At 60.2% G+C, this 112,934-nt stretch carries 109 protein-coding genes, 1 tRNA gene, 1 pseudogene and 1 riboswitch (2 of these 112 running past the window's edge); of the genes and pseudogenes, 67 read left to right on the forward strand and 44 right to left on the reverse strand.

Translation table 11 applies throughout. The features are described from left to right. Positions 1–885, reverse strand: partial view of a transketolase family protein gene (locus EDE09_RS02220; RefSeq protein ID WP_132408623.1) — the 5' portion only. Its footprint begins 72 nt before the window's first position; only the first 885 of its 957 coding nucleotides appear in the window; its start codon is at positions 883–885; its stop codon lies off the left edge, out of view. Then, positions 885–1,694, reverse strand: a complete 810-nt coding sequence (locus EDE09_RS02225; RefSeq protein ID WP_105374609.1) for a transketolase — start codon at positions 1,692–1,694, stop codon at positions 885–887. The genes EDE09_RS02220 and EDE09_RS02225 overlap by 1 nt, the downstream gene beginning before the upstream one ends. Positions 1,695–1,896: 202 nt before the next feature. Here EDE09_RS02225 and EDE09_RS02230 point away from each other — a divergent pair, with 202 nt between their 5' ends. The 7 genes from EDE09_RS02230 to EDE09_RS02260 all read left to right on the forward strand — a co-directional run bounded on the left by EDE09_RS02230 (position 1,897) and on the right by EDE09_RS02260 (position 9,618). Then, complete coding sequence (locus EDE09_RS02230; RefSeq protein WP_132408625.1) at positions 1,897–2,877, forward strand: ABC transporter permease; 981 nt, start codon at positions 1,897–1,899, stop codon at positions 2,875–2,877. Positions 2,878–2,996: 119 nt separating this feature from the next. Beyond that, the gene (locus EDE09_RS02235) at positions 2,997–3,926 is read left to right on the forward strand and encodes a sugar ABC transporter substrate-binding protein (RefSeq protein ID WP_105374607.1); all 930 of its coding nucleotides are present in this window, start codon (positions 2,997–2,999) and stop codon (positions 3,924–3,926) included. Positions 3,927–3,958: 32 nt separating this feature from the next. Next, positions 3,959–5,437: a sugar ABC transporter ATP-binding protein gene (locus EDE09_RS02240; protein WP_105374641.1), complete on the forward strand. Its 1,479-nt coding sequence runs from the start codon at positions 3,959–3,961 to the stop codon at positions 5,435–5,437. Positions 5,438–5,459: 22 nt separating this feature from the next. Then, complete coding sequence (locus EDE09_RS02245) at positions 5,460–6,248, forward strand: SDR family oxidoreductase (RefSeq protein ID WP_105374606.1); 789 nt, start codon at positions 5,460–5,462, stop codon at positions 6,246–6,248. 214 nt (positions 6,249–6,462) lie between these two features. Further along, positions 6,463–7,245, forward strand: a complete 783-nt coding sequence (locus EDE09_RS02250) for a glucose 1-dehydrogenase (RefSeq protein WP_105374605.1) — start codon at positions 6,463–6,465, stop codon at positions 7,243–7,245. An 85-nt stretch (positions 7,246–7,330) separates the two neighbouring features. Beyond that, positions 7,331–7,477, forward strand: a riboswitch (FMN riboswitch). Between the two features lie 112 nt (positions 7,478–7,589). Continuing rightward, entirely contained in the window at positions 7,590–8,225 is a 636-nt protein-coding gene (gene ribB / locus EDE09_RS02255) for a 3,4-dihydroxy-2-butanone-4-phosphate synthase (RefSeq protein ID WP_132408627.1), read from the forward strand. A gap of 1,126 nt (positions 8,226–9,351) precedes the next feature. Continuing rightward, positions 9,352–9,618, forward strand: a complete 267-nt coding sequence (locus EDE09_RS02260) for a DUF982 domain-containing protein (RefSeq protein WP_132408629.1) — start codon at positions 9,352–9,354, stop codon at positions 9,616–9,618. A 230-nt stretch (positions 9,619–9,848) separates the two neighbouring features. Here the strand turns inward: EDE09_RS02260 and EDE09_RS02265 are convergent, their stop codons facing one another. Further along, positions 9,849–12,035, reverse strand: coding sequence for an amylo-alpha-1,6-glucosidase (locus EDE09_RS02265; RefSeq protein ID WP_132408631.1), 2,187 nt, complete (start codon positions 12,033–12,035; stop codon positions 9,849–9,851). After that, a complete protein-coding gene (locus EDE09_RS02270) occupies positions 12,032–13,183 on the reverse strand; it encodes a glycosyltransferase family 4 protein (protein ID WP_132408632.1) in 1,152 nt (383 codons plus the stop codon). Before EDE09_RS02270 ends, EDE09_RS02265 begins: the two co-directional genes overlap by 4 nt. Before the next feature lie 320 nt (positions 13,184–13,503). Here EDE09_RS02270 and EDE09_RS02275 point away from each other — a divergent pair, with 320 nt between their 5' ends. From EDE09_RS02275 to EDE09_RS28535, 4 genes and pseudogenes are all read left to right on the forward strand, one after another. After that, complete coding sequence (locus tag EDE09_RS02275) at positions 13,504–13,791, forward strand: hypothetical protein (RefSeq protein ID WP_112797138.1); 288 nt, start codon at positions 13,504–13,506, stop codon at positions 13,789–13,791. Next, complete coding sequence (locus EDE09_RS28530) at positions 13,791–14,012, forward strand: DUF1488 family protein (RefSeq protein WP_132408634.1); 222 nt, start codon at positions 13,791–13,793, stop codon at positions 14,010–14,012. Before EDE09_RS02275 ends, EDE09_RS28530 begins: the two co-directional genes overlap by 1 nt. 198 nt (positions 14,013–14,210) lie before the next feature. Continuing rightward, positions 14,211–15,268 (forward strand): annotated as a pseudogene (locus EDE09_RS02285) (ISNCY family transposase); the annotation flags it as partial. A gap of 79 nt (positions 15,269–15,347) precedes the next feature. Next, the gene (locus tag EDE09_RS28535; RefSeq protein WP_245505054.1) at positions 15,348–16,202 is read left to right on the forward strand and encodes a hypothetical protein; all 855 of its coding nucleotides are present in this window, start codon (positions 15,348–15,350) and stop codon (positions 16,200–16,202) included. A gap of 473 nt (positions 16,203–16,675) precedes the next feature. Here EDE09_RS28535 and EDE09_RS02295 read toward each other — a convergent pair whose 3' ends face one another. The 8 genes from EDE09_RS02295 to EDE09_RS28540 all read right to left on the reverse strand — a co-directional run bounded on the left by EDE09_RS02295 (position 16,676) and on the right by EDE09_RS28540 (position 20,318). Beyond that, entirely contained in the window at positions 16,676–16,894 is a 219-nt protein-coding gene (locus EDE09_RS02295) for a hypothetical protein (RefSeq protein WP_132408638.1), read from the reverse strand. A 416-nt stretch (positions 16,895–17,310) separates the two neighbouring features. Continuing rightward, entirely contained in the window at positions 17,311–17,514 is a 204-nt protein-coding gene (locus EDE09_RS02300) for a hypothetical protein (RefSeq protein ID WP_132408640.1), read from the reverse strand. Positions 17,515–18,181: 667 nt separating this feature from the next. Further along, positions 18,182–18,490: a hypothetical protein gene (locus EDE09_RS02305; protein WP_132408642.1), complete on the reverse strand. Its 309-nt coding sequence runs from the start codon at positions 18,488–18,490 to the stop codon at positions 18,182–18,184. A 30-nt stretch (positions 18,491–18,520) separates the two neighbouring features. Next, positions 18,521–18,778 carry a hypothetical protein gene (locus EDE09_RS02310; RefSeq protein WP_132408644.1) on the reverse strand — a complete coding sequence of 86 codons (258 nt, stop codon included), beginning with the start codon at positions 18,776–18,778 and terminating at the stop codon, positions 18,521–18,523. Positions 18,779–18,827: 49 nt separating this feature from the next. Beyond that, entirely contained in the window at positions 18,828–19,094 is a 267-nt protein-coding gene (locus EDE09_RS02315) for a hypothetical protein (RefSeq protein ID WP_112801352.1), read from the reverse strand. 29 nt (positions 19,095–19,123) lie between these two features. Beyond that, positions 19,124–19,378 (reverse strand): DUF1488 domain-containing protein, encoded by a 255-nt coding sequence (locus EDE09_RS02320; protein WP_112801354.1) that lies wholly within the window; start codon positions 19,376–19,378, stop codon positions 19,124–19,126. 74 nt (positions 19,379–19,452) lie between these two features. Then, positions 19,453–19,716 carry a hypothetical protein gene (locus EDE09_RS02325; RefSeq protein ID WP_112801672.1) on the reverse strand — a complete coding sequence of 88 codons (264 nt, stop codon included), beginning with the start codon at positions 19,714–19,716 and terminating at the stop codon, positions 19,453–19,455. Between the two features lie 35 nt (positions 19,717–19,751). Beyond that, positions 19,752–20,318 carry a hypothetical protein gene (locus EDE09_RS28540; RefSeq protein ID WP_245505055.1) on the reverse strand — a complete coding sequence of 189 codons (567 nt, stop codon included), beginning with the start codon at positions 20,316–20,318 and terminating at the stop codon, positions 19,752–19,754. A gap of 118 nt (positions 20,319–20,436) precedes the next feature. Between EDE09_RS28540 and EDE09_RS02335 the strand changes: the two genes are divergently transcribed. After that, entirely contained in the window at positions 20,437–20,946 is a 510-nt protein-coding gene (locus tag EDE09_RS02335; protein WP_132408646.1) for a hypothetical protein, read from the forward strand. A gap of 474 nt (positions 20,947–21,420) precedes the next feature. Here EDE09_RS02335 and EDE09_RS02340 read toward each other — a convergent pair whose 3' ends face one another. From EDE09_RS02340 to EDE09_RS02350, 3 genes are all read right to left on the reverse strand, one after another. Further along, on the reverse strand, positions 21,421–22,683 hold the full coding sequence (locus EDE09_RS02340) for a type II toxin-antitoxin system HipA family toxin (protein ID WP_112801359.1): 1,263 nt from the start codon (positions 22,681–22,683) through the stop codon (positions 21,421–21,423). Next, positions 22,680–22,904 (reverse strand): helix-turn-helix domain-containing protein, encoded by a 225-nt coding sequence (locus EDE09_RS02345; protein WP_165924096.1) that lies wholly within the window; start codon positions 22,902–22,904, stop codon positions 22,680–22,682. Before EDE09_RS02345 ends, EDE09_RS02340 begins: the two co-directional genes overlap by 4 nt. A 276-nt stretch (positions 22,905–23,180) precedes the next feature. Beyond that, positions 23,181–23,254 (reverse strand) — tRNA-Gln (locus EDE09_RS02350). Between the two features lie 253 nt (positions 23,255–23,507). On the opposite strand from EDE09_RS02350, the gene EDE09_RS02355 reads away from it, so the two are divergent. Beyond that, positions 23,508–25,028 carry a Ppx/GppA phosphatase family protein gene (locus tag EDE09_RS02355; protein ID WP_245505056.1) on the forward strand — a complete coding sequence of 507 codons (1,521 nt, stop codon included), beginning with the start codon at positions 23,508–23,510 and terminating at the stop codon, positions 25,026–25,028. A 17-nt stretch (positions 25,029–25,045) separates the two neighbouring features. Further along, positions 25,046–25,783 (forward strand): RlmE family RNA methyltransferase, encoded by a 738-nt coding sequence (locus tag EDE09_RS02360; protein ID WP_105374074.1) that lies wholly within the window; start codon positions 25,046–25,048, stop codon positions 25,781–25,783. Here the strand turns inward: EDE09_RS02360 and EDE09_RS02365 are convergent, their stop codons facing one another. Beyond that, the gene (locus tag EDE09_RS02365) at positions 25,784–27,187 is read right to left on the reverse strand and encodes an MFS transporter (RefSeq protein ID WP_112801676.1); all 1,404 of its coding nucleotides are present in this window, start codon (positions 27,185–27,187) and stop codon (positions 25,784–25,786) included. It abuts the gene before it with no gap. A gap of 191 nt (positions 27,188–27,378) precedes the next feature. Here EDE09_RS02365 and EDE09_RS02370 point away from each other — a divergent pair, with 191 nt between their 5' ends. The 4 genes from EDE09_RS02370 to EDE09_RS02385 all read left to right on the forward strand — a co-directional run bounded on the left by EDE09_RS02370 (position 27,379) and on the right by EDE09_RS02385 (position 31,602). Then, positions 27,379–28,368 carry an MBL fold metallo-hydrolase gene (locus EDE09_RS02370; RefSeq protein ID WP_132408650.1) on the forward strand — a complete coding sequence of 330 codons (990 nt, stop codon included), beginning with the start codon at positions 27,379–27,381 and terminating at the stop codon, positions 28,366–28,368. Positions 28,369–28,544: 176 nt separating this feature from the next. Beyond that, positions 28,545–30,050, forward strand: a complete 1,506-nt coding sequence (guaB, locus tag EDE09_RS02375; RefSeq protein ID WP_105374145.1) for an IMP dehydrogenase — start codon at positions 28,545–28,547, stop codon at positions 30,048–30,050. A gap of 120 nt (positions 30,051–30,170) precedes the next feature. Then, complete coding sequence (locus EDE09_RS02380; protein ID WP_112801368.1) at positions 30,171–30,587, forward strand: MAPEG family protein; 417 nt, start codon at positions 30,171–30,173, stop codon at positions 30,585–30,587. A gap of 130 nt (positions 30,588–30,717) precedes the next feature. Further along, positions 30,718–31,602, forward strand: a complete 885-nt coding sequence (locus EDE09_RS02385) for a dienelactone hydrolase family protein (protein ID WP_112801370.1) — start codon at positions 30,718–30,720, stop codon at positions 31,600–31,602. Here EDE09_RS02385 and EDE09_RS02390 read toward each other — a convergent pair. Further along, positions 31,599–32,498, reverse strand: coding sequence for a hydrogen peroxide-inducible genes activator (locus EDE09_RS02390; protein WP_132408652.1), 900 nt, complete (start codon positions 32,496–32,498; stop codon positions 31,599–31,601). The two genes, EDE09_RS02385 and EDE09_RS02390, sit on opposite strands and share 4 nt — an antisense overlap. A 117-nt stretch (positions 32,499–32,615) precedes the next feature. Here EDE09_RS02390 and katA point away from each other — a divergent pair, with 117 nt between their 5' ends. Continuing rightward, a complete protein-coding gene (katA, locus tag EDE09_RS02395) occupies positions 32,616–34,109 on the forward strand; it encodes a catalase KatA (RefSeq protein ID WP_132408654.1) in 1,494 nt (497 codons plus the stop codon). 60 nt (positions 34,110–34,169) lie between these two features. On the opposite strand, the gene EDE09_RS02400 is transcribed toward katA, so the two are convergent. After that, positions 34,170–35,120: a LysR substrate-binding domain-containing protein gene (locus EDE09_RS02400; RefSeq protein WP_105374079.1), complete on the reverse strand. Its 951-nt coding sequence runs from the start codon at positions 35,118–35,120 to the stop codon at positions 34,170–34,172. Positions 35,121–35,314: 194 nt separating this feature from the next. On the opposite strand from EDE09_RS02400, the gene EDE09_RS02405 reads away from it, so the two are divergent. After that, positions 35,315–35,614 (forward strand): DUF1127 domain-containing protein, encoded by a 300-nt coding sequence (locus EDE09_RS02405; RefSeq protein WP_105374080.1) that lies wholly within the window; start codon positions 35,315–35,317, stop codon positions 35,612–35,614. Between the two features lie 77 nt (positions 35,615–35,691). On the opposite strand, the gene EDE09_RS02410 is transcribed toward EDE09_RS02405, so the two are convergent. From EDE09_RS02410 to EDE09_RS02430, 5 genes are all read right to left on the reverse strand, one after another. After that, entirely contained in the window at positions 35,692–36,588 is an 897-nt protein-coding gene (locus EDE09_RS02410; RefSeq protein ID WP_132408656.1) for a DUF937 domain-containing protein, read from the reverse strand. An 86-nt stretch (positions 36,589–36,674) separates the two neighbouring features. Further along, the gene (locus EDE09_RS02415; RefSeq protein ID WP_132408658.1) at positions 36,675–38,048 is read right to left on the reverse strand and encodes a glutamate--cysteine ligase; all 1,374 of its coding nucleotides are present in this window, start codon (positions 38,046–38,048) and stop codon (positions 36,675–36,677) included. Between the two features lie 136 nt (positions 38,049–38,184). Continuing rightward, positions 38,185–38,922, reverse strand: a complete 738-nt coding sequence (locus EDE09_RS02420; protein WP_112801380.1) for a 16S rRNA (uracil(1498)-N(3))-methyltransferase — start codon at positions 38,920–38,922, stop codon at positions 38,185–38,187. A 12-nt stretch (positions 38,923–38,934) separates the two neighbouring features. After that, positions 38,935–40,440 (reverse strand): inorganic phosphate transporter, encoded by a 1,506-nt coding sequence (locus EDE09_RS02425; RefSeq protein ID WP_112801382.1) that lies wholly within the window; start codon positions 40,438–40,440, stop codon positions 38,935–38,937. Positions 40,441–40,568: 128 nt separating this feature from the next. Further along, positions 40,569–41,075: an NUDIX hydrolase gene (locus EDE09_RS02430; protein ID WP_132408660.1), complete on the reverse strand. Its 507-nt coding sequence runs from the start codon at positions 41,073–41,075 to the stop codon at positions 40,569–40,571. Between the two features lie 290 nt (positions 41,076–41,365). On the opposite strand from EDE09_RS02430, the gene EDE09_RS02435 reads away from it, so the two are divergent. The 3 genes from EDE09_RS02435 to glcF are packed head-to-tail and all read left to right on the forward strand — an operon-like array spanning position 41,366 to position 45,311. Continuing rightward, a complete protein-coding gene (locus tag EDE09_RS02435; protein WP_132408662.1) occupies positions 41,366–42,805 on the forward strand; it encodes an FAD-linked oxidase C-terminal domain-containing protein in 1,440 nt (479 codons plus the stop codon). Further along, positions 42,802–44,007: an FAD-binding protein gene (locus EDE09_RS02440; protein WP_132408664.1), complete on the forward strand. Its 1,206-nt coding sequence runs from the start codon at positions 42,802–42,804 to the stop codon at positions 44,005–44,007. Before EDE09_RS02435 ends, EDE09_RS02440 begins: the two co-directional genes overlap by 4 nt. Beyond that, entirely contained in the window at positions 44,007–45,311 is a 1,305-nt protein-coding gene (glcF, locus tag EDE09_RS02445; protein WP_132408666.1) for a glycolate oxidase subunit GlcF, read from the forward strand. Before EDE09_RS02440 ends, glcF begins: the two co-directional genes overlap by 1 nt. Positions 45,312–45,366: 55 nt before the next feature. Here glcF and EDE09_RS02450 read toward each other — a convergent pair whose 3' ends face one another. The 3 genes from EDE09_RS02450 to EDE09_RS02460 all read right to left on the reverse strand — a co-directional run bounded on the left by EDE09_RS02450 (position 45,367) and on the right by EDE09_RS02460 (position 47,864). Continuing rightward, entirely contained in the window at positions 45,367–46,080 is a 714-nt protein-coding gene (locus EDE09_RS02450; RefSeq protein ID WP_112801678.1) for an outer membrane beta-barrel protein, read from the reverse strand. Between the two features lie 181 nt (positions 46,081–46,261). Continuing rightward, a complete protein-coding gene (locus tag EDE09_RS02455; protein WP_105374089.1) occupies positions 46,262–46,954 on the reverse strand; it encodes a L,D-transpeptidase in 693 nt (230 codons plus the stop codon). A 145-nt stretch (positions 46,955–47,099) separates the two neighbouring features. Then, positions 47,100–47,864 carry a L,D-transpeptidase gene (locus tag EDE09_RS02460; RefSeq protein WP_132408668.1) on the reverse strand — a complete coding sequence of 255 codons (765 nt, stop codon included), beginning with the start codon at positions 47,862–47,864 and terminating at the stop codon, positions 47,100–47,102. Positions 47,865–48,087: 223 nt separating this feature from the next. Between EDE09_RS02460 and EDE09_RS02465 the strand changes: the two genes are divergently transcribed. After that, complete coding sequence (locus tag EDE09_RS02465) at positions 48,088–48,717, forward strand: DNA-3-methyladenine glycosylase I (protein WP_132408670.1); 630 nt, start codon at positions 48,088–48,090, stop codon at positions 48,715–48,717. Here the strand turns inward: EDE09_RS02465 and EDE09_RS02470 are convergent. Further along, positions 48,704–49,408 (reverse strand): HAD family hydrolase, encoded by a 705-nt coding sequence (locus tag EDE09_RS02470; protein WP_105374091.1) that lies wholly within the window; start codon positions 49,406–49,408, stop codon positions 48,704–48,706. The two genes, EDE09_RS02465 and EDE09_RS02470, sit on opposite strands and share 14 nt — an antisense overlap. Positions 49,409–49,599: 191 nt before the next feature. Here EDE09_RS02470 and hisS point away from each other — a divergent pair, with 191 nt between their 5' ends. The 4 genes from hisS to EDE09_RS02490 all read left to right on the forward strand — a co-directional run bounded on the left by hisS (position 49,600) and on the right by EDE09_RS02490 (position 53,571). Continuing rightward, positions 49,600–51,126, forward strand: a complete 1,527-nt coding sequence (hisS, locus tag EDE09_RS02475) for a histidine--tRNA ligase (RefSeq protein ID WP_132408672.1) — start codon at positions 49,600–49,602, stop codon at positions 51,124–51,126. A 204-nt stretch (positions 51,127–51,330) separates the two neighbouring features. After that, on the forward strand, positions 51,331–52,449 hold the full coding sequence (locus EDE09_RS02480) for an ATP phosphoribosyltransferase regulatory subunit (protein WP_112801397.1): 1,119 nt from the start codon (positions 51,331–51,333) through the stop codon (positions 52,447–52,449). Next, complete coding sequence (hisG, locus tag EDE09_RS02485) at positions 52,449–53,147, forward strand: ATP phosphoribosyltransferase (protein WP_132408674.1); 699 nt, start codon at positions 52,449–52,451, stop codon at positions 53,145–53,147. Before EDE09_RS02480 ends, hisG begins: the two co-directional genes overlap by 1 nt. A 19-nt stretch (positions 53,148–53,166) precedes the next feature. Then, entirely contained in the window at positions 53,167–53,571 is a 405-nt protein-coding gene (locus tag EDE09_RS02490; RefSeq protein WP_132408676.1) for a GFA family protein, read from the forward strand. 64 nt (positions 53,572–53,635) lie between these two features. On the opposite strand, the gene EDE09_RS02495 is transcribed toward EDE09_RS02490, so the two are convergent. Together EDE09_RS02495 and EDE09_RS02500 are read right to left on the reverse strand one after the other, a co-directional pair. Then, positions 53,636–54,085, reverse strand: a complete 450-nt coding sequence (locus tag EDE09_RS02495) for a DoxX family protein (RefSeq protein ID WP_105374095.1) — start codon at positions 54,083–54,085, stop codon at positions 53,636–53,638. A 156-nt stretch (positions 54,086–54,241) separates the two neighbouring features. After that, on the reverse strand, positions 54,242–55,336 hold the full coding sequence (locus tag EDE09_RS02500; RefSeq protein ID WP_132408678.1) for a methyltransferase domain-containing protein: 1,095 nt from the start codon (positions 55,334–55,336) through the stop codon (positions 54,242–54,244). 128 nt (positions 55,337–55,464) lie between these two features. Between EDE09_RS02500 and EDE09_RS02505 the strand changes: the two genes are divergently transcribed. Together EDE09_RS02505 and EDE09_RS02510 are read left to right on the forward strand one after the other, a co-directional pair. Continuing rightward, entirely contained in the window at positions 55,465–56,511 is a 1,047-nt protein-coding gene (locus EDE09_RS02505; protein WP_207914803.1) for a helix-turn-helix domain-containing protein, read from the forward strand. A 131-nt stretch (positions 56,512–56,642) separates the two neighbouring features. After that, the gene (locus EDE09_RS02510) at positions 56,643–56,957 is read left to right on the forward strand and encodes a hypothetical protein (RefSeq protein WP_105374098.1); all 315 of its coding nucleotides are present in this window, start codon (positions 56,643–56,645) and stop codon (positions 56,955–56,957) included. A 43-nt stretch (positions 56,958–57,000) separates the two neighbouring features. Here EDE09_RS02510 and EDE09_RS02515 read toward each other — a convergent pair whose 3' ends face one another. From EDE09_RS02515 to groES, 3 genes are all read right to left on the reverse strand, one after another. Further along, complete coding sequence (locus tag EDE09_RS02515) at positions 57,001–58,542, reverse strand: cation:proton antiporter (protein ID WP_132408682.1); 1,542 nt, start codon at positions 58,540–58,542, stop codon at positions 57,001–57,003. A 138-nt stretch (positions 58,543–58,680) separates the two neighbouring features. Continuing rightward, complete coding sequence (gene groL / locus EDE09_RS02520; protein ID WP_105374100.1) at positions 58,681–60,321, reverse strand: chaperonin GroEL; 1,641 nt, start codon at positions 60,319–60,321, stop codon at positions 58,681–58,683. 55 nt (positions 60,322–60,376) lie between these two features. Then, positions 60,377–60,673: a co-chaperone GroES gene (groES, locus tag EDE09_RS02525; RefSeq protein WP_004675403.1), complete on the reverse strand. Its 297-nt coding sequence runs from the start codon at positions 60,671–60,673 to the stop codon at positions 60,377–60,379. 296 nt (positions 60,674–60,969) lie between these two features. Here groES and EDE09_RS02530 point away from each other — a divergent pair, with 296 nt between their 5' ends. The 6 genes from EDE09_RS02530 (at position 60,970) to EDE09_RS02555 (ending at position 68,993) form a co-directional block, all read left to right on the forward strand. Continuing rightward, complete coding sequence (locus EDE09_RS02530) at positions 60,970–61,788, forward strand: sulfurtransferase/chromate resistance protein (protein WP_132408684.1); 819 nt, start codon at positions 60,970–60,972, stop codon at positions 61,786–61,788. A gap of 7 nt (positions 61,789–61,795) precedes the next feature. Then, positions 61,796–63,133, forward strand: a complete 1,338-nt coding sequence (gene chrA / locus EDE09_RS02535) for a chromate efflux transporter (RefSeq protein ID WP_132408910.1) — start codon at positions 61,796–61,798, stop codon at positions 63,131–63,133. A gap of 100 nt (positions 63,134–63,233) precedes the next feature. Next, positions 63,234–64,082, forward strand: coding sequence for a TIGR01459 family HAD-type hydrolase (locus EDE09_RS02540; RefSeq protein ID WP_132408686.1), 849 nt, complete (start codon positions 63,234–63,236; stop codon positions 64,080–64,082). Between the two features lie 15 nt (positions 64,083–64,097). Next, entirely contained in the window at positions 64,098–65,078 is a 981-nt protein-coding gene (locus EDE09_RS02545; protein ID WP_132408688.1) for a bifunctional riboflavin kinase/FAD synthetase, read from the forward strand. A gap of 221 nt (positions 65,079–65,299) precedes the next feature. Further along, complete coding sequence (gene ileS, locus EDE09_RS02550) at positions 65,300–68,233, forward strand: isoleucine--tRNA ligase (RefSeq protein WP_132408912.1); 2,934 nt, start codon at positions 65,300–65,302, stop codon at positions 68,231–68,233. 160 nt (positions 68,234–68,393) lie between these two features. Beyond that, on the forward strand, positions 68,394–68,993 hold the full coding sequence (locus EDE09_RS02555; protein WP_245505067.1) for a hypothetical protein: 600 nt from the start codon (positions 68,394–68,396) through the stop codon (positions 68,991–68,993). Here the strand turns inward: EDE09_RS02555 and EDE09_RS02560 are convergent, their stop codons facing one another. Further along, entirely contained in the window at positions 68,994–69,476 is a 483-nt protein-coding gene (locus EDE09_RS02560) for a nucleoside deaminase (RefSeq protein ID WP_132408692.1), read from the reverse strand. A 148-nt stretch (positions 69,477–69,624) separates the two neighbouring features. On the opposite strand from EDE09_RS02560, the gene EDE09_RS02565 reads away from it, so the two are divergent. Genes EDE09_RS02565 through EDE09_RS02575 form a run of 3 tightly spaced genes read left to right on the forward strand, consistent with a single transcriptional unit; the run spans position 69,625 to position 73,034 of the window. Further along, complete coding sequence (locus tag EDE09_RS02565; protein WP_132408694.1) at positions 69,625–71,574, forward strand: pseudouridine synthase; 1,950 nt, start codon at positions 69,625–69,627, stop codon at positions 71,572–71,574. Positions 71,575–71,580: 6 nt separating this feature from the next. Next, entirely contained in the window at positions 71,581–72,141 is a 561-nt protein-coding gene (gene rsmD, locus EDE09_RS02570; RefSeq protein WP_105374109.1) for a 16S rRNA (guanine(966)-N(2))-methyltransferase RsmD, read from the forward strand. An 11-nt stretch (positions 72,142–72,152) separates the two neighbouring features. Further along, positions 72,153–73,034: a patatin-like phospholipase family protein gene (locus EDE09_RS02575; RefSeq protein WP_132408696.1), complete on the forward strand. Its 882-nt coding sequence runs from the start codon at positions 72,153–72,155 to the stop codon at positions 73,032–73,034. On the opposite strand, the gene EDE09_RS02580 is transcribed toward EDE09_RS02575, so the two are convergent. Beyond that, entirely contained in the window at positions 73,035–74,840 is a 1,806-nt protein-coding gene (locus EDE09_RS02580; protein WP_132408698.1) for a monovalent cation:proton antiporter-2 (CPA2) family protein, read from the reverse strand. A gap of 110 nt (positions 74,841–74,950) precedes the next feature. Between EDE09_RS02580 and EDE09_RS02585 the strand changes: the two genes are divergently transcribed. The 6 genes from EDE09_RS02585 to lpxK all read left to right on the forward strand — a co-directional run bounded on the left by EDE09_RS02585 (position 74,951) and on the right by lpxK (position 80,735). Beyond that, positions 74,951–76,297, forward strand: coding sequence for a TldD/PmbA family protein (locus EDE09_RS02585; protein WP_132408700.1), 1,347 nt, complete (start codon positions 74,951–74,953; stop codon positions 76,295–76,297). A gap of 6 nt (positions 76,298–76,303) precedes the next feature. Further along, complete coding sequence (locus EDE09_RS02590; RefSeq protein WP_105374114.1) at positions 76,304–77,104, forward strand: 3'(2'),5'-bisphosphate nucleotidase CysQ; 801 nt, start codon at positions 76,304–76,306, stop codon at positions 77,102–77,104. A 51-nt stretch (positions 77,105–77,155) separates the two neighbouring features. Then, positions 77,156–77,398 (forward strand): DUF4170 domain-containing protein, encoded by a 243-nt coding sequence (locus tag EDE09_RS02595; protein WP_105374115.1) that lies wholly within the window; start codon positions 77,156–77,158, stop codon positions 77,396–77,398. Positions 77,399–77,569: 171 nt separating this feature from the next. Continuing rightward, positions 77,570–78,889: a lipid IV(A) 3-deoxy-D-manno-octulosonic acid transferase gene (gene waaA / locus EDE09_RS02600; protein ID WP_105374116.1), complete on the forward strand. Its 1,320-nt coding sequence runs from the start codon at positions 77,570–77,572 to the stop codon at positions 78,887–78,889. Further along, positions 78,886–79,617: an HAD family hydrolase gene (locus tag EDE09_RS02605; RefSeq protein WP_132408702.1), complete on the forward strand. Its 732-nt coding sequence runs from the start codon at positions 78,886–78,888 to the stop codon at positions 79,615–79,617. Before waaA ends, EDE09_RS02605 begins: the two co-directional genes overlap by 4 nt. Before the next feature lie 71 nt (positions 79,618–79,688). After that, the gene (gene lpxK / locus EDE09_RS02610) at positions 79,689–80,735 is read left to right on the forward strand and encodes a tetraacyldisaccharide 4'-kinase (RefSeq protein WP_105374118.1); all 1,047 of its coding nucleotides are present in this window, start codon (positions 79,689–79,691) and stop codon (positions 80,733–80,735) included. Here the strand turns inward: lpxK and EDE09_RS02615 are convergent. Further along, complete coding sequence (locus EDE09_RS02615) at positions 80,732–80,965, reverse strand: DUF2093 domain-containing protein (RefSeq protein WP_105374119.1); 234 nt, start codon at positions 80,963–80,965, stop codon at positions 80,732–80,734. The two genes, lpxK and EDE09_RS02615, sit on opposite strands and share 4 nt — an antisense overlap. Before the next feature lie 65 nt (positions 80,966–81,030). Further along, positions 81,031–82,845, reverse strand: a complete 1,815-nt coding sequence (gene mutL, locus EDE09_RS02620) for a DNA mismatch repair endonuclease MutL (protein WP_132408704.1) — start codon at positions 82,843–82,845, stop codon at positions 81,031–81,033. 361 nt (positions 82,846–83,206) lie between these two features. Here mutL and EDE09_RS02625 point away from each other — a divergent pair, with 361 nt between their 5' ends. Continuing rightward, complete coding sequence (locus EDE09_RS02625; protein ID WP_132408706.1) at positions 83,207–84,874, forward strand: response regulator; 1,668 nt, start codon at positions 83,207–83,209, stop codon at positions 84,872–84,874. A 100-nt stretch (positions 84,875–84,974) separates the two neighbouring features. Beyond that, complete coding sequence (locus tag EDE09_RS02630) at positions 84,975–86,330, forward strand: EAL domain-containing protein (RefSeq protein WP_112801686.1); 1,356 nt, start codon at positions 84,975–84,977, stop codon at positions 86,328–86,330. A gap of 84 nt (positions 86,331–86,414) precedes the next feature. Here EDE09_RS02630 and EDE09_RS02635 read toward each other — a convergent pair whose 3' ends face one another. Both EDE09_RS02635 and EDE09_RS02640 read right to left on the reverse strand, forming a co-directional pair. Then, positions 86,415–87,023, reverse strand: a complete 609-nt coding sequence (locus EDE09_RS02635) for a PRC-barrel domain-containing protein (protein ID WP_105374122.1) — start codon at positions 87,021–87,023, stop codon at positions 86,415–86,417. A gap of 199 nt (positions 87,024–87,222) precedes the next feature. Further along, positions 87,223–88,104, reverse strand: a complete 882-nt coding sequence (locus EDE09_RS02640; protein ID WP_132408708.1) for an SMP-30/gluconolactonase/LRE family protein — start codon at positions 88,102–88,104, stop codon at positions 87,223–87,225. 379 nt (positions 88,105–88,483) lie between these two features. Between EDE09_RS02640 and EDE09_RS02645 the strand changes: the two genes are divergently transcribed. The 11 genes from EDE09_RS02645 to EDE09_RS02695 all read left to right on the forward strand — a co-directional run bounded on the left by EDE09_RS02645 (position 88,484) and on the right by EDE09_RS02695 (position 98,931). Next, entirely contained in the window at positions 88,484–89,212 is a 729-nt protein-coding gene (locus EDE09_RS02645; RefSeq protein WP_132408710.1) for a LuxR family transcriptional regulator, read from the forward strand. Between the two features lie 378 nt (positions 89,213–89,590). Then, the gene (gene apbC / locus EDE09_RS02650; protein ID WP_132408712.1) at positions 89,591–90,751 is read left to right on the forward strand and encodes an iron-sulfur cluster carrier protein ApbC; all 1,161 of its coding nucleotides are present in this window, start codon (positions 89,591–89,593) and stop codon (positions 90,749–90,751) included. A 320-nt stretch (positions 90,752–91,071) separates the two neighbouring features. Further along, positions 91,072–92,013: a magnesium transporter CorA family protein gene (locus EDE09_RS02655; protein ID WP_132408914.1), complete on the forward strand. Its 942-nt coding sequence runs from the start codon at positions 91,072–91,074 to the stop codon at positions 92,011–92,013. A 15-nt stretch (positions 92,014–92,028) separates the two neighbouring features. Beyond that, positions 92,029–93,930: a potassium transporter Kup gene (locus tag EDE09_RS02660; protein ID WP_132408714.1), complete on the forward strand. Its 1,902-nt coding sequence runs from the start codon at positions 92,029–92,031 to the stop codon at positions 93,928–93,930. Positions 93,931–94,066: 136 nt separating this feature from the next. Continuing rightward, positions 94,067–95,239 (forward strand): cell wall hydrolase, encoded by a 1,173-nt coding sequence (locus tag EDE09_RS02665; RefSeq protein ID WP_105374127.1) that lies wholly within the window; start codon positions 94,067–94,069, stop codon positions 95,237–95,239. A 267-nt stretch (positions 95,240–95,506) separates the two neighbouring features. Then, positions 95,507–95,869, forward strand: coding sequence for an AtpZ/AtpI family protein (locus EDE09_RS02670; RefSeq protein WP_105374128.1), 363 nt, complete (start codon positions 95,507–95,509; stop codon positions 95,867–95,869). Between the two features lie 52 nt (positions 95,870–95,921). After that, positions 95,922–96,674: a F0F1 ATP synthase subunit A gene (locus tag EDE09_RS02675; protein ID WP_105374129.1), complete on the forward strand. Its 753-nt coding sequence runs from the start codon at positions 95,922–95,924 to the stop codon at positions 96,672–96,674. A 66-nt stretch (positions 96,675–96,740) separates the two neighbouring features. Continuing rightward, entirely contained in the window at positions 96,741–96,968 is a 228-nt protein-coding gene (locus tag EDE09_RS02680) for a F0F1 ATP synthase subunit C (RefSeq protein ID WP_037158317.1), read from the forward strand. Positions 96,969–97,049: 81 nt separating this feature from the next. Then, on the forward strand, positions 97,050–97,700 hold the full coding sequence (locus tag EDE09_RS02685) for a F0F1 ATP synthase subunit B (RefSeq protein ID WP_165924098.1): 651 nt from the start codon (positions 97,050–97,052) through the stop codon (positions 97,698–97,700). 4 nt (positions 97,701–97,704) lie between these two features. Beyond that, entirely contained in the window at positions 97,705–98,190 is a 486-nt protein-coding gene (locus EDE09_RS02690; RefSeq protein ID WP_132408718.1) for a F0F1 ATP synthase subunit B, read from the forward strand. 102 nt (positions 98,191–98,292) lie between these two features. Next, positions 98,293–98,931, forward strand: a complete 639-nt coding sequence (locus tag EDE09_RS02695; RefSeq protein WP_132408720.1) for a glutathione S-transferase family protein — start codon at positions 98,293–98,295, stop codon at positions 98,929–98,931. A gap of 30 nt (positions 98,932–98,961) precedes the next feature. Here the strand turns inward: EDE09_RS02695 and EDE09_RS02700 are convergent, their stop codons facing one another. Both EDE09_RS02700 and EDE09_RS02705 read right to left on the reverse strand, forming a co-directional pair. Further along, positions 98,962–99,630 (reverse strand): ribonuclease HII, encoded by a 669-nt coding sequence (locus tag EDE09_RS02700; protein WP_105374133.1) that lies wholly within the window; start codon positions 99,628–99,630, stop codon positions 98,962–98,964. A gap of 229 nt (positions 99,631–99,859) precedes the next feature. Beyond that, positions 99,860–101,017: a PA0069 family radical SAM protein gene (locus tag EDE09_RS02705; RefSeq protein ID WP_105374134.1), complete on the reverse strand. Its 1,158-nt coding sequence runs from the start codon at positions 101,015–101,017 to the stop codon at positions 99,860–99,862. Between the two features lie 131 nt (positions 101,018–101,148). Here EDE09_RS02705 and EDE09_RS02710 point away from each other — a divergent pair, with 131 nt between their 5' ends. After that, positions 101,149–101,667: a glycosyl transferase gene (locus EDE09_RS02710; RefSeq protein WP_105374135.1), complete on the forward strand. Its 519-nt coding sequence runs from the start codon at positions 101,149–101,151 to the stop codon at positions 101,665–101,667. Positions 101,668–101,687: 20 nt separating this feature from the next. Here EDE09_RS02710 and moaB read toward each other — a convergent pair whose 3' ends face one another. From moaB to EDE09_RS02730, 4 genes are all read right to left on the reverse strand, one after another. Beyond that, positions 101,688–102,245: a molybdenum cofactor biosynthesis protein B gene (moaB, locus tag EDE09_RS02715; protein ID WP_132408722.1), complete on the reverse strand. Its 558-nt coding sequence runs from the start codon at positions 102,243–102,245 to the stop codon at positions 101,688–101,690. Next, entirely contained in the window at positions 102,242–103,156 is a 915-nt protein-coding gene (locus EDE09_RS02720) for a 4-(cytidine 5'-diphospho)-2-C-methyl-D-erythritol kinase (RefSeq protein ID WP_132408916.1), read from the reverse strand. The genes moaB and EDE09_RS02720 overlap by 4 nt, the downstream gene beginning before the upstream one ends. Before the next feature lie 21 nt (positions 103,157–103,177). Further along, positions 103,178–105,013, reverse strand: a complete 1,836-nt coding sequence (locus EDE09_RS02725) for a tetratricopeptide repeat protein (protein WP_132408918.1) — start codon at positions 105,011–105,013, stop codon at positions 103,178–103,180. A gap of 160 nt (positions 105,014–105,173) precedes the next feature. Further along, positions 105,174–106,190, reverse strand: coding sequence for a polyprenyl synthetase family protein (locus EDE09_RS02730; protein WP_132408724.1), 1,017 nt, complete (start codon positions 106,188–106,190; stop codon positions 105,174–105,176). 107 nt (positions 106,191–106,297) lie between these two features. Between EDE09_RS02730 and EDE09_RS02735 the strand changes: the two genes are divergently transcribed. The 8 genes from EDE09_RS02735 to EDE09_RS02770 all read left to right on the forward strand — a co-directional run. Continuing rightward, a complete protein-coding gene (locus tag EDE09_RS02735; RefSeq protein ID WP_105374138.1) occupies positions 106,298–106,519 on the forward strand; it encodes a DUF2007 domain-containing protein in 222 nt (73 codons plus the stop codon). Then, the gene (locus EDE09_RS02740) at positions 106,519–107,325 is read left to right on the forward strand and encodes a methyltransferase (protein ID WP_132408726.1); all 807 of its coding nucleotides are present in this window, start codon (positions 106,519–106,521) and stop codon (positions 107,323–107,325) included. The genes EDE09_RS02735 and EDE09_RS02740 overlap by 1 nt, the downstream gene beginning before the upstream one ends. 112 nt (positions 107,326–107,437) lie before the next feature. Next, on the forward strand, positions 107,438–108,304 hold the full coding sequence (locus EDE09_RS02745; protein ID WP_132408728.1) for a S49 family peptidase: 867 nt from the start codon (positions 107,438–107,440) through the stop codon (positions 108,302–108,304). 22 nt (positions 108,305–108,326) lie between these two features. Continuing rightward, positions 108,327–108,518, forward strand: a complete 192-nt coding sequence (locus EDE09_RS02750; RefSeq protein WP_132408730.1) for a hypothetical protein — start codon at positions 108,327–108,329, stop codon at positions 108,516–108,518. Positions 108,519–108,614: 96 nt separating this feature from the next. Further along, a complete protein-coding gene (locus EDE09_RS02755; RefSeq protein WP_132408732.1) occupies positions 108,615–109,571 on the forward strand; it encodes a glycine--tRNA ligase subunit alpha in 957 nt (318 codons plus the stop codon). A gap of 99 nt (positions 109,572–109,670) precedes the next feature. Further along, positions 109,671–110,222: a LemA family protein gene (locus EDE09_RS02760; protein WP_105374156.1), complete on the forward strand. Its 552-nt coding sequence runs from the start codon at positions 109,671–109,673 to the stop codon at positions 110,220–110,222. A gap of 140 nt (positions 110,223–110,362) precedes the next feature. Further along, on the forward strand, positions 110,363–111,622 hold the full coding sequence (gene aroA / locus EDE09_RS02765; RefSeq protein ID WP_132408734.1) for a 3-phosphoshikimate 1-carboxyvinyltransferase: 1,260 nt from the start codon (positions 110,363–110,365) through the stop codon (positions 111,620–111,622). Between the two features lie 39 nt (positions 111,623–111,661). Then, positions 111,662–112,934: the 5' portion of a DUF2207 domain-containing protein gene (locus EDE09_RS02770; RefSeq protein WP_132408920.1), read on the forward strand. It continues 650 nt past the right edge of the window; only the first 1,273 of its 1,923 coding nucleotides appear in the window; its start codon is at positions 111,662–111,664; its stop codon lies beyond the right edge, outside the window.

A 112,934-nucleotide genomic window follows, 5' to 3' on the forward strand; every position in this document is an offset into this window, starting at 1 on the left:
GAATTCGGCCGAGCCGGTCGGCGCGAAGATCCCCGGAACGCCAAGGCGCTTCATCGGCACAGGCGCGTGTTCCACGATCACTTCGGCCACGGCCGACCCGAGTCCTCCGAAGATGGTATGCTCTTCCGCAGTTACAATCGCCCCGGTCTCGCGAGCAGCGGCAACGATGGCTTCCTCGTCGATCGGCCTGACCGTCGCCATGTTGAGCACCCGCGCGCTGATGCCCTGACTTCCCAGGATTTCTGCGGCCTTCATCATGCGGTGCGTGAGAGTGCCATTGGCGATAAGCGTGACATCCGAACCCTCACGCAGCCGGTTCGCCTTGCCGAGTTCGAACTTGTGATCTGCAGGAAGCAGATCGGGAACGCCGACGCGGGAAAGGCGGAGGAAGCATGGCCCGTCGTAGCCCGCAGCCCATTCGACGGCAGCCGCCGTTTCGATACGGTCGCAGGGGGCGATGACCGGAAGATTCGGCAGCGCGCGCGTCCACGCAAAGTCCTCGATCGAATGGTGGGTCGGGCCAAGTTCGCCATATGCCATCCCGGACGAGATGCCGACCAGCTTCACATTGGCATTCGAGTAGGCGATGTCGGCCTTGATCTGCTCCAGCGCACGCCCTGTCAGAAATGGTGAAGCTCCACAGACGAACGGAAGCCGCCCGCCATTCGCGAGACCCGCGCCGACGCCCACCATGTTCTGTTCGGCGATGCCGACATTGACGAGGCGGTCCGGAAATCTAGATTTGAATCCGCCGAGCTTCGAAGACCCCACCGAGTCGTTGCAGACTGCAACAATGGTCTCGTCATTTGCCGCAAGCTTTTCGAGCGTCGCCGCAAATGCATCTCGGCAATCATGGAGCTTTGTGGCTGTTACTGGCGCGTTCATCAAATTGCCTCCGATAGTTCTGCCACCGCGAGATCGTATTGTTCCTTGCTGGGCACCTTGTGATGCCAGTCGACGCGATCCTGCATGAAGGAAATGCCGTGGCCCTTGTTGGTATGAGCGACGATGCAATGGGGACGGGAGCCGCGATGCTCCAGAGCCGGCACGATTTCGCTCATGGCGTTGCCGTTGATTTCGGTCACGTCCCAGCCAAAAGCTTCAAGCTTGGGGCGGAGCGGGGCCAGGTCATTGGTATCGGCAAGTGCCGCCCCCTGCTGGAACCTGTTGTGGTCGATGACCAGAGTAAGATTGTCCAGACCGAACTGGGCGGCCGCCATGATGGCTTCCCAATTCGAGCCTTCCTGCATCTCGCCATCCCCGGTGACGACATAGGTGTGGTATTTCGCGCCGGACAGCTTGGCGGCCTTGGCCATTCCCACCGCGACGGGGAGCCCGTGACCGAGAGGTCCGGTATTGGTTTCGACGCCCGGCACCTTGTTGTTGTTGGGATGGCCGTTCAGCCGGGAGTGAGGCTGAAGGAACGTGGAGATTTCCTCCTCCGGAATGAAGCCGCGTTTGGCAAGCGCCACGTATAGTGCGCAGGCCGTATGGCCCTTCGAAAGAACAAACCGATCACGTTCCGGATGCCTCGGTTGATCCGGCCATACGCGCAGTACCCGGAAATACAATGCCGTGAGAATGTCGATCACCGACATCTCGCCGCCGATATGGCCCGCGCCGGCTTCGTACACCGCCTGAAGATCGCGCAGCCGTATCTGGCGTGCGACACGTTCGAGTTCTGTGGGCTCCATTGTTTCCTCGATCTGAATATTTATTCATATTAACATATTTTTGCATATGGCGAATCCATGTCAAGTGCAAACTGACTTTTGTGGCATAAGGGTCTCGCTACAAATTTGATTGACACATCTGTAGCAGCTTGCTAATGAATTTTCCAACATAGATGAATAAATATTCTTATGGTGAAATACCCTTCGTATCTAGGGAGGAACGATGGTGGCGATCGACATCACTGAACAAAGCCGCCCCTCTGGCGTCTGGCTTAGGCGCTTGGCTGGAGCTACTGGCCCGCTTCTCGGTCTGCTCGCGCTTTGCGTCTTCCTGAGCTTCTCCACGGACGCGTTTCTTTCGCTTCGCAATGGCTTGAACATCCTGGATCAGATCACCGTGCTTGGCATCATGGCCGTCGGCATGACCTTCGTCATACTGATCGGCGGCATCGACCTTTCGGTCGGTTCGGTGCTCGCGCTGTCGATGATGGTGATGGGTTGGACGGCCAATGTCGCGGGAATGCCTCTTGCGGTGGGTATCGGCTTCGCGTTGATCGCGTCCGCCGTAAGCGGATTGATCGTCGGTCTGCTGGTGACGATCTTCCGGGTCCCCGCGTTCATTGCCACGCTCGCGATGATGTCGGCTGCCCGGGGCGTCGCGAACATGATCACGGATGGTCAGCAGATCGTCGGCTTTCCCGACTGGTTCATGATGCTGGCGATCGACCGGCATTTCGGCATTCTCACAGCGACAGTTTTCCTGATGTTGATCGTGGTGCTGATCGCCTGGTTGTTCCTCAAGTTTCGGGCCGAAGGCCGGATGCTCTATGCCGTAGGCGGAAATCCCGAGGTGGCGCGGCTGGCGGGCATCAATGTTCAGCTCGTGACGATCAGCGTTTATGTCGTCAGCGCGGTGCTGGCGGGTCTTGCGGGCATCGTTCTGGCAGCCCGCCTTGACTCGGTTCAGCCGTCGAGCGGTTTCGGCTACGAACTCGATACGATCGCGGCGGTGGTTATTGGCGGAACATCCCTGTCCGGTGGGGCAGGCGGTATCGGCGGCACCCTCATTGGGGTCCTGATCATCGGCGTCCTGCGCAACGGGCTCAATCTGCTCAACGTCTCGCCATTTCTGCAGCAGGTCATCATCGGCATCGTCATCGTGCTTGCGGTCGGCGCCGAAACCATTCGCCGTCGGCGAACCTGACATCGGCTTCGCGGTAGCGCGGACGTCTCATGAATTCCTCTCCGAACGGTTGGAGCGGATCAGCGGCCCAAGGGTGGAGGAATACTCGAGGGTTCAGTTTAACAACGGAGGAAAATGAAATGAAACTCGCGCGCATTCTCCTGACTTCGGCTGCCATGCTGGGTCTGACGATCGGCTCCGCCCATGCCGCCGAAGTCAAAAAACTCGGCCTTGCCGTAGCCAATTTGCAGGCCAATTTCTTCAATCAGATCAAGCAGGCTGTCGAAGCCGAAGCCAAGAAACGCGGCATCGAGGTCGTGACCGTCGACGCCAAGGGTGACGGCCCCACTCAGGTCAACCAGGTTCAGGATTTGCTGACGCAGAACGTTGATGCGCTGATCTACATTCCAGCAGGCGCTGCGGCGGCAACGGTGCCGGTAAAGCTCGCAAAGAGCGCAGGTATCCCTGTCGTCAACGTCGACCGCAATGCGGAAGGCGCGCCGGGGGATACCTTTCTCGCAACGGATTCTGTGACCTCCGCCAAGGCCGTCTGCGACTATATCCTCAAGGAGGCGGGCGGAAAGGGCAAGATGGTGATCATTCACGGCCAGAAGGGCACGACGCCCGAGGTGGACCGCTCGAAAGGTTGCGCGGAAGCTCTGAAGGCCTATCCGAATGTGAAAGTGGTAGCCGAACAGTATTCCAACATCTGGAGCCAGGACGAAGGATTCCAGATCATGCAGAACATGCTGCAGGCCAATCCGGATGTTTCGATCGTGTTCGCCCAGGCGGATGCACTCGCGCTTGGTGCTGCGCAAGCCATCAAGGTCGCCAATCCTTCCCAGAAGATCGTGGTCGGCGGCTTTGACGGCGATACCGCAGCGCTTGAGGCTCTCAGCAAGGGCGTGTTCAACGTGACGGCGACCCAGCAGACCCAGAAGATGGGTCGTGACGCAGTCGCCAACGCGGTGAAGCTTGTCGCCGGCGAGAAGGTGCCTCCGGTGCAGCTGATGGACGCGACGCTGACGACCAAGGAGAATGTGGCTGGTTTTATCACCAACCATCCGTAACAGGTTTTAAGGCTTGAGGAGGAGGGCGCGTGGTGACCGAGCCAGTTCTTTCACTGAGAGGCATATCGAAGCGTTACGGGCCGCTCCAGGTCCTCAACAACGTGAGCCTGGATGTTTATGCCGGGGAGGTCGTGGCACTTCTTGGCGAAAACGGCGCAGGCAAGTCCACGCTGTCCGGCATCATCGCCGGATCCCGCGCACCGTCTGAAGGAACGATGACCTGGCTGGGGCAACCCTATGCCCCGGCCACTCCGAGAGAGGCAATCGACAAGGGTGTGGTGCTGATCCATCAGGAGCTGCAGCTTCTCCCGGAACTCTCCATTGCGGAAAACGTCTTCATCGGCCGATGGCCGATGAAGAACGGCGTTATCGATCGCGGTGAAATGGTTCGCCGCGCACAGGAACAATTGTCGCGTCTGAACCTACATATCCCCGCCACCCGCAAAGTGGCTGGCCTCTCCACGGCCAATCAGCAGCTCATTGAAATTGCAAAAGCACTGGCGCTCGATGCCAAGCTGCTCATTCTCGACGAGCCGACTGCCGCATTGGGCGGCGCCGAGACGGAAGCTCTTTTCAACCAGGTCAGGAAGCTGCGGTCGGAAGGCGTCGGCATCATCTACATCTCCCATCGTATGGAAGAGATCAAGCAGATCACCGATCGCGTCGTGGTGCTGCGTGATGGCGTGCGTGTTCAGGAATTCGCCGACAGCGCGACCCCGGTGCGCACCATCGTTGAAAGCATGGTGGGGCGTCCCCTTGAACGCATGTTCCCGCCGCTTCCGGAGCCGAGCGGGCGACCGGTCCTGCAGGTCTCGGGGCTAACCTCGCCAGCCCGCTCCTTCCGCGACGTATCCTTCGAGGTGCAGTCGGGAGAAATCCTCGGCATTGCCGGGCTTGTGGGGGCTGGTCGAACCGAACTGGTTCGGGCGATTTCAGGCGCGGACCCGATCAGCGCGGGAACGATCAAGCTCAACGGCGAAGAGCTCAAGCTTCGCAGCCCAGCGGATGCGATCGCCAAAGGCATTGTGATGGTGCCGGAGGACCGGAAGGACCAAGGGATCGTCGTCACCCATCGGATAAGCGAAAACGTCGTCTACCCCAACCTCGACATGTTTGGGCGCCGCTGGATTACATCCGGAATGAAGCGGACATTCGCCGAGCAGGCGATATCCAAATTCGGCGTGAAGGGGCGGGCCGAACAATATGCATCGGATCTCTCCGGCGGCAATCAGCAGAAGGTGGTGATCGCCAAATGGCTGATGCGTGATCCCAAGGTCGTGATCCTCGATGAGCCGACGCGGGGGATCGATGTGGGCGCCCGCGCCGGGATCTACGACATCATCGTGAACCTTGCGAGGAAAGGCGTCGCCGTCATCGTCGTGAGTTCTGATCTCGAAGAGGTGCTCGGCGTATCGAACCGCATTCTCGTGCTCGCGCAAGGCAAACAGGCGGGCATTCTTACCCGTGAAGAGGCGAACGACGTTTCCGTCATGGAACTGGCAACGATCTAGCAGAACATAGAAAGGAAGAGCGGTGGCGGACATCACTCTCAACGCTCCGAAGCTTTTCGATCTCTCCGGTCAAACCGCTATCGTAACAGGAGCGGGCAGCGGCATAGGTCAGCGGATTGCAGTCGGGCTCGCCCAGTGCGGCGCAGACGTCGCGCTTCTCGATCGCCGTACGGACGACGGACTTGCACGCACGGTTGAATATGTCAGGGCGGCCGGTCGAAAATCGATCGAGATTGCGGCGGACGTCACCAGCAAGGCATCACTTGCCGACGCCGTGGCTCGGACCGAAGCCGAGCTCGGTGCTTTGTCCCTGGCAGTCAATGCAGCGGGGATCGCCAATGCCAATCCGGCGGAAGAGATGGAGGAAGAGCAATATCAGACGCTGATGGACATCAATCTGAAGGGCGTCTTCCTCTCCTGCCAGGCCGAGGCGCGCGCCATGCTGAAGCATGGCAGGGGATCGATCGTCAACATTGCCTCGATGTCCGGCGTCATCGTCAATCGCGGCCTCAGCCAATGCCATTACAATGCCTCGAAGGCCGGCGTGATCCATATGTCCAAATCATTGGCTATGGAGTGGGTCGGTCGCGGCATCCGGGTGAACACGATTTCTCCGGGATATACCGCGACCCCGATGAACACGCGCCCCGAAATGGTCCACCAGACAAAGTTGTTTGAGGAGCAGACCCCGATGCAGCGCATGGCGAGTGTCGACGAGATGGTTGGACCTGCCGTTTTTCTGCTCTCGGGCGCGGCAAGTTTTGTGACGGGTGTCGATCTGCTCGTAGACGGTGGTTTCTGCTGCTGGTGATCCCATGAGAAGGTTTCCGCAGGCAATTGGAAGGTGATCGGTCCGGCTGCCTCCCTGGCTGAGACCGTGGCGTTGAAGGCGCCAGCGGGCGGTACGGCGTCGATATCGTCGTCCGCCCGTCCTTCACGCTGATCGAACGAGCCGTAAAGGCGTCGCGATCTGATCTTCGCAGACGCTCTGCGACGGTTCCATATTTGCTGTTTGGAGGACATCAATGAAGCGTTTCGAAAAGAAGACTGTCGTCGTCACCGGGGCAAGCCGGGGCATCGGAGCGGTGATCGCAAGGCGTTTCGCTCGAGAGGGCGCGAAAGTAGTTGTTTCGGCCAATGAGGAGTCCGTGGAAGCGGTTGCCCGCGACATCAATGATGGGGGCGGTAAGGCCATCTCTTTCGTGGGAGATGTCACGGATAAAGGCAGTGTCCTGGAGCTTTTCGATACAGCCGAAAAAGCTTTCGGCTCGGTCGATGTCTCCGTCCAGAATGCGGGGGTGATCACCATTGCCCGGATCGAGGATATGACGGAGTCCGAGTGGGATCGGGTGATGGCGGTGAATACCAAGGGCGTTTTCCTCTGCGCCCAGGAGGCGATCGCCCGTATGCGCAAGCACAAGCGCGGCGGCCGGATCATCAACACCGCGTCGGGCCAGGCCCGGCAGGGGTTCATCTACACGCCCCACTATGCCGCTTCGAAGATGGGGGTTGTCGGCATCACGCAGAGTCTAGCCAAGGAAGTCGCCACCGAGAACATCACCGTCAACGCCTTCTGCCCCGGTATCATCGAGACCGACATGTGGGCCTATAACGACGAGGTGTGGGGCAAACTGCTCGGCAATTACGGACCGGGCGAACTGATGAAGGAATGGGTCCAGGGCATTCCCATGAAGCGGGCAGGGTCGGGAGAGGACGTAGCAGGTCTCGTAACCTTCCTCGCCAGCGACGACGCTGCCTACATCACCGGGCAGACGATCAACGTCGACGGCGGCCTGATCATGTCCTGAGATCTGCGGAGGCCGGATGAAAAAGTTTGAACAGCGTGTTCATCGCGAGCCTCTTGCATTTCCTGTAGCAGTTTTACTATCTTGTCGTCGTTCTCAGGGCGGGGTGTAATTCCCCACCGGCGGTATCGGGAGTGATCCCGGAGCCCGCGAGCGCTTCTGCGAAAGTGGAAGGTCAGCAGATCCGGTGAGATGCCGGAGCCGACGGTCATAGTCCGGATGGAAGAGGACACGCTGGAACGTCCCCGGTTCGGGGACGTGCTTGGCTTGTTCGCCCAAGGGATAAATAGCGGCTCGCAAGGCCGCGGTTTGGCCGCTAACGCGGATAACCCTTGAAAGGCAGTGGAATGAAAATCTCGAAAATTGAAGATGCGCTTGAGGCGCTTGCTCTCGGTCGGATGATCGTTGTCGTCGATGACGAGGATCGCGAGAATGAGGGGGACATCATCGCGGCGTCGCAATCCGTGACTGCGGAAACGATCGCCTTCATGATGAATCACGCCCGCGGTCTCATCTGCGTGGCGATGGAAGGTGACCGGCTGGACGCACTCGACATCCCGTTGATGGTTCCCCGCAACACCGAATCCCACAAGACGGCCTTCACGGTTTCCGTCGACTATATCCCTGGCACGACGACCGGCATCTCGGCATCGGATCGCGCCGCCACGGTAAGAGCCCTGGTCGATCCGCAGGCGCAGCCCGACGACTTCGCGCGCCCGGGCCACATCTTTCCGCTTCGTGCGCATCCGAACGGAGTGGTTGCCCGACCGGGGCACACGGAAGCCGCTGTCGATCTCTGCCGCCTTGCAGGCCTGGAGCCTTCCGGTGTCATTTGTGAAGTGGCCAAGGAAGACGGCACCATGGCGAGGCTGCCGGATCTCCTGGAATTTGCCGCACGGCACGAGATGCCTTTGATCACCATCGCGGATCTGATTTCTCATGTGAAAGGCCTGGCAAGTGTAAGCGACGCTTACGCCGCCTGACGATCTCACCGATGCTCGACCATTTTCTCCTCGCACTCTTCTCTGGAAGGCGGGGAGTTAGCCTCATGAGTGATGGCGGCTCTGCTGGACTGGCGATGATTCCCGCCCTCGAAACGGTGGCCATCGGGCAGTCGATGACGCCATACCGGATTCGGCGGGTCTGAGGGGATAAGACATCAGGGAGAATTGGCTGGGAGACCAGGATTTTCGCATTATTTCAATGCCTTAGAGGATCAACCCTTATTTTCCTTATCTTTTCCTCTCGCGAGCGACCTTGCATGCCACCATTGAGCCCTGCCTTTGGGCATCAGTCAACAGCACGGGCGAGCGGCAATAATTTCCGTTTACTGCGCCGAAATTATCGCGGACGAATTGGTTCGTGCAGCACCTGTTGAAGAGCTTAACCTCGTTTGGCTTCTGCCCTAGAGGCTACTGACAGCCTGAGCGTTGGGCTGTGTCAAAGATTTCCTTGCAATGTCGCCGAATGAGCGCATGGTGTTCTATCGGTAGGCTTCCTTCAGGGCACTACCGTTGCGAGCGACACAGCCCGTGCCCCAAGCAAAGGAAGGACAGACATGTCTTCCGAAGCACCAGAAGCAGGGTCATCGAAAGCGGCTGCCCTCGCGCAGCTACTTCGGCGTGTCGCCGACGAGACCGCTCTCAACGAAACTGCACTTATCCGGCGAAGCCATGCGAGCTACTTGATCTGCAGGCTCCAGAACCATTTATGGGGCACTGGTCCCACTCCAGGAGGGGTCGCGCACGCCAGCGTTTCTCTCAGCGAGCGCCGTGACACCCAGATCGGTTCAGTCGCGAATGGTGTCAGGGATGAGTAATCCATCGTGCACGACGACCGAAGATGACAACGCCTCACACCTATGCCGGTACGAAATGAGGCAGGAAGCAAATAGCTCCTGGACTGTCTACGATACCTACAGCAGCGAACCAGAAATCGCGTTGGGGTGGTCGCTCGGAGGTCTATCAAACCGCGAGGCGCGTATTTGCTGCGCCATCGTGAATGAGAAGCATAATTCTAGGGAGAAGCCTCCACTGAATGCATGGCCGCCGTTCAACCGTACGTTTTTGAAGACTGACGCGGTGCCTCTTGTCTCAGAAGGGGTAGTCGATGCTAACGGTGATCAACGTTGATTTTCGCGCCGAATGGGAGTTCCCGGTCAGCGTAAGAGATGGTCCCATCAACGACAAGCTTATCCTTGGGCCGCGAGTAGCGTTGAAGTACCTGCAAGAGGAACTGGAAATGCGGTCGGGCCAAGCCTACTGGACGGCAGCCGGAGCATGTATCTCGGCACTGCTTGGCCGCGGCGATATAGAGGATGCCCGTACCCGTTTCATCGTTGCTTACGCCGAATATATGGTGCGGGTGCATCCTTAGGGATGCATAACGGTCAGTGCCTGTGATGCACGAAGCCGACGCTTCGTGGATAGCACGGCGAGGCTAGGTAGAGCGCGCAGAGGTCAATGTGACGTTAGAAGTGTCCCCCTTAGTCTAGGCGGTTCTGCACTGGGACGCAGCCCTCAGCTAAGGGGTTGCCACTTCCGAACGGCCGAGGGTGGGCAGTCAGAGAGGTTCCGGCCGCATTCACTCCCTCGACGACCAATGCTTCACTTCACAACAAGGATCTTCGCGTTCCCTTTCCGATCCAGAACATTCGTGGACACATCATCTCCATAGCGATGCATACGAAAGTCCGCTTGCGATGAACCGAGCCGCACATTGCGCAAGACGATCTCATCCAGGAATGCAGGCATGATCGGGTTGCGGACTCGGAATTCATTCTCGGAATGAGCCTGCTCAAGGCCAAGGCAGGCTCCCAGAACGCCAAACACGGCAGAAGCCGCCCAAGCCTGGGGTGAGCACGCCACTGGATAAGGCGTCGGCCCGCGACCGGGGCGCCGAATGAAGCCGCAGAAGAGTTCCGGCAGGCGCCGCATCTCCTGCTGTTTTGCAGCATCAAGCAGACCTTCGAACACGCGCGCCGCCTCATGCTTGAGATTGTAGCGGGCGAAGCCGATTGCGATTGCGGCGTTGTCGTGGGGCCAAACGGAACCGTTATGATAGGACATGGGGTTAAACCGGGCCTCGCCCTGCGCAAGTGTCCGGATGCCCCAGCCGCTGAACCCTTCCTTGCTGAGAAGTGTTGCCGCGACACGCTTAGCCCTTTCCGCCGCGGCAATGCCGGTGAATAAGGCATGCCCCGCATTGGAGCTCCGCACGCGGCACGGTCGCTTCTTCCCATCTAGGGCCAGGGCGTAGGTGCCGAGTTCTTCATCCCAGAAATCTGCTTCGAAACGGTGGCGCAGGTCTTCAGCGGCCCTTGTCAGATCAGTTGCAAGTTGGCGATGCCCAAGGCGCTCAGCCATACGTGCCGCAGAACGCTTTGCCGCGAATACATATCCCTGAACCTCGCACAAGGCGATCGGCCCTACCGCGTCCGTACCGTCTTGGTGGAAGACGGAGTCGTGGGAGTCCTTCCAGCCTTGGTTCTTCAGGCTGCCGCTGCTTTCTGCCTGATACTCCACATACCCATCGCCGTCCCTGTCGCCATGGTCATCGATCCAGCGCAGCGCAGCAAGGATGTTTGGCCAGATCTCAGAAACGGTGTCCAGGTCGCCTGTGGCGTCGATATACATGCCCGCCAGCATGACGAACAGCGGCGTCGAATCGACACTTCCGTAGTAGCGACCGAATGGAACTTCGCCAAGATTGGCCATTTCACCGTGACGTATCTCGTGGAGAATCTTGCCCGGCTGCGCATCGGCATTAGGATCAGTCTGCTGGGCTTGCATTGCCGCCAGCGTTCGCAATACACCCCGCGCAATCGACGGGTCCATCCACAGCATGAACATCGCAGTGAAGATCCCATCGCGCCCGAAGATCGTACTGAACCAAGGAATTCCCGCGTATGGATAAGCACCGAAGCGGGTCGAGGTGGTCAGCATGTAGACGTCGGAGGTGGCTCGACACGCTACTTCGTTGAACAGATCGCTTGAGCTCCGCACGGTAGCAATGTGCCGCGTCTGTTTGCGTCTGGCGCGGCGGCTCTCGCGGTAGGCGCGGAAGAAATCCAGCACGACAGCGGGCCCGCCTTCCTCGCAGGCAACCGTCACGAAGATCGATGTCTTTTCCCCCGGCGCGATCGTCACCTCCAGGGTCGCTCGGTGTGACTCAAGATTTTTCGGAACAGGTGTGAAGGCGATCGAGGTGCAACGTTCCACGTCATCAAGGCCGCCATAGTGAAATTCCACCTTGTCTGGAGCGACGAGCTTGGAGCTCTCCCGACCCCGCATCTCCCGCTTCATCCCGCGAACTTCGAAAAGGTCGCGGAAATCGGCGTGGAAGGTGTAGTCGATGGTCAACCGGCGTTCAGTCGTCGAGAAGTTTCGGACACTGAGTCGTTCGTAACAGACCCCGTGATGGAGAAACTTCGTACGCTCGAAGAAGATGGTCTCGCGGGGCAAGGTCTCAGCATCATGATCGACCTCGGGATTGGTAAGATCGACAGAAAGCGCTGCTTTGTCGTCATGATTGGACGAATTAAGCAGTAGGAGCTTTCGCCCCTGAACACGCAGTTCCAGCTTAGACAGGTACCGTGTGTCACGGTAAAACAGGCCTTCCACCGAATTGCTCCCGGCAATGTCGCCATGGCTGTTTAAGACAGCGAACGCATCTCCATCCTTGAGGTTTTGAAGTGGGCGACCCACAAGAGAAGTGTCTACTTCCAGATCATACCGAACGGTGTCGAAGCTCCCGGCATCATCGATGGTCGGATCAATATCAAGCATCATCATACGGACCTTTGATTGGGCAAGGCTGCCCCAGCGGCGCCGCCGGAAACCTTTGCCGCAGCAGCGACAGGATCCAAGGGCAATAGGGAATTATTTGCGATGCGACGGTGGTGCGGCACCATCATCGCCGACGTTTTTGCCAGACGGCCGTATTCGGCAACGTAGTCGCGAGCCATGCGTGCAGCGGTGAACCGTTCTTCGAACCGCTGCCGGACCGCCCGCCGGTCAAGATCCGCAGCCTTACCGACTGCCTCAACTGCCTCCTCGATGGATTCGACAGTGAATCCAGTTACGCCCTCGTCGATAACCTCCGGGACCGAGCCGCGACGCCAAGCGATCGTCGGTGTTCCTTCCTTCATGGCCTCGATCATGACCAAGCCGAATGGTTCGGGCCAATCAATGGGAAACAGGAGCGCGATCGCATTCCCGAGGAAGTCTCGTTTCTCGTTGTCACCAATCTCGCCGACGAACTCAATCAAGGGATGATCGAGTTGTGGTCGAATGACATGATCGAAGTAGTCTTGGTCGGCGGGGTCAATCTTCGCGGCCATCTTCAGCGGAATACCGGTTCGCTTTGCAATCTCGATTGCCCGATCCGGCCGTTTCTCCGGGGCAATGCGTCCCAGAAATGCAAGATAATCCCGCTTCGCCACTTCAAAAGGCGCGGGACCTGGGGGAAGGCCATGCTGGATGTTGGCCTGCCAATTGGCATTGGGAAGCGGCAGGCGCTGGTTCCTGGAGATCGAGACGAGCGGCATCTCCGTGAATGCACGATACACGGGGTGAAAATCCGGTAGATCCAGTCTCCCGTGCAACGTGGTCAGGCACTGTGCCGGAGAATTTCGGAACGCTGGAAACTGAAGCAAATCGACGTGGAAATGGATGACGTCGAACGAGGAGGCCTGCCGCCGAACCTCTTCCAGCATGACGAGGAGGCTCGCAGTGTGATCGCGTATGCCCCCTAACCTCAGTCCCTCGGGGACTGCTCGCACGAGTTCAGCGGAAGTTTCGGAATCCCCGCTGGCAAAGAGCGTGACATCGTGACCCTGTTGGACGAGTTCTTCTGTGAGCCAGGAGACGACGCGTTCGGTGCCGCCATAGAGTTTCGGCGGAACGGATTCCGCCAGGGGTGCGACTTGCGCGATACGCATTTGATTGATCTCTGTTGCGCCAAGCGTCAGTCCAGCACGAATTGTCGTAGGGACCGCCGGCATCCGCTCACGAGGGCGTTGCTAGTGCACAAGAACAGCGAAGAACGGTATATGGAGCAGCCAACGGGTTTGGCTAGGTCCGTTCATTCATTAACGAGGCGTGGCCCGCTCAGCTCTTAACGCGCAACGATTTTGCCACGTGGCAGCCGCGCCACTTGTAAAGAAGATCAGGTAGCACGATTTGTATAGAGATAGCAGCTCGTCTTACGGGCGCTGCTGTTGCGGGCTACCAAGCTTGTGCCCCAACGAAGGAGGGCGTCATGTCTTCCATTGCCAACCGAGAAGAACTTGATCCTGCTGATCTTGCAATGATCAGGGATGTGCTGAGAACCGAAGGCTTCAGAGGTCTCGACGCACAGAAGAGTTCAGACGCTAAACGCGCCGCGTCGGACTTTCTCCAAACGGAATTCCACAACGGGAACAGGACGCGGGAAAGTCTGCTCCTCGCTATTCGAAGAAAACAAGGCTCCCGTCCAGAGCGGTCAGCGGATGATGGTTTACCCCTGACCGAAGGGTTGAAAAGGTGGCAGGACGAAGGAGGCCAGTGATGGCTCTCTCCTTCCCGAACTGCGCCAGAAGCTGCGACGAAGCCCATGCACGCATTCGGTTCCTCGGCCATGACGGTATGTTCGAGGTGAGGTTTTACGTGCTTGATACTGGTGGAACCTTTACCAGCACAACGTTTAATACAGCCGGCCATGGATATGGTCGCGGACCAGGTGGCGAGCATTATCAGCGCCAACGGGCCGTAATCCACCAATCGATCTAGCTAGTGCGGGTCCATAAGCGGTAAACTGCTGAATTTATTGGACGAATCGCGTTATCTGCGCGGGCAAAGCCCGGCGGTTTCAGTATACTTTACATCAAGCTACTGATTCTAAAGACAAACCCGTAACCGCCGGAACCGACAATGCGCCAAGAACGCACCGTCCAAGCCAGCATATTTGATCTTTTCGCCGAACACTAGATCGGTCGTGAACTGAAGGCGATGTCGGAATGGCTGGATGAGCATGGCGATTTGCTCGGGCTTGTGGCGCGGGACCCGCGCCGGCATGGTCTCAGACAGACCGGCCGCGAGGGGCTACCAGCCGAGGCTGTGCTGCGCGGCGGGCTGCTCAAGCAGCATCGCCAATTGAGTTACCAGGAACTGGCCTTCCACCTCGAAGATTCCGCCTCGTTCCGGGAGTTGCCTGGCTTCCATGGGGCTGGAACCCGAAGAAGTCGGTTTTGCACAAGACGATCAGCGCGATCCGGGCGCAAACCTTTGAAGAGATCAACGGCGTGCTGCTGGCGAGCACCCGGTAGGAGAAGCTGGAAAGTGGCAAGGTCATGCGCGTGGACAGCACCGTTACCGCCGCATTGATCCATGAACCGAGCGATAGCAGCCTGTTATGGGACGCTGTCCGGGTGACGGTGCGGCTGTTGCAGCAAACCGAGGCACTGGGTAGCACCATTCCATGGCACGACCATCGCCGCGCGGCAAAGAAGCGGGCTCGGGCGATCGAATATATCCGCTGCCGCCCCAAACGGATCAAGCACTACCGCGAACTGCTCAAGATCACGCGCACGACCTTGAGTTCTCTGCAGCAGGCCAGTGAACAGTTGCCGCTGACGGCAGGCTCGGCCGGCGAACTGTGGCAGGCCCAACTCCGCCACTACCGCCGCTCATCGAGCGGATCATCGCCCAGACCGAACGGCGGGTCCTGGCCGGGGGATCCGGTTCCGGCCGGCGAGAAGCTGGTAAGCCTGTTCGAGCCGCATGCCGACATCATCGTCAAGGGCAGCCGCGACGTCGACTACGGCCACAAACTCAATCTCACCACCGGCAGAAGCGGACTGATCCTCGACCTCGTCATCGAAGCCGGCAACCCGACCGACAGCGAGCGCTTGCTGCCGATGCTGGAACGCCACATTGCCTTTTACGGCGAGCCGCCGCGTCAGGCGGCGGCCGACGGCGGCTATGCCAGCCGCGAAAATCTGAGCGGAGCCAAAGCCCGCGGCATCCGCGACATGGCCTTCACAAGAAGCGCGGCCTCACCACCTTGGCTGAGTATCTGACTGACTATGAAAGCCACGTCCACATGCGGCAAGAGGAGAGATTCTAATGGTGGAGGTGATGGCGGGCATCTTCCTCAGCACAGGCTGCAACGAAATGGGGGCGGGCTTGTTCGATACGCACCTCGCCGCGGATCGCGCTATGACAGAGATTAAATGCGCTCCAGTAAAGCGGCCCCGATTTGTGATGGAAGTGCTCATGCATGTATCGAAGAGCATCGCTGGGGCCTATGATGGCTCTGTCAAGCAAGTCGGCGCCCCCAACGTGCACTGGACTTCTCCAGCGGGCGGTAAATGCGATCCGGATTACGGTATTCAAGGGATATTCACTCCTCGAAAGATCACCAAAAATCTCGCGACCGGCTTCACTTCGACGGGCGGAGGTCCGAGTCCGACGTATTCGGGAATACGAGCGGATGAGGCGCCTTGTGATGGAACAACTATCCTTTATGGACATGATGATCCTGCCACTTCCCCGTTTCTGGTAAACGATCGGCTGGGGCACCGCCCGGCCGAGACGGTGCTACCGATGAGCCGGTTGCACTTCCTGGGGCTCAGTAGACGCTCGAACTGCGGCGTCGTCGCCGGGGTGGATTTTATCCTTCCCGGGATTTTGATAGGGTTGCTTAGAGGCCTGCTCTTTAAGAGCCTTAGTAGCCTTGGCCTTCTGACCTTTGAGCCCGAGAAGCGAATACCGAGCGCTCAGCAAGTCGCGGACCTGGGTTTTCCATTGGGTGAACATTGCATTCTCCTTAGGAGACTTGGCGCCTCCCATTCCATAACGCGCTCATTGCCTGGACATAGCAACAACAAAGATGAAAGTAACCGATCCAAATCCTATAGCGCGCGGACCGAGGCGGACCGCCCCATTCCGTCCACTGCCACCCATTGTGGTCGGGCGTAGGTCAAGTGTCTGGCAAGGCTTGCGCGGATTTGTCTTCATGACAACCAGGTGGTGTCGAAGGCGGACCACCGCCCTAACCACCGAGCGGGTGTCAAGATTCCAAAATAGTTTGGGCCGATAACGGAGGTGATGCGTTGTTCTATGCAACGCGAGAACAAGCCTATGATTTTCCTATTGTCGCTGACCACCGACTTGAGTGCAGAGTCCGCCCACGTCAAACGGCAACTCGGGGAGCACTTTGATATAACCTCAGCGGGTCCTCTTGTGTTTGTGGATTTCGAGGGCACCGCCAAGGAATTGACGACAAACATTTCCCTCGTCGCCCCAAACAACGCCTCTTTTTTCGTAGCGGCTTTGAGTGACTGGGATAGCAAGAACACACGACACGCAGATCAATGGCTTGGGGAAAAAATGAGCCGCACTATCTTGAACCGTTTCCCCTCGAACACTGAAACAGACTAGCGTGGGACACTTCACTGAAGCGAGGCCAACTCTGGACGTTTCGGTCGGTCGATCGAGAAGTTCAGGTTGAAGAGAACGGTGCCCTCTTCATCAACCACTGTCATGACCCAGTTGTTTCCCAACCAGAGGCTCATGTCGTTATCAATCAACATCTCACTTGCGCCCTGCATGGCTTCGATACGCGCCTCGTCCTCGCTGCCGAGCACGAGGCCCTCATGATCAACGGCCATTCTGCCGTCTTTTGTGTGAAAGAAGTATCTTGGCATGGGCCACCTCCGACCTGGTATGGGCGGAAGCTGTGTGCTCACGCGACGGCGCCCGGGGCAACTGTCATCGCTAAAAACAGGCTGCGCCTTGCTGACCGCCATGTCCAGAGAAATCGGAGGCCAGCGACGTCACTTCGGCCATGTCACTGAACCCGCAGTCAATGTCTCAGAGGATAATCAATTATTTGCAGCAAATCTGCTTCGCGCCTGCGCGCCCCAGTCACAAATGGTGAGCAAAGAGAAGGCCCAGGCGTTTTTCCCGCCTAGGCCTTCAAACAGTCTGTCGGATATTCATAGGGTCACCTGTGGGGTTGGGCGTCAATAGCTCCAACGGGTAAAAGCACGATAGCGCCCTTACCCCTTCCTGCTTTGCAACACCATCACGGAAACGGGAACCCCACGCGCTGTCGACGGGCGATATCTCTCGCGTTGATCACCGTGCAGTACATGTCGGCCTGACTCTCGGAGAGATTTGTAAGGCAATAGGTGGAAGGCATTGCCGGCCCACCGGTAAAGACGTCGTAAACCGTCCAGCCGAGATCGAGTTCCTGACGAACCGCATACCTCATTGTTTCGTCGGCCATGCTAACCTCATGAAGGATGGCAATGGCCAAGATGGTCGTTGTGTCCACCGATCTTAAGTACATTAGCATGTATCGGCGCCGACTCCTCGCTAATTCGGCGAACCCGTCTCCCGAGGCCGAAAGAACGGAAATGCTCCTGGAAACCCATCTCTTTAGAGGGTTTCCGACATAGGGCGTATCCGGTAGCATCCGGAGATGCCCAACCGCACCTTTGAGTTGGATTTCACGCCTACACCATTGTAGTGGAGGAAAATATGGCTCTCGACCATGTCTTGGCTCTTGTGGCCAGCACGTCCCAGGTCCCGAGGAAATGGCCGACGCCGTAACGTTCCTCGACATGCGCACCGAGTAAGTGAGGTTCACGGCGATGATTCCCGCCCATGTTTCGTTCGACGACCTCTCCTGGATTCCTCATGCCGTCCCAATTGACGGAGACCGAATTCGGTGCCTCGGCAGCGTTTGCGTGCGCGCGTAAAGGGGGTTCACCTCCTGAAATGTCGGGTGGTTGGGCGCAGAAGCGCCCAAGCGACGGGCCTTAGTTTGGCGACCAGACCCGTCCGACAGCAGATTTGCACAACCGTCGCACCCGTACCCTGCAGAGCGGAGTAGGTGTGACCGAGTCGTAAGTTGTTTGAAATCGTGACTTTTTCTGCTGTTATGGGTATCGCTAATTAGGTACCGAGTAGTCGTCCGTTTTCCTGCGAAGTTCTTCTCTGTATTGCCCAATCGCATGACGGACGCCGTCTTCCGGATGGCCGGTGATAACGGCTAGCTCTAAGACAGCGGCGTCAGTGCCGAGGACGTCGAAAGCAACAAAGGCTTCAACTTCGTCTGCGTGGTAGGAGCTTTGAGGGGGTGTGCTGTAGGCTCCAAGAAGCGTCGCTTCTGGCAGCCCTTCAAAGAAGACGCCGACGTGGCCGATGCCGTCATAGAGTATGGTTTTGGTTATGCGCATATTGTCCTCCAGCGACGCCATGGCATTTACCAAGGCAGCCTGTTTGAAAGGTTATAGGGACGAAGAGGTGTAGCTGGCCTGAGTTGCGTCTGCGGTGTCGTCACCCACACCAAGGATGTTGATGAGCGCCTCTCTTTCCGGGCCGAACGGTTTCTGGTTGAGAAAGTCCGCAACGGGCATTTGTGTCTGGTGGCCACCCGAAGGCTCGTTTGCTTTATGAAGAACGAAAGCTTGTTGAGTAGCGTCGTCAGTAAGCAGGAACCACCGATCCCCATTCGAGCTGGAAGAAAACTGTTGTACGTTGTTCATGTCGTTTGTTCCCATTCGTTGTGGAAGCTGGCCGGATCGCGTGCCCTCGTCATGTTGAGGAGGCAGGGCGCTGGGCAGCTTGACTATCGTTAGCCAGAGCCTCATCAAGGGCGGTTTCGGTAACCGCAATGGCTTCCGTGAAGGCACCTGAGGTTATCATGATCGTCAATGTTCGGTGGTAGCCTTCCCACATCACATTGAGCGGCTCCTCGACCACCTGAACATCGAATTCGCCAGGAGCATGTGCCTTATCCATTCCTGGCAACATGAAGGTGTTCTGGAAGGCGACCCGCCTGACGCTTGTCTTTATGTTCATGATTAGCTCCTTGAACTGTGCCGCTCAGGCTAGCGTAAATCGGCAGCTCTGAGCGTGTAGGTCATGCCGTGTTTCGGATTGTAGAGCTTCAGTGCAATCTGCTGGATTTTGGACCGCGCAGCATCAAAGGCACGCAGATAATCTTGTTCTGACAGTCTGGTTGCTGAAAGAGCGGCAGCGTCCACGAAAAACTTGACTTCGAACATGCCGTCATAGCCGGTGAAGCGTATCAGGTTCCTGACGTCATCGAAGCTTCTGCTCGCGTTTGGAAATGTTAGTGACATTGGATGTTCCAGTTCTGAGTCTGACGGCAATCCAGAATGATCGCGTGTGCGAGGCTGCCATCCTCTTGGACGACTTAGGTGCGCCGCTTCAGTGGGTAGGCATCACCGTCATAGAGTGCCTGCATCTGGGCGCCATCGTACCGGGCTTCATCCACTTCCAGGACCGAACCGCGAAGCAAGGAGCTCGGGAATTCTTCGATGGCAAAACGCAGAGCTTCGGCAGCCGTCTCAAAGCGCCGGTAACGGTGGCCGCTTGCTCGTTGCCTGCTCCGGCACGGATAGAAGCCCGCCCCCTCGTTATAATTGAACCGGGACTTGCTGCTGAACGGGACGGCCACTTGTTTGGCCGACGATACCAACTGGGAGGGGCCGGTCACTGCGTGAAGACGGCGAGAGAAAGGTTCTTTTGGCGTTTCCTTAGCCGAACTTGCCGCTCATCTAACCGTGCCTCTCGTTGGCGCAGCGCAAGCCTTCCTCTTACGTCTTGAAGCTTGGCCGCATCAGAACCCTCTTCAGCAATGGGTCGGTTGAACAGTTGCTCAATGGAGTGATAGTTACTTCTGATCATTTTGACATCCTCAGGTTCCGGCAAGAGACACACGTGCCTTGCCGCACTCCTGCCGACGGCGGAGTTCTTAACGTCCACAAAGATCGAGGTTTGCCAAGCAACCGGCTGTGCCGGGAGGATCAGGTAGCCAAAAAGGCTGCAACGTCTCCTAGATATGGCGATGAATCTCCGAGTTACAAGGCGGCGGGTTAGGCTTATTGAATTCGCCGCATTGAGCGCTACGCTGGTCTTCTTGGCGCGCAGTCCACGGCCGACGCGCTGACGAAGGGCGACTTCCGCCTTCATTTCTTCGGCCAGCTGCATAAGACTGATCACCGGGCAGTCAATACTGACAGCCAACATGTTGGTGCCGATGACGATATCGATCTCCACCTCGCCGGCCGTGCCCTTCGATACGGCAGGAACATGCCAACACTGCGTCCGAGGCTCATGCAGAAGACTTAGTTCTCCACCGCCCGATCGAGGTCCTCGATGAACGGCTTCAGAAGGGGTGTCATCGATCTTCGCCCTCGGGCTGCGATATCTGACCATTGGTGACGGCGACGTCCAACTGGTCTTGGGCTCCGTCAAGCGAAAGGTGCGCATCTGCTTCGGGATGATTGAAGCGCCATCGTTGGATAATTTCACGAAAAAGGACCGAGGACGATTGATGGTTGAAACGTTGGGCAAGGGCGCAAATCGCCCTGATCGGGATGAACGCTTCGAGATGAAGGAGGGCGGCGGTGATCAGCTTGGTGGATGGGAGGAACCGATTCAAGGAAACATGCATGGCGAAGTGGAATTGATCTCCAGCGGTAAAGCAGACAGCGAAGTGGCTTACGCCAAGACCGTCCTTTCCGCCGGCGAGCGTTGGCGGCATGTGCTGACAATCAATGCCGAGACCTATCTCTGGCGGCTCATGCCGACATGGGGTGATGGCGCAATGTTCATGTTCGTGGATGAAAGTGAACTCGAGGCTCGCCGCTTTGGTCAAGCGGTGGGAACCTCTCAGTTCACCTAATAAGGGCAAGGCGCACTCAGACTTGAGCCTTAACCACGTTGGATTGCAGCGGTTCGGCTGTGTGCATCCGGCACATGCTCATGGTCAGGAGGCCTTAGGTGTCTTCGCGTTGATATTCCCAACGCATCGTCGGTCGATCCCAAGGAACGCTGCCGTTCCCCGTTTCGGGCTGCTCACTACGTCGAGGAATATGGTAGGGTGGAAACGGCGAACAGGCAGAGCTACACTGCCTCTGACCCGTCAACTGCGAGGTGAAGACGATGAACGACAATAGGGAGAAGCTCATTCGGCGGGCCAGGCTGGCTACAAACCGCGGGACGCCGGTGACCTTGTGGCGAGGGAGAATGAGAGGCATGGGGCTCTCATGGAAGCGCTGAGGCAATCCGAGGCGGCTGAGGACGCTGCTCAGGATTCGGCAAACAAGACCGCCGTAGAACGGTTAGGCGGCTCTTCCTGAGAGGCCACCTCTGGCGCCTACAGGCTAGGCTTCTCCAGCGCCCTTCTGACCAGGGCGCATCTGGTGTCGATGATTTTCCGGACAGTCTTCAGGATTGGATGGTGGGTGCCTTTCTTGGACATCTCTTCCATCAGCGCGTCGGCTTCCGCCCCGATCGCGTCTGCCATTCGCATCAACTCGCCGGCGAGCATGCGCGTCGCGGCCTTGTTGGACGGCACGAGCGATGCCCAGTGCTCCATCTGGATCGTGTCTGGCAGTGACCTGCCGCCAAGAGCCATCGCCATGTTCTTTGACAGTCGTGGATAGGCAGCCGTGCAAATAGCGTCATACATCGGCGCCAGGTCCGGCGCCTTCCCACGATAGAGCAGGGCATAGTTCTTGGCATGAGCGTCGGCATTGCCGATCAGGTAGTGAAACATGAGCATTCGCTGGAAACGCAATGTCTCGGCTGCGGGCTTGGCCGTCGTCTGCCGGATCAGCTGGAGGCACTGACTGATGCCGGGGCCTCCTTCTTCCTCATATTTGAGCTCCGGCGGCACGCTCAGCGCCTGGCAGAAGTCTTCCTGGTGCAGCCGCTCGATCCGCCCGTCTTCAAGCGTCAGCCGATCGTAGCGCTCGACCAGGAAGTAATCGACCTTGCCGGCTGCGCCCTTCGACACAGCGGGGACATCGAGGCCGAGACGACGTCCCAGGCTCATGCAGAACACTTCGTTCTCCACGGTGCCGTCGAGGCCCTCGATGAACGGTTTCAGGATATGCGTCGTCGGGCGCCCGCCTCGGGGCAGCAATATCTGACCGTTGAGAACGGTGACAGCCAGCTTGTCCTGAGCGCCGGCAAGCGAAAGGCGCACGTCCGCTTCCCCGCCGAGCAAGGGCCTCTGTCTGAGCAGGGAGAGGATCTCTTCAAGGTTCTGCTCATCGAGTGCTTCGGCATCGTCTGTCGTCGCGGCCGGTGGGAGCTGTCCTGGCGGAACAAGTGACAAGGCGCCCGCACATTCCCCACCGATAACCTCAAGCAGCCCGAAGGCATTACCCGAGGATATGCCTAGTGCCGCAGCCAATCGACGTCTGGCACCTTCATCAGGCAGGAGGCCGGAGAAGAAAGGACGGGCGACGCGATCGACGAAAGGTTCTTCCCTAACCGGTAGGGAGACTGACAAGGCGACTGGATCACTGGCAAGGTAGTCGCTGTCATAAGTGAAGGTGAGCGAGGCGTCGCTGTCCTGCTTGAGCTCGCCGGCCTTGCGATCCTTGAGATAGACGTCCAGCACGCGGCTCATGAGGAGGCACCGCGAGAGGTAATACTCACGGTCAAACCGAGCGTCCGCAGTATGGTCAGAGCGAGTCCGACCCGACAGCTCTCTTTGCCGCTTTCCAATTCGCGCACGAAGCGAACGCCCACGCCCGCGACGCCGGCAAGCTGTTCCTGGGTCAATTGCTGACGTTTTCGCTCCGCGCGGATCAGCTGGCCGAGTGCTACGCTATCGGAAACTATTTCCATGTGAATCATCCCTTTCGGGATCATTGAAGCACAATAACCGAATGATTGCACGAAAAAGAACCGATCGGGACGATCGAAGCTTGAGCTGCTTGCCGTGGACTCGAATCGACCCGATCGGGACTGATGAAAAGCTACGGGCAGGGAGGTGCCGATACAGAGGTCGACCAGCCGTTAACCTCGGCTCGGTGTGATCCGGAAAAGCGGTGCGGAAAACTGTTCCGGTTGCCTTTGGCGCCGATTGTCTAAGTGACTGAAAAATATGGAAAAAGAGATGATTGGCTGGGGAACCTGGATTCGAACCAAGATTAACGGAGTCAGAGTCCGTCGTTCTACCGTTGAACTATTCCCCAGCAGGCTCAACCGGTAAACCGGCTCGGCTGATGTGCGGCGCTTATAAACAAAAGCGGACGAATTGCAAATACCGATTTGGAAAAAAATAGAGAGACGAAAGCCTCTTTCCGATACTGGTATTCGCAACGGCAGCAGGCGGCAAAAAGCCGTTGGCGAAAAGGCATTGGGCTGTTATCTTCACGCCAACGAAACAAACAAACGCCAGCGGCATGCCTCACGAAGGCGTTGCGCGGCGAGATGGACATAGAAGTGATGGACCCCGATAGCGGCGCGAAGACGCCGGAAGGCGGGGCGTCGGCAGCGCGCGGAGAGGAAAGATCCTCTCGGCGCCGAAAGGCGAAACGACGCGGCAAAAGCCGCGACGTGGCGTCGTTCGCACCCTTGGGTTCGGCTGATTCTGCCGGCCCTGCCGCACGTTCCCATATCCAGGAGCCCGGTCAACCGGCCCGCAAGCGCAAGCGTCGACGTGGGAAATCCGGTGGCGCCCAGCAGGCGGCACCGGCGGTAAGCGACGTTGCAGCGGTGGAATCCGTTCGCCCGAGTGAGACCTTGGCGCCTTCCGGAAAGTCGCGCCATCGGCGGAAGAAGAATCGCGGCGGCCGCGGTCTGCAGGGCCGGCCGCTGGCGCCGGCCAAGACGCAGCCGAACGTCGCAAAAGTCGTGCCGCCCGCGCCGGCGCCCGGCAAGGAGGGCCGCAACAGGAGTGGCGGTGATGCGTCGGCTTTCGATCCGCGGGGAGACAGGTTTCCCTTCGTCAACGATCTTTATGCAGCACTGGATCTCGGCACCAACAATTGCCGTCTGCTGATCGCGCAGCCCACCCGCCCCGGACAGTTTCGGGTCGTCGACGCCTTTTCGCGTATCGTACGCCTGGGCGAGGGGCTTGCAGCGAGCCGAAGGCTCTCGGCGGAGGCGATGGATCGTGCGGTCGAAGCGTTGCGCATCTGCGCTGCCAAGCTTGCCAACAAACCGATCCGCCGCATGCGGCTGATTGCGACGGAAGCCTGCCGCGCCGCCGAGAACGGTGAAGAATTTCTTGACCGCGTTATCTCGGAAACGGGCTTGGAACTGGAGATCATCGACCGCGAAACGGAGGCGCGGCTCGCAGTGTCGGGCTGTGCGTCGCTGGTTGGCCGCGAAGCCCGTTCCGTGGTGTTGTTCGATATCGGCGGCGGTTCTTCGGAAATCGCGGTCATCCGCATCGGCGAAAATCGGTCCAGCCGGCTTGCCAACCACATTACCCATTGGACATCACTGCCGGTTGGCGTGGTGACGCTGTCGGAGCGCCACGGCGGGCGTAATGTCACGCCGGAGGTTTTCTCCGCCATGGTGGCGGAAGTCGAGGGCATGCTGGCGGATTTTTACTGCCCGCCGCTCGAAGCCGTCCGGCGTCACGGCGCAGAGGACTTCCATCTGATAGGCACGTCCGGAACGGTGACCACGCTCGCTGGCGTCCATCTCGATCTGCCGCGCTACGATCGCCGCAAGGTCGACGGCCTTTGGCTGACCGATGCCGAAGTAAGCGCCATGCAGGCGAAGCTGCTCTCGTGGGATTTTGCCGGCCGCGCGGCCAATCCGTGCATCGGGCCGGACCGAGCGGATCTGGTGCTTGCCGGTTGCGCCATCCTGGAAGCGATCCGCCGCCGTTGGCCGAGCCCGCGGATGCGGGTGGCGGACCGGGGGCTCCGCGAAGGGCTGTTGACGGATATGATGGCGGACGACGGCGTGTGGCGCCGTGCGCGCCAGCGCCGGCCGGCAACCGGCGGACAGTAACAACCAGGAGCAGGGCGATGGCGAAACCACCGGTGGGCGGCAATCGTACGGGCCGCAAGCTCGGCCAGAAAGTCAAGAAGGGCAAGCTGAAGGCGTCTTCGCGCCGCTGGCTGGAGCGCCATATCAACGATCCCTACGTACAGCGCGCCAAGCTGGAAGGGTATCGTGCCCGCGCCGCCTTCAAGCTTCTTGAGATCGACGAGAAACATCACATCCTGAAAGGCGCCCGCCGCATCATCGACCTCGGCGCTGCCCCAGGAAGCTGGTCGCAGATTGCCGCGAAGGTGACCGATTCCACCGACGAGGATATTCGCGTCGCAGCGATCGATTTTCTGGAGATGGCGCCGCTGCCGGGCGTGAAATTCCTGCAGCTCGACTTCCTGGATCCTGAGGCGCCGCAGCTGCTCATCGAAGCGGTCGGGGGGACGCCCGATCTGGTGATTTCGGACATGGCAGCGCCGACAACCGGCCACCAGAGGACGGATCACCTGCGCACCATGCATCTCTGCGAAGTCGCGGCCCATTTTGCGGTCGAGGTCTTGGGCGAAGGCGGTCACTTCCTTGCCAAGACCTTCCAAGGGGGGACCGAACGGGACCTGCTCAACATGCTGAAGCAGAATTTCCGGCAGGTCATCCATGTCAAGCCGGGTGCGTCGCGCTCGGAATCGGTGGAAATGTTCCTGCTGGCCAAACACTTCAAGGGTCGCAGAGCCGAACCCGCGGCGATCGAAGCCGAAGCCGGAACCGAAGCCTGATCATTCCCCCGCTTCCGGCTGGATTCTGCCGCCACGATGGCCGGAAACCGCTGCTCCCGCCATCGGGTCGAGCGTCAGCAACGGACCAATGGCGAAGAGCGAAAGAGCGGCCACCACGAAGAAAGCAAGGTGGAAATCGGCAAGCCCGAGAGACGTCCCTGAAAAGGCCGCCGAGACTTCGAGGATGAAGGCGGCGAAAGCGACGCCGAGAGCCATGCTGACCTGTTGTAGCACCGAGGCGATCGACGTTGCCTGGCTGGCCTGCTCGTCGCTGATTTCCGAATAGCTGAGTGCGTTCGAGCCGGTGAAGAAGAAGGAGCGGCAAAGGCCGGACGCCACCAGGAAGGCGACGATCAGCGCATGGGATGTTTCCGGCGTGAAGAACCCGTTCGCCGCCGTGGTGGCGGCCCCAAGGACGCCGGCGATGAGAAGGGTGACCTTGAAGCCTGTTGCCGCAAAGACACGCCGCGCCACGAACTTGACGGTGAGCGCTCCGAGAGCGCCCGCAAAGGTGATCAGGCCGGATTGGAACGGGTTGAGCCCGAAGCCAAGCTGCAGCATCAGCGGCATCAGAAAGGGAATGGCGCCGGTTGATATGCGGAAGAGCGTGCCGCTCGAGGTGGCGGCTCGGAAAGCGTCGTTCCTGAAGATCGAGAGATTGAGGATCGGCGAGGGGTGTCGCCGCGCGTGGCGAAGGTAGATGAGGCCGGCAGCAACGCCGATCGCGGTTGAGGAGATGCCGACCGCGGGCGGCAGCGCAGGCAGGCCGACCACCGAAAGCCCGAAGACCGTTCCCGCCGCCGCGACGGAAGTCAGTAGGAAGCCGATCCAGTCGATCGAGGGCGGATTGGTCGTCTCTATCTCCGGCAGGAAAATGCTTGAAAGGTAGATGCCGAGCAGGCCCACCGGTACATTGATGATGAAAATCCAGTGCCAGGAGAAATAGGTGGTGATGAAGCCGCCAATCGGAGGACCGGTCAACGGCCCGATAAGGGCGGGGATGGTCAACAGCGCCATGGCCGACACGAGTTCGCTGCGTTTCGTAGTGCGCAGGAGAACGAGGCGACCGACCGGGGTCATCATCGCGCCGCCCATGCCTTGCAGGAATCGCGACAGTACAAATTCGATCAGCGAGGACGAGATTGCACAGAAGATCGAACCGATAACGAAGACCAGGATTGCCAGTCGAAAGATCTTCTTGGCGCCGAACCGGTCTGCCATCCAGCCGCTGATGGGAATGAAAACCGCGAGCGCAACCATATAGGAGGTCAGTGCGAGCTTCAGCGTGATCGGCCCGACATTAAGGTCGGCGGCGATCGCCGGAAGCGCCGTGGCGATAACGGTCGAATCCATCTGCTCCATGAAAAGAGCAACGGCGAGAATAAGCGGAATGACGCGATTCATGTCGGCCTGCGGTGCGCGGAACGGCTTTCCTGTAAACCTCAAAACCGTTTCTGCCAATTATCGAATCTCACCTTTTTCCTCTTTGGGTCACGTCTGCGTGAGATGCGATTTTCTTGTCCCTGAGCTTGGTTATGTTCCAGGTCGCCGCGGGCTCGATGCCGGGTTTTGGGCAAGTCATAGGGAGCTGAAGAATGACGTCGATTAAAATTGACAGGCGGACACTGCTTGGAACGGCAGGCCTCGGGATTATTGCCTCGCCCGCTATCATCAGTGGCAGGGCTTTGGCGCAGGAGAGCAAACCGCAGGCTATCGACCGCGTGACGCCGCCCGATATCCATAAATTCAAGGTCGGTGGTTTTCAGGTCCTCGTCGTCAAAGACGGCGCCCGCCCTTCCGCAAACCCGCAGGAAATCTTCGGCACGAACCAATCCGCAGAAGCAGTCGGAACTTTGCTGAACGACAATTTTCTGCCCGCCGACAAGTTCGTGAACAGCTTTTCGCCGACACTTGTCGATACGGGCAGCGAGGTCATCCTCTTCGATACCGGCCTCGGCAAGGCGGCCCGCGCTCAGGGTGGCGGGCGACTGATCGAAGGATTGGCCGCCGCCGGATATATGCCCGAGGATATCTCCATTGTTGTCATCACCCACATGCATGGCGACCACATCGGCGGCATCATGGAGGACGGAAAACCCGCCTTCCCGAAGGCGCGTTATGTGGCCGGCGAGACCGAATACAACTTCTGGAGCGATGCCGCGCGCGCGGGAACGCCCACCGAAGGAAATCACAAGGCCGTGCTCGCGAACGTAAAGCCGCATGCGGAGAAGATGACGTTCCTGAAGGACGGCGGCGACGTCGTATCCGGGATAACCGCGATGATGGCTCCTGGCCACACGCCCGGCCATCTGGTCTTCAATATCGAGTCGGAGGGCAAGCGGCTCGTTTTGACGGCCGACACCGCCAATCACTACATTCTTTCACTAGAGCGCCCGGAGTGGGAAGTCCGTTTCGACATGGACAAGGCCCAAGCTGCCGCGACCAGAAAGAAAGTCTACGACATGATCGCGACCGACAAGGTCGCTTTCCTAGGCTATCACATGCCGTTCCCCGCCGTGGGTTTCGTGGAGAGGCAGGAAACCGGTTATCGCTTCGTGCCGAAGAGCTATCAGTTCGATATCTGACGTCATCGAAAGCTTTGGAAAAACCCGGCATAATGGCTTGTCGGGTTTTTGCTATTCCCTTCCTGTCATGAACGTGTTACCAGCCCTCGCCAACTTCCAAGCAACTCTTGCAAGACCGCCCGGGCGGAGATCACGTTCCGGAGCATGATCTGCATTTTCTGATCGAGGAATTGGCCATGGCACGCATCATTGAAACGGCAACCGGCGCGGATGCGCTTACCTTTGACGACGTGCTGCTGCAGCCCGGCCATTCCGAAGTCCTGCCAGGCCAGACCAACATCTCGACGACCATCGCGCAGGATATCGACCTCAACCTGCCGATCCTGTCGTCAGCCATGGATACGGTGACCGAAAGCCGTCTGGCCATCGCAATGGCTCAGGCGGGCGGCATCGGTGTCATCCATCGCAACTTGACCCCCGTCGAGCAGGCGGAGGAAGTCCGTCAGGTCAAGAAATTCGAAAGCGGCATGGTCGTCAATCCCGTGACGATCGGTCCGGATGCGACGCTCGCGGAAGCGCTGTCGCTTATGAAATCACACGGCATTTCCGGCATCCCCGTTGTCGAGAATGGTGGTTCCGGTGGACATACGACCGGCCGGCTTGTCGGCATCCTGACCAATCGCGATGTTCGTTTTGCCTCCGATCCGAGCCAGCGCATCTATGAGCTGATGACGCGGGAAAACCTCATCACGGTCAAGGAAAGCGTCGACCAGGCTGAAGCCAAGCGTCTACTTCACACACACCGCATCGAGAAGCTTGTGGTTATCGATGGCGATGGCCGTTGCGTCGGCCTCATCACCGTCAAGGACATCGAAAAGTCGCAGCTCAATCCGAACGCGTCCAAGGACGCGCAGGGTCGGCTTCGCGCCGCCGCCGCGATCAGCGTCGGCGACGACGGATACGAGCGCGCCGAACGCCTCATCGATGCCGGTATCGACCTGTTGGTCGTCGACACCGCGCACGGTCATTCGCAGCGCGTTCTTGATGCGGTCACGCGGGTTAAGAAGCTCTCCAATTCGGTCCGCATCATGGCCGGCAATGTCGCGACTGCCGACGGTACCCTCGCGCTGATCGATGCCGGTGCGGACGCAGTCAAGGTAGGCATCGGTCCCGGCTCGATCTGCACGACCCGCATCGTGGCCGGTGTCGGCGTACCGCAGCTCGCGGCGATCATGGCGGCGGTTGATGCTGCCCGTACGCGAAACATCCCGGTCATTGCCGACGGCGGCATCAAGTTTTCCGGTGATCTTGCCAAGGCAATTGCCGCCGGTGCATCGGCGGTGATGGTCGGCTCCCTGCTTGCGGGTACCGACGAAAGCCCGGGTGAGGTCTATCTCTACCAAGGCCGCTCGTTCAAGGCCTATCGCGGCATGGGCTCGGTGGGCGCCATGGCTCGTGGTTCTGCCGACCGCTATTTTCAGGCGGAGGTGCGCGATACCTTGAAGCTTGTGCCGGAAGGCATCGAAGGCCAGGTGCCGTACAAGGGGCCGGTTTCGGGTGTGCTGCATCAGCTTGGCGGCGGCCTCAAGGCCGCCATGGGCTATGTCGGCGGCGCGACGCTCAAGGAATTCCAGGAGCGCGCCACCTTCGTACGCATCTCCGGTGCCGGCCTCCGCGAGAGCCATGCTCACGACGTGACCATTACCCGAGAAAGCCCCAATTATCCGGGTGCCGGGGCTTGATAGCCAACAGCCAGGACATTTTGTTCACCTGAATGACTTCAACGGCGCCGCTGCTGGCGCCGTTGACACTTGCAGGACGGGCCTTACAAGTTCGCTGGATCGTTTCGGATTGGGGGGAATATGCTGTCGAACGCCACGCTCTGGCCGATGATCGCGCACGCGGCGCTTGTCTTCCTTCTCTATTGGCTGCTGTCAAAAAGACGGTTTGCTGCTGTCCGTTCCGGCAGCGCGCAAGCCGCACAGTTTCGGGAAAATCGCGAGGAACCACCTGCAAGCCTGCTGGTCCACAACAATCTCAGGAACCAGTTCGAGCTCCCGGTCCTGTTCCACACTGTCTCCTTCGCGCTCTATATCTCGACCGCGGATAACTGGGCGACGGTCGCCTTGGCCTGGATCTTCGTTCTGTCGCGGTATGCCCACTCCTACATACACATCACCAGCAATCGTCTTCGGCATCGCCGTCCCTTGTTCATTACCGGGTTCCTGTCTTTAGTTGGGATGTGGACGTGGCTCGCCATATGGCTGGCGTTAGCCTAAAGGGCTCCGCCCGTCGTCATTCTCACGAACAAGTGTAGTCGTCGGCCCGCTTTTCACGGACTGTTTCATCTTCAAGGAGCGCTTGCGGCGTTAGATTTCCGCCCTGCCAAAAAGCCAGGAGGAGAGAGATATGGACAACGAAACGCCGAAGATCACGCAGGCGATGATCAATGCCTATGACGAATATACCCACCTCACCCTCGACCGCCGCCGCTTCATGGAGAAGCTGACGCAGCTTGCAGGGTCGGGTGCCGCGGCGGCGGCGATCGCACCGATGCTTGCGGCCAACGGCGCCAAAGCCGAAATCGTTCCCGCCGATGACGACCGCCTAACGGCGGAGGACGTGACTTATCCAGGCGCAAACGGCGTCACGATGAAGGGATATCTTGTCCGGCCCAAAAGCGCTTCGGGGGCTCCGGGCGGTGTCATCGTCATCCATGAAAATCGTGGGCTCAACAATCACATCAGGGACGTAGCTCGCCGCATGGCGCTCGAAGGCTTCAACGCCCTGGCGGTCGATTTTCTGTCCCCGAGTGGCGGCACGCCTGAAGACGAGGAAAAGGCCCGTCAAATGTTCTCGTCGCTCAATCCCGGCGAGGTTGCGGCGAACGCCGAGGCGAGCAGGGTCTATCTCGCCGGCATCAGCGGCGCGAATGGCAAGGTTGGTGCGGTCGGCTTCTGCTGGGGTGGTGGCGCGGTGAACAATTTCGCGGTGAAGTCACCGGATCTCAATGCCGGTGTTGCCTATTATGGTTCGCAGCCGAAGCCGGAAGACGTTCCGGCGATCAAGGCACCTCTGATGCTGCACTATGGCGGGCTGGATGAGCGCATCAACGCAGGCATTCCCGCCTTTAAGGAAGCTCTCGAAAAGAACGGCAAGACCTTCGAGATCTTTGTGTATGAGGGTGCGAACCACGCCTTCAACAACGATACGTCCTCGGCCCGATATGACAAGGCTGCCGCTGATCTCGCCTGGAGCCGAACTGTCGCTTTCTTCAAGAAGAACCTGGCTTAAGCGGCGTTTGCGGGGACGCAGGCGGTAATGGCTTGCGCAAGAGCGGCCATGTCTTCGGCACGGCCGCTCGATTTCCGCCAGATGAGGCCAATCTCGCGCGATGGCGCAGGATCGGCGAACGGTATGATTCTAAGATCGTTGCGTGCGGTCTCGGTGGGTATCGCCATTTCGGGAATGAGCGTCGTGCCCATGTCGTGCGACACCATCTGCAAGAGCGTTGTCATGGATGTCGCGCCGAAATTGACGAGGCTCCGTTTGCCCGCCGTGCCGCAGACGGCAAGCGCCTGATCGCGCAGGCAGTGTCCTTCTTCAAGGAGCAGGAGCCGGTCGACGTCCACCTGGTTTTCCGTCAGCGGCGACATCAGCACGTCCCGGTCATTGTTTGCCATTGCCATGAAGAAGCGGTCGGAAAACAACGGTTGGACCTCGACATTGTCCGCCTCGATCGGAAGGGCCGCGATGACCGTGTCCAGCCGTCCATCGAGAAGATCCGTCACCAAGCGGTCGGTAACGGCTTCCCTCAACTCGATTTCGATGTCGGGATGATCCCGCCGCAGATGCGGCACCAGCCGGGGGACGAGATAGGGAGCGACCGTCGGGATGATGCCGATCCGCACGAGACCATGCAGTATGCCGCCGTCTTCACGGACCGCATCCTCCAGACGTTCCACCTCCGCCAGGATTGTCTGGACGCGCCGCAGCGCCTCCATTCCCTTGCGGGTCAGGAGAACGCCGGAACGGTTGCGTTCGACGAGCTTGCAGCCAAGTTGCTCTTCCATTTCGATAATCTGTGCAGACAGCGCGGGCTGGCTGACATGCACCTGGGCGGCAGCCTTTCCGAAATGGCGCGTGGAGGCGAGCGCGTCGAAGTATCGCATCTGTCGAAGGGTAAGCACGATAAGATTTTCCAATCGCATTGAGCATCAAATACGATTGGAAATTATCAATGGCAGGTGGGATGTTCAACCGGGGAATCTTCGAAAGGTTCCATAGTTTTCAGTAGGGAGATAACGATGACCGATCGTCCGATTTTGACGACGACTGCCGGTTCGCCGGTGCCGGACAACCAGAACTCGATGACCGCCGGCCCGCGCGGCGGGTTGATGCTGCAAGATTACCAATTGATCGAAAAGCTGGCTCATCAGAACCGCGAGCGCATCCCGGAACGCGTCGTACACGCCAAGGGTTGGGGCGCCTACGGTACCCTCTCCATCACCGGCGATATCTCCAGATACACCAAAGCGAAGTGTCTGCAGCCCGGCGCGGTTACTCCGATGCTCGCCCGCTTCTCGACCGTAGCCGGTGAAATGGGAGCGGCCGACCACGAGCGCGATGTTCGCGGCTTTGCATTGAAATTCTACACTCAGGACGGCAATTGGGATCTGGTCGGCAACAATACGCCGGTCTTCTTCATCCGTGACCCCTACAAGTTCCCCGACTTCATCCACACGCAGAAGCGTCATCCGAAGACCAACCTGCGCTCCGCGACCGCCATGTGGGATTTCTGGTCGCTGTCGCCAGAAGCCCTCCATCAGGTCACCATCCTGATGTCCGACCGCGGCCTGCCGCAGACGCCGATGAATATGAACGGCTACGGCTCGCACACCTATTCCTTCTGGAACGATGCGGGTGAGCGCTTCTGGGTCAAGTTCCACTTCAAGACCCAGCAGGGCCACAAGCACTTTACGAACGAGGAAGGCGAGACGGTTATCGGCAAGACCCGCGAGGGTTATCAGGAAGCCCTCTTCGGGACGATCGAAAAGGGCGAGTTCCCGAAGTGGAAGGTCCAGGTCCAGATCATGACCGAAGCCCAGGCGGAGGCGACGTCTTACAATCCGTTCGATCTGACCAAGGTCTGGCCGCATGCGGAATTTCCGCCGGTAGACATCGGCGTCATGGAGCTGAATCGCAACCCCGAAAACTATTTCGCCGAGATCGAGCAGGCCGCCTTCTCGCCGTCGAATATCGTACCTGGCATCGGCCATTCGCCGGACAAAGTGCTTCAGGCGCGCGTCTTCTCCTATGCGGACGCTCACCGCTACCGCCTCGGCACTCACTACGAGCATATTCCGGTCAACCAGCCGAAATGCCCGGTCCATCACTATCATCGCGATGGCCAGATGAATACCTATGGCGGTCTGCTGTCCGGCAATCCGGATGCCTATTACGAGCCAAATTCGGTCAATGGGCCGATCGAGCAGCCGTCGGCCAAGGAGCCGCCGCTGAAGATCGAAGGCGAGATGGGCCGCTATAATCATCGTGAAGGCAACGATGATTATTCGCAGCCGCGCGCGCTCTTTAACCTGTTCGACGCGGATCAGAAGGCTCGCCTGTTTTCCAATATCGGAGCTGCGATGGGCGGAGTACCTGGCGAGATCATCGAGCGCCAGCTCGCCCACTTCAAGCTGATCCATCCGGACTACGAGGCAGGCGTCCGCGCAGCGCTCGAAAAGCAGCATGGCTACAAGGTCGATACGATCAGCGCGACGCCGACCGCTGCCGAGTAATACGGTGAAGCTTTGAAATAAAAAGCCGGGGTCTTGCCCCGGCTTTCAAGCCCGATGATTTTACCAACCGGGCATGACTTGAGCGGCGCGGCTTCGTCCAATGCGCTGAAAGGCTTTTACCTCGCCATCCAGGTCGTCGGGAATGACGGTGGGCGAAATGTTGTCGAGGCAGGCGGTGATGTGATCGGTGATGGCGTTCATCAGCGAGGGCGACAGGCCCGGGCGCTTCATGAGCCCGATCTGCACCGGTGGCAGCGGCGGGAAACCGTCGGATGCCGTAAGCACCTTCATTCCCGTCCGTAACGCCGATTCCGGCAGTACCGAAACCGCCATGCCCGCCAGCACCGCAGCCGCGACCACGGTCGAAGACCAGCTTGTGAACAGAACCTGATATTCCCGCCCATCGGCGTCAAGCGCGGAGCAGGCAAGCTGCCGCCACAGGCAGTCGCGCCGGCCGACTGCAAGCGGTACCGGCGCATCGTCCTTCAATGGATGGTTGGCCGAACCGACCCAGCAGAGTGGCTCAGTCCGCACCACGTCGGAAATCCGCTGGCGGGGATTGTGGGTGACAAGCGCAATGTCGAGTTCGCCACGCGCCATCTTTTCCGCGAGGCTCGCGGAGTTCTCGCACACGATATAGAGCTCGACGTTTGGATGGGTCTTTGCAAAGCGGCCGATGATCTCCGGCATGTACCGGTCCGCATAATCGTCCGGTGTACCGATGCGAAGCGTTCCTTCAAGCCGGTTGTCGTCGAAGGCTGCGATCGCCTCGTTGTTCAGTCGGATGATACGCCGCGCATAATTCAACAGCTTTTCGCCTTCGGCGGTTAGCCGGTTGCCACGGCCATCCTTGGCAAAAAGCTGCTTGCCGATCCTTTCCTCGAGCCGGCGCATCTGCATGGAGACCGCCGACTGAGTCTTGAAGACCCGGTCTGCAGCCTTGGTGAAGCTGCCGGTATCCACGATCGCGAGGAAGGTATGCAATTGGTCGATGTCGAGTGGAGCAGACATGGCGATGATCCATCAGAAGGTTTGATGCTAATCATTAGGAACATTCGTTGGACTGATCAATAGATTTTCAGCATAACGAGATCGCAAATCAAGTTCGACGGGCCGCCTTCTCCCTGAGGCGCCCAACCAGGCAGCCCTTCCGCGGACCTCCACGGAAGGGACGGCCTTTCTCGTGCCTGCGAAAGGATAAACCGATGAGCACGACCGACTGCGGAACTGAACTCGACCTCCTTCATGGAACGAGGGCCACGAAAGGCCGCTCGACGGGTCTGGTGCAGCGAACGAAATCCGTATGGCGTGCTTTTCGCAATCGTCTGGCAGCCAACGGCCTCCATGATCTCGACGACAGGCAGCTCAATGACATCGGGATTACCCGACATGATCTGGTGAAGGCCCTGGACCGTTCCAGCGTTCTGGACGATCCGTCGCTTCTTCTGTCGCGCGCGGCTCGCGAGAGGGCTCGTACACGCTTTGCAAGGCCGGCCAATCGCTGACTTTACCGTTTTCCCCGCAGGGTGATAGCCAATAGCCCTGCCTCTTGCCCGGCCGGTCGATCCGCGCCGGGCTTTTTTTATTTGGCAGGTTTCGTCTCGGGCGGAACAGGAGCCGGCTCGCCTTTGTCACTGGAAGCGCTGCGCAGATAGTTGTCGAAGATCGCTTCCATGCTCTTCTGATAGTTCTTCTGCACCTCAAGACCGCTGTCGAACATATTGTTCAGAACGTCGCGATACGGGTTTGCTTCCGACGCCGGTTTTTCGCCGGGCTTTTCCGGTGAAGGTGCCGCTTGCCCGCTGAAGTTGCCGGCCATCATATCCTGAAAGGCCTTGGCGAACGGATTGTCCGTAAACGGATTGCCGCTCGCCGGCTGCGGCTGTTCCGCCTTGTCCAGTCCCCACATCGAGCGCATCGCCTGCGTGAAGGGGTTGTCGAACGGATTTGCGGCCTGCTGTGGCGCAGCCTTCGGCTGCAACCCCATGCCTTCCAGCCATTGCTGCGTCATCTGGCCCATTGGCGAGGCGGAAAAGGCGTCGCTTGCGCCGGAGATCTGCCCGGTCATCTGCTTGAAGAGCCCGCCCATCAGCGTGTCGGCCATAACCGGCATCATTTTCTTGAATATTTCCTGGCCGATGCCGGTGAACTGTTCCGCCTGCTGGGCAATGGCGCGAGAGACTTCTTTGGAGCCGAACAGTTTTTCGAGCACCGCATTGCCGTCCGTCAGGCCTTGCGGCGTAAAAGCCTTCGTCATGTCCTCGAAATATTTTGCATAGGCGCCGGAGAACATGCTGCTCATGAGAGCGCTGAAGTCATAGGGATTGCTGGTGGTGCGCTTGAGGCCGGAGGAAAAGGCCGGCATCAGAGCCGCCATGGCCTGGGTCGCCTGTTCCTGCGCCAGGTTGAACTGCTTGGCGATGGCCTCTATGCCTGCGCCGTTCTGAGCTCTCAGCATCATATCGAACAGTGGCACCATGGACCAATCCTTTCCGGCTTGCGTGTGACGACACTATATCCGGAAAGTGATTGACGGAAACCGATTTTTAGAACCGGTTCGATTTCCTAATACTGATATTCCTCGAACACCGGTTCCACGGAGCCGTTCCACCGGCCATGATAGAGTGCGAGCATGTCTTCCGCCATGGTTGTCTTCTTGGCGAGTACCTCATCGAGCGGCTGCAGGAAAATGCTTTCGTCCTGACCTTCGCCATTCAGGCGGTTTCGCGCTTTCAGGCCGGCCTTGGAAATCGCCACCGCGTCGCGGGCGACATCCAGCACGCCCTTGCCGCGGATCTCGGCCTTCAAGCCTTTCGCCGGCACCGCATTCCGCATGGCGACGACATCCTCGAACGTCCAATCCTTGGTCAGCGCTTCGGCGTTGGCGAGCGCCGTATCGTCGTAAAGCAATCCGACCCAGAACGCGGGCAGGGCACAGATGCGCCGCCACGGTCCGCCGTCGGCGCCTCGCATTTCGAGAAAACGCTTCAGCCGGACATCCGGAAACAGGGTGGAGAGATGATTTGTCCAATCGCCGATCGTTGGCTCCCAGTCCTTGATCTCGCCCTTCAGCGCGCCGTTCATGAATTGGCGGAAGGTGACATGGGTGCAGTCGTGATATTTGCCGTCACGGACGACGAAATACATCGGCACGTCGAGCGCCCACTTCGCATAATCCTCGAATCCGAAATCCGAATTGAACACGAAGGGCAACACGCCGGAGCGCTGGTTGTCGGTGTCGCGCCAGATGTCGCCGCGCCAGGAGAGCAGGCCGTTCGGCTTGCCTTCGGTAAAGGGCGACGAGGCAAAAAGCGCGGTTGCGATAGACTGCAGCTTCATGGAGACCCGCATCTTGGCCGCCATGTCCTCTTCCGAGGAGAAGTCGAGGTTCACCTGGATCGTACAGGTGCGATACATCATGTCGAGACCCTGTGCGCCGACCTTCGGCATATAGCGCGTCATGATCTCGTAACGCGATTTCGGCATACGCGGAGTTTCGGCAAATGTCCATTTCGGGCTGCCGCCCATGCCGAGGAAGCGGATGCCCATCGGCTCCGCGATCTCCTTAAGGACAGCCAAGTGCCGGTTGGACTCCCTGCAGGTCTCGTGGATGGTCTCCAGCGGCGCACCGGAAAGTTCGAACTGTCCGCCGGGCTCGATGGAAATAGCGCCCATGCCGGACTGCTCGCCGAGCCCGATGATGTTCTCGCCATCCATGATCGGTTCCCAGCCGAGCTTTTCCTGCATGCCCTTGAGCAGCGCGGAGATGCTGGCATCGCCGAAATACGGGACCGGGCTGTTGTCCGCCCGGAAAAAGGCAAATTTCTCGTGCTCGGTTCCGATGCGGAATTGGTCCTTCGGCCGCGGCCCTTTCGCCAGGTAGGCGGAAAGCTCGGACACCGAAGAAAGCGGTGTCTGGTCGATGGTGTCACGCGCCATTGAAACTACCCTGTGCGGAATGCCTGATCTGGACGAATGTCCGGCTGATTGAACCGGATTGATGTGCGGTGCAAGTGAATTTCTTTCAAGATAGCTTCAGAATTTCACAGCCAGTGTGTCAACCGTGCAATCCTCGTTACCGCCAGTCGCCGATCGTCGCCTGGATGACCGCAAGGGCGGCGACTGCTGCCGTGTCCGCCCTGAGAATCCGCGGGCCGAGCGGGATGGCCGTGACGAAGGGGCGTTCGCGCAAGCTGCGCCTTTCTTCTTCGGAAAACCCGCCCTCCGGACCGATCAAAAGCGCCAGTTTCTTCTCTTGGACAGCCGAAAGCACCGGCAATGGATTTTGGCCCTCATCTCCTTCATCACAGAAGATGATGCGGCGATCCTCGGGCCATCGATCCAAGAGGTCGCCGAGCTTCTTCGGCAGCACGACCTCCGGCACCGACAATATGCCGCACTGCTCGGCCGCCTCGATGACGTTCGCCTGAAGCCGTTCCAGGCTGGTGATCTTGCCCTGCACATGCTGGGTCATGACCGGCTGCAGGAGCCCTGCGCCCATTTCCACCGCCTTCTGGACCAGGTAATCGAGCCTCCCGACCTTCAATGGTGCGAAGAGGTAATGGAGATCGGATGCCGCCGGTTGTGGTCGGGTCTGTTCAGCCGCTTCAAGCGCGATCTTCTTGCGGCTGGGGAAGGTGACTTTCACCCTCCATTCGCCGTCTCGACCATTGAAGGCCAGGATTTCCGCTCCTTCCGTCAGCCGCAATACATTGGCGAGGTAGTTGAACTGTTCTGCGGACACCTCATGCCGCTGTCCTAGGGCAAGCGGCGCGTCGATGAACAGTCTCTGCATCCGGAAATTGGCGCGCATGGATATCCCGTGTTAGACGAACAGGGCGAACATAGCCGTTGCGATCAGTGCTGCAAGAGCGGCAGCGGCCGGCAGCGTGATCAACCAGGCGGCGATGATGCTGAGAAAATGCGAACGGCGTACCAGATAGCGTCGTTTCAACTCGTCGTCGTTGCGTTCGAAGGGCTCGTCCACGTCGAGCTCCTTGCCGGCCCGAATGCGCATGTATTCGTAGCGGCGCTTTGAGTGGCTGGTGTACCATTCGCGAAAGAAGCCGACTCCGAACACCGCTCCGACCGCGATATGCGTCGAAGAAACGGGCAGGCCCAGCCAGGAAGCAACAATTACCGTCAGCGCGGTGGAGAGCGACACGCAATAGGCCCGCATCGGGTTCAGCTTGGTAATTTCGGCGCCCACGACCCTTACGAGTTTCGGGCCGTAGAGCAGCAGCCCGAGCGAAATCCCGAGGCCCCCGATGACCAGCTCCCAGAACGGCACATGGATATTCGCGGCAGCACCTTGCTGTGCCACCGAAACGATAGCCGCGAGCGGTCCGATGGCGTTCGAGACGTCATTGGCGCCGTGCGCAAACGAGAGCAGGGCAGCTGAGAAAACGAGCGGAATGCGGAACAGCTTGCGGAGCGACTGGTTGCGATTTTCAAGCCCTTCCGCCTGCCTTGCGATGATCGGGATAAGAAGCCGCCAGGCGACGAAGCCGGTCGCAAGCGTGATCGACGTCGCGACTGGCACCGACACATCCACGAGCTGCCCCAGCCCGACCAGGGAGAGGAAGCCCGCGAAAGCCCCGGTCATGACGCCGATGAGTACCGGCACCCACTTCTTCGCCGAGGCGATCTTGTCCGCCTGATAAATAATGGTTTCTTTGATGAGGGCGAGGAAGGCTGCCGCGATGACCGCACCAAGGATCGGCGAAAAGACCCAGCTTACGGTGATGCCGGCGATCGTCCCCCACTTGATGGTGGAAAGGCCTGCGGCCGCTATTCCGGCACCCATCACCCCGCCGACGATCGAATGTGTGGTGGAGATTGGTGCGCCGGACCAGGTCGCGACATTGATGAGGATGGCTGCGGCAAGCAGTGCCGCCATCATCGCCCAGACAAATATGTCCGCGCTGACCATCATGCCGCCCTGCATGATGCCGTTGGCAATGGTGTTGGCGACGCCTCGGCCGGCGATGACCGCGCCCGCAACCTCGAAAACCGCGGCAAGCCCGAGGCCGAAAGTCATCGTCATGGCTCGCGCGCCGACAGCCGCGCCGATATTGTTGGTTACGTCATTGGCGCCGATATTCATCGCCATATAGGCGGCGAGCCCGGAAGCGGCGATGACGAGGAAGGTGCCGGGCTGTCCGGTCACATAGGACGCTGCGAAGATGCCGACCAGGACAATGAAGAGAACCGCCGTTCCCGGCGCCGCAAACCGGCGCGACATCTGCCGTGCGGCTTCCTCCACGGAAGAGAATTTCTCCAAATCCTTGTCCAGCGTCGGCTTCGCCAGGCGCGGCCGTTTTTGGCCCATGTCTCCGTCCCTGAATGAAAAGCAAGCGGAGGATGGCGTCCGGCCATTTCCCGTCCTGCGGCGAAAATCGTGGCTTGTCGCTTAGTCGCAGAAAGTTGCGATGGCAATGTTGCCGAATTGCAAAGTGATCAGCTCGCAGCCTTGGTCGGTTGTGGGGGAATGTGCGGCTGCATTTTCTCCGCGAATTGGAGGAACAGGATTTTCAACTCCGGTTCGTTGACCCGCAGGGCCGCTTCCTCGCAGGATACCCATTCCAGTGTCCGGGACCCCTTTTCAGGGAAGCTCTTTAGGCAGTCGGTGACTTCCAGCGCATGCACTTGCACCCGAACCGGGATCTTCAGGCCGTTATCGAGCATCTTGCGGTAATGGTAAAAGCCCAAGGGCTCCTTCTCGACCTGACCTTTGACGCCGACTTCTTCGAAGGCCTCGCGTTCAGCAACCTGATGGGCCTTCTTGCCGGTCATCGGCCAGCCTTTGGGAATGACCCACCGGCCGGTGTCGCGGCTGGTGGCGACCAGAACTTCGAGCAGGCCCTGCTTCTTCTTGAACCGATAACACAGCGCTGCGTATTGCTGCCGCGGTGGCCGCCGCAACATCAACCGAAGATTGCTGCTTACCCGATCCATGAAGCCCAATTTCTGCCGTACCTCCGAGTGATTCGTATTTTACTAATATGGGAATTGCGTGAAGCTTAACGAGCCATCCACAACCATTTTTTAGAGAATCAGGCTGGACGAGCTCGCAGGAGCTATAACAATTGTGACCCGGCTTGGTTTCAGGTCAATACGTAGTTTGCACACCTGTTCAACAATTGTGGTATCGCGAATCGGTATCGCCTAAATGCGACAAGGACGTTGAAGCGGTAACGGGATCGTGGAATACGGATGACGAGGAACTGCCGGCTTTGGCATATAGGGAGGTTGCGGTGTCCGAAGCGATAGAGTTTTTGCCGCCCCGGCCTGCGGTCCTTTCGCGGCGGACGGCAATCATTGCCGACCTGACGGATCTTCTGCCGGCGGAATGTGTCATTCATGAAGCGCGCGAACTTGTCCCTTTCGAGACGGACGCCTTTATCTCCTATCGGCGTCTGCCGCTGGCTGTGGTGCTGCCGAAAACGACGGCCCAGGTGGCAGCGGTCATGAAATATTGTCATCGCTACGGCGTTCCTGTCGTGCCGCGTGGCGCGGGCACTTCGCTTTCCGGCGGCGCGATCCCGCAAGAAGACGCGATCGTGCTCGGTCTTTCCAAGATGTCGCGCATCCTGGAGGTAGACTATGCCAACCGCACGGCGACGGTTCAGGCCGGCGTCACGAACCTCAATATCTCGGAGGCGGTCGGCGTCGACGGCTTCTTCTACGCACCGGACCCGAGTTCGCAGCTCGCCTGCACGATCGGCGGCAATATCGGCATGAACTCCGGCGGTGCACACTGTCTGAAATACGGTGTCACGACCAACAACCTGCTCGGCGTCAAGATGGTGCTGGTCGACGGCACGGTCGTCGATCTCGGTGGCAAGCACCTGGACAGTGCGGGTTACGATCTGCTTGGCCTTGTCTGCGGCTCGGAAGGCCAGTTGGGGATTGTCACCGAGGCCACGGTCAGGCTAATCGCCAAGCCGGAAGGCGCGCGCCCGGTGCTCTTCGGCTTTGAAACCTCGGAGGAGGCCGGCGCGTGCGTGACCGATATCATCGGCTCAGGCGTCATTCCGGTCGCGATCGAATTCATGGACAAGCCGGCGATCGAAATCTGCGAGGCCTTTGCCCATGCGGGTTATCCGCTCGATGTCGGCGCTCTCCTGATCGTCGAGGTCGAAGGTTCCGAGGCGGAAATGGAAGCGACATTGGCAAGCGTCGTCGAGATCGCCCGCCGCCACGGAGTGAAAACCGTCCGCGAAAGCCAGTCCGCGACCGAGGCAGCGCTGATCTGGAAGGGCCGTAAATCCGCCTTCGGGGCGACCGGCCGGATTGCCGACTATATTTGCATGGATGGTACGGTGCCGCTCGGCAAGCTTTCCTACGTGCTGAAGAAGACTTCCGAGATTACCGACAGCTTCGGCCTGCGGGTTGCCAATGTCTTCCACGCGGGCGACGGCAACATGCATCCGCTGATCCTGTTCAACGCGAACGATCCGGAAGACGCGGCCAAGGCCGAAGCGGCGGGCAATGAGATCCTCAAGCTTTGCGTCGATGCGGGCGGCTGCCTTACCGGTGAGCACGGCGTCGGAATTGAGAAGCGCGACCTGATGCGGCATCAGTATTCGGATGCCGATCTCGCCCAGCAGATGGCGGTGCGTTCGGCGTTCGATGAGGGTTGGATCCTCAATCCCTCCAAGGTTTTCCCGCTCGACGGACGGCCCGCTGCATGACGTTGATACCGCATACCGAGACGGACGCAGCTTACGTGATCCGCAACGCAGCCGCCCAAGGGACGAGGCTCTCACTCTGCGGCGGCAATAGTCGCGTGGGTTTCGGCAATCCCGTCGAGGGGGCGGAAGCAATGAGCTCCCGCGGGCTCTCCGGTATCGTCGACTACGAGCCCGCCGAAATGGTGATGACCGCAAGAGCCGGCACGCCGGTCGCCGAAATTGAAGCGGCACTTGCCGCGAACAGGCAGATGACGGCCTTCGAGCCAATGGATCACCGCGGCATCATGGGCACGTCCGGCGAGCCAACGATCGGCGGCGTCTTTGCCGCGAACGTCTCCGGTCCCCGGCGGTTCGTAGCAGGGGCTGCGCGCGACAGCCTGCTCGGCATCCGCTTCGTCAATGGCCAAGGGCAGGTGATACGCGCCGGCGGCCGGGTCATGAAGAACGTGACAGGTCTGGATTTGGTCAAGCTGCTGGCAGGCTCGCACGGGACACTAGGCTTCTTGACGGAGGTGACATTCCGGGTGCTGCCGGTGCCGCAATCGATTGAGACGATCGTCATCTCCGGATTGGACGACGCGGCGGCGGCCCGGGCCATGGCATCGGCGCTGGCGCTGCCGGTTGAGGTATCGGGCGCGGCGCATCTGCCTCAAACGGTCAAGGGCCGCTTTGTCGGCGGCGCTCTCCCGGAAGGGGAAGCGACCGTGCTGCGTCTCGAAGGGCTTGCCGCTTCGGTGGCGGTACGGGCGGAAAAGCTTGCAGCCGTCATGAAAGCCTTTGGCCCGGTCTCCCGGTTAGGCCAGGATAAGAGCGTCACTCTCTGGCGGGAGATCCGCGACGTCCATCCCTATGCCGACGGCACTCAGAAACCCTTGTGGCGCGTTTCCGTCGCGCCGTCGATCGGCCATCAGCTGGTCGCCGCTCTTCGCCTCGAAGCAGGCGTCGATGCCTTCTATGACTGGCAGGGCGGCCTGATCTGGATGCGCATGGAGGCCGATCCGGAGGCCGAGCTGCTGCGCCGTTACATCAAGGCGCTTGGTGGTGGCTATGCGACGCTCATGCGGGCATCGGAACAGGTGCGAGCAGTGACGCCGGCCTTTGAACCTCAACCCGACGCGGTTGCGGCGCTCTCGGCGCGCGTGAAGCAGAAACTCGATCCCGCCGGCATCTTCAGCCCGGGCAAGATGGCGGGAGCCCTCTGATGCAGACCAACTTCACACCTGAACAGCTTGCCGATCCGCATGTGGCCGAATCGGAAAAGATCCTGCGTCGCTGCGTGCATTGCGGCTTCTGCACCGCGACCTGTCCGACCTACGTGACGCTCGGCAACGAGCTCGACAGCCCGCGCGGCCGCATCTATCTCATCAAGGACATGCTGGAGAATGGTCGCCCCGCGGACGGGGAAGTCGTCACCCATATCGACCGCTGTCTTTCCTGTCTGGCCTGCGTAACCACCTGTCCTTCTGGCGTCGACTATATGCATCTGGTCGACCACGCCCGCATTCATATCGAGAAGACCTATCGGCGCCCGTTGATGGATCGGCTGATCCGCGGCCTGCTTGCGGCCGTGCTACCCTATCCGGCGCGCTTCCGCGCCGCCGTCCTGTTCGCAAAGCTCGGTCGCCCCTTCGCGCCGATTCTGAAGCGGGTCCCGGCGTTGAAGCCGCTCGCCGCCATGCTGGATCTTGCCCCGCCATCCATCGCTAGGCCTTCAGACGCGGCAACGCCCGGTACGCGCGCGCCGCAAGCCGAAAGGCGGGGCCGGGTGGCGATCCTGTCCGGCTGCGCCCAGCCGGTGCTGGATCCCGGCATCAACGAAGCAACGTTGCGACTCCTGTCTCGGCTGGGCATTGAGGTGGTAGTGCCTGAGGGCGAGGGCTGTTGCGGCGCGCTGGTGCATCACATGGGCCGCGAGGAGCCAGCGCTGGATTTTGCCCGCCGCAATGTCGATGTCTGGATCCGTGAGATCGAAAACGGCGGCCTCGATGCCATCATCATCACCGCATCGGGCTGCGGCACCACCATCAAGGACTATGGGCACATGTTGCGCCTCGATCCGGCCTATGCGGAAAAGGCGGCAAAGGTCTCCGCGCTCGCCAAGGATATCACCGAATATCTATCGGTTCTCGATCTGCCGAAGCTGGAGCCGAAACGCCTCAACGTTGCCTATCACTCGGCCTGTTCGATGCAGCACGGCCAGAAGATCACGCTTGCGCCGAAGAATCTGTTGAAGGTGGCCGGCTTCACCGTCCGCGATCCGGCTGAAGGGCATCTCTGCTGTGGCTCCGCAGGGACCTACAACATCCTGCAGCCGGAGATTTCCGGCCAACTCAAGGCTCGCAAGGTCAGGAATATCGAGGCGACCAAGCCGGATGTGATCGCGACAGGGAATATCGGCTGCATCACCCAGATCGCCACGGGCACCGCCATCCCCATCCTCCACACCGTGGAGTTGCTTGATTGGGCCTATGGCGGTCCTGAGCCGCAAAAGCTTTCTGCCAGGTAAGAGGCACAAAAAAGCCGGCGGTGACGCCGGCTTTTTTGCGAGAGGGTTTAACGCCTCAGAACTTGTAGGACACACCGAAGTTGACGGCATGGGTGAGGATGTTGGTCTTCAGCGAAGCGCCGCTGTCGATGTCCACGTCGACCCAGGAATAATTACCCTTGTATTCGGCAAAGACCGACCAGTTGTCGGTGAATTGGTACTTCACGCCGGCTTGCGCCTGCAGGGTCGCGCCGCCGAACTGATAGTCGAATGTGCGGCCTGAGGCGCGGGTGACTTCCACATGTGGAACGTTGATACCGACACCGGCACCGACGTAAGGCGTGAACTTGCTGCCTTCGATCGGGAACTTGTAGAGCGCGTTCAACGTCAGCAGGTTGATGCCGTCGGTGAACTCGAAATGCGACCAGCCGGCATCAGCCAGGGTGTCGTCGTCCGCGTAGACCTTTGCATGGGTGTAGTCGAGCGAGATACCCCAGTTGGAGAGGGCACCGCCGTCAAACCAATAGGTGCCGCGGATGCCCCAGTAAGGCGGCATCTGGAACGGCTTGGTATCCCAGCCGGCCGTGAAATCGGGCTGGTCAGAAACCTCGATGTCCGAGTGGGGCGAAAACTGGTAGCCGCCGTAAGCGGAGATTTCCCATCCGCCCGTCTCGACCGGAGCGACATAAGGCGCTTCTGCCTGGGTGGGATCGGCGGCATGGGCGGAGGTGAATGCAATACCGGCGGCAAGCGCCGTGGAAATTAAGGAAAGAGAAAGAAGCTTGCGCATGGAATCAGCCTGCAGAAAAAGGATATTGGCTTTTGCGGTGCACATTAGCGGCGGATGCTGCGTCGGTCTGTGCCTTTTTTGCACCAGTCGCCTACGAAGCTAGATCGATTATGGTTAATGAACTGTAAACCGGCAAAAAGGGCAGCTCCCGCCGCCCTTTTTGTCATTCGGAATGGTCTTCTCATCCGCCGAAGATCGTGCCGAAAATATCGATGCCGCGGTCCTTGTAATCGACCTTGCCATGACGGTTGCCGGGGCCGATGACAACCACTTTGGAGCCGATGCCGGCACGGGCGTAAAGGTGCTCGACGTCCTTGTTCATCATGCGGATGCAGCCGGACGACATGTTGAGACCGATTGTCCAGGGCTGGTTGGTGCCGTGGATGCGGAAGATGGTGTCGCGCCCGCCCTTATAGAGATAGAGCGCCCGGGCACCGAGCGGATTGTCGATGCCGCCTTCCTGTACGACCGGCAGGATACGGCCGTTGCGGGCTTCGCGCGCTCGCATTTCCGCCGGCGGCCTCCAGGACGGCCATTCCTCCTTGCGGCCGACATTGACGATGCCGGACCAGCCGAAGCCCTCGCGACCGACGCCGATACCGTAGCGCGTCGCACGGTTCGGGCCTTCGATGTAGTAGAGGAACTTGTTGTCGGTATCGACGATGATCGTGCCGGGTTTTTCGCTCGTCGAGAAACGCACCATGCGGCGCTTGTATTTCTCGGGTACTTCCCGGGGCTGGGCCACAAGTGTGACGTCGCTTGCCGGACGTTCGATTTGCGATGCGGCCGTGGTGAACGCGCCTGCGTTTCCGGCCGTCAGAAAAATCGCGCCAGCCATCCCCATGGCCATCGCGACGGTCATGCCTCTCCTCATTCCCGCAGTCCTTCTCAATTTCAGAATGGCGGGAAGCTAGCTGACTCCGGCGGCAAAGCAAGACTGTACATGGCTAATAAAGAAGATGTGAAGGTCAAAAGACGGCGGGACTGTGTCGCCGCCGCCTCACTTTGAAGTAAACGGATCACATGACCACGACTTTTGTGCCGATATTTACCCGCTCGTAGAGATCCACCACGTCTTCGTTGCGCATGCGGATGCAGCCGGAAGACACCGCGCTGCCGATCGTCCAGGGAGCGTTGGTGCCGTGAATGCGGTAAAGCGTCGAGCCGAGATACATGGCGCGGGCGCCGAGTGGATTTTCCGGCCCGCCGTCCATGCGCGCCGGCAGGTAGTGGCCCTTGGCGGCTTCGCGGGCGATCATTTCCTTCGGAGGCGTCCAGTTCGGCCATTCCGCCTTTCGGGTGATCCGATGTTCGCCGGCCCATTCGAAGCCCGGTTTGCCGACGCCCACTCCGTAGCGGCGGGCTTGGCCATCGCCCATTACCAGATAGAGGAAGCGGTTATTGGTGTCGATGATGATGGTGCCCGGCCGTTCCGAAGTATCGTAGGCCACCGTCTGAGGCAGGAACTGCGGTTCGATCTGGCTACGGACCGGCCTGGTCGGCCGGACTGCAGCGGGTTCCACCCGGCTCTCTCCGAAGATGCCGCGTCGCTGGACCGCGCGTGGCTGCTGGTATTCGCGCTGACGGTGGATGACACGAGGCTGAGCGACCTGCCGGGGATAAACGACCGGCCGGGCATTCGGCCCGGCAAGCTGCATCACCCAAGGAGCGGCAAGGTCTGGGCTGACGATGACCGGCGGGCGTTCGCGGTAGCGGTCGTTTGCGAGGGCGGCGCTGGAAAAGGCGGCCGCAAGGCCAAGCGCCAGAAACAGGGTTTTCGTCATGGTCGGATCCACTCGTTACAATCACCGACGGGCGCCATCCCAAGACGAGGGCGGCACGCGCGTTGACGGCATGGTGAGCGCGAGGTGAAAGCGAATGGTAAACGGGTGGAACACGAAAACGCATCTTGCCTATAAACCTTTTGGCAGGGTTACCGCTCGGTTTTGAAACATGGTTGACCAGTGCTAAAGGGGCGGCAAACGCTGTTAAGAATCGGGGTTTGGGATGGAAAAGGCAGGAATCATCATCGGTGATGATGGCAAGGGGCGCTGCTTCTGGCACGGCGGCCTGGAGGACTATCGTCGTTATCATGACGAGGAATGGGGCCGGCCTGTGACGGATGACTTTAGGCTTTTCGAGAAGATCTGTCTCGAAGGGTTCCAGTCGGGACTGTCCTGGCTGACGATCCTGCGCAAGCGCGAGAATTTTCGCGCCGCCTTTGCCGGTTTCGACTTCGACAAGGTGGCCGAGTTCGGAGAAGAGGATGTCGCCCGCCTGCTGGCCGACACCGGCATCATCCGCCATCGCGGCAAGATCGTCTCCACCATCAACAATGCCGGCCGGGCACGGGAATTGCGGGACGAATTCGGATCTTTGGCAAAATTCTTCTGGAGCTTCGAGCCGGGAACACATGAGCGTCCGGAAATGATGGATCTGGCGACGCTGCGCGCCAATCCGACCACGCCGGTCTCGGTGCGGCTCTCCAAGACTTTGAAGAAAAGGGGCTGGACCTTCGTCGGCCCGACCACGGTCTACGCCTTCATGCAGGCGATGGGTCTCGTCAACGATCATCTCGACGGTTGTTTTTGCCGACAGGAGGTCGATGAATTGCGGTTGAGGTTCAAACGCCCGTGATCTCGAGCAGAACCTGGTGCAGGTCGCCGAGATTCTCGATCTGACGAAAGCGCGGCGCGTCGGTCGGCGCGTCCACATGCTCCAGGACCCAGGTGAGCGCATGCGGCACAAAGACGCCGTAGCTTCCAGCGGCTATTGCAGGGACGATATCGGACTTCAGGGAATTGCCGACCATCATGGCCCGTTCGGGGCCGTCGGCCAGTTTCGAGAAGATGCGCCGATAGACCGTGGCGCTCTTGTCGCTGACGATCTCGATCGCGTCGAAATAGTCGCCCAACCCTGATTGCGCCAGCTTCCGCTCCTGGTCGAAGAGATCGCCCTTGGTAATCAGCACCAGAAGATATTCGCCGTTGAGGGCCTCCAATGTCTCTTCGACATGCGGCAGGGTTTCCACAGGGTGGCGAAGAAGGTCGCGGCCGATATCGAGAATCTGGCCGATCGTCTTGCTCGGCACCTTACCGTCGGTGATCTCGATTGCCGTCTCGATCATCGACAGGGTGAAGCCTTTGATGCCGAAACCATAGTGGGCAAGATTGCGCTTTTCGGCTTCCAGAAGACGCTCTGCAATATGCGTACCCTCGGCATAATCCCCGAGCAGTGTCTGGAAATGCTCTTCCGTCAGACGGTAATATTGCTCGTTCTGCCAGAGCGTATCGTCGGCATCGAAACCGATCGCAGTAATCGGGCGCATGTCAAACTTCCTCCAACCGTTCATATGGAGGATCGCGGAACGGCGGACAAGCGGGACGCCGCCAGAGATGGATTGTCATGCCGCCCGCAACGATTCTTCGCCCGCCGCTGCCCTTGCCGCTCCGGCCTCTATCCTCTAAGAAACCGCACACAAATCCGGCCTCTTCAGGCCGCAGGCAATGGAATCCGATCATGAGCGACAAGCAAAAGAAACCGCAGAAATTGAGGGCCCGCCTGCCGCGCGGCTTCGTCGACCGTTCCGCTGCCGATATCCATGCCACCAACGAGATGATCGCAAAAATCCGCGAGGTCTACGAGCGCTACGGCTTCGACCCGGTCGAGACGCCGCTATTCGAATATACCGACGCGCTCGGAAAGTTCCTGCCGGACAGCGACCGCCCGAACGAGGGCGTCTTTTCGCTGCAGGATGACGACGACCAGTGGATGAGCCTGCGCTACGACCTGACCGCGCCGCTCGCCCGCCACGTCGCGGAAAATTTCAACGAGATCCAGCTGCCGTTCCGCACCTATCGCGCCGGTTACGTCTTCCGCAACGAGAAGCCGGGTCCCGGCCGTTTCCGCCAGTTCATGCAGTTCGACGCCGATACCGTCGGCGCCCCAGGCGTCCAGGCCGATGCCGAGATGTGCATGATGATGGCCGACACGATGGAAGCGCTCGGCATCAAACGCGGTGATTATGTGATCCGGGTGAACAACCGTAAGGTTCTGGATGGTGTGATGGAGGCCATCGGGCTTGGTGGCGATGAGAATGCGGGTCGGCGGCTCAGCGTGTTGCGGGCCATCGACAAGCTCGACAAGTTTGGCGTCGATGGCGTGAAATTGCTGCTTGGACCGGGCCGCAACGATGAGAGCGGTGACTTCACCAAGGGTGCGGGACTCGATGCTGAGCAGATCGCCTTCGTCACTAAGTTCATCGAAGGTGCGTCTGCGGTTGACTGGAGCGCAACACTTAAGAATCTCTTCCAATCCGGCGGAGCTGATTTGGCGTGGGTTGGTATGGATGAATTGAATGTCATCCAAGGCTTATGCCTGGGGGCTGGCTATACCGACGACCGCATCAAGATCGATCCTTCCGTCGTCCGCGGCCTCGAATATTACACCGGCCCCGTCTTCGAAGCCGAGCTCCTCTTCGACGTCACCAATGAAAAAGGGGAAAAGGTCGTCTTCGGTTCGGTCGGCGGCGGTGGGCGGTATGATGGCCTGGTATCGCGTTTCATGGGCCAGCCGGTGCCGGCGACGGGTTTTTCGATCGGTGTCTCGCGCCTGATGACGGCGCTAAAAAACCTTGGCAAGCTCGGCCAGGACGAAGTTCTCGCGCCGGTTCTCGTCACCGTCATGGACGGCGATGTCCAGAGCATGGGCCGCTACCAGCGCTTCACGCAGATGTTGCGCAACGAAGGCATTCGTGCCGAAATGTATCAGGGCAACTGGAAGAAATTCGGCAACCAGCTGAAATATGCCGATCGCCGCGGTTGCCCGATCGCCATCATCCAGGGCGGCGACGAACGGGCGCAGGGCGTTGTGCAGTTGAAGGACCTGATCGAAGGCAAGCGGCTTTCCGGCGAGATCGAGGACAATGCCACCTGGCGGGAGGCGCGGGTGGCGCAGGATACCGTTGCCGAGGCCGATCTCGTCGCCAAGGTGAAGGAAATCCTGGCAGCCCAGGCGGAGGATCGGAAAAGGGCGGGCAATGCGTAAGGCTTACCCCCCTCTGTCCTACCGGACATCTCCCCCTCAAGGGGGGGGATTGGCTGGAGGCCAGCTTCTCATTTCCTCTCTGACGTCCCGATCTCCGCAGCGTCGCTTTGGAAGCGGCGATCGTGCGGCTTGTGATCTTCCCACCCAAGGGGGAGATGCCCGGCAGGGCAGAGGGGTGCTTCGTGGCACAGCGGGAGCAACCCCATGCCCCTGATCGACATGCCCGATTTCTCGACGGACCTCCTCAATGAATTCGCCGCCCGCCGTACCGAGCGGGTCAATACGCCGGTTATCCAGCCGGCCGAACCGTTCCTCGACATGGCGGGCGAGGATCTGCGCCGGCGCATCTTTCTGACCGAAAGTGAAACCGGCGCCAATCTCTGCCTGCGTCCGGAATTCACCATTCCGGTCTGCCTGCGCCACATCGAGACCGCAACCGGCACGCCGAAGCGTTATTCCTATCTCGGCGAGGTGTTCCGCCAGCGCCGCGAGGGCGCGCATGAATTCTACCAGGCCGGCATTGAAGACCTCGGCGACAAGGACATCGCCCGTGCCGACGCGCGTGCCATCATCGATGCGACAGGCATTCTGGGGGCGCTCCTGCCCGGCGGGAAGCTGGAGCTGACGCTCGGTGACCAGGCCGTGTTCGAGGCGGTCGTCCGGGCGCTCGGCCTGCCGCTCGGCTGGCAGAAGCGGCTGATCCACGCCTTCGGGGACATGGTGCATTTGGAGGCTCTGCTGGATCGGCTTGCCCGACCGCAGCCGGTAACGGGGCTCGATCCGGAGGTGGCGGAACTCGTCGCGTCCGGCGACGAGGCCGAGCTCATCGCACGGATCGACCGCACGATGCAGGAGACCGGCTATTCGACCAATGCGAGCCGGTCGCCGGCCGAGATCGCAAGACGGCTGAAGGAGAAACTGGAGCTTGCCGAAACACGGCTCGATGGTGGCGCGCTGTTGCTGCTGCGGGAATTCCTGACACTGCGGCTTCCGCTGGCGGAGGCGCCGGCGGCTCTGGCCGGGTTTGCCGACGCCGCGGATCTGAAGCTCGGGCCAGCGATCGCGCTCTTCGACGCGCGGCTGGCAGCGCTTGCCAATGCCGGAGCCGATGTTTCCGCCATGACCTATCGCGCTGCCTTTGGCCGGCCGCTCGACTACTACACCGGCCTCGTCTTCGAGGTAACGGTAAGTGGTTCATCTGCGGTGCTCGCCGGGGGCGGCCGTTTCGACCGGCTGCTAACCCTTCTCGGAGCGAAGGAGCGAATCCCGGCCGTCGGCTTTTCGCTCTGGCTCGATAGAATTGAAGCGGCGAGGGCAAAATAATGAGCGTCCTTACGATTGCCCTGCCGTCTAAGGGCCGCATCAAGGAAGACACCGCGGCGATCTTCGAACGGGCCGGCCTCGGCATTTCTGCAGTCGGCAACGACCGGTCTTACCGGGGACGGATCGACGGCATCGAGAGTGTCGAAATCACCTATCTGTCGGCCTCGGAGATCGCCCGCGAGCTTGCCAACGGCGCAGTCGACTTCGGCGTCACGGGAGAAGACCTCGTTCGCGAGGGCATGGCCGGCGCCGACCAGAAGGTAGAATTCTGCGCCCGCCTCGGCTTCGGCCAGGCGGATGTCGTCGTCGCGGTGCCTGAAATCTGGCTCGATGTGGAAACCATGGCCGATCTTGGCGATGTGGCGGCCGATTTCCGCGCCCGCCACGGCAGACGGCTGCAGATCGCCACGAAATACTGGCGGCTGACGCAGCAATTCTTCTCGTCGCAGCATGGCATCCAGCTTTACCGCATCGTCGAAAGCCTGGGCGCCACGGAGGGCGCGCCGGCTGCGGGGCAGGCGGATATCATCGTTGATATCACCTCGACCGGCTCGACGCTCAGGGCAAACCACTTGAAGATCCTGTCGGACGGGGTGATCCTGAAATCCGAAGCCTGCCTGGTGCGGGCGCGCAAGTCGGCGCACGATGATGACCAGAGGGTTTCAAGGATCATGGAGGCAGTGCGCGCGGCCCTCTGATTGATGAGGAGAAAGATCGATGCATATCACCGGCAGATGCCATTGCGGGCATGTGACCTACGAAGCCGAACTTGACCCGCAAAGGGTCTCCATCTGCCACTGCACCGACTGCCAGCAGCTCACGGGCTCGCCCTTCCGGGTCACCGCCGTCGTGCCGGAAGGCGACTTCAAACTCACCGGCAATCCCCCGAAGCAATATCGCAAGACGGCCGAAAGCGGCCGGGGCCGCCTCCAGTATTTCTGTCCGGAATGCGGCTCGCAACTTTTCGTCAACGGTGAGGGGGAGGCCGCAAAAATCTGGGGTATCCGCTGGGGAAGCATCGATCAACGGATGGAACTGAAGCCCCAGCGCCAGGTCTGGTGCCGTTCGGCTGCACCGTGGCTCTCCGAGCTGGCAGAATTGCCGGCGCGCGAGACGGATTGAACCTAAAAAAATCCGCCGGACGGATGTCCGGCGGATCAAGTCAAAGGCAGGGAACTCGAAAAGTTTAGGCAGCGATTGCGACAGAACCGCGGCGGGCGTCGATCGAGTAGGCGCCGGCGCCGAAGGCTGCGAGTGCCAGGAAGCCGCCTGCAATCGTGATGTTCTTCATCATCATCAGGCTATTGAAGAGGCTGAGCAGGCCGTTTGCGGCATCCGGAAAGCCGGGGATGGCGATGGCGCCAGAATGGAAGACCAGTCCGGTAAAGAGTGAAAAGCCGGCCAGTAGCAGCGCCGCGATGCGGGTCTGGAAGCCGGTCAGCACTGCAAGACCTGCAACAAGTTCGAAGACGCCCGCGGCATAGGCGAGCAAAGTGGCGGCGGGAAGGCCGGCGCCGGTGATCATGCCGGCCGTGCCGGACGGATCGACGAGCTTCTGGAAGCCGGACATGACGAACATGCCGGACAGGAGGAGGCGGCTGACGAGAAGCAGGGAATTGGTAGAAGTGGCGGACATTTCGATCTCCGATCAGTGGTCTGTGGTCGACAGACGGTTTGAATTTGCTGACCGGTTATTTGCCCTTTTTTGATCGTGTCCGGAAGATGAACAATCATAGACGCTTTGTCTACGGAGAGTGAACGACAAGAGCGACCGCGCGCTCTTGTCTCCCTTTCATGGCCGGGCGATGAAATAGGCATTGACGATATCATGGGGCAGCCGGTTCAGATCGATTGTTGAAAAACCGGCCTTCTTCAACATCCCTTCCGCCATTTCCACGCCCCACATCGTACCGAGCCCGGCTCCGCCTTGGCCGAGCGAAACCGGAGTGCAGTGCATGGTCGACATCATATAGAGGAAGGGAGCAAGCGGCACGTCCGTGTTTTTTTCAAGATAGCTGGACCCGCCTATGTCCTGCATCAGGAACACTCCGTCCTCGGCAAGCGAGTTCCGCACCGTATCGAGCAGGCCTTGAGGGTCTTTCTGGTCGTGCACGGCGTCGAAGGCAAGTATCAGGTCGTAGGTGCCGAGAGATGTTGCCGTCGAAAGATCTTTTTTTACGAAGGTGAGATTGGTCAGCTTCTTCTCGATCGCCGTCTTCTGAGCCTGCTGGAAGGCGTCCGCGCATAAGTCGTAGCCGATGAAACGACTGGCCGGAAACGCCTCGGCGAGCTTTAGAAGCGCCAGGCCCTGGCCGCAGCCGACGTCCGCCACCAGGATACCACTCCTCAATCTGGCAAGAATGCCAGGGATGAGCGGAAGGATGTGTTCGTTGAGCGAGCAGACGACGGATTGGTGGCTCGATTCCGCCATCACCTCGTGAAAACGCCCATAGTGATGGTAGTGCAGGCCCTTGCCGTCGCGGAAGCGCTGAATGATTTCCTCTTCCACTTCGAAGGCAACGCCAAGAAATTGTGCCTCGACGGCAATGTTGTTCGGTGTTGCTGCCCGGGTCAGAAAGGCGGAATGTTCAGCCGGAAGTGTGAAGGTTTTCGTGGCCGGTTCATAGTCTACAACGCCTGTGGTGGCCAGCACAGAGAGCCATTCGCGCACATAGCGCTCGGCCAGGTTTGCCTTCTGGGCAAGATTGGCGACTGTGGTGGACGGCGTGCCGGCAAGAACGTCGAAGAGGCCGGTACGGTGGCCGATCGAGGTCATGAGCACGAGCGAGGCGCTGTTGAGCGCGCCGATAATCTGCCCGGCAAAGGCTTCCGCCTTGGCCTCATTGAATGTGTTTTGCGTTCCCGCGAGTGCGGTGTTGATGGTCATTGTCTCTCTCCCGAGTTGATTGGACGGGCCTGCTTTCGACGTCCGCCTGATTGCGATCTCTATGCGGAGAGAAGGGTGTCTGATAGGTTCGTTTCAGGCGGAAGCGATCCAGAACGGACATGCGGGACATGGATTCGGGACAAAAACCGATCGAGACGGTGATCGTGAGCCTTCCGGAGATGACGGCCACCGGCATGATCATGATGGTGGATGTTCTCTCATCGGTCGGTCGGGACTGGGAATTGCTGCACGGCCGTACACCGCTGCCGCCCGCATTCTCGCCGATGATGCTGTCGCTCGATGGCGAGCCCTTTCTTGGACCGAACGGCGTGATCGTCACTCCGCACGGTGCTTTGAGCGATCGACCCGCACCCGATATCGTCATCGTACCGGATATCATTGTCGATCTCACTCAGCCCTATCCCAATTCCTACAATGCGGTGGTGGACTGGATCCGCGCCGCTTATCAGACGGGAGCTATCATCTGTTCGGTCTGTTCCGGCTCGCTGCTCCTCGCGGAAGCCGGCCTGCTGGACGGGAAGGACGCTGCCACCCACTGGGGTTACGCGAGCCAGATGTCCGCCCGCTATCCAAAGGTCCGCGTGCGGCGTGAGCGTATCCTCATTCCCGCAGGCGAGGGCCACCGTATCATCAGTGCCGGTGGCGCATCGTCCTGGCACGACCTCCTCCTTTATCTGATCGGCCGTTTCGTCAGCTCTGAGGAGGCGCGGCGCATTGCGAAGATCTTTTTGTTGCAATGGCATAGCGAAGGGCAATTGCCTTTCGCCTCCCTCACCGTGGGGCGCCAGCACGAAGACCGATTGATCGCCGCCGCGCAGATTTGGGCGGCCGAAAATTACCCGCGTCCGAATCCGGTGGCAGAAATGGCGGCACGGAGCGGTCTGACGGAGCGCAGTTTCCTGAGACGTTTCCGCGCCGCGACCGGCCAGTCTCCGCTTGAATATATCCAGACGCTTCGTATGGAGGAGGCAAAGCAGATACTCGAAACCTCCGATATGTCGCTCGACAACGTTGCGGCCGAGGTGGGTTATGTAGAGCCGGCAAGCTTCCGCAGACTGTTCCGTAAATTGGTTGGCCTCACTCCGTCGGACTATCGCAGGCGGAGCATGCCGCCGCCGGAGCTTCGGGCATCGAGGCGCGAACGGTTGGCCTGATCCCGAACCGGCAAGCTTCCGGCGTCACATCTTCCCAGCCTTCCTGAACGCAACCTTCAGCCTTGGTTCATCGTTGGATCATCAGGATGCAGCTGTTTTCGAAGCAAATTTTCCCCGAAAGGAGGTATGTGATGAAGAAGATCATCGTCAGTGCTCTTGCCATTCTGGTCGCCTCGAGCGTCCCGGGCCTGGCCCAGACCTACCGCAGCGAGGGACGGGAATACCGTCAGGAGTATCGCATCTATCGCGGCATGGCGCGCGGCGAACTGACACCGCAGGAGCTGCGCAATCTCTCCCGCCAGCAGCAGCGGATCGACCGGGCGCAGTGGCGGGCTTCCCGTGACGGCTACGTCTCCTATCGGGAGCGGCAGCGGATCGAGCGTATGCAGGATAGGGCCTCTCGCAATATCTACCGCAAGTCCAACAATGGACGGGATCTCTACTAGGGTGCTGGTCAAGCCCGCTGACTGCCCGGCCTGGGTCGGGCGGTCAAATTTCTTCGATGCGGCGGGCCTCTTCCGGCAGGACCGAAAGCTCGCGCCAGTCGATCTCTTCAAGCAAAAGATTGTATTCATCGACATTGACCTGATGCGCCACCCGCAGCCGGTCGAGTTCATCGCGCTGGGCCGCGATCGCCATTAACGCCAGCCGGCGATAGGTTTCCAAAGAAGCGGCGCCGGCCGCGTTGGCGATTGCCCGCTGTTCGAGCTGGAACTTGGCGCGCAGCAATTCGGCTTCCGGTTCCTGTAGTCCTTCAAGTGGGGCAAGACCGGCGGCCGCAATTTCGCTTCGCCGCGTCGCGAGTTCGCCTCTGCCTTCAGCTCGGCGATCGAGGCCGAGTAAGCGGATGACGGGCGCCAATGTCAGTCCCTGAACTACGAGGGTGGCGAGAACGACGGCAAAAGCCGTCAGGACCACCATATCGCGTTGCGGAAAGTCTGCGGGCAGGGCGAAGGCAGTTGCAAGCGTGACGAGCCCTCGCATGCCGCACCACCCCGCAAGCAGCGCCTGGTTCAGCGTTGCGGGTTCCGGCCTGCCGTGGCTGCGTGCATACCAGGCGCGTAGGCGGTTAAAGCCGATACAGATGACGAAGCGGACCAGCACGACGACAATCACGGTCAGCAGCGCGAAGCGGAGGGCTTCTCCGAGGCGATCGGCCGACATGCTGTCGAGGATACCACGCACCTGCATGCCCATCAAAAGAAAGGCCATGACGTTGAGCACGAAGACCGCCGCGCTCCAGACGGCATAGGATTGGACACGCATGCGCGCCGAAGATCGTGTCCCGTCGCTACGGGCCAGCATCATTGCGAAAGCGACGATGGCAAGCACCGCCGAAAACGCCAGTCGCGCGGCGATGATCCAGAGCAGGAAAGTCTGGACGAATTGCAGGAGATTGCCGCCGAGCGTGCCGCTAACCAGCCGGTAAAGATGACGGGACAGCCATGCGGCGACAATGCCGAGCAGGATGCCGCCCGGCACCGCGAGGGTGAGATGCAGGGCGACGGGCGCATCGAGGCTGCCTGCGGATTGAACCGCCAAGGCCGCATCGAATATCAGCAGTGCCGCGGCATCATTGAAGAGGCTCTCGCCCCGAAGCACGGTGTCGGTGCTGCGCGGAATGGCCATAGATGACAGAACCGCCGTTGCAGCCGCCGCATCGGGCGGTGCGACGATCGCACCGAGAACAAGCGCTGCAGCCAGGGGCAGGCCGGCGACGGCCCAGCCGACAAAGGCAACGGCAGCGGCGGTGACGGCTACGCCCCCGATCGCGAAGACGAGGAGCGGCAACCAGAAGCGGCGCGCGATCCCGACCGGAAAATCGAAAGCGGCGTCGAGCAGCGCCGGCGCAATGAAGAGAGCAAGAGCCGTCGCAGGCTCCAGCGAAATGTAAGGCATGCCCGGCAAAAGCGCGACCGCCGCACCCGCCAGCGCGAGCATGGACGGATAGGGCACCGAAAGTCGTCGCGAGACCTGCAACAGCACGACCGCGACAAGCAAGAGGACAAGCAGGCTCTCAAAGAAACTCATGCGGCGACTGTAGTTCCCGTCGCGGCTTTTGTCAGCGTTGGTTTAGCGTCGTTTTTGATGGATCAGAGCAAAGAAAAGGGCGGTCCGAAAACCGCCCTTCCTGACTGAACCAGATGGCTCAGATGCGAGGTATCAGCCTCACATCATGTCCATTCCGCCCATTCCGCCCATGCCGCCAGGCATGCCGGCCGGAGCGTCCTTCTTCGGCAGCTCGGCGATCATGGCTTCCGTGGTGATCAGCAGCGAAGCAACCGAAGCAGCATTCTGCAGAGCCGTGCGGACGACCTTCAGCGGATCGACGATACCCATGGCGATCATGTCGCCATATTCGCCGGTCTGTGCGTTGTAGCCGTAGTTGTCTTCGTTCTTGTCGAGAACCTTGCCGACGACGATCGAAGCTTCGTCACCAGCGTTGTCAGCGATCTGGCGGACCAGCGACTGCAATGCTTTGCGGACGATGTTGATGCCGGCTTCCTGGTCGTCATTAGCGCCCTTGGACGTGATCTTGACGGAGGAGCGCAGCAGGGCGATACCGCCGCCCGGAACGATGCCTTCCTGAACGGCAGCGCGGGTCGCGTTGAGAGCGTCGTCGATGCGGTCCTTCTTTTCCTTCACTTCGACTTCGGTCGAACCGCCGACGCGGATGACGGCAACGCCGCCAGCGAGCTTGGCGAGGCGCTCCTGGAGCTTCTCACGATCGTAATCCGAGGTGGTTTCCTCGATCTGCGCCTTGATCTGGTTGACGCGGCCTTCGATGTCGGACTTGGCGCCGGCACCGTCGACGATCGTGGTGTTTTCCTTGGAGATCGAGACCTTCTTGGAGCGGCCGAGCATGTCGAGGGTGACATTCTCGAGCTTGATGCCGAGGTCTTCGGAGATGACAGTGCCGCCCGTGAGGATGGCGATGTCTTCCAGCATGGCCTTGCGGCGGTCGCCGAAGCCCGGAGCCTTGACGGCAGCAATCTTCAGGCCACCGCGCAGCTTGTTGACGACGAGGGTAGCAAGTGCCTCGCCTTCGACGTCTTCAGCGATGATCAGGAGCGGCTTGCCGGTCTGAACGACGGCTTCGAGAACCGGGAGCATGGCCTGCAGGTTCGAGAGCTTCTTCTCGTGAAGGAGAATGTAAGCGTCATCGAGATCGGCAACCATCTTTTCCGGGTTGGTCACGAAGTAGGGCGACAGGTAGCCGCGGTCGAACTGCATGCCTTCGACGACTTCGAGTTCGGTTTCGGCGGTCTTGGCTTCTTCAACCGTGATGACGCCTTCGTTGCCGACCTTCTGCATGGCTTCAGCAATGTCGAGGCCGATCTGGCGCTCGCCGTTTGCGGAGATCGTGCCGACCTGGGCAACTTCTTCCGAAGTGTTGATCTTCTTGGCCTTGGCCTGGAGATCCTTGACGACTTCGGCTACGGCGAGATCGATGCCGCGCTTCAGGTCCATCGGGTTCATGCCGGCTGCGACGGCCTTGTTGCCTTCGCGAACGATAGCCTGGGCGAGAACGGTAGCGGTGGTGGTGCCGTCGCCGGCGATGTCGTTGGTCTTCGAAGCGACTTCGCGGACCATCTGGGCGCCCATGTTTTCGAACTTGTCTTCCAGTTCGATTTCCTTGGCGACGGAGACGCCGTCCTTGGTGATGCGCGGCGCACCGAAGGACTTGTCGATAACGACGTTACGACCCTTCGGGCCGAGCGTTACCTTGACTGCGTCAGCGAGAATGTCGACGCCACGCAGCATCTTTTCACGTGCGGTGCGGCCGAATTTGACTTCTTTAGCTGCCATTTTGAGAACTCCTGAAAAGGGGTGTCAGCGAATTTCGGTAAGGACAGGCGGCTTATCAGCCGATGATGCCCATGATGTCGGCTTCCTTCATGATCAGAAGGTCTTCGCCGTTGATCTTGACTTCGGTGCCGGACCACTTGCCGAAGAGAACGCGGTCGCCAGCCTTGACGTCGAGAGCGACGACCTTGCCGGATTCATCGCGGGCGCCAGAACCGACGGCGACGATTTCGCCTTCCTGCGGCTTTTCCTTGGCGGTATCAGGAATGATGATGCCGCCCTTGGTCTTTTCTTCAGACTCGACGCGACGAACGACGACGCGATCGTGCAGGGGGCGGAAATTGGTGCTTGCCATTGTCTAATCCCTCGATCAAATGACATTGACGGATCACGTGATGATCCGCTGGAATGTTAGCACTCACCTCCAGGGAGTGCTAAGCGCCGCGGATGTAGGCTCGGCGAGGGGAAGAGTCAAGGATAGGGAAAGAAAAAACCGCGCTTCGCGAGGAGCCGGGCGGTTGCTGAAACTTGACTTTGGAGTAGCAATTTCGTCTAAATGATATATGGGGTTTGCGAGTGCCCCACGAGGCGCCATGCCGAAGTTCGCGTCCTTCATATGACTATCACATATGAACCTTAGAGGGCACGACCATGGCGACTTATAATGCTATCTCATCTGAGAAATTGGCACGATTAATCGGTACTCCCAAGGCGCCGCTGATTATCGACGTGCGCGACCGGGACGACTTTGCCGAAAACCCTTTCCTGCTGCCGGCTTCGCTCAAGAAGGCTCACCACGATGTCGCCGATTGGGCTCCGTCGTTGAACGGGCGATGGGTTGTGGTCGTCTGCCAGAAGGGCCGCAAGCTGAGCGAAGGCGTTGCGGCCTTCCTGCGTATTGCGGGCGCCGAGGCAGAGGTTCTGGAGGGAGGTTTCGAAAGCTGGCGGGAACTCGGGCTGCCGCTCCTGCCTGTGGAAAGGATCCCCGACAGGAAGGCCGACGGCGCGACACTCTGGGTAACGCGCGCCCGGCCGAAAATCGACCGCATCGCCTGTCCCTGGCTGATCCGCCGCTTTGTTGATCCCGGCGCCACTTTTCTATTCGTCTCGGCTGTAGAGGTCGAGGCCGTCGCCGACCGCTTCGGCGCGACGCCTTTCGATATCGAAGGCGTCTTCTGGAGCCATCGCGGCGAACTCTGCAGCTTCGATGTCATGATCGAGGAGTTCGGATTGTCATTTCCCGCACTCGGCCACCTCGCTCGGATCGTCCGAGGCGCCGACACGGACCGGCCCGACCTTGAGCCTCAGGCTGCGGGGCTCCTGGCGATATCGCTTGGCCTGTCGCGGATGTATTCCAGCGATCTGGAACAGATGGAGCAGGGTATGCTCATCTATGACGCACTTTATCGTTGGGCTCGCGACGCGGCGGACGAGAAACATGATTGGGTATCCCATGGCGGACGGAAGTGACACGGCAATGGACGCGATGGTGAAGGAGGAGGTTTCCGGCCCTGTCGGACTTAGGGAGATGACGGCGGTTTTCGCCAAGATTGGAGTATTGAGCTTTGGTGGCCCCGCGGGTCAGATAGGTCTGATGCACCGGATCTTGGTGGATGAGAAGCGCTGGATTTCCGAGGAGCGGTTTCTTCACGCGCTGAATTACTGCATGCTGCTGCCGGGGCCTGAAGCGCAGCAACTGGCGACTTATATCGGCTGGTTGATGCATGGTACCCGCGGAGGCATCATCGCCGGGCTTCTGTTCGTCATTCCCGGCCTGGCAGTCATCATTGGGCTTTCGACTGCCTATTCGCTCTACCAGGACACCACCTGGCTGACCGGCCTCTTCTATGGCCTGAAAGCGGCGGTGCTGGCGATCGTCGTCGAAGCGGTGATCCGGCTCGGCCGCAAGACGTTGAAGAGCCGGTTCCTCGTCGCCATTGCGGCTCTGGCCTTCATATCGCTGTTCTTTTTCAGCCTTCCGTTTCCGCTGGTCGTGCTGCTGGCGGGCATCGCTGGCTTCGTCTCCGCCCGTTCCGGCGGAAGCCGTTCGACAGGAGCCGCCGCGCCTATCGATCTTCCACAACGACCGCCGGCTTTGAAGGCGGTCGTGACGCTCTTCTTCTGGGTCGCTGTCTGGCAGCTTCCGCTTCTGGCGCTCTGGCTGGTCTCCGGGACAGAGGCCCTGTCGGCGATGTTCACTTTCTTCTCCAAGATGGCCCTGGTCACCTTCGGCGGGGCCTATGCGGTGCTTGCCTACGTGGCGCAGGTCGCAGTCCAGGATTACGGCTGGCTGAGGCCGGGCGAAATGTTGGACGGGCTGGCGCTGGCGGAAACAACGCCGGGGCCGCTGGTATTAGTGCTTTCTTTCGTCGGCTTTCTTGTCGGCTTCCGCGGGGCTGCCGGGCTGGGAGCCGTCACGGGCGGCGTCATCGGCGCCCTACTGGTTGCCTGGGCCACCTTCGTGCCGAGCTTCATCTGGATTTTTGCCGGGGCACCCTTCATCGAGCGGCTCCGCGGCAACGCGACATTTTCAGCGGCCCTCTCGGCGATCACGGCCGCTGTGGTGGGGGTCATCCTTAATCTCGCCATCTGGTTTGGCATGCATGTGCTGTTCCGCGAAGTCGGCGAGATCTCGCTCTGGCCGGCGGCCGGCCTCCATGTTTCCTGGCCTGTCTGGACGAGCCTTGACCTGGCCGCCTTCCTGCTTTTCCTGCTTTCGGCGGTTCTTTTGTTCCGGATGAGGGTTGGCATGGTGCCTGTGTTGGCCATATGCGCTCTCGCCGGTCTGGCGCTCAAGCTTCCGGCTCTCCTGTGACGCCGCGGTGAAATCGAACGGCGCGGAACGCAAATCGCCCTTGCCTTCGCGGGCAAGCTTTGCGACATCAGCGCCAATCGAAAATCACGAGGCAGCAGGCATGGCAAAGCGCATCCAGAATCTGAGCGAAGTCATCGGCGACTACGATGTGGTTCTTTCCGACGTCTGGGGCGTCGTTCACAATGGTCTCGACCCGTTCATGCATTCCTGTAAGGCGCTCGCCGCGGCTCGTGAAGCAGGGGCGACCGTTGTCCTCATTACCAATTCGCCGCGCCCGGCGCCCGGCGTCATCCAGCAGATGCGCGCACTCGGCGTGCCGGATGAAACCTACGACCGCATCGTGACGTCTGGCGACGTGACCCAGCACCTGATCGTCGATGGCCCGAAGAAAGTCTTCCTGATCGGGCCGGACCGCGACCTCAACCTGTTCGACGGCCTCGGCGTGGAAGTCGTTTCCGCAGACCAGGCGGATTGCATCGTCTGCACAGGATTCTTCGACGACGAAGAGGAAGTACCGGAAGATTATACCGAGATGCTGACCGACTTCGCCAAGCGCGAGGTGCCTCTGATCTGTGCCAATCCCGATCTGGTGGTCGAGCGCGGCCATCGCATCATTCCCTGCGCAGGAGCGGTTGCCGCCTATTACGAAGAGCTGGGCGGCAAGACCCGGGTTGCCGGCAAGCCGCACCGGCCGATCTACGAAGCGACGCTTGCTGCCGCCCGGGAAGTGCGCGGCGATTTCCCGATGAGCCGGGTTCTGGCGATCGGTGACGGCATGCCGACTGACGTGCGCGGCGCTCTCGCCTATGGCCTCGACCTGCTTTATATCAGCAGCGGCATCCACGTGGCGGAATATACGATCAACGGTCAGACGGACGAGGCGATTTTGAACGCTTGGCTGAAGCGCGAGAATGCAACGCCGAAATACTGGATGCCGCGCCTGGCCTGAAGCGGAACTGCATCGATGACCGTATTTCACCGCAACGAGAAGAAGGAGCCGCTGCCCGAAGCGCTGAAGGGCGGCGTTGTGGCGATCGGCAATTTCGACGGCGTGCATCGCGGTCACCGCAGCGTGCTGGAGCGTGCATTGACGCTTGCCGCAGAGCGGGGCGTTCCGGCGCTGGTGCTGACTTTCGAACCGCATCCGCGGACGGTGTTTCGGCCCGAGGAGCCGGTGTTCCGCCTGACACCCGCTCCCATGAAGGCACGGCTTCTGGAGGCGATGGGCTTCCGATCCGTAATCGAATATCCTTTCGATCGTGATTTTTCGATGCGTTCGGCAGAAGAATTCATCCAGACGATCCTGGTCGACTGGCTTCATGCCAGTGCGGTCGTCACCGGCTTCGACTTCCATTTCGGCAAGGGCAGGGAAGGCGGCCCGGCCTTCCTGATGGTCTCCGGAGAGCGACACGGCTTCACGGTCTCCTTGATGGACGCCTTTCGTGACGAGAATGCCGAGGTCATTTCCTCCAGCCGCATCCGGGCGCTGCTGGGTGAAGGCGATGTGAGCGCCGCAGCCGGCTTGCTCGGGTATCGGTATACGGTGGAAGCTGAGGTGATCGGCGGCGAAAAACTCGGACGTCAGCTTGGCTTCCCCACCGCCAACATGCAGCTTCCGCCCGAAGCAGAGCTGAAACCCGGCATTTATGCCGTGCACTTTCGCCGTGCGGACGGGACGCTCCGTGATGGCGTGGCGAGCTATGGACGCCGTCCGACGGTGACGGAAAACGGTGTTCCGCTGCTGGAGACCTACGTCTTCGATTTCTCCGACAACCTCTATGGAGAAACCTGCTCCGTTTCCTTCTTTGGCCATCTGCGCGACGAGCTGAAATTCGATGGCCTTGATCCGCTGGTCGCCCAGATCAGGCGGGATGAGGAAGAGGCGCGGGCGCTGCTCGCCGGCGTGAGGCCATTGGGCGAACTGGACGCGAGGATTGCGTTTTGAGTTTTGGAATTCCCCTTCCTTTCCTCCTCAAAAACCCGTAATAACCGCCCCCATGAAAAAATTTCGGCTGGCTCAAATCATTCGAATTATAGGCCCGGCCTTCTGCGCGCTTTAGGAGCGGCCGGAGGGTCCGGGTTTTCGGCGCTTGCGTAAAGCGCCTTCCGCCACCGAATTTTCATTCACGATGCGCCCCCGAGCGCTGCCAGAGACGATTACCCGCCATGACCGATACCGCCGAAAAGCTCGACTACTCGAAGACCCTCTATCTGCCTGAAACCGATTTCCCGATGCGCGCCGGCCTGCCGCAGAAGGAGCCGGAGCTGGTCGCCCGCTGGCAGCAGATGGATCTCTACAAGCAACTGCGCGCTTCCGCCGCCGGCCGCGAAAAGTTCGTCCTGCACGATGGCCCCCCCTATGCCAACGGCAACATCCATATCGGCCATGCGCTAAACAAGATCCTGAAGGACGTCATCACCCGCTCGTTCCAGATGCGTGGATTTGACTCCAACTACGTTCCCGGCTGGGACTGCCACGGCCTGCCGATCGAGTGGAAGATCGAGGAGGAGAATTACCGCTCCAAGGGCAAGCAGAAGCCGGACCTGAAGCAGCCGGACGCGATGATCGAGTTCCGCCGCGAGTGCCGCGCCTATGCGGAAAAGTGGATCAAGGTTCAGGCGGAAGAGTTCAAGCGCCTTGGCATTGTGGGAGACTTTGACAATCCGTACCTCACTATGAATTTTCACGCGGAAAGCCGCATCGCCGGCGAGCTGCTGAAGATCGCCAAGAGCGGCCAGCTCTATCGCGGCTCGAAGCCGATCATGTGGTCGGTCGTCGAGCGCACCGCGCTGGCGGAAGCGGAAGTCGAGTATCAGGACTACGAGAGCGATACGATCTGGGTGAAGTTTCCCGTTCTGATGGTCCAAGTTGAGCCGGGTGCGGGCAAATCCGATCTTTTGGATGCTCATGTCGTCATCTGGACGACTACGCCATGGACCATCCCCGGCAACCGCGCGATCTCCTATTCGCCAAAGATCGCTTACGGCCTCTATGAGGTCACGGAAGCCGCCAATGACTTCGGCCCGCGTCCGAGTGAAAGGCTGATCTTCGCCGACAAGCTGGCTGAAGAGAGTTTCGCCAAGGCAAAGCTCCAGTATAAACGTCTGCGCGATATCTCCGCCGATGAGCTTGGTGCGATCACCTGCGCCCATCCCCTCAAGGGCCTGGGCGGCGGCTACACCTTCGACGTCCCGCTGCTCGCCGGCGATCACGTAACCGACGATGCCGGCACCGGCTTCGTCCACACCGCCCCCTCGCACGGCCGCGAGGACTTCGAGGCCTGGACGCATCATGTCCGGGAGCTGGAAGCGCGCGGCATCGACACGAAGATCCCGTTCCCGGTCGACGATAGCGGCACCTACACAGCAGATGCGCCGGGCTTCGACGGCGTGAGGGTCATGGACGACAACGGCAAGAAGGGCGATGCCAACGATCGTGTCATCAAGGCGCTGATCGAGAGGAACGCGCTCTTTGCCCGCGGTCGCCTAAAGCATCAGTATCCGCATTCCTGGCGGTCGAAGAAGCCGATCATCTTCCGCAACACGCCGCAGTGGTTCGTCTATATGGACAAGGACCTCAAGGATGGCACGACGCTGCGTACCCGTGCGCTCAAGGCGATCGACGACACGCGCTTCGTACCCGCCGGCGGACAGAACCGCCTGCGTGCCATGATCGAGCAGCGCCCCGACTGGGTGCTGTCGCGCCAGCGCGCCTGGGGCGTGCCGATCTGCGTTTTCGTGGATGACGAGGGCGAAATCCTGCAGGACGAGGCGGTCAACCAGCGCATCCTCGACGCCTTCGAAAAAGAAGGGGCCGACGCCTGGTTCGCCGCAGGCGCCCGCGAGCGTTTTCTCGGCTCTCGCGCCAACGAAGGCTGGACGCAGGTCATGGACATCCTCGACGTCTGGTTCGATTCTGGCTCGACGCACACCTTCACGCTCGAAGACCGTCCGGACCTGAAATGGCCGGCTGACGTTTATCTCGAAGGTTCCGACCAGCATCGCGGCTGGTTCCATTCCTCGCTCTTGGAATCCGCCGCCACCCGCGGACGGGCGCCCTATGACACGGTCGTCACCCATGGTTTCACCATGGATGAGAAGGGCCAGAAGATGTCGAAGTCACTGGGTAATGTCGTGGCGCCGCAGGACGTGATGAAGGATGCAGGCGCCGATATCCTGCGCCTCTGGGTGATGACGACGGACTACTGGGAAGACCAGCGTCTCGGCAAGACGATCATCCAGACCAATGTGGACGCCTACCGCAAGCTGCGTAACACCATCCGCTGGATGCTCGGCACGCTCGCTCATGACGAGGGCGAGGAGATCGCCTATGGCGACCTGCCCGAACTTGAAAAGCTGATGCTGCACCGCCTGGCGGAACTCGATAAAGTCGTCCGCGAGGGGTATGACGCCTTCGAATTCAAGAAGATCGCTCGCGCGCTCATCGACTTTGCCAATATCGAGCTGTCGGCCTTTTATTTCGACATCCGCAAGGACGCGCTCTACTGCGACGCGCCGTCTTCGCTGCGCCGCCGTGCGGCACTTGCCGTCATCCGCAAGATCTTTGACTGCACGGTCACCTGGCTTGCTCCCATGCTGCCGTTCACGACGGAAGAGGCCTGGCTTTCGCGCAACCCGCAGGCGGTCTCCGTGCATCTCGAACAGTTCGCGAACGTTCCAGCCGAGTGGAAGAACGACGCTGTTGCGGAGAAATGGGCGAAGATCCGCAAGGTCCGTTCGGTCGTCACCGGCGCTCTCGAGATCGAGCGCAAGGACAAGCGTATCGGCTCCTCGCTTGAGGCGGCGCCGGTGGTCTATGTCACCGATTCGGAGCTTCTCAAGGCGCTTGATGGGCACGATTTCGAGGAAACCTGCATCACGTCAGGCATCGCCATCGTGGCAGGCGAGGGACCGCAGGACGCCTTCCTGCTGCCGGAAGTGCCGGGTGTGGTTGTCGATCCGACGCTGGCGGAGGGCGTGAAATGCGCTCGTTCCTGGCGGGTGACGAAGGATGTGGGCTCCGATCCGGAATATCCGGATGTCTCGGCCCGTGACGCTTCCGCGCTTCGCGAGCTTGCGAGCCTTGGCCGCCTCGGTTGATCCAAAATGGCCGGATGATTGCGCTTTGGCGCGTCATCCGGTATTTCTGCCTGAAATTGGCCGGATTTTCCGGCCACTTGGGGTGCAAGTAGACTGAGGCGTCGGGACGGACGCCGCTGGAAGGGTTTTGATGACAACCACATCTGCGTTTCGTGTCGGCATGGGCGTGGCCGGCGTTTTTGCCGTGGCATCGGCCCTTTCGGGCTGCGCGGGCGGTCCGACCTACGGTACCGACAAGACGGCTTTCGAGCAGCTGACCGACGATCTCGGCCAGTCCGTTTCGCTCGGCGGCAAGAATGACGAAGCGAAGCGCAATCTGAAATACAATCCCCGTCCCGCTTTGGTCGTGGCAAAGGGAGATGCGGCGAACCTGCCGCCGCCGCAGCAATCGCTGGCCAATCGTGAGACCAACCCGAACTGGGTCGAATCTCCGGAAGAGACCCGTCAGCGCCTGCGTGATGAGGCCGCGGCGAACGAAAAGGATCCCGGCTATCGTTCTCCGCTGCTGGCTGGCAAGGGCCAGGCGGGGCAGATGACTGAGTCCGAAAAATGGGAAGCCTTTCGCAAGGCCAAGCAGGACGCCGAAACCGTCGATGTCTCGGCCCGCCGTCGCTCGCTCGTCGAACCGCCCGCAGAGTTCCGCTCCACCGATGCGGCCAATCTTAGCGATGTCGGCGAACCGGAGCTTCAGAAGGAAAAGCGCCGCAGGAAGGAAGCCGCGGACGCGAAGAAGTCCAGCGACTGGTGGAAGCTGTTCTGATCAGATTTCTTCGTGCCCGGCGGTCCCATCCGCATCTCTTCTCGATTTGAAGAAGCCGGTGAGCAGGTCCGCTGCCTCCGTCTCGCCCAGGCCGGAATAGACTTCGGGGACGTGATGGCAGGTCGGCTGATGGAAGAAGCGCACGCCGTTGTCGACCGCTCCACCTTTAGGATCGTCCGCGCCGTAATAGAGGCGGCGGATACGCGCGAATGAAATGGCTGCCGCGCACATCGTGCAGGGCTCCAGAGTCACGTAGAGATCGGCGCCTGCAAGCCGCTCCTGGCCGAGCGCTGCAGATGCTTCGCGGATGACGGCTATCTCCGCATGGGCGGTAACGTCGTTGTCGGCGCGGGTGCGGTTTCCTGACCGGGCGATGATCGTGCCGTCGAGCACCAGCACGGCTCCGACGGGAACCTCGCCGCGAGCCGCTGCGGCCCTTGCCTCGGCGAGTGCCGCATCCATGAACCCGTCGCTATTAGGCATTTCGGCGATTCCCTCTTAACCCGGATCGCGTGAACTGGTAGGAAGCATCCAACCAGAGCCCGATTTGCGGGCGTGAACCCGTCTCAGTCAACACGAACAAGAATGTCCGGATCGCTCCGTTAGACATCACGCTTCAGGCAAACAACAAATGAATTCAAAAGACAAGCCGAAGCGCGGCGAAGGCAGGACCTTCGTTCGCGAAACCAAGCCAAGATCGGCTCCAAAGGCTGCGCCCGCCGACAAGGCGGGAGCCAAGAAAAAGTTTGCGCAGAAGGCGGTTCAGGAAAAGCCTGCGAAGGCAGCGCGCAGGCCCGCGCCGATCGCAACCGTATCCGCTGGAGCCGAGGGCAAGGCGGAACGTATATCGAAGATCCTTGCGCGTGCCGGCGTCGCGTCCCGGCGCGATGTCGAACGCATGATCATGGAAGGCCGCGTCAGCCTGAATGGCAAGGTGCTGGAGACGCCGGTCGTCAACGTGACCCTCGACGACAAGATCGAAGTCGACGGTGTGCCGATCCGCGGCATCGAGCGCACTCGCCTGTGGCTCTACCACAAGCCGGCTGGCCTTGTGACGACCAATTCCGATCCGGAAGGTCGTCCGACCGTTTTCGACAATCTGCCGGAAGGTCTGCCGCGCGTCATGTCGATCGGCCGCCTCGACATCAACACTGAAGGGCTGCTGCTGCTCACCAACGACGGCGGTCTTTCGCGCGTCCTCGAACTGCCGACGACCGGTTGGCTGCGCCGCTATCGTGTGCGCGCTCACGGCGAGATTGACCAGGAGGCGCTCGACAAGCTGAAGGAAGGCATCGCCGTGGACGGCGTGCTCTACGGCTCGATCGACGCGACGCTGGATCGCAGCCAGGGGCGTAACGTCTGGATCACCATGGGACTTCGCGAAGGCAAGAACCGGGAAATCAAGAACGTCCTCGGGGCGCTGGGCCTCGAAGTAAACCGTCTGATCCGTATTTCCTACGGCCCTTTCCAACTCGGGGATCTTCCGGAGAGCGAGGTCATCGAGGTGCGCGGTCGCATGCTGCGCGACCAGCTCGGTCCGAGGCTGATCGACGAATCCAAGGCGAATTTCGACGCGCCGATCTATAACGATCGAGAAGCCGAAGACGAAAAGCCGGCGCGTACGGAACGGTCGGATTGGGCCGAGAAGCCGGAAAAGACGGAGCGCCCGCGCTTCGGCAAAACCGAGGACCGTCGTGAAAAGGCGCTTGGCCGTCTCGACACCAAGCCTGGAGACCGCAAGTTCGGCGACAAGCCACGCGGCAAGGGCGGCGCCAAGAGCAATGATCGCGACTTCGGCGAGGAACGTCCCAAGAAGCGGCCGCCGATGGGCACGAGCCGCACGGCAAATGTCTGGATGGCGCCTGGCGCGCGGCCGACCGCCGATGGCAAGGGAACGAGAACGTCCGCGCGTGCCGAGGCCGAACAATTGTTCAAGAAGCCTGCTCCGGAAAATGATCGTCGCGTCGTGGTCAAGCGGGCCGAAGAGGACAGCGACTGGATCCGTGCCGATGCCCCGGCCAAACCGGAGAAGGACGATTTCGGCCGCAAGCGGTCTTCCGGCGATCGTTCCTTCGGAGATCGGCCGCCCAGGGGCGATCGCCCGTTCGGCGACAAACCCCGCGGAGACCGCAAGCCGCGCGCGGAAGGAGAAGGCCGTTCCGAGCGTCCACGCGGCGAGCGCACTTTTGGTGATCGTCCCCCACGCGGCGAGCGTTCTTTCGACAAACCAAAGGGAGATCGTTTCTTCGGCGACAGGCCCCGTGGCGACCGCAAGCCCCGTGAGGATGGCGATCGTCCGGCACGGCCTTTCGCGAGCGAGGGTCGCTCCGAAAGACCCCGTGGAGAGCGGTCATTCGGTGATAGGCCCGCCCGCAGCGAACGCCCTGCCGGTGACCGGCCCTTTGGCGACAAGCCGCGCAGCGGAAAGCCCGGTGGAAAGTCCTTCGGCGGAAAGCCGGGCGGCGGAAAAGGCTTTGGCGGGAAACCGGCCGGCGGACGGGGCAAGCCAGGTGGCAGCAAGCCCGGCGGTCGTCCGGGTGCCGCAAGGCCCGGCGGTAAGCCGCGTACGCCAAGGGGGTAGCGCGCGGTGCGGATCGTTGGTGGTGAATTTCGCGGCCGGTCGCTGGCCACGCCAAAAAGCAGCGATATCCGGCCGACGATCGACCGGACGCGCGAAAGCCTGTTCAACATCATCGGGCACGTCTATCCGGAGGCAATCGACGGCTCCCGGGTGATCGATCTTTTCGCCGGCACTGGCGCCGTGGGGCTGGAGGCCTTGTCGCGCGGCTGCCGAAGCGCGCTTTTCGTCGAAAACGGCGTTGAGGGACGAGGTCTCCTTTGGGAGAACATCGACAACTTCGGTCTGCATGGCCGGGCGCGCATCCTTCGTCGCGACGCTACGAAACTCGGCACCATCGGCACCATAGAGCCATTCCATTTCCTTTTTGCCGATCCGCCCTATGGTCAGGGACTGGGTGAAGCGGCGCTGCTTTCGGCGCATGCCGGCGGCTGGCTGCTTCCCGGAGCGCTTGCGGTGCTGGAGGAGCGGGCCGACGTGACGCCGACGCTCGATCCGGTGTTCAAGCCGCTCGAAAGCCGCGTCTTCGGCGATACCCGCATTGGTTTCTTCCGCTACCAGCCGATCTGAGAGGAAATGGGATGAATACCCGGCTTGCCTTTCCGGACCTTGAGACCGCAGAGCAAAAAGGTGAACCGACTTTTGCCGTGGCCTTCGGAGGCGGTGGTGCGCGGGGTGTCTCCCACATCCAGATCATCGAGGCGCTCGACGAGCTGGGCATTCGCCCGGTGGCAATTTCCGGTTCCTCGATCGGCGCGATCATGGGCGCCGGCATGGCATCGGGCATGACCGGACGCGAAATCCGGGACTATACGCTGGAAACCGTCGGTCATCGCGGCACGCTGCTCAATAAGCTCTGGAGCCTTGGCCCGGCAACCATGCGGGACAAGCTCGGCGGCTTCCGCTTCGGGCACTTCAATCTGGAGCTTATTCTCGATGCCTTCCTGCCGCCTCAGGTCCCGAAGGATTTCGAGGATCTCGAAATCCCGATGAAAATCTCGGCTACCGATTATTATGGTCAGGCAGAGGTGATCCTGGAGAAGGGGGATTTGCGCCAGGCGATCGCTGCGTCCGCCGCCATCCCCGGCCTCTTCATGCCGATCTGGGTGAATGGCCGGGTCATGATCGACGGCGGTGTCTTTAATCCGGTGCCGTACGAACAACTGATGGAACTTGCCGATGTGGTGATCGGCGTCGATGTGGTCGGCGCGCCGGAAGGGGACGGCACGCATCCGCCCAACCGCATCGACAGCCTATTCGGAGCGAGCCAGCTCACCATGCAGGCGAGTATTTCCCTGAAGCTGAAGCTCAATCCGCCGCAGATCTTCCTGCGGCCCTCGGTTAACCGGTTCCGGGTTCTGGATTTTCTGAGGGCACGGGAAATTCTGAACGAATCCGAAAGCGTGAAAGACGAGCTTAAACGCGCGATCGACGCGCTTCACTCTGCGGCTGCCGAAGGCTGATCAGCTCTCGGTAATCGCTGCGTCGGCGCTCACCTCCTCCACGAGAGCTGCTCGCTTCGGTTTGATCAAAGGCTCTGGCCGGACCGGCCGATTGAGCAGCATTTCGCGGCCGGCACCGAGCCCCTGGACCGCCTGAACCTGCAACCGCTCCTCGTCGCGCCGGCGGATATCATCGCTGATTTCCTCCGCTTCGTTCTCGCTCATGCCAAGCGCCTCCAGCGAACGGCGACCGAAAACCAAGCCGGATTCGAGTGTTTCGCGCAGCTCGTAGTCGACATTGCGAGCCCGAAGCGACAGGGAATGGATGCGGTCATACGAACGCACGAAAAGGCGAACGTCCGGAAATTCGGAACGGATCATGTCAACGATGCGGTCGGTCGTTTCACGCTTCTGAGTGGTGACCGCGACGATTTTTGCCCGCTCGATGCCGGAGGCGATCAGCACATCCCGGCGGGTGCCGTCCCCAAAATAGATGCGGAAGCCGAAACTGGCCGCTTGTCGGATGCGATCTGCGGAATCATCGATGACGGTCACTTCGCGTCCGCCGGCCAGCAGGATTTGCGCGGCGATCTGGCCGAAGCGCGAAAAGCCGATCATCAGCACGTCCGCCCCGGCGCCGCTGAAATCCTCCGCCAGTTCTTCGCGCGTCTCGGCGCTGCGGAGGCGTCTTGAAAGTGCCGCCCCGAGCGGCGTAAGCGCCATGGAGAGCGTCACCGCGGCGATCAGCAGCGATGCGGTGGCGGAGGAAAGAAGGCCTGCCGCAGTCGCCGTGGTGAACAGCACGAAACCGAATTCGCCGCCTTGCGGCAGCAGGACGGCGATCCGCACCGCATCCTGGTGCGGAGAGCCCCAAAGCCGGCAGAGCCCGTAGATGACCAATGCCTTCACCGCCATGAAAAGCGGCACGGCCGGCAGGATGAAGAGCAGGTTGTCGAAAATCACGCCGACTTCGAGCGACAGGCCGACCGCCATGAAGAACAGCGCCAGCAACAGTCCGCGGAAGGGTTCGATATCCGCTTCGAGTTCATGACGGTAGGAGGATTCTGCAAGCATCACGCCGGAGAGAAAGGCCCCCATCGCCATGGAAAGGCCGACTGCCTGCATGGCCGCAGCCGATCCCAGCACGACCAGCAGGGCAGCCGCGATCATCACTTCCCGGGCGCCGGTGCGGGCAATCACCTGGAACATCGGGGTCAGAAGGTACCGCCCGGCAAGCACCATGGCGCCGACAGCGCCGACGGCAATCGCAAAATCGAGAAGCGGCGTAGCTTCGGCCTCCACCGTCCCGGGGGAAAGGATAGTGATCATGGCGAGAAGCGGAACGATCGCCAGATCCTGGAACAGGAGGACCGAGAAGGATCGTTGCCCGTAACGGCTGTTCATGTCGCCGTCGTCGTTCAGGATCTGCAGCGCGAAGGCCGTCGACGATAGCGCCAGACCAAAACCGATAATCAGGCTGCCGCGCCAGTCCGCCATGTTTGCGAGATAGGCGAGCCCCGTGAGCGCCAGCCCGGAGATCACCACCTGCGCCGGACCAAGCCCGAAGACATCGCCGCGCATCTGCCAAAGGCGGGAAGGCTTCAACTCGAGGCCGATGATAAAGAGCAGGAAAACGATGCCGAATTCGGAAAAATGCAACACCTCTTCCGTCTCGACGATCTGCTGCAGGATCGGGCCGATGACCACGCCTGCAGCGAGATATCCGAGGACGGTACCGAGCCCGAGCTTCCTGAACAAGGGTGCTGCGATCACGGCTCCGCCGAGGAGAAGCAGCATTTGGGAAAACATGGAATCCGGCGCGGCCATAGGGATACTTTCGAATAGATAGGCGATTGGTCGTCTCAAGAATCGGCGAGCCGGCCTTGATGCTTCTGACAGTGCACAATAAATGGAGCGAGAATGAAAGGCTTGCAATCATGACCTCCCAAATCGATTCCGCCGACCTGCTTTCCCGCGCCAGCGAACTCATCGATCTAGCCAAGGCCGCGGGGGCGGATCAGGCGGATGCGGTGGTTGTGCGTTCCCGCTCCCGCTCCGTAAGTGTTCGTCTCGGCAAAGTCGAGGGAACCGAAGCCTCCGAAAGCGACGATTTTTCGCTGCGCGTCTTCATCGGTAAACGGGTGGCGAGCGTTTCGGCCAATCCTGGCTTCGACATGAAGACACTGGCGGAACGCGCCGTTGCCATGGCGAAGGTCTCTCCGGAAGACCCGTTCGCTTGCCTGGCGGACGAGGCCGATCTTGCCAAGTCCTATCCGGACCTCGAGCTTTTCGATGCAACCGACCTGCCGACCGACGATCTGCGCGAAGCGGCGCTCGCAATGGAGCAGGCCGCGCTCGATGTTTCCGGCGTCACCAACTCTTCCGGCGCCGGCGCATCCGCCGGCATGGGCGGGCTGGTTCTGGTGACCTCGCATGGTTTCTCGGGGAGCTATATGGCGACCCGCTTCGGGCGCTCCGTCAGCGTCATCGCCGGCGAAGGCACGAAGATGGAGCGCGACTACGATTTCGACAGCCGTATCTATGCCGCCGATCTGGACGATCCCGATGTGATCGGTCGCCGCGCCGGCGAACGCGTGGTGAAACGCATCAATCCTCGCCAGGTCGATACGGGCAGCAATGTCACTGTCGTCTTCGATCCACGCATCGCCCGCGGTTTCGTCGGCCATATTGCCGGCGCGATCAACGGGGCCTCGGTTGCTCGAAAGACGAGCTTCCTGCGCGACAAGATGGGCCAGCAGGTTCTGAAGGCGGGACTGAATATTACCGATGACCCGCTCGTGGTACGTGGCTCCTCCTCCCGTCCTTTCGATGGCGAAGGCGTTTGCGGGCAGCGCATGGTGATGATCGAGGACGGGGTGCTGAAGCACTGGTTCCTGTCGACGTCCACAGCCCGCGAGCTTGGGCTTTCCACCAATGGCCGCGGCGTACGCGGCGGCACGGCAGTGACACCGGCATCTACCAATCTGGCTCTGGAGCCCGGTGATATTTCTCCGGAAGAACTGATCCGTTCCATCGGCACGGGGTTCTACGTCACCGAGCTGATCGGTCAGGGCGTCAACATGATCACCGGCGAATATAGTCGTGGCGCGACCGGCTTCTGGATCGAAAACGGCGAACTTGCGTTTCCTGTTTCTGAAGTGACGATAGCCTCCAATCTCAAGGACATGTTCATGCGGATCACTCCGGCAAACGACATCGATCGAAAGTTCGGCGTCGCATCGCCGACGATTGCCATCGAGGGCATGACGCTGGCGGGACGCTGATTCCCGATGGAAACAGAAAATTGGCAGAAAGACCTCGAACTTATTCGCCATGCGGCACACCAGGCGGGCGAGATCGCTCATGGCTTTTTCGGCCGCTCGCCGGAGGTTTGGTGGAAGAACGAGGGAAAGTCGCCGGTCAGTGCCGCCGATTTCGCCGCAAATGACAGGCTCCAGAGCCTGCTTCTGAAGGCGCGGCCGAATTATGGCTGGCTTTCGGAGGAGACTGACGACGATGCCGCGCGGCTCTCTTTGGAAACGCTGTTCGTGATCGATCCGATCGATGGCACGCGTGCCTTCATCAATGGTGAAAAGACCTGGTGCGTTTCGGTGGCGGTGGTCCATCGCGGTCAGCCGGTCGCAGGTGTCCTCTTCGCTCCGGCGTTGGAGGAGGAGTTCGCGGCAGCGAAGGATGGCCCTGCGCTCAAAAACGGGCGATCGATCACCGTCAGCGCCGGCCGCACCGATGGCGAGCTGGTCATTGCCGCGGACGAAAATCTCGTCAAGAAGTTTGCTCCGGACTTCCGCGCCGAAGTGCGCCGCGTCCGCCACGTTCCTTCGCTTGCCTATCGGCTGGCCATGGTGGCGGATGGCCGGATCGACGGCACCGTCGTCAAGCGCAATTCCCATGACTGGGACCTTGCTGCCGCAGACCTGATCTTGGAGCGCGCCGGCGGGCGCCTGCATGACCTCGACGGCAACCGGCTCGTCTACAATCGCGAAAGCGTCAGCCACGAGATGCTGATCGCCGGCGCTGCTCACGCTTTGCAAAGCCTTTTACCGCACGTTACGGAGGGTGCTGCGGGTTGACCTTTGCGGCAGAATGCAGCAGAGGAGAGCAAAATAGACGGATAACGGAAAATGACGGAAACAGGCGAAAAGAAACAACTCCTGCACCTGGTCTTCGGTGGCGAGCTCAAGAACCTGGAGAGCCTTCAATTCCAAGACCTCTCCGCCCTGGATATCGTCGGCATCTATCCAGATTATGCTAGCGCCCTGGTTGCCTGGCGGGCAAAGGCGCAGCAAACGGTCGACAATGCGCAGATGCGCTATTTTATCGTCCATATGCACCGGCTGCTCGACCCGGACAGCAAGTCGGTCTGAGATAAGCCACGCGCGATAGATTATGCCACGGAATGCCGGTTCTCCCGCCTTGGCGTGAGCACGAGAACCCTATTTTGACGCATTTGTAAAACACATAAAACTCGGCTACGGATATTTAATCGGAGGGGCTATCACATTGACGGCAGCCATGATTGATCGGGGACAGATGCGATGACCAGCGGCTTGGCGCGCACAGCTCTTCTCGGTTATCGCTTGGCGGGCGTGGCCCTCTATCCGCTGGCAAGTCCCTACCTCGGCTACCGCGCCATGAAGGGCAAGGAAGATCGGGCGCGGCGTCTGGAACGGCTCGGTTATGCCAGCTTGGCGCGTCCGCGTGGTCCGCTGGTGTGGGTGCATGCGGCGAGCGTAGGCGAAACCATTGCCATCATGCCGATGATCCGCGAGCTGCGCCGTCGTGAGATCCATATCCTTCTCACCACCGGTACCGTCACCTCGGCAAATCTTGTGCAGTCGCGCCTCGCCGATGAGGTAATCCATCAATATGTGCCGCTCGACGTCAAATTTCCGATCAAGCGCTTTATTGCCTATTGGAAGCCGGACGCCTGCATTACTGCCGAATCCGAAATCTGGCCGACGACGGTCGCCGAGTTGGCTCGGCGCGGCATCCCGCAGATCCGGGTCAACGCCCGCATATCCGATCGCTCTTTTGCCCGCTGGAGCAATTACGGCTCCGTTGCCGAGGCATTGTTCGAAAAAATGGCGCTGGTTATCGCGCAATCGGACCTTGATGCGGAACGGTTCCGAGACCTCGGTGCTTGGCCTGTGATCGTTTCCGGCAACCTCAAGAGCGATACCGACCCGCCGCCCTGCGACGAGGACGTCCTGGCTCGCTACCGCAAGGAAATCGGCGGCCGCAAGACGTGGGCAGCGATCTCCACCTTCGACGGCGAGGAACAGATCGTCTCAGCCGTGCACCGGACGTTGAGACCGAAGAACGGCCAGCTCACCATTTTGGTGCCACGCCATCCGGATCGCGCCGATGCGATCGAGGCGATGCTGAAGGAAGCCGGGCTCACTGTGGCCCGCCGCTCCCGCAACGACGTGCTGACGCCGGAGACGGACATTTTCCTCGGGGATTCGATTGGGGAAATGGGCCTCTATCTCCGGCTCACCGAGATCGCGTTTGTCGGAAAGTCCTTGTCGCAGCAAGGCGGGCAAAATCCCCTGGAACCCGCGATGCTTGGTTGTGCGGTGCTTTCGGGGCCGCAGGTGCAGAATTTTCGCGACGCCTATCAGCATCTCGTGCGCAAGGGTGGTGCTCGCATCATCAAGGATGTCGAAATGCTCGCCAAGGCGGTTCACTATCTGATGATCAACGACCTTGCCCGCCGCAAGATGGTGGATTCCGGGCATGACGCGATGGAAGAGATGCGTGGCGCTCTGTCGAAGACCATCAAGGCGCTGGAGCCTTACATCAATCCGCTGACCGTCAGCGCTCGGCTGCAGCCGAAGGCCGCTGCCGTCCGATGACCTCTGCAGGTTTTGAAAAGATCGCCGGCATCCTCTTCGACAAGGACGGAACGCTGTTGCGTTACGACGAGAGCTGGGGACCGGTCAACCGTGAGGCGGCGCGTATCGCAGCAGCGGGTGATGCCGACCTTGAGCCTCAGCTTCTGTTTTCGGGCGGCATGGATCCTGTCTCGGGTCATACGCGGCCGGACAGCCTGCTCGCCGCCGGCAATGCCGCCGAGATCGCTGCCGGTTTCGTGTCTGCCGGTTCACCGATCGAAGTTGACGAACTCACTCGGCTGCTCGACGATCTCTTCGTGCGCTCTGCCGAATTCTCCGTGCCTGTCACCGATCTTTCGGCGCTTTTTTCGCGACTGAAGGCGAGGGGCCTGAAGCTGGGGGTGGCTTCCAGCGACAATGAGGAGGCCATCCGGCAGACGGCGATAAGGTTCGGCTTTATCGACCACCTGGATTTCATCGCTGGTTATGACAGCGGCCATGGCGTAAAGCCGGAGCCCGGGATGGTTCTAGGCTTCTGCCGTACTGTCGGGATCGAACCCTCTGCGGTTGCCATGGTCGGCGACAATAACCATGACATGCATATGGGTAGGAACGCCGGGGTTGGATTGAAAGTGGCGGTGTTGACCGGCACCGGTTCCCGCGAGACCCTGTCGGCCGCCTCCGACATTTGCCTGGACGACATCACCCTGCTCGAAAGTCTGCTCCGGGAAGCCGCCGAAGCACACTAAGTACCCCGAAGACTTGCCTTTTTGGAAAAACTCCCATTTTCTGAGCGGGCAGTCTCACTATGGATTAGCGTATGGTATCGGAAGCACCGCCATTCTGGTGGACGAAAGCGGATTGGCGCGCTTGGGGTCTCTCGCCCTTTTCCTTCATTTACGGCCGGATAGCCGGACGCCGCATGGCGCGAGCACGGCGGGCGAGCGTTCCCGTACCGGTTATTTGCGTCGGCAATTTTACGGTCGGCGGAGCGGGCAAGACACCCACCGCGATCGCGCTGGCGCGTGCCGCCAAGCAAAAGGGGCTCAAGCCAGGCTTCCTGAGCCGAGGCTATGGCGGGTCGATTGATGTCACGACCGTTGTCGACCCTGATCACCATCGTGCCGAAGCCGTCGGCGACGAAGCCTTGCTGCTTTGCCGCGAGACGCTGACGGTGATCTCGCGCACCCGCGCCGATGGGGCTCGCAGGCTTGTCCAGGAGGGCGCGGACCTGATCATCATGGACGACGGCTTCCAGAGCGCACGGCTGGCGCTGGACTTCGCGCTCGTCGTCATCGATACCGTGCGGGGGATCGGCAATGGCCATCTGGTTCCCGGCGGCCCCGTGCGAGCACCGATTGCCGAACAGATGCGTCAGCTCTCAGCTATTCTGAAGGTTGGCGACGGAGTGGCGGCCGACCGCCTCGTTCGGCAAGCCGCGCGTGCCGGCAAGCAGGTCTATGTCGCATCGTTGAAGCCCCGGGAAACCAATGAGATTGCGGGAAGCGCGCTGCTCGCTTTCGCCGGCATCGCGGATCCGGAGAAGTTCTACCGCACCGTCCAGCAGCTTGGCGGGCTGATCATGGTTAGGCGGGCCTTCCCAGATCATCATTATTTCAGCGAAGACGAAATTTCGGATCTGCTGGACGATGCCGCAAAGGACGACCTTATGCTCGTCACCACAGCAAAGGACGCAGTGCGGCTGACGGGCCATCACGGTCGCACGCAAGAGCTTGCGTCAAAGGTGAGGGTGGTCGAGGTCGACATGGTCTTCGATGATCCGCAGGCGCCGGGCAAGATCATTGAGACTGCCATCGCCAATTACCGGCAGCGGCGCCTGAGGGATAATGGTCGGGAGAAGGGCTAGCCGCGGCTCTGGTTCGGCAGGATGCCGGCGCGTTTGTCTGCCTCGAGTGAGCTGGCGCAGTCCACATAGGGTTCCTGCCTTGCTACGCTCCAGTAGCGAAGCTCATCGACCGGAATCTGCTTTCCTGTGATGGCGCAGACGACATAGGAGCCTGAGGTCAGGATCTGGTAGTCGCCGTCGAGATACCGGATTTTCGCTTCGCGGAAACCGCTTCCCTCGAACCGGTTCATCTTTCGTCTCCTGCGCAAAAACATGGGACTGCTCTACACCCCGCGGTTTCCAAATGCCAGAGCTTTCAGCTCCGGCCGAAGAGCCGCTCGATGTCGGTAAGCTTGAGTTCGATATAGGTCGGCCGGCCGTGATTGCAGGTTCCGGAGCCGGGCGTCGCCTCCATCTCCCTCAGCAGCGCGTTCATCTCCTCCGGCTTCAACCGCCGGCCGGAACGCACCGAACCATGGCAGGCCATCGTGGCGGCGACATATTCGAGTTTCCCGCGGAGTCCGCTTGCCGTATTCCATTCGGCGATCTCGTCTGCAAGGTCGCGCACCAGCGAGGCTGCATCCATCTCACCCAGTATTGCCGGCGTTTCACGCACGGCGACGGCTCCGGGACCAAAACGCTCGATCGAAAGCCCAAGTCGGTCGAGGTCCGACGCGTGGGTCATCAGCCGGTCGCAATCCTCTTCCGGCAGATCGATGATCTCGGGAATAAGAAGAACCTGGCTGGCAAGTCGTTTGTCGTTGAGTGCCTTGCGCATGGCCTCGAAAACGAGGCGCTCATGCGCCGCATGCTGGTCGACAATGACGAGGCCATCTTCGGTCTGCGCGACGATATAGTTTTCGTGGATCTGCGCCCGTGCTGCGCCCAGGCGGTAGCGCGGCGCGGCATCGTCGGCGATCCGGGAAACCGGCTCGGAGATGACCGCATCCGCCCGCGCCGCCGGCATCGTCAGGACGTCGAAATCCGATTGCACACGTTCGGAAAAATCACGAGAGGGCTGCAGATCAAGAGGCCGGAAGGGTGAGGCGGCGGCGCCCCAGGGGGTGCGCGACGCAGTCGGGGGAGGAGAAAAACCGGGCCGGAAGGATCTCATCATGCCCGAGGTCCCCGTCGTTGCCGCGCGGTCGCCTTCCCTATGCAGCGCCTCACGGATCGCTCCGACGATGAGACCACGCACCAGGCCTGGATCTCGGAACCTCACATCCGCCTTGGCCGGATGCACGTTGACGTCGACGAATGCGGGATCGAGCGTGATGGACAGGACTGCGACCGGGTAGCGCCCGGAGGGGATGCTTTCTGCGTAGGCGCCGCGAATTGCCGAGAGGATCAGCTTGTCCTGCACAGGCCGGCCGTTGACGAAGGCATATTGATGGGCGGAATTGCCGCGGTGGAATGTCGGCACGCCGACAAAGCCGGAAAGGCCTACATCCTCGCGCATCGCATCGATCTCTATCGCATTGTCGCGAAATTCGGCGCCTAGAACCTGGGCCATCCGGGCGAGGTGGTCATCGCCGGTAGCCGGGAATTCTAGGGTCGAGCGATCGCTTCCCGAAAGCACGAAGCGTATCTTCGGAAAGGCGATCGCCATCCGCTTGACGACTTCGGTAATGGCGCCCGCTTCGGCTTTTTCCGTTTTCAGGAATTTCAGACGCGCAGGGGTGGCGAAGAAGATATCGCGCACCTCCACGACTGTGCCGGGATTGGCGGGGGCCGGTTTGACCCCGGTCCCCTTGCCACCGATGACGGCGACTTGCGAACCGGCCGCATTGCCCGCCCTGCGACTGGTGATGGTGAGCTTGGCGACCGAACCGATCGAAGGCAGCGCCTCTCCGCGGAAGCCTAAGGTGCGGATATCGTCCAGCGTCTCGGATATCTTCGAGGTGCAGTGGCGCCGTACCGCGAGGTCGAGGTCCTGTGCATCCATGCCGCTGCCATTGTCGGTGATGCGGATGAGGCTCTTGCCGCCGCCTGCGGTGGCGATCTCGATCCGGCTGGCCCCGGCGTCGATGGCATTTTCGATCAGTTCCTTCGCGGCGCTGGCAGGCCTTTCGATGACCTCGCCGGCTGCGATCTGGTTGATCAGCGTTTCGGGCAGTTGTTTGACGGACATTCTTTTATTGTCTGGGATTCGCGGCGTGAAGGAAAGCTTTTCCGGCGGGGCTTCAACCCCTTTTGAAGGCATCTTCCGCGGGCGCAGGGTCGTTCATTAATTGCGCCTTAAGACAAAGTCGATAATTTGACCGGTATTAAAACTGGATGAAACCGGAGGAGCGCCCGCTCCCCGCAGGTGATCAGGATGGCGGTTCGCTGGGCGCCGCCATAAAAGGCCGGATCACCCGTTGAAGACTTGGAACCAGCATGTTCCCGACCCTACACGACTGAAACTAGAAGGAATTTGGCCGAGAGGGAAACAATCGGCATAACGGCCGGCTTTACCCCGTGTCCGAAAAGCATACAGGGAGTTTCATCCTATGAATGATTTGTGGTCCGCGGACGCGAACATTCAAACTGCCATGCTCGAAGTGATATCCGAAGGCATTTCGGGCGGCGTTTTCATTTATGACAAAAATGACGTAATCGTTTTTGCAAGTCAGCACTTATTTAGTCTTCTCTCCGTCCCCAAGAGTTTTCTTGCGCCCGGCACCCGCCTTCGAGACCTGCTTGGCGCCGTTTACGACAGCGGTGGGCGCTTTTCCACCGACGGAACCGGTTCGCGCCGGACGTTGAATCGCGACGACTGGATCGCCGAACAGATTGCCACTCTATGGAAGGAGCGCACCGACGCATTGGAGCGCCGGGGCATGGACCGATGGCTGAGCCTTTCAAGACGCCGCCTTCCCTCCGGTTACGGCGTGTGCGTCATCAAGGACGTGTCCGACCACAAGAAGCGGGAGGAGCAATGGCGCGGTGATATGGAACGGGTCCAGATTACCGAAGAAGTGCTCGACAATCTCCCGTTCCCCATCACTGTCAAGGACAGGAACCTCACCTTCGTTGCCGTCAACAAGGCGGCCTGCCGGTTCTTCGACCTGCCGCCAGAGGCGATGCTGGGCCGCAAGGGATCAGACATTCATCCGCCCGAACTGGAAAAGCGGCTCGCGGAGGTCAACCGGCAACTTTTCGAGACCGGGGAACCCGTACAGATTGCGGAACGGGTAAAGCGGCGGGATGGCGCCGAAATCGTCATCAGTGCCAGCAAATACCGGATCGGTAAACCAGGCCGCTATTACCTTGTCACAGCGATGGAAGATGTCACGGCCCGGGTTGAAACGCATAGCGAGAGCGGACCGGTGCCCTCGCATGTCGATCCTGTCGACCTGATCTCTTCCTCGCTCAACCTCTCCAAGGGTCAATCGAATCCGGAGCCGGAGGTCGCCGAGAAGGGTGTATCTGGCCATAAGGTGCTGGTCGTCTCCGCCCATCCGGGGACGGAACAGCAAGCGCTGTCGATCCTTGCAACTCTCCGGCTCGACATCTCGTCCGTGTCGAGCGCAGAGGAACTTGCCCTTTTCCTGCGCCTTGCCGGAGAGGCCGGGGTCGGTGTTGATCTCATCGTTCTGGACGCCGACATGCCTGTCCAATGCCTGGAGATTGCTGGCGACTATGGCATAGCCACCATCACGATGGATGCCGATGGTATGGTGCAGGAGCTCGCTGCAGCCGTTGATGACGCGCTTGAAGACAAAGAAGATCGCGGTGTCGACTGCGAAAATCCGCAGATAACTTTCGATTCCCGTGCGGAAGGTACGGACATCGATATCGTCGTCGCAGAAGACAACGATGTAAATCAGATCGTCTTCTCGCAGATACTGGAAGGCCTCGGCTATCGTTATGCGATCGCGGCTGACGGAGAAGAGGCGGTTCGGCTGTGGCAGCAACATGCCCCGCGGCTCATCCTGATGGACGTCACGCTTCCGAAGCTCAACGGCTTCGAGGCAAGCGCCCGCATCCGCGCTTTGGAAACGATCGACAATTCCGTTCCGATTATCGGTGTGCTTGCCTTTGCCTTCGACCGGGACCGGGATCATTGTTTCGCGTCCGGCATGAATGACGTGATCCTGAAACCAATCAGCCCGGAGGCGCTCGAGGCCGTTTTTGAAGGCTACCTGGGTGCGACGATGAAAAGGTCCTTCGCCTAGACGATTAATAGGCTCCTTGACATATGTTAAGATCGACGCATGATTTTTTAATCTTTTTCGCCCATCCTGCTTGCGTTTGTGAAGCGTAATGGGATTGTTCATGAAGCCGGCGGGAAACCCGTTGCCGCAGGTCAGCCAGAATGAGCTGCAGGCAATGGCCTATAGCGACCCACTCACGGGTCTGGGAAACCGATACCGCCTGCGCGACAAGGTGCGTCTGCTGGCAGCCGAACGTGCGCAAGATCCCGCGCCCTTTACGGTCTGCATTGCCAATCTCGATGGCTTCAAGCCGATCAACGACCTGTTCGGCGCCGAGGCAGGCGACGAAATTCTCTGTCAGGTCGCTCACCGCTTGAAAGCGTGCATCCCCGACGGCGCGACCGTAACGCGGCATGACGGAGACGAATTTGCCTTCGTCTTGCCGCTTGTGTTCGAACGGAACAGTGCCGAACGTGTCGGACAAATGATCAAGGATGTGCTTTCCGCTCCCTACGATCTGGGCGACCGCAACGTGCGCCTCTCCGCATCCTTCGGTTTCGCCATCTATCCTTTTGCCGGAGAAGACTTTGAGGAACTGCTGAAAAGCGCGGAGACGGCCCTTTACCGCTCCAAACGGCGCGGGCGGGGCCAGATTACCGTCTATTCACGCGAAATTGCCCAGGAAATGAAGCGAGCGACACAGCTCGAACAGGCGCTACGCAATGCCATTATCGCCGACGCGGTGGATGTGCACTTCCAGCCGATCGTGCGTATCAAGGACGGCGGTATCGTCGGTTTCGAGGCGCTTGCGCGCTGGATCGATGCGGATCTGGGCCCTGTCTCACCCGCTGTCTTCGTACCTCTGGCCGAGGAGCGCGGTTTTATTGACGCGCTTTCTGAAACGTTGCTGCGCAAGGCTGCCGAGGCTGCGCTCTCATGGCCGCGAGAATTATTCCTGTCCTTCAACCTGTCTTCCGCGCAGCTGATGGACCCCGGCACCACCGACACTATTCTGTCGGCGCTTGCCCGCGTCGGCCTCGATCCTTACCGTTTGGAGCTGGAAATTACCGAAACGGCTGTGATGACCTCGGCCGATACGGCACAACGGATCATTACAGACCTCAGGCATCAGGGCGTTCGCATTTCCCTTGATGATTTCGGTACCGGTCAATCGAGCCTTGGCCGGCTGCGCGACTTTACCTTCGACAAGGTGAAGATCGACCGCGCTTTCGTCTCCCGCATCACCACCGACCGCGCTTCGGAACATATCGTCAAGGCGATCATCGCCATGTGCGAAGGGCTCGATCTGCAGGTGGTGGCCGAGGGTATCGAAACGAGCGCCGACGCCGACAAGCTAAGGGAGCTCGGCTGCGGCATGGGCCAGGGCTACTACTACGGAAGGCCGGCGGACGGCGCGGCGACGTTGCGTTATCTGAACGACCACTTCCGCGAATTCGTCACCATTGAACGGATTTGAGGCGCTACGCGTTGTTGCTGTAAAAAAAGGCGGCACATGGGGTGCCGCCCGTTTTCAGTGATGACCTATGTGGCCTGAACCGTGTTATTTGCTCGGAGCGGCCGGCGGGTTGGTGCCGCCGGTTGCGGGCATTTGAGTACCGGTGGACGACGTGGTCGTTGCATCGGTTTCAGCCTGTTTGTCCTTCAGAGTCTTAAACTCGGGAGCCGCCTGCAGTGCTTCGGCGGTTTCCGTGGTTGTGAGGCGAACCTCGTTGTTGTTTTCCGCATCGCGCGTCATCGTGAGCTTTTCCATTGGTACGGCAACATCTTTTTCGCCGATGCCGAGGAAGCCGCCGACGCCGATCACGGCAGCAACGATGCCGCCATCTTCTTCCATGATCAGATCGTTCACGTCGCCGATGCTCTTGTCTTCGGCATTGTAAACCGGCTTGCCGATGTAGTCATTGGCGCTGATCTGGGTTTCGGCTTGTTCCGTCAGATAGCTTCCTGAAGCGGCAGCCGAGTCGCTTCCGGTCTTCGGAGCTGGTGTTGCAGCACTATCTGCCGGCTTTGCGGCTGGGTCAGCCGGAGCGGCAGGCGCTGCCGGAGCCGGGGGTGCTGGTGTAGCGGGCTGCGTCTGGGCGTATGCGGGAGCAATGGCGGTTGAGGCCAAAAGAACTGCCGCGGCCATCATGTTCATGGTCTTTTTCATAACGTTCCTACCTTCTCCTGCTAAGGTTATCTGTTCGAACGCGCGGTTCTCCGGGCCGGAGTCATCCTTGTCCGCGTCGGTTCGAGAGGGAAATGTTATGACAAGCGAATAGTTCCGGATTATCCCCCTGAAATATTAGGCGATTTTTCCGGAACATTTTTCGAGCTGCGTAGTTTGAAATACTCGCGTTTTTTGCCGATCAAAGGCGATAGGCGGGCTCAGCACCGCAGTGGATGGGCGCTGCGATCTCAAACAGCGATCCGGCCAGCGGGTCTGCCGCACGGGCCGCTTCGTCAAGTCCTTCCCATGCCGAGGTGACCGCAAGGCGTCCGTCGCCGATATACACCGGACACGTCGTCCGGCGAGCCGGCAAGAGGTGCCGGGAAAGATGCGTTCCCTTGGCGTCATAGTGGTCGACCGCCCCTTCACCCCACCGGGCGTTCCAGATCGTTCCGTCGCTCGCGCAGATCGAGCCGTCAATCCCGCCCGGCCGACCATTCTGGTCCACCAGTATGGACGGCTCGCCATTGGGCCGGCCAGTCTGCGGGTCGAGTGGAACCCGCATCAGCCTGTTTACCCGTGTGTCGACATAGTAGCCGATTGCCCCGTCCGGCGAGAAGCAGATCGAATTCGGGATGCTGATACTGTCGAAGATCTTGGTGATCACGCCTTGGGCCACATGATAGATTGCGCCGGCGCCGTCCTCGGACTTTTTCCCCATCGTACCGATCCACAGGCTTCCTGAAGGATGCACTCGGCCGTCGTTCGAACGGTTTCCGGGTTTTTCCGGCTCCAGCTCCCGGTAAAGGGAGAGCTCGCCCGTGGCTCGGTCCCGAATGAAGAGCCCTTTGTCGCTTGCCAGGAGTTGTCGGTCCGCATCGATGGGCGCGAGAACGCTTCCCATGAACGGCAGGGGATGCACGCTTTCACGTGCCGTCGGCAGATGCAGCTGATGAAGTGCCTTGCCGAGGATGTCGAACCACCAGAGCGTCTCAGTTGCTGCTTCGAAGGCCGGCCCTTCTCCAAGTGAGCAGAGAGAGGGGGAGAGGATCCGTCCTTCAAAATTGTAAGTGGTGGTCATACAAAATCTCCAATTGCAGTCAGAGGTAATTACTCTGTATCATTGCGACATGAGTCCGCAAACTCTGAGCATAGCTAATTTGATCCCCAATAATTATCTCCTGACAAGGGGTTGGAACCGTGCAAGAAGACATTAAACCCGAGCAGATGTCATCATTTTTGGAAATGTTTATTAGTAAAGACTTGAAAGCATCGGCCGATCGAAGGTAAAGCCCTGTCATGAGTGGAATGGCTCTTGGGATGTCGCGACGACGACCAGGCAGCTTCCACGCGGACTTCGGCCGGTTGCGCAATACTCTCCATACGAACGGTCCGTCGGTGTGAATCCAGTTGGGATGCCAGCATTTGCTCAGATGAGCGGCCGAGCAAAGAAGTAAGTGATGTCCAAGACCGAGAAAGTTGCCGAGGCCTGGGTTTTCGATGGAAACGTCGAGGAGATCGCGGCTCTCAAGACCCAGTTCGATGTATTTCGCTTCATGAAGCGGGTGACGGAATATTACGGTTGCCGCACCTTCATGGTCGTCAATCTTCCTCATGCGACGTCACTCGAGCTGTCCAGCAACACAATCATCACGAACTGGCCGGCCGAACTGATATCTCATTTCGACAGGGAAGGTTTGCTGCAGTCCAGCCCCGTTCTTCGCAGGCTCCGCAGTTCGACCCTGCCTTTCACCTTCGATTTGGAGAGTGTAAGTTCCGACAGGGGGCCGTTGATCCGAAATATTTTCGGGAGGTTCGGCCTGATGCGCGGCGCCTATTTCCCCGTCCACGACGCCTCGGGCATTCGGGCTGCGGTTTCGTTCGCCGGTGAAGGTCCGCTCTTCAACCGGCAGCAGATGATGGAGTTGATGTATATCTCCATCCATGTGTTCGAGCGGCTGGCGGAGATCCGCAATCTGGACGTACGCGCCACGGATGTCCTGACCGAACGAGAGATCGATTGCCTCAACTGGACGGCTGCCGGCAAGACCAGCGCGGAGATCGCGGAAATTTTGGGGTTGTCGGAGCACACCGTGAACCACTATCTCAACCGCGCCGCGAAGAAATTGGATACGGTTAACCGCACTCAGGCCGTTGCCAAGGCGTTGCGGATCGGCTTGATCAAATAAAGCGCGTGCTGCATTGCACACTATTTCATCGTTGCTTAATCATTTGGCGCCGTTAAAGGCCGGCCAATCCTGGAATTGCTGCGTCGCGGCGGCGCCAATAGTCAAGAGCTGTTGGAAAAGCTCAATAAAAGGGAGCATCTTCCCGAGTGGCACGTTTCGTGCTTCTCTAGTGGCAGGTCCAGAGGGGACTGTAAAAGCGCCCCAAGAGGCGTGACAAGAAAAGCCACCGTTCGGTCTGTGCGCCATATGGCCGCCGGTCGAACGGTGGTCGCTTCTTTCCTTGCCCTCAACAATATTGAACTCCTATATATCGCCGGATGCGGCTGACCTGTTAACCGGGTGAATGCTGCTCTAACGAAAGCAGGAGTCTTGAGGGCTATGTCCGAGGTGACGAAGGAAGAAGTGCTGGCGGTGCTGGCCAAAGTTCGCGGGCCGGATTTGGAAGGCGATATCGTCTCACGCGGCATGGTCTCGGACGTCTTTATTTCCGACAACAAGGTCTATTTCTCCATTACGGTGCCGGCGGAACGGGCGCACGAACTTGAACCGCTACGCGTCGCGGCCGAACGCAGCGTCAAAGCCATGCCTGGGATCAAGGGTGCGCTGGTGACGCTCACGGCTGATCGAAAGGCGGGCTCGCCCGCGCCGCCTCCCCAACCGGTTCCGCCTCGGACTGCCGCTGCCGGACCGGCACATGACCATAGCCATGGCCACGCCCACCCTCCGCAGCGCGAGAAGGCTGGCGTGCCCGGTGTCGGTGCCATCATCGCGGTCGCATCCGGCAAGGGTGGCGTCGGCAAATCCACAACGGCTGTCAATCTTGCCCTCGGACTTCAGGCGAACGGGCTCAAGGTCGGTATCTTAGACGCGGACATCTACGGTCCTTCGGTGCCGAGGCTCCTCAAGATATCGGGGCGTCCCCAACAGATCGAGAACCGCATCATCAGGCCGATGGAGAACTATGGCCTGAAAGCCATGTCCATGGGTTTTCTCGTCGATGAAGAGACGGCGATGATCTGGCGCGGACCGATGGTTCAGTCGGCGCTGATGCAGATGCTGCGGGAGGTGGCTTGGGGCGATCTGGATGTTCTCGTCGTGGATATGCCCCCCGGCACCGGCGATGCTCAACTCACCATGGCCCAGCAGGTGCCGTTGGCAGGTGCGGTCGTCGTTTCGACGCCGCAGGATCTGGCCCTCATCGACGCCCGCAAGGCCATTACCATGTTCCGGAAGGTTGAGGTGCCGCTGCTCGGCATCGTCGAGAACATGAGCTACTTTCTGGCCCCCGACACCGGCAAGCGTTATGACATTTTCGGCCATGGCGGCGCGCGCGCAGAGGCAGAGCGTATCGGCGTCCCCTTCCTTGGTGAGGTGCCGCTGACGATCGACATCCGCGAGCGCTCAGACGCTGGTACGCCAGTGGTAGTCTCCGATCCGGAAGGCGCCTCGGCCAGGATCTATCGAGATATCGCCGCCAAGGTGTGGGCGGAACTGGGCGGACGCACGCCGCGGCAGGCTCCTGCCATCGTCTTTGAGTAGTTTGACGCAAAGGTTTTCCCAACACGCTTTGACTTTGAGCGGGGCTTGCGGTCGTTGCGCGCCCGCCAAGGCTTTGATGCGGGTCATGAAAGGCTCGCCTTGCCGCCTCCTCTTGAATATCCGATGCGCCGGAGTCATGTTGCGGCGCCACATCGGGAGTTCGGTACCTCTTGATTTTGACTATGGCTGTCTTTATAGGCGCGTCCCGCCGGGGTCGTTGATGGCCACGGATCTGGGAACCGGCAAATCCGCTTCTCTTTAAGGCCGAGGGTTTCGGTCGGAGACCACGTTTGATCAATGCCTATAGTGCCAATGGGTCGATGAAGACGCTTGCGCCAGTTGAGGCGCAGCGCCAGCTCTCCGACGATATTGTCTGGATCGATTTGATCGAACCGACACCTCAGGAGGATGCCTATGTCGAGAGCCTGGTCGGCGTTCAAATACCTACCCGCGACGATCTGAAGGACATCGAGCCCTCGAGCAGGCTCTATATCGAGGGCAGCTCCGCTTTTATGACTGCTTCGCTCGTCTGGCATGCAGACCGAACGAATCCGGAGCTCACCGACGTAGCCTTCATATTGTCCGGCAACCGGCTTATTACGGTCCGCTACGCTGATCCAAAGAGCTTTCAGCTCTTTATCGCCGCGCTCGGCCGTATTCCCGACAAGGCGCGCGACGGCACAACCCTGCTTGCGAGGCTTCTCGAAACCATTGCGGACCGCACTGCGGAAATCCTGGAGAATGCCGTGGATCGGGTCGATACCTTGTCCACGGACATCTTCCGGGATCGCGGTAAGCGGCGCCCGCCGCAATTCCTCGAGCGAAAACTGGCAGAGATTGCCGAATGTCATCGGCTGGTCGGAAAGGTAAGGGACAGCCTGGGCTCCCTTTCGCGACTCTTGACCTTCCTGAGGAACGTGCCGTTCATGCATGAAGACAAGAGCGACGGCAGCCTCTGCGCCACCGTAGCTCATGATGTTGAAACCCTGTCCGAGCATGCGGCCTTCGTTGCAGGCAATATCGCCTTCCTGCTTGACGCTTCGCTTGGCCTGATCAACGTCGAGCAGAATTCGATTATCAAGATCTTCTCGATCGCTTCGGTGGTATTCCTGCCGCCGACGCTGGTCGCTTCCATCTACGGCATGAATTTTCATTTCATGCCGGAACTCGATTGGCACCTCGGATATCCGCTGGCGATCTTAACGATGATCCTCTCTGCCATCGTCCCTTTTTTCATTTTCCGCTGGAAAGGCTGGCTGTAGCAAGCCAGACGTCCCATGGGCCATCCTGCTGAACATTCCGCTGCCGAAACCACCAAGGTTCAAGGCCTGTTTGCACTCGCACTCGGCTCCGTCGGCGTCGTTTATGGCGACATCGGCACCAGTCCTCTCTACGCTTTCCGTGAGGCTTTGAAACCCATTTCCCATGACGGCGTCACCGAAGTGGAGATCATCGGTCTGATCTCTCTGATGATCTGGACGCTGACCATCATCGTCACGCTCAAATACGTGCTCTTCCTGCTGCGGGCGGACAACGACGGCGAAGGCGGCACTCTGTCGCTGTTGGCGCTCCTCACGAAATCAGCCAACGGCCACAGGGCGTTCCTGATGCTGCTCGGGCTGATCGGCGCGGCACTCTTTCTAGGTGACGCGATCATCACGCCGGCGCTGTCGGTTCTGTCGGCGGTCGAAGGATTGAAACTCGTGACCCCGGCTTTGGACAGCGCTGTGCTGCCGATCTCTGTCGGCATTCTGATCGGGCTCTTCGCGATCCAGTCGAAGGGCACGGGACTGGTTTCCCGCTTCTTCGGTCCGATCACCGCCGTCTGGTTCCTGGTCATGGGAGCGGGCGGTATCGCCCATATTTCCGACGACTACGGCATCCTGGCCGCCTTCAATCCCTGGTATGCCGTCCAATTCATGCTGCACGAAGGTTTTGTCGGCATTGTCGTGCTGGGCGCGGTTTTCCTAACCGTCACCGGTGCCGAGGCGCTTTATGCCGACCTTGGTCACTTTGGCCGCAGACCGATCCAGTGGGCCTGGTTTACGCTCGTATTCCCGGCTCTCACGCTCAATTATTTGGGGCAGGGGGCTTTGGTGCTCAAGCGGCCCGAGGCCATGTCCGATCCCTTCTATCTGATGTTCCCGCAATGGGCGCTGCTGCCGGTGGTCATTCTTGCAACCGCCGCGACCATCATCGCCAGCCAGGCGGTCATCACCGGCGCCTTCTCGCTCGTGCGCCAGGGAATCCATCTCGGCTACCTGCCGCGCATGCAGATACTTTTCACCTCCGAGACCAATACCGGTCAGATCTTTTTGCCATCGGTCAACACACTGCTTCTGGTGGGCGTGATCGCGCTGGTTCTGGGGTTTGAAAGCTCCGAAGCCCTGGCGACGGCCTATGGCATATCGGTAACCGGTGCCATGGTCGTCACGACGCTGATGTCCTACGAATTCGTGCGGCTGAAGTGGAGATGGCCGCAGAGCCTTGCGATCGGCGTCCTGGCACCATTGCTGGCGCTGGAATTGGTCTTCCTCGGGGCAAACCTACTGAAAGTGCATGATGGCGGCTGGGTTCCGGTGATGATGGCGATCATCTTCACCATTATCATGTGGACCTGGAAACGCGGCACCGCGATCCTGTTCGAGAAGACCCGCCGCATCGACGTGCCGCTCGCGACCTTCATTCCGATGGTCGAGAAGAAAAGCGATCATGCCCCGGTCCTGGTGCCGGGCGTGGCGATTTTCCTGACGAGCGATCCGGAAACCGCTCCGGCGGCTCTGCTGCACAACATCAAACACAACCATGTCCTGCACGATAAGAACGTCATCCTGACGATCGTGACTGGCAACAAGCCCCGCGTTTCGCTGGAAGAGCGCTATAAGATCGAAAAGGTGTCCGAACGCTTCACGCTGATCGAACTCCGTTTCGGCTTCATGCAATCGCACAACGTCTCGCAAGCGCTTGCTTATCTGCGCAAGACCGGTTTCAAGTTCGACATCATGTCCACCTCTTTCTATCTCGGACGCCGCAAGCTCGTGCCGGATGCGGAGTCGGGCATGCCGATGTGGCAGGACCGGCTGTTCATCGCCATGGCCAACACCGCGACCGACCCGTCCGATTATTTCCACCTGCCTGCCAATCGGGTGGTGGAACTCGGCTCCCACGTCATCATCTGACGTTCCGCAGGCTGACATTTATGTGAATGTCCTAATTCAGTCCGGTTTGCAGGTGTTTCGACTGCCGGCGTTAACCGCTCATCAAGGTTAATGATTGATCTTCACGGGGTCGTCTTTGCCTTGTGGAGTTACGGTTTTGCGTTCGAAGAGCGTTTTGCGTCGCAAGTCTGCATCCCGTCGGGATGCATGGACTTCCCCGGCTGTCTTCGGCCTTGCCTGTTGGCTAATCTTTCCGTCCGCCCCCGCCCATGGCGATCTGGCCGATCTTCTGACGGGGCTGGATCGGGCCGATCAATGGCGCATGGTCCTGACAGATTCCCCCGCAGGGTCGATTCACCAGGCGTCGCTGGCATTCCCGGGATTGAAGGACGCCGTTTCCGGCAATGCGGGCGTTACGCTCGCGGATGGTCGCAAGATTGCCTTGGTCGATGAAAAGCAATCCGCAGATCCGCGGCCCGACGAAGACCGCGTCAATCGGGCAGGGAAGAAGGGCCGCATCGTCGCAGTCGAACCGATGCAGCCGCCGAAGGCATTCTCCGCCGGCTCCGTCCTTCAGCGCTCGAGCGCGCTCACTCTGCCGATCGAGGGGCGTGATGAACTCGCCGCCTTTGCCAGAGCCGGCAAGGCGCAGAAGCCAATCGAGCTTGCATCCTTCTATTTCCGGAAGAAGGAAGAGCCGAAGCCGCAAGATGATTTGATGCCGATGATCGCCGGCCTTATCAACAACCAGCAGGCTGATGTGCTCGCAACCGCCTATGCGCCGCCGGAGCCCGACTTCGCCGAAGAATCGCCTTTCGATGCAATCTTGACGGAAAAGCCGAAAGGGGGACGGTTCATTCCGCCGATCGGGCCCGATGATCATGCTTGGGCCGCAACGCCGTTACCGCCGTCGGCGTTTTCCGCCCGCGAACAGCAATGCCTCGCATCGGGCATCTACTTCGAAGCGCGCGGCGAAGCAGCCCGCGGCCAAGCCGCGGTGGCGCAGGTGATCCTCAATCGTGTTCGCAATCCCGCCTATCCCGGCACCATATGCGATGTCGTCTACCAGAACGAGGATTGGCGCAACCGCTGCCAGTTCTCCTTCGCCTGCGACAATATCAAGGATCGTATCCGCTCCGAATACCATTGGAAAATGGCCCGCGAGGTGGCGATGGCCGTTACCGCCGGAAAGATCTGGCTTCCGGAAGTCGGTTCCTCCACCCACTATCACGCAGTTTATGTGCGTCCTGCCTGGGCTCGCACCATGAAGAAGGTTGGCCGCATCGGCCTGCACGTCTTCTACCGCACCTATGGCGGCGGCTGGAGCTGACGGTCTTCTGCCTCGCAAATGCGAAGCGATTCCCGCGACAGTTTTGCCCGCTCCCGGTTGCAATGCTACTAACAATTTGAATTTCCAAGGTTAATTAACCTTGCACGAAGCGCCGCCGACGCCTTGACTATGGGGGCGCTCAAAACTATGTTGCGCGCGACTTGAAAACGGGCCTGAAGGCGCGAAATCCCTCGCTGGCTGCACTTTTTGGCGGTCGGCCGGTTCCAAGGACCGGTTGCCCGGAAGCTGGGAATAGGGACGACGTGAATGACGGATGACCGGGACGATGGTCTGGAAGAGCGCCGGAAGCGCCTGTCTGCAAAACTCGCGGACAGGAAGGCTGAAGACGCGGCAGAGGCGAAGAGGGACGCGCAATCTGAAGAGAGCCGCAGGGGCATGGCCCTCGGTTTCAAGCTCTCCTCCGAGTTCATCTCCGCTGTCGCCGTTGGCGCCATTCTGGGTTTTCTGCTCGACCGTTTTGCCGGTACGTCGCCCTGGGGGATGATCGTCCTTCTTCTTCTGGGTTTTTGTGCCGGCGTTTTGAATGTGCTTCGCGCAGTAGGTATGGTGGCTCCGCCGCCGACCATGCACAAGCGGGGCGACGAGAATGGAAAGGGAAGCGGTCTCTGACGCCTCCCGCAGGAAGATTGGGCCGCTGGCCCGGCAATGAAAGAGGTAGACGGTGGCAAACGATCCGATCCATCAGTTCCAGATCAGCAAGATCGTTCCGATTGAGATCGGCGGCATCGATTTCTCCTTTACCAATGCCTCCCTCTTTATGGTCGCCACTGTGGCTTGCGCAGCCGGCTTCCTTTATTTCTCCACCTCGCAGCGCGGGCTGATCCCCGGCCGGGCGCAGTCGGTAGCGGAAATGTCCTACGAATTCATCGCCGGCATGCTGCGCGAAGGTGCGGGCAGCCACGGGATGAAGTTCTTTCCGCTGGTCTTTTCGCTGTTCATGTTCGTACTGACGGCGAACCTGCTCGGCATGTTCCCGTATTTCTTCACCGTCACCAGCCAGATCATCGTCACCTTCGCGCTGGCGCTGCTGGTCATCGGTACGGTTCTCGTCTACGGCTTCTACAAGCACGGTCTGCATTTCCTCCAGCTCTTCGTGCCAAGCGGCGTTCCCGGCGCGCTTCTGCCGCTGGTCGTGTCGATCGAAATCATCTCGTTCCTGTCCCGCCCGGTTTCGCTGTCGGTTCGTCTCTTCGCGAACATGCTGGCCGGCCATATCACGCTCAAAGTGTTCGCGGGCTTCGTTGCCTCGCTTGGAACCATGGGCGCGCTGGGCATCGGCGGAGCCGTCCTTCCTCTCATCATGACCGTCGCCCTGACCGGTCTCGAATTCCTTGTCGCCTTCCTCCAGGCTTACGTCTTCGCGGTGCTGACTTGCATGTACCTCAACGACGCGATCCATCCCGGCGGGCACTAAGGATAACGACATTGGCGTCCTAGGCGTCAGTCTACAGCCGCAACAACCATTTCGAAGGAGTTTCTCATGGAAGCGGAAGCAGCAAAGTTCATCGGTGCAGGTCTGGCTTGCTTTGGCATGGCCGGTACGGCTCTTGGCCTCGGCAACATCTTCGGCAACTACCTCTCGGGCGCTCTGCGCAATCCGTCTGCCGCTGACAGCCAGTTCGGCCGTCTGGTATTCGGCTTCGCCGTTACGGAAGCTCTGGGCATCTTCTCGCTGCTCATCGCTCTCCTGCTGCTCTACGCAGTCTAAGACCTGACCAGGCATCCGGATCGCGGCCGCTTGCAAGATAGCGCGCCGTGATCCTTCGCATTTGGAATACACCTGGAGGTGATGATGTTCGTGACCTCGGCATATGCGCAGACCGCGCCGGCCGCTCCTGAAACGCCTGCAGCACCGGGCGCCGCTCCCGCGGGCGATCCGCATGCCGCACCGGCTGGCGAAGTGCATACCGAAACCGGCGTCGCCCATGGCGGCGAGCACGGTGGCGGCACCTTCCCGCCATTTGATGCGACCTATTTCCCGTCGCAGATCCTCTGGCTCGTCATCACTTTCGGCCTCTTCTATCTGTTGATGAAGAAGGTCATCGTTCCGCGCGTCGGCGGTATTCTCGAACACCGCCACGACCGGATCGCTCAGGACCTCGATGAAGCCGCGCGCCTGAAATCTGAAGCCGACGCCGCTGTCGAGACCTACGAAAGGGAACTGGCTGCCGCCCGTTCCAAGGCACACACCATTGCAGAGACCGCTCGCGAAGCAGCCAAGGGCAAGGCTGCGGCCGACCGCGCCGCGATCGAGACGGAACTGGCTCAGAAGCTTTCGGTGGCTGAAACCCGCATCGGGGAGATCAAGGCGCAGGCTTTCGCTCAGGTCGGCCAGATTGCCGAAGAAACCGCCTCTGCCATCGTCGATCAGCTGATCGGCGCCAAGGCATCCGGCGACGACATCAGGGCTGCAGTCGCAGCCGCGAAGACGGAGGCCTGATACAATGGCATTCGATGCAACATTTTTCGCCTTCGTCGGTCTCGTTCTCTTTCTTGCCCTGATCGCCTATCTCAAGGTTCCGGGCATGATGGCGAAATCGCTCGATGAGCGTGCCGACAACATCCGCAAGGAACTTGAGGAAGCCAAACGTCTGCGTGAAGAGGCTCAGGCGCTGCTTGCCGAATATCAGCGCAAGCGCAAGGAAGCCGAAGCGGAAGCCGCTCACATCGTGGCATCTGCCGAACGCGAAGCCGCTGCCTTGAGTGAAGAAGCCCGTCAGAAGACGGAGGAGTTTGTGGCTCGCCGGAACGCGCTTTCGGAGCAGAAGATCCGGCAGGCCGAGGCCGACGCGATCGGTGCCGTTCGGGCCGCCGCTGTCGATCTTGCGATCGCTGCCGCCGAACGGGTCATCGGCAACAAGGCCGATACCTCCACGCAGGAGGCCCTTTTCAAGGACGCCGTCGGCCAGGTGCAGTCGCGATTGAACTGATTGCGATATCTTGCGGAAGATACGAACCCCTGGAAGCTAGCCTCCGGGGGTTTTTTATTTGTGGCTGGGTTGTCAGGCGAATAAGAACTGCCGGGAGGATCGATGCAAAAGCCCAGACTGTTTGGCGCCGACTACAGCGTTTATGTACGTAGCGCCCGGCTAGCTTTCACCGAAAAGCGCGTCGCTTATGAACTGGATGCGATCGACGTCTTTGCTGCGGATGGCCCGCCCGCTTCCTATTTGAAAAAGCACCCATTCGGCCGTATTCCGGCGCTCGAGCATGGCGACTTTACGCTGTATGAGACCGGCGCCATCACCAGATATGTGGACGAGGCCTTCGAGGGGCCGGCACTGCAGCCGGTAAATATCCGCAGCCGAGCACGGATGAACCAGATCATCAGCATCGCCGACGGCTATATCTATCCAACCCTCGTCTGGGGTATCTACGTGGAGCAGGTCTCGAAACCCCGTAGTGGCAAACAGAGGGATTTTTCCCGGCTGCAGACCGCGCTCGACAAGGCGCCAATCTGCTTACAGGCGCTGGAGGATCTGATGACGGATGGGCCGTGGGCAGGCGGATCCGACCTCAGCCTTGCCGATCTTCATTTGGCGCCGATGATGGATTATTTCATGAAGGCGCCAGTCGCTCCCGGCCTGATGAGGGGAGTTCCGGCGCTCGCTTCCTGGTGGAACCGGATTTCTTCTAGGGCTTCAATGCGAGCGACGATCCCGACGAGCTGACCGCAGGATGCTAGTCCCGAAGGTGTATCCTTACGTGCCTGGCAACTCGTCCTTCCTGAGCGGACGGAAACTCATGCGGTGCAGTGAGCAGGGGCCATGCGCCTCGATGCCCGCACGATGCTGCGGGGTGGCGTAGCCGGCATGGTTGGCGAAACCGTAGACGGGATAGACATGGTGGGCGCGCGTCATCATCCGGTCGCGGGTTACCTTGGCGACAATAGATGCCGCCGCGATCGAAACGGAACGCGCATCGCCCTGGATGACCGCCTTGCCGGAACAGCAGAGGCCGCGCGGCACGTCGCGCCCATCGGCAAGAACATAGGCGGGCGTGACCGCGAGACCCGCGACAGCCCGGCGCATGGCGTCTAGGCTCGCTCGAAGGATGTTGCGTTCGTCAATGTGGCGCGGTCCGGAGGCCGCGATCGACACCTCTGCGGTTGCCATGATCGCCTCGAACAGGGTTTCCCTCTGCAGAGCCGTCAGCTGCTTGGAATCGTTGAGGCCGTCTGGAATATTCTCCGGGTCCAATATCACCGCCGCGGCAACGACTGGTCCCGCCAATGGTCCCCGCCCGGCCTCGTCCGTGCCGGCAACCGGCCAGTGGCCGGCTTTCCGCGCCAGAAGTTCCAGGCTGAAGTCCGGGACGACCGGCACTTCTTCGAAGAGCATCGGAGAATCGGGTGACGTGCGAGGCAACATGGCGGCAACCTCGCACGTCGACCCGATCTCCTGCAACCCCCGGCAGGCGATGCGGCGTCGCTATCCACCGAGGGGCGGCGGTGGAACCGGGGAGAATCCGGCGCTTGACAGGACGGGCAAGCGCCGAAAACAGAATTACAACAGTGAAGGCCTCACGCCTGCTCCATAAGATTCCGCTATCCACCTTTGATGCCTTCGAGAGATGGCCAGTGAAGACGAAACACCAGGCTCAAAGCAGCGAAAGCTGAATACCTCCGCCATCCGGCCGAATGAACAAATCGTCCCGGAGCGGCAGACCGCGGCGGACCATTTCAAGCCGTTTCGTCGCCATTTCAAATCGCCGGCCGATCTGCCAGGCATAAGGCCCGGCTCCCTTCATCCGCTTTCCGAACTCCGCGTCGTAATCCTTGCCGCCGCGCATTGAGCGGACGAGCGACATCACATGCCGATAGCGGTTGGGATAATTCTGCAGCAGCCAGTCGCGAAACAATGGGCTCACTTCCAGAGGAAGGCGCAGCAGCACATAACTTGCCTCCGTCGCGCCTGCCGCATGGCCGGCCTCGAGTATCCGCTCGATTTCGTGATCGTTAAGCGCCGGAATCACGGGGGCCACCATGACCGCTGTCGGAATTCCGGCATCGGTCAGCGCCTTGATGGCTGAGAGGCGCTTGGGAGGGGTCGAGGCGCGCGGCTCCATGGTGCGGGCAAGCTTGCGGTCCAGCGTGGTGACGGAGATGCCGACCTTGGCGAGCCCTTTCGAAGCCATTTCGGAAAGGATGTCGATATCGCGTGTAATGAGTGCCGACTTGGTGACGATCGCGACCGGGTGATTGGCCTTGTTCAGGACCTCGAGGATCTGCCGCATGATGCGCCATTCTCGCTCGATCGGCTGGTACGGATCGGTATTGGTGCCGATGGCGATTGCGCGCACCTTGTAATCCGGTTTGCTAAGCTCGCGCTCAAGCAGCTTCGGAATGTCGGGTTTGGCAAACAGTTTCGATTCGAAATCGAGCCCCGGCGAAAGACCCATATAGCTGTGGGTCGGCCGCGCGAAGCAATAGATGCAGCCGTGCTCGCAGCCACGATAGGGATTTATCGAGCGGTCGAAAGACAGGTCGGGGGATTCATTCCGGGTGATTGCAGTACGCGGCTTTTCGACTTGCACCTCTGTCTTGAACGGTTCGAGTTCTTCGATGGTCTGCCACCCGTCGTCGAACACCTCCCGGCGTTCTGCCTCGAAGCGGCCGCTCGGATTGAGCCCGGCCCCACGTCCGCGCCTGCGGTCCACTTCGACCCTGAGACCGGAGGACTTTACCAGTGCATCGGCAATATCGGCCGTATGAGCAGGCGCCAAAGCGCTCTGCCGCAAATGGGACAGCTCGTTCATGGGGTGCTCCTGACGGGTGTTCGTCCCGTTTCTGATGATTAAATTCCTAGCTGCAAAATAAGAACATTGCAAGAACAAAATTTGGCGACAGGTTTCTGGTTTTTTGTGGCGCGATGCGGTAAACGTCAGGAATGCTGACTGTCATCTTGGAATGCCGCGATCAGGAATCAGAGCTGGCGCAGACGCTCTCGCTGCTTGTTTCCGCGGCGGTGGAAGGGCTCGTGAGCGACGTGGTGGTGCTTGATCACGGCTCGCGGGATGGTACCTCCCGGGTGGCCGATGCCGCCGGTTGCCGTTTCCACACCCATTGGGACATTAAGGATATTTTGCGGTCCGCGCGGGGCGAGTGGCTGCTGTTGCTGGAGCCCGGCGCCCGATTGCAGACCGGCTGGATCGATGAGGTCATGGAATATCTCGCACTCGGGAGGCAACCGGCCCGATTCGCCCCATCTCGGACTTACCGGCGGCCGTTCTTCAAGCGCATCGGGCGGGCCGTTCCTCCGCTGGAACATGGCCTGCTTTTTCCCAAACGCCAGGCAATCGCGCTCGCGAAGTCAGGCATGGATCTTGAAACGCTGGCGAAGGGGCAAAAAGCCATCAAGCTCGTCAGCGAAATTATTCCCGCCTGGGTCGCCAAGGCGGTGCATTAGCTGGGCGGGAGCCGCTCCGGCTATTTCTGCGATGAGGCGCCGCGCTTCAGGTGCTCGTCGAGCCGCGGCATGATCTCGATGAAGTTGCACGGCATGTGCCGATAATCGAGTTGCGCCTTCAGGATGCCGTCCCAGGCGTCCTTGCAGGCGCCCGGTGAGCCCGGCAGCACAAAGATGAAGGTGGCATTCGCCACTCCGCCGGTCGCGCGTGATTGGATTGTTGAAGTTCCTATCTTGTCGTAGGAAATGCGGTGGAAGACCTCGGAAAAGCCGTCCATGCGTTTTTCAAAAAGCGGCTCAAGCGCTTCCGGGGTGACGTCACGACCGGTGAAGCCCGTACCACCGGTGGTAATCACCACGTCGATCTCGGGATCGAGCGTCCATTCCCGCACCTGAGCGGCGATCTTGTCCTTGTCGTCAGTCACGATGGCGCGGGCCTTCAGCTCATGGCCTGCTTCCGCAATGCGTGCCGCAAGGGTGTCGCCCGATTTATCGTTTTCCAATGTGCGGGTGTCGGAAACGGTCAGCACGGCAATGCCGACCGGAATGAAGGAACGGGTTTCGTCGATCCGGCTCATGATGTCTTTCCAGCGTTCTGGCCAACGGTCTGCACCGCCTGGAAATACCAGTCCGGCCTTTGGCCGGTCAGATTTTCCGCGGCTCTCTCTGCGATCTCGGCGGAAGGAAATATGCCGAAGCAGGTGGCGCCTGAACCGGACATCCGCGTCAGCATGGCGCCTTCTGCGCCGATCATATTGGAGATCTGGTCGATTTCGCGCACCAGCGAGCGTGCCGGCGGCTCGAGATCGTTGCGTAGGCTTTTGAGGAAAGGGATCCAATCCATTTCTAAGGCACCGATCGGTGGATTCTCCTTGCGGGTGAGCCGCTCGAAGATGTCGGGCGTCGACACGCCCACCAACGGATTGCCGAGCACGAGGGCGAGCGACGGCAAGGTGGGCAAGGCTGCAATGTCTTCGCCTATGCCTTTGGCGACCAGGGCCTCGCTCTTGAGGCACATGGGCACATCGGCGCCAAGTGCCAGGGCAAGAGCTTGGATTTCCGGTTCCGGCAGTGGGCTCTTCCAAAAGCGCAGGAGACCCCGCAAGGCGGCTGCAGCATCTGCAGACCCGCCTCCGATCCCGGCAGCGACGGGCAGGTTTTTTTCAAGATGGATTGTGACGGGCGGAGCGGTGAAGCCGGTTGTTCTAAGCTTCTCCCGCAGCAGATCGCGAGCCTTTAGCACCAGATTCCCATAGGTGCCTTCCGCTTGATTGGGTAGAAGGTGCGCAAATCGTCCGGAAGCGGTGAATTCGTCGCCCTCCGCTGCCGCAAACTTCAGCCGATCGCCGGCGTCGGCAAAGGTGACGACAGTTTCGAGCAGATGATAGCCGTCAGACCGCTGTCCCGTGACGTGCAAGGCAAGATTGATCTTCGCCGGGGCCAGCTCGAAAAGGCCCGCCTCTTCGGTGGACCCGGTTTCAAAAGGCATGCCATCGGCAAACATGATGCGTCAGGACTTCTTGTCGGGATTGGCAGGTGCCGGTGGGGTCGGGGGAACGGGTGCGATCTGGCTGCGGTCGGCCGTTGTGGCATTTGGGTCCAGCGGTGGCAAACCCTTCTCGATCTTAGCCTTGATCTGCTCGCGGTTGATATCCTCGCCTTCCGAGATCAGTGCCCGGTTCCACTGGTAGACCGCTTCCAGTTTGCGGCCGACACGCCAGTAGGCATCGCCCAAATGGTCGTTGATCGTCGCGTCGCCCGCACGAAGCTGCACTGCGCGCTCGAGCTCGGTGACCGATTCCTCGAATTTGCCCATGCGGTAATAGGCCCACCCGAGCGAATCGACGATATAGCCGTCGTCAGGCCGGGCCTCCACCGCCCTGCGGATCATATCGAGGCCTTCCTCGAGATTCTTGCTCATGTCGACCAGGGAATAACCGAGATAGTTCAGCACCTGCGGTTGTTCGGGGTTGAGCTCCAGGGCCTTGCGGAAATTCGGCTCGGCCTTGTCCCACTGCTTGAGCCGCTCGTAGGCGATGCCCCGCTGGAAGAAGATGGTCCAGTCGCCGGCCTTCGGTACGGGGCCGACAACGCCGATCGCCTTGTCGTAGGTTTCCGCCATGGCTTTGTAGTCCTTGGCTTCGGAAAGCACGCTGCCATAGGCGATATAGCTGCGGATATCGCTTGGATCCGATTCGATCAGCGATTTCAGATGCTGCTTGGCCTCATCGACCTTTCCTGTTTCCGACAGCGTTATGCCCAGCTGCAGTTCCGAAATCCGCCGCATCGGCGAATCGGTCGGCACGCTTGCATAAAATTGGATGGCGCGCTCGGGCTGCTTCAGTTTTTCGGCAATGCCGCCAAGCAGGATCAGCGTATCGGCGCTCTTCGGATCAAGTGCGTGAGATATCTGCAGATAGAGCGAAACCATGTCCTCGGCGCCCTGGCGGTTCAATGCACCGCCAATGGAGAACAGAACGCCTGCAGCGCCTTCCGCCGCGTTGGTCACCTGCTGTTCGGGGTTCTCGCCCTTCTCGATGCTCTGCCGCAATGCCTTTAGCGGCGCATAGTTGGAAACCATGCCGTCCCCGACCGCGATCGCGTCGAGTGCCTTCTGCCTGTTGCCGGCGGCTGCTTCCAGGCGCGCGAGCGCCATGACGGCACGCATGAAGGTGTCGGGCGCGGTTGCCACGGCTTCCTTGTTGGTGACGGCCGTATTGAGATGCTGCCGGGCGGTTCCGATGTCGCCGGCTACCAGCGCCATGGCGCCGAGATGGTAGTCGGTGAAGACCTTGAACCACGGTGGGCCCTTCAGATTGCTGACGCTCGATATGGCTTGCTTGCCTTTGCCGGCGCCAACCTGTGCCCAAGCCAGGAGTAGCTGATGGGTCAACCGGTCGAGATCGTTCGGGCCCTCATAGGCGAGGACTTTTTTGGCCGTGTCGAACTTCTTGTCGCGCAACGCGTCAAGGCCCCGCACGATCTTGGTGATCCGCTCGACGGCTGAATCGCTCTTGAGGGCTTCCGCTTCCTGGAGCCCGTCGTCGAAGTCGCCGTTGAGCAGCAGCGAGATCATCAGCCGCTCGCGGATTTCCAGGTTGGCCGGGTCGAAGGTGAGCGCCTTGCGGTAAAGGGTGATGGCAGTCGAATAGTCATGATCCACATCCGCAGTGCGGGCGGCGAGGAAGGCGCCCGAAAAGGATTGGACGTCGCCGGGGCTGAAGGTCACGACCTCTGCTGCGGTCGGCCTTGGTTCCTCGGTTGCGGCATTCGCGGCCACACCAAACAGGAGGAGGGTCGCGACTGCCGCACTGGAAAGCAGAAGAAGGCTGGATGTCCGCCGCATGAAGATGCCTTTCGTGTAGAGCATGGCGCAGCAGTAAATGCCGCTGCCGTTCGCGCCCATTTGATTCACGACAGAATGGCTTTTTTGAAGCAGGTCCGCAAGGAAATCTCCAGCGCCGCAGTAGGCGGCGCCGGTCAAACCTTTGTTGGCCAGTACTGTTTTAGTTAACGCGCTGGATCGAAAAGTCGATGACCTCGAGAAGCGCTGCCTTGATCGGCGAGTGCGGCAGGGGCGCCAGCGCGTCGCGAGCGATGGTACCATAGTGCAGGGCGCGGGCGATGGTATCGTTCAGCGCGCCGTATTTGTTCATCAGGCCAAGGGCTTTTTCCAGGTTCTCGTCGCTGCTTTCACCCTTTTCGATCGCCTGGCGCCAGAAGGCCCGCTCGGCCTCGGTGCCGCGGCGATAGGAGAGGATGACCGGCAGCGTGATCTTGCCTTCCCGGAAATCGTCGCCGACATTCTTGCCGAGATCGGCGGCTTTTCCGCCGTAGTCCAGTGCGTCGTCGACAAGCTGAAATGCCAGGCCGAGATTCATGCCGTAGGATTTGAGCGCGCCGCGTCCTGCCTTGTCGGCATTGGCGATGATCGGACCGACTTCGGCTGCCGCGGCGAAGAGAGCGGCGGTCTTGGCGCGGATGACGGAGAGATAATCGTCTTCTGTCGTTTCCATGCTCTTGGCGACGGAAAGCTGCAGCACTTCGCCCTCGGCGATCACGGAGGCGGCGGTCGACAGCACGTCGAGCGCTTCGAGCGAACCGACCTCCACCATCATCTTGAAGGCTTGGCCCAGCAGGAAGTCGCCGACCAGAACGCTTGCCTGATTGCCCCAGATCATCCGGGCGGTGGATCTGCCCCGGCGCAGATCGCTTTCATCCACCACATCGTCATGCAGCAGGGTCGCCGTATGCATGAACTCGACGCTAGTCGCGAGCTTCACATGAGCGTCGCCCTGATAGCCGAACAGCGAAGCGGATGCCAGTGTCAGCATCGGCCGCAGCCGTTTGCCTCCGGACGAGATGAGATGGTTGGCCACCTCGGGAATCATCTGCACGTCGGAACCGGCCTTGGACAGGATCAATTGATTGACCCGTTCCATATCCGCTTTGGTGAGGTCCACCAGAGGCTTGACGGATGCGTGTTTGTTTTTGCCTTCTTCAAGCGGTATGACGACGCCCAACGATGAGGCCTCCCTAGCGAAATCTTTCGGGCGACAATAGAAAGAGGCGGATAGTGCGGCAAGCGCAAATCGTATGCTGCATGGTCTAATGGAGTTCAAAAAGAGTCATGCTGGAGATTATTCGCACCAACGACGTCGTAATCCTGTCGCTGGCGCAAAGCCTGATGAAAGACGCCGGCATTCACTGCATGATCGCGGATCAGTCGATGAGTGTGCTGGAGGGGTCGCTTGGACTGCTGCCACGCCGCCTCCTGGTGGATGAGGAGCGGGCCGAAGAGGCGCGGCGGATTTTGACGGATGCGGGGTTGGAGGCGGAGCTGCGGTCCTGATGACGGCATCGGCCTATACCATCGACGCATTTCATCGCGGCAGATTCCACATCATGCAGCCGAAGGGCGGCGGACATCGCTCCGGCGTAGATGCAATGCTGCTGGCCTCGCTGGTGGCGTCAGACAGGCCGGTCACGGTCGCCGATCTCGGTTCGGGTGCCGGCGCGGCCGGGCTTGCCGTTGCCGCGCGCCTCGCGGAAGCGAGAGTAATGCTGGTCGAAAAATCGCCGTTGATGGCCGATTATGCCCGCCGGACCCTTGCGCTGCTCGAAAACGCTTCCCTGGCGGGGCGTGTTGAGGTTCTCGAAGCAGATGTCACTTTGACGGGCAAGCCACGGATAACTGCGGGGCTGCCGGACGAGATCTTTGACCACGTCATCATGAACCCTCCCTTCAACGATGCCGCCGACCGCCGGACGCCGGATGCATTGAAGGCCGAGGCTCATGCCATGACCGAAGGTCTGTTCGACGGCTGGGTTCGCACTGCAGGGGCAATCATGAAACCTGGCGGGCAATTGTCGCTGATTGCCCGGCCGCAATCGATCGCCGAGATTATCGATGCCTGCGGCAAACGCTTCGGTGGGTTGGAGATAACCGCGCTCCATCCGCGTCCGGATGAAAGCGCCACACGCATTTTGGTTACGGCCATCAAGGGCTCGCGGGCGAGGCTGACATTGAGGGCGCCGCTCTTCGTGCACGGCGCGGACGGACACGCTTTCACGCCGTTCGTGGACGACCTCAACAACGGCCGCGCCGCGTATCGGCGAATCGGCCCGAAAGAAATCTGCAGCCGGCGTAAAGTCTGAACCGGCGGTGCGCTCTTCGGCCGTTTTGGCCTGTTTTCAGGGCGCTGCCATTGTGTTTGCGAATCCGTCACATACATGCTGGGGCAGGCCCAATGCGACAGAAGGAAGAAAAATGAGCGGGTTTTGGAATAGGCTGATGCCGAAGCGGTTCCGTAAGACTGGCGTGACGATCCCTGTCGTCCGGTTGCATGGGGCGATCATGGCCGGTGGCAGCCAATTCAAGCAGCCGCTCAATCTGGCCGGCGTTGCGCCGATGCTGGACAAGGCCTTCTCGAAGAAGGAGGCGCCGGTTGTTGCCATCGCCATCAATTCACCGGGCGGTTCGCCGGTGCAGTCGCGCCTGATCTTCCAGCGCATCCGGGCGCTCGCGGAGGAAAAGAACAAGAAGGTGCTGATGTTCGTCGAGGACGTCGCAGCATCCGGCGGTTACATGATAGCGCTCGCCGGCGACGAGATTTTTGCCGATCCCACCTCCATCGTCGGCTCGATCGGCGTTGTCTCCGGCGGCTTCGGTTTTCCGGAATTGCTTCGCAAGATCGGCGTCGAGCGCCGGGTCTATACCGCTGGCGAAAACAAGGTGATCCTCGATCCGTTCCAGCCGGAGAAGGAAGGCGATATCGAGTATCTGAAGGCGCTGCAACTCGAAATCCACAAGGTTTTCATTGACATGGTGAAGATGCGGCGTGGCGAGAGGCTGGCCGATGATGCGACCATCTTCTCCGGTCTCTTCTGGAGCGGCATGCGCGGCGTTGACCTCGGTCTGGTCGACGGATTGGGCGACATGCGAGACGTTCTGAAACGTCGCTATGGCAAGGATGCCAAGCTGGAACTGATCGGCAGCGCCCGCACGCTCTTCGGACGTCGCGTGCCGGGAGTGGTATTTGGCGAGGGCAAGGCCGGCGAAATCGCCGCAGAGCTGACCACGGGACTTGCCGCCGGGCTTGAGGAAAAGGCATTGTGGAGCCGCTACGGTCTTTGAACGGCCAAAACGTGAGGGGGAAATGGCGCAGCTCATATTTTTGATCATCCTGATCGGCGGCGGCTGGATGTTGTACAAAAAGTTCATCAAGGATGCCGAACGGCTTTCTCAGCGCTCCCGCCAGCACGAGAAGGAGCGCCAGACGGGTGCGGTCGGCACGCTGGAAAAAGATCCATTGACCGGTGAATACCGGGTGAAGCGGGACGAGGAGTAAGCGCCGCGGCCCGGCGTTTCGAAACCTTTAATCCTTGACCCGTGCCCCTCATGCGTGGCACTCGTCCGCGTCCCTCCAACCGAACCTGATATCGCCATGACCGAGCTGCCTGACCATATGTCCCTGACCCGCTCCTTCCAGGGGCTGATCCTCGCGCTCCATAACTATTGGGCAGACAAGGGCTGCGCGGTGCTGCAGCCATACGACATGGAAGTCGGCGCCGGGACCTTTCATCCGGCGACGACGCTGCGCGCGCTCGGGCCGAAGCCTTGGAAGGCGGCGTATGTGCAGCCGTCCAGGCGACCGTCCGACGGCCGTTACGGCGAAAACCCGAACCGCCTGCAGCACTACTACCAGTATCAGGTCATCCTGAAGCCGAACCCTTCCAACCTTCAGGAGCTCTACCTCGGCTCGCTGAAAGCGATCGGTCTCGATCCGCTGCTTCATGACGTGCGGTTCGTCGAGGACGACTGGGAAAGCCCGACGCTTGGCGCCTGGGGTCTCGGCTGGGAATGCTGGTGCGACGGCATGGAAGTTTCCCAGTTTACCTATTTCCAGCAGGTCTGTGGCATCGAATGCTCCCCGGTGGCGGGCGAGCTCACCTATGGCCTCGAACGCCTCGCCATGTATGTCCAGGGCGTCGACAATGTCTACGACCTGAACTTCAACGGCCGCGAAGGCGAGGAAAAGATTTCCTATGGGGACGTCTTCCTGCAGGCGGAGCAGGAATATTCCCGCCATAACTTCGAATTCGCCGACACCGCCATGCTGCATCGCCACTTCATCGATGCCGAAAAGGAATGCCAGGCTCTGCTCGCGGCAGGCGCTCCCGGCGCGAACGCCAATCAGATGCTGCACAAATGCGTCTTCCCGGCCTATGACCAGTGCATCAAGGCTTCTCACGTCTTTAATCTGCTCGACGCGCGCGGGGTGATTTCCGTGACCGAACGCCAGAGCTACATTCTGCGCGTGCGCACGCTTGCCAAAGCCTGCGGCGAAGCGTTCCTGTTGACGGAAGCGGGCGGCGCGAATTTCGGCAAAGAGGCTGCGTGATCGACGGCAGGCTCTAAGGCCTTCGACGGTCCGTTTGACGCCCTTGAGGAAGTATGCCTAGTGTCCGCCCGGAATTATACGGTTCTGGGGGATTCGCGCATGTATATTCTTCTCGGTATAGTCGTTCTCGTCGGCCTATACGTTGTCATGCTCTACAACGGGCTGGTCAAATCTCGGCAGATGGCTGAAGAGGCATGGTCGGGCATCGACGTGCAGCTGAAGCGCCGCGCCGACCTGATTCCGAACCTCATCGAAACCGTAAAGGGCTACGCCGCCCATGAAAAGGGTACGTTCGAAGAGGTTGTCAAGCTGCGCAATCAGGCGCAGGCCGTACCTGCAGGAGATGTTGCGGGTCGAGCGCAAGTAGAAGGTCTTCTCGGCCAGGCTCTTGGCAAGATCATCGCATTGGCGGAAGCCTATCCGGACCTCAAGGCGAACCAGAACTTTTCTGAACTCCAGGCCTCGCTGGAGACGATTGAAAGCGAAATTCAGATGTCGCGGCGTTACTATAATGGTGCGGCCCGCGATCTGAACGTCAAGGTCGAAAGCGTCCCCTCCAATCTGATCGCCAGCCAGTTCGGTTTTTCCAAGCGCGAATATTTCGAGATCGAGAACGCGGCGGACCGCGCCGTGCCGGCCGTCAAGTTCTGAACTCCGCTATTGGACCTTTCGGACGCAACGGTTTATGAGCGCGGTCGGCCGCGCTTTTGCGGCGTAAAATCAATGTTGCGGCGTCCCTGACGTGCCGGAACGGCATGGCAGCGCTGCAGATGGCATAAGAGACGATCACCATGGGCAGAGCCAAACTCACCATCCTGCCGCCCGGCAAGCCGCTCTCCGGCCGCGCCATGCCGCCCGGATCGAAGTCGATCACCAACAGGGCGCTGCTTCTGGCTGGACTTGCAAAGGGTACGAGCCGTCTCACCGGCGCGCTGAAGAGCGACGACACGCGCTATATGGCAGAGGCGCTGAGGGCCATGGGCGTTGAGGTCGGTGAGCCGGATGCAACGACCTTCGTCGTCACCGGCACGGGCAAGCTCATGCCGCCATCTGAACCATTGTTTCTCGGCAATGCCGGGACCGCGACCCGCTTTCTGACCGCGGCTCTGGCGCTCGGGGAAGGCCGGTATGTCGTCGACGGCGACGAACACATGCGCAAGCGACCGATCAAGCCGCTTGTCGAAGCACTGAAGTCGGTGGGCGTAGCGATCGATGCACCGAGCGGCTGCCCTCCCGTCACGATCGATGCCAATGGAGCCTTCACCAGAAATGCGGTCGTTATCGACGCCGGTCTTTCCAGCCAGTATGTCTCGGCGCTGCAGATGGCCGCCGCCTGCGGTTCCGAACCTTTTCTCATCGAACTCGCGGGCGCGGATATAGGCGCGCGAGGGTATATCGATCTGACGCTCGCGGTCATGCGTGCCTTCGGCGCCAAGGTCACCCAGCCGACGCCGTCTTCCTGGAGGATCGAACCGACCGGCTATCAGGCCGCTGATTTCGCCATCGAGCCTGACGCGTCGGCCGCCACTTATCTCTGGGCGGCGGAAGTGCTGACCGGCGGCGCCATCGATCTCGGCGTGCCGGCGGATGCTTTTACGCAGCCGGACGCCAAGGCCTACGAGATTATCTCGCAATTCCCGCATTTGCCGGCGGAAATCGACGGTTCTCAGATGCAGGATGCCGTTCCGACTATCGCCGTGCTTGCCGCCTTTAATGAGACCCCCGTACGGTTTACCGGCATTGCCAATTTGCGGGTCAAGGAATGCGATCGCGTCCGCGCGCTGTCGCTCGGCCTCAACAATATTCGCGAAGGTCTCGCGACGGAGGAGGGGGATGATCTCGTCGTCGCCTCCGATCCATCGCTGGCGGGCCAGACCCTGCTGGCGGAGATCAACACGTTCGCCGACCATCGCATCGCCATGAGTTTTGCCCTGGCGGGGCTGAAGATCGGCGGCATTACCATTCTTGATCCCGATTGCGTTGCCAAGACCTTCCCGGCCTATTGGGACGTGCTTGCCTCGCTGGGTGTGGCTTATACAAACATCGAATAACTGAAAAAAATCGGCCAAGCCAAGGGGAGATATGTCGTGATGCGGTGGTTCTCCGGTTTCTGGGTCTCACTTCTCCTTTGTTTGTTTGCGGCACTCCCTGCACGGGCGGAGGAATACATCCGCTCCTACCATTCCGATCTCCAGGTTGCCGCCGATGGCGACCTGACGGTCTCCGAAACGATAGTTGTCAATGCGGAAGGCAACCGGATCAGGCGCGGCATCTTCCGCGATTTCCCGCTGACCATGCAGGACGCTGCGGGACGCACCGTGCGTGTCGGTTTCGACGTCATATCGGTCACCCGCGACGGGCGCGACGAGCCTTATCATACGGAAACGGTGGCCGGCGGCATCCGCATCTATACCGGATCCGAGGATGTTTTCCTTCGCGACGGCGAACATACCTACGTCGTCACCTACCGGACCGACCGGCAGATCCGTTACTTCGACGACCATGACGAACTCTACTGGAACGTCACCGGCAACGGCTGGCAGTTTCGCATCGCGCAGGTTTCGGCTCGTGTGACGCTTCCAGGAGGCCGGGTCACTCAGACCGCCGCCTATACCGGTCCCCTTGGCTCCACGCAGCGCAACGCGCGCATGCAGGCAAACGGGAACGAGGCAAATTTCGCCACCACCCGTCCGCTTGGCGAACAGGAAGGACTGACCGTCGTTGTCGGCTTTCCCAAGGGCGTGGTCGCGCCGCCTTCTGCCGATCAGGAGCGCGACTGGTGGCTGCGCGACAACATCAATCTGTTCTTGGGACTTGGTGGACTGATCCTCGTCGTCGCCTATTACTCGGTGTTCTGGAATCGCGTCGGCCGCGATCCGGCCGGCGGGGTCATGGTGCCGCGCTGGGATGCTCCCGACGGCATCTCCCCCGCACTCGTCAACTACATCGACAACAAGGGTTTTTCGGGCGGCGGTTGGACAGCCTTTTCCGCGGGCGTGCTCGATCTTGCCGTCAAGGGATATGTGGTGCTCGATGATTTGAAGGAAAAGATCGTGCTGCGCCGGACGGACAAGACCGCGCCGCGGGATCTGCCGAGCGGTCAAGCCTCTATTCTGGGTTCCATCGGCGGAAAGGGCGAAAGCCTCGTGATCGACGAGGCGCACGGGACGACGGTCCAGTCGGTCGGCGCGAGCTTCCGGCGGGCGATCGAAAAGGAGCATCGCGGCAAGTATTACAAGGCCAATACGGGCTATATCGCGGGCGGCGTCGCTCTCAGCGTATTGTCGATCCTCGCCTTGATCGTCTTCGGGAATCTGGAGCCGGACATGATCGCGATGCTGATCGTGCCCGCCTTTTTCGCGG

This window comes from Neorhizobium sp. S3-V5DH (assembly GCF_004343065.1).
Taxonomy (GTDB): Bacteria; Pseudomonadota; Alphaproteobacteria; order Rhizobiales; family Rhizobiaceae; genus Neorhizobium; species Neorhizobium huautlense.

What these genes read in the sequence shown, in the direction of transcription:
- EDE09_RS02640 (WP_132408708.1), bottom strand. Translation starts at nt 88,104, where the DNA reads ATGACCACCACTTACAATTTTGAAGGACGGATCCTCTCCCCCTCTCTC.
- EDE09_RS02510 (WP_105374098.1), top strand. Translation starts at nt 56,643, where the DNA reads ATGAAGAAGATCATCGTCAGTGCTCTTGCCATTCTGGTCGCCTCGAGC.
- EDE09_RS02545 (WP_132408688.1), top strand. Translation starts at nt 64,098, where the DNA reads ATGACCGTATTTCACCGCAACGAGAAGAAGGAGCCGCTGCCCGAAGCG.
- EDE09_RS02505 (WP_207914803.1), top strand. Translation starts at nt 55,465, where the DNA reads ATGGATTCGGGACAAAAACCGATCGAGACGGTGATCGTGAGCCTTCCG.
- EDE09_RS02720 (WP_132408916.1), bottom strand. Translation starts at nt 103,156, where the DNA reads ATGCCTTTTGAAACCGGGTCCACCGAAGAGGCGGGCCTTTTCGAGCTG.
- EDE09_RS02690 (WP_132408718.1), top strand. Translation starts at nt 97,705, where the DNA reads ATGGCATTCGATGCAACATTTTTCGCCTTCGTCGGTCTCGTTCTCTTT.
- lpxK (WP_105374118.1), top strand. Translation starts at nt 79,689, where the DNA reads ATGGTATCGGAAGCACCGCCATTCTGGTGGACGAAAGCGGATTGGCGC.
- EDE09_RS02750 (WP_132408730.1), top strand. Translation starts at nt 108,327, where the DNA reads ATGGCGCAGCTCATATTTTTGATCATCCTGATCGGCGGCGGCTGGATG.
- EDE09_RS02755 (WP_132408732.1), top strand. Translation starts at nt 108,615, where the DNA reads ATGACCGAGCTGCCTGACCATATGTCCCTGACCCGCTCCTTCCAGGGG.
- EDE09_RS02575 (WP_132408696.1), top strand. Translation starts at nt 72,153, where the DNA reads ATGAATACCCGGCTTGCCTTTCCGGACCTTGAGACCGCAGAGCAAAAA.
- EDE09_RS02680 (WP_037158317.1), top strand. Translation starts at nt 96,741, where the DNA reads ATGGAAGCGGAAGCAGCAAAGTTCATCGGTGCAGGTCTGGCTTGCTTT.
- EDE09_RS02270 (WP_132408632.1), bottom strand. Translation starts at nt 13,183, where the DNA reads ATGCGTATCGCGCAAGTCGCACCCCTGGCGGAATCCGTTCCGCCGAAA.
- EDE09_RS02670 (WP_105374128.1), top strand. Translation starts at nt 95,507, where the DNA reads ATGACGGATGACCGGGACGATGGTCTGGAAGAGCGCCGGAAGCGCCTG.
- EDE09_RS02615 (WP_105374119.1), bottom strand. Translation starts at nt 80,965, where the DNA reads ATGAACCGGTTCGAGGGAAGCGGTTTCCGCGAAGCGAAAATCCGGTAT.
- EDE09_RS02635 (WP_105374122.1), bottom strand. Translation starts at nt 87,023, where the DNA reads ATGAAAAAGACCATGAACATGATGGCCGCGGCAGTTCTTTTGGCCTCA.
- EDE09_RS02735 (WP_105374138.1), top strand. Translation starts at nt 106,298, where the DNA reads ATGCTGGAGATTATTCGCACCAACGACGTCGTAATCCTGTCGCTGGCG.
- EDE09_RS02275 (WP_112797138.1), top strand. Translation starts at nt 13,504, where the DNA reads ATGTCTTCCATTGCCAACCGAGAAGAACTTGATCCTGCTGATCTTGCA.
- groES (WP_004675403.1), bottom strand. Translation starts at nt 60,673, where the DNA reads ATGGCAAGCACCAATTTCCGCCCCCTGCACGATCGCGTCGTCGTTCGT.
- EDE09_RS02235 (WP_105374607.1), top strand. Translation starts at nt 2,997, where the DNA reads ATGAAACTCGCGCGCATTCTCCTGACTTCGGCTGCCATGCTGGGTCTG.
- EDE09_RS02315 (WP_112801352.1), bottom strand. Translation starts at nt 19,094, where the DNA reads ATGAACATAAAGACAAGCGTCAGGCGGGTCGCCTTCCAGAACACCTTC.
- EDE09_RS02360 (WP_105374074.1), top strand. Translation starts at nt 25,046, where the DNA reads ATGGCGAAACCACCGGTGGGCGGCAATCGTACGGGCCGCAAGCTCGGC.
- EDE09_RS28535 (WP_245505054.1), top strand. Translation starts at nt 15,348, where the DNA reads ATGGTGGAGGTGATGGCGGGCATCTTCCTCAGCACAGGCTGCAACGAA.
- ileS (WP_132408912.1), top strand. Translation starts at nt 65,300, where the DNA reads ATGACCGATACCGCCGAAAAGCTCGACTACTCGAAGACCCTCTATCTG.
- EDE09_RS02365 (WP_112801676.1), bottom strand. Translation starts at nt 27,187, where the DNA reads ATGAATCGCGTCATTCCGCTTATTCTCGCCGTTGCTCTTTTCATGGAG.
- EDE09_RS02595 (WP_105374115.1), top strand. Translation starts at nt 77,156, where the DNA reads ATGACGGAAACAGGCGAAAAGAAACAACTCCTGCACCTGGTCTTCGGT.
- EDE09_RS02555 (WP_245505067.1), top strand. Translation starts at nt 68,394, where the DNA reads ATGGGCGTGGCCGGCGTTTTTGCCGTGGCATCGGCCCTTTCGGGCTGC.
- EDE09_RS02410 (WP_132408656.1), bottom strand. Translation starts at nt 36,588, where the DNA reads ATGGTGCCACTGTTCGATATGATGCTGAGAGCTCAGAACGGCGCAGGC.
- EDE09_RS02385 (WP_112801370.1), top strand. Translation starts at nt 30,718, where the DNA reads ATGGACAACGAAACGCCGAAGATCACGCAGGCGATGATCAATGCCTAT.
- EDE09_RS02585 (WP_132408700.1), top strand. Translation starts at nt 74,951, where the DNA reads ATGACCTCCCAAATCGATTCCGCCGACCTGCTTTCCCGCGCCAGCGAA.
- EDE09_RS02370 (WP_132408650.1), top strand. Translation starts at nt 27,379, where the DNA reads ATGACGTCGATTAAAATTGACAGGCGGACACTGCTTGGAACGGCAGGC.
- EDE09_RS02565 (WP_132408694.1), top strand. Translation starts at nt 69,625, where the DNA reads ATGAATTCAAAAGACAAGCCGAAGCGCGGCGAAGGCAGGACCTTCGTT.
- EDE09_RS02415 (WP_132408658.1), bottom strand. Translation starts at nt 38,048, where the DNA reads ATGGCGCGTGACACCATCGACCAGACACCGCTTTCTTCGGTGTCCGAG.
- EDE09_RS02725 (WP_132408918.1), bottom strand. Translation starts at nt 105,013, where the DNA reads ATGCGGCGGACATCCAGCCTTCTTCTGCTTTCCAGTGCGGCAGTCGCG.
- EDE09_RS02225 (WP_105374609.1), bottom strand. Translation starts at nt 1,694, where the DNA reads ATGGAGCCCACAGAACTCGAACGTGTCGCACGCCAGATACGGCTGCGC.
- EDE09_RS02260 (WP_132408629.1), top strand. Translation starts at nt 9,352, where the DNA reads ATGCTAACGGTGATCAACGTTGATTTTCGCGCCGAATGGGAGTTCCCG.
- guaB (WP_105374145.1), top strand. Translation starts at nt 28,545, where the DNA reads ATGGCACGCATCATTGAAACGGCAACCGGCGCGGATGCGCTTACCTTT.
- EDE09_RS02745 (WP_132408728.1), top strand. Translation starts at nt 107,438, where the DNA reads ATGAGCGGGTTTTGGAATAGGCTGATGCCGAAGCGGTTCCGTAAGACT.
- EDE09_RS02740 (WP_132408726.1), top strand. Translation starts at nt 106,519, where the DNA reads ATGACGGCATCGGCCTATACCATCGACGCATTTCATCGCGGCAGATTC.
- EDE09_RS02580 (WP_132408698.1), bottom strand. Translation starts at nt 74,840, where the DNA reads ATGGCCGCGCCGGATTCCATGTTTTCCCAAATGCTGCTTCTCCTCGGC.
- hisG (WP_132408674.1), top strand. Translation starts at nt 52,449, where the DNA reads ATGAGCGTCCTTACGATTGCCCTGCCGTCTAAGGGCCGCATCAAGGAA.
- EDE09_RS02500 (WP_132408678.1), bottom strand. Translation starts at nt 55,336, where the DNA reads ATGACCATCAACACCGCACTCGCGGGAACGCAAAACACATTCAATGAG.
- EDE09_RS02625 (WP_132408706.1), top strand. Translation starts at nt 83,207, where the DNA reads ATGAATGATTTGTGGTCCGCGGACGCGAACATTCAAACTGCCATGCTC.
- EDE09_RS02355 (WP_245505056.1), top strand. Translation starts at nt 23,508, where the DNA reads ATGGACCCCGATAGCGGCGCGAAGACGCCGGAAGGCGGGGCGTCGGCA.
- EDE09_RS02300 (WP_132408640.1), bottom strand. Translation starts at nt 17,514, where the DNA reads ATGGCCGACGAAACAATGAGGTATGCGGTTCGTCAGGAACTCGATCTC.
- EDE09_RS02695 (WP_132408720.1), top strand. Translation starts at nt 98,293, where the DNA reads ATGCAAAAGCCCAGACTGTTTGGCGCCGACTACAGCGTTTATGTACGT.
- EDE09_RS02305 (WP_132408642.1), bottom strand. Translation starts at nt 18,490, where the DNA reads ATGGCGTCGCTGGAGGACAATATGCGCATAACCAAAACCATACTCTAT.
- EDE09_RS02540 (WP_132408686.1), top strand. Translation starts at nt 63,234, where the DNA reads ATGGCAAAGCGCATCCAGAATCTGAGCGAAGTCATCGGCGACTACGAT.
- mutL (WP_132408704.1), bottom strand. Translation starts at nt 82,845, where the DNA reads ATGTCCGTCAAACAACTGCCCGAAACGCTGATCAACCAGATCGCAGCC.
- EDE09_RS02455 (WP_105374089.1), bottom strand. Translation starts at nt 46,954, where the DNA reads ATGAGGAGAGGCATGACCGTCGCGATGGCCATGGGGATGGCTGGCGCG.
- EDE09_RS02265 (WP_132408631.1), bottom strand. Translation starts at nt 12,035, where the DNA reads ATGATGATGCTTGATATTGATCCGACCATCGATGATGCCGGGAGCTTC.
- EDE09_RS02400 (WP_105374079.1), bottom strand. Translation starts at nt 35,120, where the DNA reads ATGTCTGCTCCACTCGACATCGACCAATTGCATACCTTCCTCGCGATC.
- EDE09_RS02420 (WP_112801380.1), bottom strand. Translation starts at nt 38,922, where the DNA reads ATGCGCGCCAATTTCCGGATGCAGAGACTGTTCATCGACGCGCCGCTT.
- hisS (WP_132408672.1), top strand. Translation starts at nt 49,600, where the DNA reads ATGAGCGACAAGCAAAAGAAACCGCAGAAATTGAGGGCCCGCCTGCCG.
- waaA (WP_105374116.1), top strand. Translation starts at nt 77,570, where the DNA reads ATGACCAGCGGCTTGGCGCGCACAGCTCTTCTCGGTTATCGCTTGGCG.
- EDE09_RS02345 (WP_165924096.1), bottom strand. Translation starts at nt 22,904, where the DNA reads ATGGAAATAGTTTCCGATAGCGTAGCACTCGGCCAGCTGATCCGCGCG.
- EDE09_RS02320 (WP_112801354.1), bottom strand. Translation starts at nt 19,378, where the DNA reads ATGTCACTAACATTTCCAAACGCGAGCAGAAGCTTCGATGACGTCAGG.
- EDE09_RS02710 (WP_105374135.1), top strand. Translation starts at nt 101,149, where the DNA reads ATGCTGACTGTCATCTTGGAATGCCGCGATCAGGAATCAGAGCTGGCG.
- chrA (WP_132408910.1), top strand. Translation starts at nt 61,796, where the DNA reads ATGGACGCGATGGTGAAGGAGGAGGTTTCCGGCCCTGTCGGACTTAGG.
- EDE09_RS02630 (WP_112801686.1), top strand. Translation starts at nt 84,975, where the DNA reads ATGAAGCCGGCGGGAAACCCGTTGCCGCAGGTCAGCCAGAATGAGCTG.
- EDE09_RS02380 (WP_112801368.1), top strand. Translation starts at nt 30,171, where the DNA reads ATGCTGTCGAACGCCACGCTCTGGCCGATGATCGCGCACGCGGCGCTT.
- EDE09_RS02340 (WP_112801359.1), bottom strand. Translation starts at nt 22,683, where the DNA reads ATGAGCCGCGTGCTGGACGTCTATCTCAAGGATCGCAAGGCCGGCGAG.
- katA (WP_132408654.1), top strand. Translation starts at nt 32,616, where the DNA reads ATGACCGATCGTCCGATTTTGACGACGACTGCCGGTTCGCCGGTGCCG.
- EDE09_RS02590 (WP_105374114.1), top strand. Translation starts at nt 76,304, where the DNA reads ATGGAAACAGAAAATTGGCAGAAAGACCTCGAACTTATTCGCCATGCG.
- EDE09_RS02760 (WP_105374156.1), top strand. Translation starts at nt 109,671, where the DNA reads ATGTATATTCTTCTCGGTATAGTCGTTCTCGTCGGCCTATACGTTGTC.
- EDE09_RS02480 (WP_112801397.1), top strand. Translation starts at nt 51,331, where the DNA reads ATGCCCCTGATCGACATGCCCGATTTCTCGACGGACCTCCTCAATGAA.
- EDE09_RS28530 (WP_132408634.1), top strand. Translation starts at nt 13,791, where the DNA reads ATGGCTCTCTCCTTCCCGAACTGCGCCAGAAGCTGCGACGAAGCCCAT.
- EDE09_RS02310 (WP_132408644.1), bottom strand. Translation starts at nt 18,778, where the DNA reads ATGAACAACGTACAACAGTTTTCTTCCAGCTCGAATGGGGATCGGTGG.
- EDE09_RS02645 (WP_132408710.1), top strand. Translation starts at nt 88,484, where the DNA reads ATGTCCAAGACCGAGAAAGTTGCCGAGGCCTGGGTTTTCGATGGAAAC.
- EDE09_RS02250 (WP_105374605.1), top strand. Translation starts at nt 6,463, where the DNA reads ATGAAGCGTTTCGAAAAGAAGACTGTCGTCGTCACCGGGGCAAGCCGG.
- EDE09_RS02660 (WP_132408714.1), top strand. Translation starts at nt 92,029, where the DNA reads ATGGGCCATCCTGCTGAACATTCCGCTGCCGAAACCACCAAGGTTCAA.
- EDE09_RS02530 (WP_132408684.1), top strand. Translation starts at nt 60,970, where the DNA reads ATGGCGACTTATAATGCTATCTCATCTGAGAAATTGGCACGATTAATC.
- glcF (WP_132408666.1), top strand. Translation starts at nt 44,007, where the DNA reads ATGCAGACCAACTTCACACCTGAACAGCTTGCCGATCCGCATGTGGCC.
- EDE09_RS02655 (WP_132408914.1), top strand. Translation starts at nt 91,072, where the DNA reads ATGAAGACGCTTGCGCCAGTTGAGGCGCAGCGCCAGCTCTCCGACGAT.
- EDE09_RS02700 (WP_105374133.1), bottom strand. Translation starts at nt 99,630, where the DNA reads ATGTTGCCTCGCACGTCACCCGATTCTCCGATGCTCTTCGAAGAAGTG.
- EDE09_RS02515 (WP_132408682.1), bottom strand. Translation starts at nt 58,542, where the DNA reads ATGAGTTTCTTTGAGAGCCTGCTTGTCCTCTTGCTTGTCGCGGTCGTG.
- EDE09_RS02685 (WP_165924098.1), top strand. Translation starts at nt 97,050, where the DNA reads ATGATGTTCGTGACCTCGGCATATGCGCAGACCGCGCCGGCCGCTCCT.
- EDE09_RS02470 (WP_105374091.1), bottom strand. Translation starts at nt 49,408, where the DNA reads ATGCGCCCGATTACTGCGATCGGTTTCGATGCCGACGATACGCTCTGG.
- EDE09_RS02425 (WP_112801382.1), bottom strand. Translation starts at nt 40,440, where the DNA reads ATGGGCCAAAAACGGCCGCGCCTGGCGAAGCCGACGCTGGACAAGGAT.
- EDE09_RS02605 (WP_132408702.1), top strand. Translation starts at nt 78,886, where the DNA reads ATGACCTCTGCAGGTTTTGAAAAGATCGCCGGCATCCTCTTCGACAAG.
- EDE09_RS02495 (WP_105374095.1), bottom strand. Translation starts at nt 54,085, where the DNA reads ATGTCCGCCACTTCTACCAATTCCCTGCTTCTCGTCAGCCGCCTCCTC.
- aroA (WP_132408734.1), top strand. Translation starts at nt 110,363, where the DNA reads ATGGGCAGAGCCAAACTCACCATCCTGCCGCCCGGCAAGCCGCTCTCC.
- apbC (WP_132408712.1), top strand. Translation starts at nt 89,591, where the DNA reads ATGTCCGAGGTGACGAAGGAAGAAGTGCTGGCGGTGCTGGCCAAAGTT.
- EDE09_RS02460 (WP_132408668.1), bottom strand. Translation starts at nt 47,864, where the DNA reads ATGACGAAAACCCTGTTTCTGGCGCTTGGCCTTGCGGCCGCCTTTTCC.
- EDE09_RS02490 (WP_132408676.1), top strand. Translation starts at nt 53,167, where the DNA reads ATGCATATCACCGGCAGATGCCATTGCGGGCATGTGACCTACGAAGCC.
- ribB (WP_132408627.1), top strand. Translation starts at nt 7,590, where the DNA reads ATGAAAATCTCGAAAATTGAAGATGCGCTTGAGGCGCTTGCTCTCGGT.
- EDE09_RS02465 (WP_132408670.1), top strand. Translation starts at nt 48,088, where the DNA reads ATGGAAAAGGCAGGAATCATCATCGGTGATGATGGCAAGGGGCGCTGC.
- EDE09_RS02450 (WP_112801678.1), bottom strand. Translation starts at nt 46,080, where the DNA reads ATGCGCAAGCTTCTTTCTCTTTCCTTAATTTCCACGGCGCTTGCCGCC.
- EDE09_RS02230 (WP_132408625.1), top strand. Translation starts at nt 1,897, where the DNA reads ATGGTGGCGATCGACATCACTGAACAAAGCCGCCCCTCTGGCGTCTGG.
- groL (WP_105374100.1), bottom strand. Translation starts at nt 60,321, where the DNA reads ATGGCAGCTAAAGAAGTCAAATTCGGCCGCACCGCACGTGAAAAGATG.
- EDE09_RS02295 (WP_132408638.1), bottom strand. Translation starts at nt 16,894, where the DNA reads ATGGCCGTTGATCATGAGGGCCTCGTGCTCGGCAGCGAGGACGAGGCG.
- EDE09_RS02440 (WP_132408664.1), top strand. Translation starts at nt 42,802, where the DNA reads ATGACGTTGATACCGCATACCGAGACGGACGCAGCTTACGTGATCCGC.
- EDE09_RS02560 (WP_132408692.1), bottom strand. Translation starts at nt 69,476, where the DNA reads ATGCCTAATAGCGACGGGTTCATGGATGCGGCACTCGCCGAGGCAAGG.
- EDE09_RS02705 (WP_105374134.1), bottom strand. Translation starts at nt 101,017, where the DNA reads ATGAACGAGCTGTCCCATTTGCGGCAGAGCGCTTTGGCGCCTGCTCAT.
- moaB (WP_132408722.1), bottom strand. Translation starts at nt 102,245, where the DNA reads ATGAGCCGGATCGACGAAACCCGTTCCTTCATTCCGGTCGGCATTGCC.
- EDE09_RS02405 (WP_105374080.1), top strand. Translation starts at nt 35,315, where the DNA reads ATGAGCACGACCGACTGCGGAACTGAACTCGACCTCCTTCATGGAACG.